This window comes from Chitinophaga pinensis (assembly GCF_007896845.1).
GTDB classification, from domain to species: domain Bacteria; phylum Bacteroidota; class Bacteroidia; order Chitinophagales; family Chitinophagaceae; genus Chitinophaga; species Chitinophaga pinensis_C.
This window is the reverse complement of record NZ_VOHS01000007.1, coordinates 1-115,343: the sequence shown is the minus strand read 5'-3', so window position 1 is coordinate 115,343 and position 115,343 is coordinate 1. Positions and strand designations below refer to the sequence as shown.

The window sequence follows — 115,343 nt, the reverse complement described above, 5'->3', positions numbered from 1 at the left end:
GTGGGGGTGGATTAAACCCCTGGTTGCATGGGCTCAGCAGACTTCAAAGCACTAAGGCCCGCAAGCTCCATCTGCCATTGCCTGGATACAGCCGGACGATTAAATTTATAACTGCTACATTATTAATGTGTATAAGAAAGCCCGGGCTTGCACCGGGCTTTTGTCTTTTATAGACAGTTGCAGTAAGACCTGTCAACATATACCTTATTGCCACTGCTATTGGTGTAATAACAGCCACCGCTTGCACCTTTGTTAAGGGGATGGCCGTTGTAATTACAGCCGCCAGATAAAGCTGTGCCGGTATCCTTGCCACAGGAAAGGGAGAAGATGATCAGTGTTAAAAACAGTACAGTTTTTTTCATTATGATGTTTTTATAGATGGGGGTAAATAAGCTTAATCAGGTCGCGGTGTGGGTGCGAAGGTACTCAGGCTGGTGGTTGTAAAAAACAGGGTTAATCCCCTTTTCACAGTTGTGGGGGAATGAAATAGAAAACGCCGGATGATGCATTAATCAGCATTATCCGGCGTTTTTGTTTATAATTAGATTTTATCTCTTTTCGTCGTCGTCATCTTCATCATCGAAGTCATCATCTTCGTCAAAGTCTTCATCGTCTATATCTTCTCCATCGAAGTCTTCCTTAGCTGCGGCTGCGAATGCAGCGTCGTCGTTTTCTTTATCCTTAGCTTCCTGCTCATCGTCATCGTCTATATCCTCATCGTCTACATCTGAATCGTCATCTTCGTCTTCGTCACTGTCATCATCGTCTGTGTCTTCTTCATCATCTTCATCATCTTCATCTTCTTCATCCTCCTCATCATCATCGTTATCTTCCTCGTCTTCTGAATCATCGCCTTCATCATCCTCATCGTCATCGTCCTCATCATCCTCATCTTCATTCGGCACTACGTCTGCGGCTGCATTCATAAAGGCGGCCAGTTCTTCTTCTGTTGCGTAAGTGACTTCTTCCTCTTCTTCTGTGTCCGTAGTAGTTGTATCTGCTTCTGCTGGTTCTTCCTCTAATGCCTCATCGATGGTTGGGATTTCTGTGCCGGCAACGACGTTATCATTGCTGGTAGCATTGTCCTCATCCTCATTCACATTTGCAGTATCTGTTTCTGTTGTTTCGGCAGCTGCATCAGCTTCGTTCTGAGGAGCTTCTTCATCAAAAGGCAGGAAGAGCTTTGCCTGCAGATCATTATTCTTTTTATCGGGTGTATCTGTTACAGGGATTTCGTCTGTAGATACTTTACGACCATTCAGATGTGCCTCAGGGCCTTCGGCGTTATCATCCTGTTCTACCAGTTCGCCGGTTTCGGAAACGACCATATTACGGGCCTCTTCGTCATTAGCTTCTGCTTCCAGACCGATCAGGGTAGGCTGGATGGATTCATCGTCAAATACCTCTTTCAGTTTTGGCAGGTCTTTCGGAGAGTTCAGACCGAAATAATCCATAAAGGCTTTGGAGGTAGCGTACAAGAGTGGTTTACCGGGCAGGTTTTCGCTACGGCCGGAAATCACAATCAGTTCTTTTTCAAGCAGTTTCTGGATAGAATAGTCGGTACTTACACCACGGATATGCTCAATTTCGCCTTTGGAGATCGGTTGTTTGTAGGCAACGATCGCGAGCGTTTCCAGAGCGGCTGTAGAGAGACGCTTCAGGAATTTGTCACCATTCAGCTGTGCTACCGTCTGATAGTATTCCTTTTTTGTCAGGAACTGGTAGCCACCGCCACTTTCTCTTACTTCAAAAGCATAGAACTCAGTACTGTACTTTTCCTTGATCGCTTCGAGGGAGGCTTCTACCTGCTCCAGCGTGGCCCTGTCTTCGAGGAAAGCCAGCGCATTGTTCAGCAGGTCAAGTATATCCAGCAGCGGCAATGGCCGGTCTGCAGCAAATATCAAGGATTCTATGTGTGGTATGATCTGAGAAATTTCCATGATGCGGTTTTCAATATCCATATCCGGAGCAGAAAAGGCCGGAGCCTTTGCCACGCCTGCAAAACAAAAAAGTCAAAGGCCGAAAATACAGCCTTTGACCCTTATGAAGAAATCAAAATCTTTCGATGTTAATCTGATGTGTATAAGTTGCTTAAGATCAACCTTCCAGCGCTGCTGCACCGCTCACGATCTCCGTCAGTTCGGTTGTAATAGCCGCCTGACGTGCACGGTTGTAAGAGATCTTATAAGAACGTAAGAGTTCGTTTGCGTTCTCAGTTGCCTTATCCATCGCAGTCATACGGGCACCGTGCTCAGAAGCATTTGCATCCAGCATGGATTTGTACAGCTGTGTGTTCAGGATTTTAGGCATCAGTTCTGCGATCAGAGCTTTCTTTTCTGGTTCGAAGATGAAGTCAGCGCGGCTGGTATTCGCATCTGTGCTTTCCACACGTGCAACCGGCAGGAACTGTTCGGCTACAAAACGCTGAGTAGCAGCATTTTTGAATTCGCTGTAGATGATTTCAACGGCATCATATTCACCGTTTACAAAACCTTCCATTGCAAAAGCAGCGGCCTGTTTAACGTGTTCGAAATCCAGTTTATGGAACAGGGTCCAGAAAGAATCATTCAGTTTATACCCATTTTTCAAAAAGTGCTCGTAGCCTTTTTTACCGATAGGCAGTATTTCAACATGGCCTTTTTCAAACTGCTCCTCGTATTTCTCGCGGATCACCTGCTTGGCCATTTTGATCACGTTGGAATTGTAAGCACCACATAATCCTCTGTCAGATGTAATCACTATCAGCAGTACCTTTTCTACAGGACGCTGAGCAGCCAGAGCCAGATCAATGCTTCCTTCACTGTTGGAAACGATGTTCTGCAACATTTCCTGCAGTTTCAGCGCGTAAGGACGCATCAGCAAGATAGCATCCTGTGCACGACGCAGCTTGGCAGCACTTACCATTTTCATGGCTTTGGTGATCTGCAGGTTAGACTGTGTTGACTTTATACGGTTGCGAACTTCTTTAAGCTGACCGGACATAATGTTTTATGTATTACTTTATTTTGAATGTAAATTAGACCCTTTGGGGCTTTTGAATTTGGCTGCAAAGGTAATAAAAACATGTCTAATATAACATGATGACGGAGGAGTTTGAACTTTTTTTACCGGATCGGGTAAAGAAAAGCTCCCGCCAATGACGGGAGCTTTTATATTCGTTTAGCCCTTTTGGACTTATATATCATATTACTTACCATCAGCTCCATGGGCAGCCGGCAATATCGGCGCGGCTTCCGCCCAGGTCTCGTTGCCGTCCATATCTACATAACCTACCTTTCCGTTCTGTCTGATCATGCCTTTCCCTTTGGTATAAGTATATGCCTTATCATATTTCTGGGCAATTACCACCTGATTCTTTTTGTTGATAAAGCCATACTTCTTTTCTGTTGCTACAGCCACCAGTCCTTCGTTGAAGTTACCCACCCAGTCATACATCACCGGGATCACCAGATCACCATCTGTATTAATAAAGCCAAATTTCTTATCCTGTCTTACCCAGGCCATACCGTCCCGGAAAGGGCCTACCTTCTCATAGGCGGTCATTACTACTTTTCCTTTCACCAGATCAGCCCGGCCACATTTACCATCAATATATACCAGCATGGTACCGTTGGTCACGAAACCAAGTCGCTCGTATTCAGGCTTTAGCACCATTTTACCCTGTGGATTGATCACTCCATACTTACCACCCTGTTTCACGGATACATAGCCGTCCCGGATGCCGTTCACTTCTTCATATTTCGGTGCTACCAGTTCTTTACCTTTATCATCCAGCAGCCCTACTTTACCATCCAGTTTTACAAAATGGTAGCGACCTTCTTTTACCCAGGCAGAGTCATATTTCAATGAGGATGTCTTTCCATCTGGTAACAGATAACCTGTCTTCTTGCCTTTCTTCACAAGTGCCAGTCCGTGTTGAAATGGGCCAATCGCGTCATACACCGGGGCAATGACAACCTTCCCTGACGTATCAGTGAAGCCGTACTTACCGGCTTTTTCAATCTTTACAAGTGAAAGGGTATCATCTCCGGCTTTATCGGCGGAGGTCAATCTCTGCGTATAACCCATAAGAGCAGGAAACAGCAGGCACAGGAGGATGGGATACTTTTTCATAGGTAGCAGTTCTGCTACCAAAAATAAAAAAAATGAGGCATTTAAATATAATAAATATGTAAACGCCTCATTGGTATCAATGATTTAACAATGATTATCAGTCTTTTCTGGTCTTATAACTCGATTTTCGTCCCCAGCACCTTCAGGAAAGCTGCTATCCACTGCGGATGTGCCGGCCATGCCGGAGCTGTTACGAGATTCCCATCGGTCACTGCTTCATCTATATTGACAGCAGCATAAGTACCTCCGGCCATTGTCACTTCCGGCGCAACAGCGGGGTAAGCTGTCAGTTTTTTACCACGCACCACATCTGCTGCGGTCAGGATCTGAATACCATGACAAACAGCGGCAATAGGTTTATCGGCTGCAACAAACTGTTTAACGATATCGATCACCTTTGCATTCAGACGCAGGTATTCAGGCGCCCTGCCTCCTGCTATCATCAATGCATCATAATTGGCCACCTGTACATCTGAAAAAGAGGCATTCAGCACAAAGTGGTGCCCACGTTTCTCACTGTAGGTCTGATCTCCTTCAAAATCATGAATCGCTGTAATGATCTTATCGCCTGCTGATTTATCAGGACATACCGCATGCACAATGTGTCCGACCATCTGCATCATCTGAAATGGTACCATTGTTTCATAATCTTCTGCATAGTCTCCTGTCAGAAAGAGAATCTTTTGTTGTGCCATGTGTGGGGATTTTTAGGGTGAAGTGTCTAAAGTTAACAAAAAAAATACTCCGGTAGTATTAAGTATATACTACCGGAGTAACGATTATTTATGAGGGATCGTTTTGCGTCTTTTTGTAGTTAACCCGTAAGCTGTCAGGCGGGTTGTACGAAACTATGCACGAAGAAAGAGCCGTTCATAACAGATATCAGTAACCTGGATTCTGTGGGAACTCATTGCTCGTTCTGTCGATCTGGTCCTGCGGAATAGGACGCAGTAAATGTTTCGGTTCGATATTCGGTCCACCCTGCGGATTGTGCAGGCGCACGCGTTCCAGCAGTTTGTTGGTACGTTTCAGGTCAAACCATTGCAACTGTTCACCCACGAGTTCCCGTCCGCGTTCATCCAGAATGAAGTCTATATCTAATTGCGCTTCTGAGATCTTCATGGCTTCTTTGTGTGCATTGGTTTCTTCCGCTGTAGCACCAACAGCTGCTGAACGCATGCGTAACGTATTCAGATAAGTTACCGCTGTTGCTTTTTCATTTTTATACATGTATGCTTCTGCTGCGATCAGGTAATCTTCTGCAAGACGGTACGCAATAAACGGGCGGACGCCTGAAGCCTGATTATCCGGACGCAATGCATCGGCAAATTTATTCAGTGAAGGATACAGTCTTTCTGTATAATTGCGTGGTGGTACCAGCTGATAATTCTTGCTGGCAATCACTGCATCAGATACATCACGTCCCGGCATGTATACGGAAGTATCGCCTACTTTCAGCTTCGCACTACCGGCATTGGCAAACCATACGACAGTATAAAATTTATCGTAACGGGCGTCATTCACTCTGTCAGCATATAGTGTATCCAACAGGAATTTCGTAGGGCGGAAACGCTTCCAGGGAGTACCATTCGCCAGATCACGTTTCATCCCTCCCAATACATCGTATTGCATCAGGAAAAACCGGCAGGCATTGTTATCGCCTGAGTTATACAGAGCGTCATTGGTATACTGTACGGCCCAGATAGTTTCTGCGTTATTCTCTTTACCCTGTGCCCATACCTGTCCGACGTCAGGCAATAACGACAAACCATAATTGTTGATCACTTTTGTTGCATAGGTGGCAGCACTGTCATAGTCGTGTGTACCTTTTGCTTCGGAGGTGGCACGCGTCAGATATACTCTTGCCAGCAGATGCTCTGCTGCAGGTTTCGTAGCACGGCCCCATTCAGATTGCGTAACCGGCAATGACTGTGCAGCATAATTTAAATCTTCAATAATTGCGTTGTAGATATCCGGAACAGGATCGCGATGTGCTTCTGTTACGATCTGCGTATTTTCGGTCAGACGTAATGGTACAGCACCAAACATCTGCAACAGAATGAAATAATAATTCGCGCGGCAAAAACGAGCCTGTGCTATGCCGGAACGCTTGGATATACTATCCAGTTCCGGTACCTGATCTGCTCTGCTAACGACTGCATTGGCGGTGTTGATAGACTGATAAAAAGCGTTCCATATTTCTCTCAGGTGTGCGTAACGACCATCGAGTTGTGAAGTGTATTGGTTGGTGAATTTGAAATCACCATCAGAACCATTGGTATAAGTATCTGTACCAAATACGGTTACCGTCATTCCTCTTTCTGTACTATAGAAACTACGCAAAGCGGCATAACTACCATTGACTGCTGTAGTAAACCCTCCGGGGGTATTATAGAAATCATCTGTTACGGAAGATACCACATCTTCATCCAGCATTTTGTTGCATCCTGTTACGATGCACGCGCATACAAACAGGTACCAGCATATATTTTTCATAACTATTTTTTTATTGCATTAAAAAGTAGCATTGACACCAAACTGTAACATCCATGTAGCCGGAGCATCTACACCAATCACGTTCACATCTTCCGGGTCGATACCTTTATATTTCTGTCTGTAAGGTGCAAGAATCAATGGTTGTTTTACATCAACAGAGAAACGTAAGGCTTCCATCTGCCAGCGTTTCATGATGCTTTTCGGCATGGAATAGCCGAGTGTGATATTGCGGATCTTGAAGAAAGATCCATCGAAATAACTCAGGGTGTTGTAGTTGTTTGGACGTTCCTGATTGGCATTCGGACGAGGGAATGCATTGGTATGATTGGTTGGCGTCCAGTAGTCAACATCGAGGTTATTATATCGGCCGAAGAGGGTATTGAACGTAGAATAGAAATCACTCTTTACGGTACTTCCCATACGGGCAAACGCAACAACGGACAGATCAAATCCTTTATAGGCAACACGCTGTGTCATACCACCTGACCATTTGGGCTGCGGAGCACCCAGTATTGTACGATCTTTATCATCCAGCTTTTTGTCTCCGTTCAGGTCCGCCAGCTGTATTTCCCCCTGATGTTGTTTATATACCTGTGCGGCTGCTTCATCCTGCCAGATGCCTACTTTTTTATAATCGTAGTATACATAAGTCGGACTACCTACAAACCAGCCGTTACCGATATCCTGTGTTTTGCCTTCACCTAAAGCGAGGATCTTTTCACGGTTCATGTAGAAGTTGACATCCATGGTCCAGGAGAAGCCACTTTTAGTTTCCAGATTCACGGTGGATAAGCCAATCTCGATACCTTTATTCTGTGTAACACCTGTGTTTTCCAGTACGTAGTCTACGCCATTACTGAAGGGCAGGAAACGCTGAAGCAACAGGTCAGTTGTTTTCTGTTTGTAGACATCGACGTTACCACTGATACGCCCTTTAAGAATACTGAAGTCTATACCTATATTGGTAGAGGCAGTTGTTTCCCATGTCAGGTTCGGGTTACGCAGCAAGATCGGAGAGAAACCGGTGACACCTTTATTACCGAAGGAATAAGGAGAACGTCCGAGCAACCCTTGTGTTGCATAGGGCGGTATACCTGTGTTACCGATACGACCGTAGCTACCACGTACTTTCAGGTTTTCGACCCATGATACGCTTTTCATAAAGTCTTCGCTGCTCACATTCCAGCCTAATGCGACAGATGGGAAGTAGCCCCATTTGTGTCCGGGAGCAAAGCGGGAGGATCCGTCCGCACGTAAGGTCAGTGTAACGAGATAACGGTCATCATAACCATAGTTCACGCGGCCCATATAAGAGAGGATGGTCCATGTGCCCAGCTGACTACCGATACCGGTTACGTTTGCTGCCTGTCCGAGGTTATAATATTCCTGCCATTCCACCGGAATACCTCTTACGGAAGCGGTAGAAGTATCTTCGCGCTGACGTTGTACGCTATATAAAGCAGTAACGTTCAGTGCGTGTTTCTTAAAGGTCTTGTTATAGTTCAGGAGATTTTCCACGGTATATGCCCATACAAACTGGCCTTGTTTGGTTGCGGTAGCATCACCACCACCAATGAGCAGGTCGGTATTCTTTTTACCCTGAAAGAGACCATAGTTATTCTGCATTACGTCGGTACCAACATTCAGCCGGTATTTCAGTCCGTCGAACAGTGATACTTCTCCATACAGGCTGTTAAAGAAGCGGATATGACTGAGTCTTTCCACCCGGTTACCATCTTCATAATCCAACAATGCATTAGGTTGCTGGTTATCGGCGGTAGGGTAGGTGATCAGTTTACCAGAGGCATCATAAGGATCAGCTATCGGCAGCATTTTAAGAGAGGCGCTCATGCCATTGTAGGTACCACCTTTACGCATGCTGTAGGTAGCCAGTGAGGAGGCTCCGATCTGGATACGTTTGCCAATCATCTGGTCTACTGCAATATGTAAGTTGTAACGCTCATAGCTCTGTAGTTTCAGTACACCTTCATCTTTGAAGTAACCACCGGTTACGGCATATTTAGTAGTTTCTGTTCCACCACTTACGCCGAGTGCATGACGTGTTTGCCAGCCCTGACTTAGCATGAGGGACTGCCAGTCAGTGTTTACACCTTTTTTGATATTGGCGATCTCTGTAGCGGTGAATATTTTAGCGTCGGAGGCATCCGGGTTATTGTCGTCATATAAACCAGCAGCACGGTTCGCTTCACGTTTCATGGCGAGGTACTGCTGACTGTCCATCATATCTGTTTTACCGAGGGTATTAACGATACCATACATACCGCTGTAGGTCACCTGCGGAGCACTTATTTTGCCTTTACGGGTGCTGACCAGTACGACGCCATTTGCACCACGGGAACCGTAGATAGCGGTAGCAGAGGCATCTTTTAATACATCCATGGAAGCGATGTCCTGTGGATTGATATCATTCAGATTACCCGCGAAAGGGATACCGTCTACGACATAGAGCGGATCATTACCTGCTGACAGGGAACGGGTACCCCTTACTCTGACCCTGGGTTCATCGCCCGGTTTGTTACTATTATTTAATACATCGATACCGGGCGTTCTTCCCTGCAGGGCCTGTTGGGCATTTGTAACAGGCACTTCCATAATCGCTTTACTGTTAATGGAGGAAATGGAACCGGTAACGTCTTTTTTCTTTTGCTGACCATAACCGACTACAACAACCTCGTCGAGTTTCTTCTGGTCTTCTTCGAGTTTTACGTTGACTTCGCTTCTGTTATTGACAGGTACTTCCTGTGGCAGATAACCGATAAAAGAAATAATTAATGTGGCTGTACCGGGCGCCTGAAGTTTGTATGCGCCCATTACATCTGTAACGGTACCCTTTTTTTGTCCTTTGATGGCGACTGAAGCGCCAATGATCGGGTTTCCATCCGGACCAGTCACTTTGCCGCTTATGGGGACGGACTGTGCGCTGATAAATGTGCCCCACAATAGCAGGCATAGCAGGATGGCTCCTACTTTCGATAACGTGTTCTTCATACGTAGAATTTTAATTTTGTAACAGAATACACATCCCTGAAAAGCAATCACTTAGGTTTTCTTCAAGGTTTTTCTAACGCTTTTTTCAGGTAATGGGGTAATACAAGTTAAGTAGATTAGTTATAAATTGCAAACGATTGCATAAAATCAACATCAAATAATACCGCTTATCATAAAAAACGTGCAATCGGTTGAATAAATAATTATCATTAATTACTTTTAAGAGTACTTTAGGTCTATGGTTATGAAAAACACGTTATTAGTATGCAGCGCCATGCTCATAAGCAGCTTCGCTATGGCCCAGAAGAAGGCAGAATGGCATAATCTCTTCAATGGCAAGAATCTGGATGGCTGGAAAGAAGTAAACGGCACTGCCATCTATGATGCAAAAAACGGGATGATTACCGGTACGTCAGTAGCCGGCAGCCCGAATTCCTTCCTCGCAACTGAAAAAGACTACGGCGATTTTATCCTCGAACTGGAATTAAAGCTGGATGCTGCTATGAACTATGGTATACAGTTCCGTAGCGAGAGCAAACCTGACTACAACAATGGCCGTGTACATGGCTATCAGATGGAGGTGGATCCGAGTGACCGCGCGTGGAGCGGTGGTATTTATGACGAAGCCCGTCGTGGTTGGTTATATCCACTGGAGCTGAATGAGGCAGCGAAACCTGCATTCAAAAAAGAAGGCTGGAACAAGTATCGTATCGAGTGCCGTGGCGCGGAGATCCGCACCTGGGTGAACGGTGTACCATGTGCTCACCTGATCGATGATATGACCCTGAAAGGTTTCATCGCATTACAGGTACATCAGATCTATAAAGAAGACGACAAGGGTAAACAGATTCACTGGCGCAATATCCGCATCATGGAGAATCCGGCCCCTTCCCAATACTCTCCTTACGACAAGATATTTGTTGTAAATAACCAGCCAAACAATGTTTCTCCACAGGAAAAGAAGAATGGCTTTACACTGCTTTGGGATGGTAAAACTTCTGAGGGCTGGCGCAGGGTGAATCAGGATAAGTTTCCTGCTACCGGCTGGTCACTGGAAAACGGTGAGCTTACGATCCATCAGTCCAATGGCGACGAAATGGGTTCCGGCGGAGATATCGTTACGACCAAAGAATACGGTGCATTTGAACTGGAATTTGACTTCAAACTCAGTGAAGGCGCTAACAGCGGGGTAAAATACTTTGTAAAGGAAGACTATGATACCAAGGGGAAATCAGCTATTGGTCTTGAGTACCAGGTACTTGATGACGAGCGTCATCCGGATGCCAAGCTTGGCCGCGATGGAAACAGGACTTTGTCCTCCCTGTACGACCTGATGACCCGTAAAAATACGGATTTGAATAAAGCCGCTATAAAGAAGATTGGAGAATGGAATAAAGGGCGTATAATTGTATTTCCCAACAATCATGTTGAACATTGGTTGAATGGCTTCAAAATGTTAGAGTACGAAAGGGGTTCCAAAGAATTTAAAGACCTGGTTGCGATCAGTAAGTACAAAAATTGGAATAACTTTGGACTATGGCCAGAGGGACACATCTTATTGCAGGACCACGGCAATACAGTGTCATTTCGTAGCATAAAAATCAAAAATTTAAGATAGGTTAACAGTTTCACTTTGTTAATTAAACTAATTTTGCATTCGTTTGCTGGGCTAACCAGTTAAACGGGTTGATAGAAAACGGTTCCGCGTCCCAGGCTTTGTGCAGCAGATCTAGCACGGAATCAATTACTTGCCTTTACTATATGCTTATAATAACGGCATTATCAACCGATGAAAGAGTTTTCATTGTTCACTGTTCTATATAAAACATTCCGATTCTTCGGAGTGTTTTTTTTATGTTTATTCTATCCTGAAGCGTTTTATGTATAGCTGACCTGCTATGCCGCACATATCTCAACAACATCTAATCGTTCAACATGCCCAAGAAAAATCACGCCCTCCTGCTGGCTTTAACAGTGTTTGCTGCTGCCTGCTCAGGACCAGACAAAAAGCCCGGAACAGGCACCAGTACTACGGATTCCCTCCACCAGCTTGTTCAGCACTATTATGATGAAAAGATGGAGTTTTTCCCCATGGAGGCTACCATGAACGGAGAACACCAGTTTGATGGCCTCCTGCAGATCGATATCAGCGATCGTTTCCGTTCCAGACTGGATAGCTTTTACACACATTATCAGACAGCCTTGCAAAGTGTAGATACAGCTGCGCTGAATGAAAACGACCTTATCAGCTACTCCATGCTGCAGAGAGAAGTGTCCATAGGTAAGGAAGGTCTCCGCTATCCGGACAACCTGATGCCCATTCAGCAGTTCTGGGGACTTACACTTACCCTACCACAATTCGGTTCCGGTACAAGCGCACAGCCGTTTAAGAACAAAGCAGATTATGAAAAGTTCATTCAACGAATGAAAAGCTTTGCCGAATGGAGTGATACAGCAATAGCAAACATGCGTCGTGGTATGTCTCTTGGATATGTTATACCAAAGGCATTGGCAGTGAAGGTCGTTCCTCAGCTGGCTGACCTTTCAAAGAAAGATACTACCAACGTATTCTATACACCGTTACGACTGCTTCCTGCAGATCTTGATACTGCGGAACAGCGTTCGCTTCGTACAGCCTATACCGCAGCGATAGAACAGTATGCGTTACCTGCTTACAGCAGATTACATGAATTCTTCGTCAAAGAATACATCCCCAGAACCCGTACTTCCAGTGGCATCGATGCTTTACCGCAAGGTAAAGACTGGTATGGTTATCTGATCAGATACTGGACCACTACCGACCTTACACCTGATGAGATCTTTGCAACCGGTGAACGTGAAGTGGCGCGTATCAGAAGGGAGATGGATTCAGTGAAAAACAGCACTGGTTTTACTGGTGATCTGCCGGCCTTTTTCAACTTCATCCGTACAGATAAACAGTTTAAGATATTCACTACTCCTTCTCAGATATTGGATACATTCAGAGGAATAGAACAGAAGATCATGCCGTCTGTAAAAGAAATGTATGGTCATCTGCCTAAAACCAAATTTGAAGTGCGTCAGACGGAAGCATTCCGTGCCGCTTCTGCCAGTGCGGAATATATGCCAGGCGCTGCTGATGGCAGCCGTCCGGGAGTTTTCTATGTACCCATTCTGGAGGCTAAAACATTCAACTATACCGGTATGGAATGCCTCTTCCTGCATGAAGCCATTCCGGGGCACCATTTCCAGACTTCCATCCAGCAGGAGAATGACTCCCTGCCCAAATTCCGTCGCTTTACCTGGATCGGTTCTTATGGTGAAGGATATGCGCTGTATTGCGAAGGTTTAGGCAAAGAACTGGGGCTTTATACCAATCCTTACAGTTATTTTGGTCACTTGTCCGATGAGATACACCGTGCTATCCGCCTTGTAGTGGATGTGGGTTTGCATGCAAAAGGATGGACCCGTGAACAGGCGATTAAATACATGATGGAAAATGAACCATTGAATGAACAGGATGCAGTGGCAGAGATTGAAAGATATATGGCAATACCGGGTCAGGCATTGTCGTATAAAATCGGCGAACTGAAGATCAGGGAATTACGCAACAATTACAGTCAGACTACTGGTTTTAGTATTAAAGACTTTCATGATGAATTGTTAAAAGATGGCTGTGTGCCGTTAAGCGTACTCGAGGAAAAAATGGCCAGAAGATTCAAGTAATCCAGGAGCCTGCGATAATATAGTCCATAGGTGATAATCACTAACTTATAGTAGTTTTTTAAACTATGAGCATTTTGGTGCTTATGACCTGTGGACTACTCATTTATAGACTTGTCTGAATCAGTTATTAACAAAAAATATACATTCTGCTTTGGGAAAAGATACTTAAATTTATAGTGGGAATATTATTTAGAGTCAGGGAAACCTTTAAAGGTTCTAGGTTGGTTACTAATCAGCTGTACACAACTAATAAGACAACATATCCGGAACAGACCTCATGTCTGGCAAATAGCTGGAGTAAGAAGACAACTCAACAAACCTTTTACCATTACTTGTTGTTTCTTTTTTTCGATTGAGCTTTTATATTTTCCACTCAACGATTTTTTAAACTTTTAAGCTGCCAGTATTATGTTTGACATGACCCTTAATTACTGTCTCGCATTTCCTGCCGTAACACAGGAAGAGAAATGGGACGAAGATCTGCGGTTCTCTGTGGGAGAAAAGCTCTTTTGCATGATCAGCAAATCTGCTCCGCATCAGATTTCTTTAAAATGCCGGCTGGAGGATTTTCACCGTCTGATCTCACAACCTGACATCGTGCCTGCGCCTTATCTGGCACGTTATCACTGGGTACAGATCAAAGCCCTTGACACCTTACCAGTCCCTTTATTGCAGTCATTGTTACAGAATGCGTATGATCTTGTGGTGAGCACTCTTCCTCCGGAAGAGCGGGCACAAATACTCAAAGAAAGAGTATAGTTTTCAGGTGATGCATTGGTGCTGTTGATAGACCCGAAGTTCTGCGTATAGCGCCTGGCAGCGCCTAAGAAAGATAATAAAGGAAGAGAGGCGATAGCACTGCTGTCACCTCTCTTCCCGTTTTATGAAAAGGATGTACCTGTTATTCAGTTCGTAAACTCTTCACCGGATCAGCCAGAGCAGCCTTTATCGCAGAATGACCTACTGTCAGCCATGCAATAACAAGGGAGAACAGTAAAGTGATTACAAAAACGCCTGCACCGATCTCCATCCGGAAACTAAACTGCTGCAACCAGTCATTCATAAAATACCACGCCAGCGGCGTTGCAATAACAAAAGCTAGTGTAATCAGCAAAGTAAACTCTCTTGACATCAACATCACAATCGTAAGCACATCTGCACCCAATACTTTTCTGATGCCTATCTCTTTTTTGCGGCGCAATGCCATAAAAGAGATCAAACCATATAATCCCAGACAGGAGATGAAAATAGCAATGCCAGCGAAGATCTTAAACAGTTGCGCTAACTGGTTTTCCTGTTTATAATAGCCGGCCAGCGTCTGGTCCATAAAACTGTATTTAAAAATGTAATCGGGATAGTATTTGTTCCACAATGTTTCAAGAGCGGCGATTGTTGTTTTTGCCTTACCGGGTTCAATCCTGATATTCGCTGTTTTGTAAATACGCTTTACAGTTGTCATCACAACAGGATCGATAGGATCACGTAAGGACTTCACATGAAAATCCTTTACTACGCCTACAATCGGTAAGGTTTTATTCATGACGGTAATGGGTTGTCCGATGGCGGCTTCCGGACTGGCAAAACCGGCTTTCTTCACAAGGGTTTCATTCACTACAAATTCTCTTACTGTATCTGCATCATAGTAAACCCTGCCTGCGAGCAACTGCATCTTATAAATATTGAAGTAGTTAGTATCTGCGGGTTTCATGTTCACAATCAGGTCTGCTTTATCCGTATGATTGCTGCCCAACTTAAAATCTGTTGCCCAGAAATCTTCTCCGGCAGGCGCAAACAGACTAAAACTCACATCTCTGACACCTTGTTGACGCATCAACTCATCCCGCAAGTAATCGAATCTGGAGCGGCTGACACTATCATGCGGAAATTCTGCTGTGATTATGGCCTCTTTGTTAAAGCCCATATCGGCATTGCGGAAATAGTTGGTTTGTGCAATCACGATCAACGTACCGATAATGAGTATCTGTGCAATGACAAACTGGAATGTTACCAACCCTCTCCGCAGGTGTAGTCCCCGTGGATTTTCTGCATTTAAACGGCTTTTAAGCGCGTTCATCGGATTAAAGCCCGATAGTACCAATGCCGGATAAAACCCGGCTGATACGGTCACAATAGCCCATAAAAACAGGATAAATAAAACAGCCGGAATGACAGGTAATACAGATAAGGAGATTTTCATCTCTAACAATTTATTTAATGCCGGCAGTAATGCGATCGCCAGTATCAATGCGCCGGTCATGGCAAGGAGGCAGGATAAGCCGGTCTCTCCAAGGAACTGCAGCAACAGTTGTTGTCTGTTACTGCCCAACACTTTTCGTACCCCTACTTCGCGTGCCCGGTTAATGGCATTGGCGGTAGATAAATTGACGAAATTGACACAGGCGATTATCAGCAGAAATATACCTGTCAGGTGTAGTGCGTTGATCAGCTCTTTGCTGAAAACGCGGCCGCTGAAGGTTTCAAAACGTTTATCTGTATGTATGTCTTTCAGGGGTTGTAGTAATAGCTTATATCCGGCATGTGAAGGAGGAATATGTTTCGCGATAAAACCCGGCAGGAGGCTGCTCAGCTGATCGGCGGTATAGCCCTCTTTGGCCATTACCATAACATAGTTGTTAGAAATACCTACCCAGTCATTCATCCCCACCCCCATTGGTTTCAATGTAGCATAGGATATCACTATACCTAAAGCAAAATCGGTATTATCCGGTGGGTTTTCCATCACACCGGTGATCCGGATATATCGTCCATATGCGCGGATCATTTTACCGGTCGCCTGCTGCCAGTCACCAAAGTACCTGTTGGCCACCTCTCTTGACAGCAATGCGGTATTTTGTTCCTGTATACCCGTGACTGCATTACCGGCGAGCATCTTAAAATCAAACATTTCAAAGAAGGAAGGCTCTGCAAAAAAGACACCTGTTGCTTCGCTGAATTTCTTGACCGCCACATCATCCTTGCCCGGTATAATTACCTGTACATTTTTATCTCCGTAGATACCTGCTACCTTTTCCAGTTGCGGATAATCTGTCCGTAATCCTTCTGCGAAAGGGAATGGTGCCCCCGTACCAAAACCATTTCCACTCAGATCGGCCCTTACAAGCCGATAGATCCTGTCTTTCTTTGTATGAAAGTTATCATACTCCTTTACATACTGTACAACGATAGAAATAAGCAGAAAGGCACCAAAACCGACCAGCAGACCAGTGATATTCACGAGGAAATGGCGTTTGTTACGCAGTAGATTTCGGAAGGCAGTTTTCAGGTAACTATGCAGCATAGAGGAACTTTGAACATCTTATTATCTAGTTCAATGCCATATTATATAATAATGGAAAATAATAAAATATGATTGAATAGTAATTATTATCTGTCCGGTTTCGGTACAATGACTGTCCGTCTGGGGGCAGTGAATAAAAAAGACCGCTCATTATCTGAGACGGTCTTTTTTTCTTTTAACATTGCTCAGCAGGCAATGGAATAGTCATGACATCCTAACACTAAAATAAAATCATAAAAGTGCGCATTGCGCAAGCCTTGTTTACTTACACACGGTATAAATAATATCATATACACCGAATAAGATCAGCGTACATGCGAACAATTTTTCCAGTAAGGGAGACTTCATCTTTACGGCGGTTTTAGCGCCCAGATAAGAAGAAGGTATGGCAGTCAGCGACAATACCAGTGCGATATTCCAGTCGATATGTCCCAGCCACCAGTGGGCCAGTGCGCCGGGTATGGATAGCAATGCTGATAATACGATAGAACAGGCAAGTGCCTGTTTGATGGGCATATGCAGTTTCTTGATGAAGAAAGAACTGAATAATACACCACCGGCATTCGCCAGCAAACCGGATAATAATCCAATACCCAGTGAAGCCAGCACAATCATCTTCTGATTTCCTTCTGCCGCATCTTCAACAACAGGCGTTTCTTCTACATTCTTCTTTCTAAGGAATGAAAATAACAGAGAACCACCGATAGATACAATGAACAATGCAGTCAGTATCATTAATGTTTTACCCGGCAGAAATTTGCTCAGAAAAGAACCTGCGAGTGTTGCAGGCACACCGAACAATGCACCTGTCAGTATTACTTTACGGTTGAATAATTTTTGACGGCTGTAAACAGTTGTAGCTGATATTGTGCTGGTGATCGCTGCCGGTAACGGTGATGCCAATGCATAAAATGGATTGATACCTGCAAAAATCTGCAGGGCTGGCGTACTGATTGCGCTACCTCCTTTGCCCAATAAACCGGACAGGTAGCCTACGATAAGCCCAATAACCAAAACGACCAGATAATCGGTCTGTTGTAATAATGTGAACATAAAACTTCCTTCAGCAAACAGGCCTGGTGTAAAGGCGAAGCTGGCTTAACTAATGATGGTTGGTAAGAGTGAAATTACAGGTATCCTTTTCTGTTACATCGATGTTTTAAGTGGAAGGACAACCCAAAAGTACAGTGCTGTTGCGGGTTGAACAAAATTTCAGATAGCGGCAGGTCATTACTAAAAGTTATAGAGGATAACCATAAGTAATAATTTTGACAGCAGCGGCCCGGACGGGGCTATAACCTATTTAGCCTACTAAATCTATGATTTGAATAAAATCACTATAAAAAGCTCAGATCAGACTTTTTTACCATTGATACACCATACCGATACCTCCGGGAGCTACTGTCAACTGCAGTTCGTTAAAATGCTGAAACAGTCCTTTACCATGACCATGATGCACCATGAAATTCACTCCGTCAAACAATAACAGGAACGCCCCCTGAAAAATGAGTGAATTGCCATATCCCTTCCAGCGGTCATGTCCTGTTCCGTACAGTTTGGTCTTTCCATGCTCCCGCATATACAATCCGCCGGCCATGTACGCCAGGTCCAGCGCGCCATTCACCATAAATATCTTTTCAATTTTATGTTGTTCGTTTATACTTCCCTGCCAGTTATACTTACCGGGATCCAGTCTGCGGTTACCCAGATAACTGGCAGTAGCAATCCCAAGATTGACTACTCCCCAGATGGCATTCATCTGGTGAAAATATTTCGCTTCACCATGAGCGGTACTGTTGCCAATCAGACCGGCAGCGAGGTTGGCTGTTCCCCAGCTTCCCAATACCAGCATTGCTGTTTTGGTGTTATTGATGCGTTCTTTATTGAAAGTGCGTAAGAAGGAGCTATCCTGTGCATTGGCAGCGAGCGTAGCAGTCAGCAGGAGGAGAAAAAGGAATTGTTTCATGGGGTACGTTTTTCGTATATACGAGAGAATCAGGAATTGGTAGCAAAGATCTGCCTTCAGATCAGATAGTCAGCAATAAAAAGAGTCGCTCCGTTGGGCCGAAGCGACTCTTTTCTTATTCACATGGAAAAAATCAATGTTTAATTTCTGGTCAGTGACTTCCATATCACCCCATAAACATCCGTAGCAGCCAATTCCTGCCCCTCACTTACCTGATTGGATATCAGTACAGGGTGGAAGGACTTATCTTCAGAAATACGCCCATGAGAGCCTTTTATGAGGGTGGCATCCAGTGGTATCACATTCATGAGATAACGGAAGCCCAGTTTTTTCTTCAGTAACTTAAATCCAGCCTTCAGTTTGATGAACGGATCTGCGGGATTCATGAACATTTCCACAGGATCATAACCGGGTTTACGGTGGATATCTACCAGTCGTGCGAAATCAGGTGCTTTTGCGTCGTCCAGCCAGTAGTAGTATGTGAACCAGCTTTTGGCGTCGGCCACCAGCACAAATTCGCCACTACGGCTATGATGCATTTTATGCTGGCGTTTGCCTTCCCTGTCCAGTACCAGTTCTACACCCGGTGTGTTTTCGACGATGCTGCGTACTTTCTTGTACACAGATGGATCATTTATATATACGTGTGCTATCTGGTGGTCTGCCACTACAAATGCTTTGGACGCACCCGGATCCAGCAGTTCCAGTCCTCTTTCCTCTCTCACCGCGATCAGTCCTTCCTCACGGAAACGACGGTTCAGGTGGATAGGGTTATTCACATTCGTGATACCATACTCCGAAAGGATGATGACTTCACTACCTTTTTTCTCATAAAACTCAACCAGCTGCTTACACACCGTATCGACTTCACCCAGCTCTTTACTGATACGGGAGAAATCCTGACCGAATTTCTGCAGACAGTAATCCAGGTGAGGCAGATAGATCAGTGTCAGAGTCGGATCATACAGGTTATCTGTTACGATAGAAGCATCTGCGATCCATTGGGTAGAGCGGATGTTAGCACCCGGTCCCCAGAACTGGAATAAGGGGAAAGTACCCAGCTCCTTCTGCAGATGATCGCGCAGGGAGGCAGGGTGTGCATAACAGTCGGGCGCCTTACGGCCGTCTGACAAATATTGCGGACGGGGAGTGACGGAATAATCGGCGGTAGAATACATGTTATACCACCAGAACATCTTTGAGCAGGTAAAGGAAGGATCGAGACGTTTGGCTTTATCCCAGATTTTGGGAGCTTCCACCAATTTGTTGGATTGCTTCCAGAATTTCACCTCACTGTCCTGCCTGTCATACCATCCATTGCCGACAATACCGTGTTCTGCCGGCCATTGTCCGGTTACATAAGTACTTTGTACGGCTGTAGTAACAGCCGGTACCATTGGCTTAATGGTGGATAAATGCTGTTTCTTCACATATTCCTGCAGGAAGGGCGTGTGTGCACCTATGAGGGAGGAGGATAAACCTACTACGTCAATTACTACTGTTTTTTTCATGTGGCGCCATTAGGATATGGGTTCAAAACTATATTACAGGGCTGGTAATTCCAACTGCTGCAATACCCAGAGCAGTTCCCTTGATACGGACCTGTCCATGGGTAATTTCAGTTCAGCCGGTAATACATCCCATGTATACGTTTCAACTTCCAGGTGTTGTGTAAATGGTTGTTTCCGTTGTAATTGTAATACATTCTCTATATCTGACCGGGTAGATGACAATACACCGTAACTATCAACGAACACCGGTACATGGAAATGTGAACGCCATTCCTTTACCGCAGGATTAGCTGCGTCTTCCAGCGCCTGTGGCAGGTCAGGATAATGCAGGAAACCATCTGCTTTACGGGCAATCACCTGATGCAGATAAGTCGGTTCATTAAACTCTCTGAAGGCATTGATCACCTGCTCACGTGCCGTTGCCTCTGCCGGCAACAATGCTTTCAATGCAGCGCTGATCTGCAGCTTACCGACTTTCAGTCCGTGCTGCTGCAGTTGCTTTAACACATCTTCTGCGGATTCATATACCAGTGCGAAGTGACATACGTCATAACACAGCTGCACATGTGTTTTTATAGCAGTAGCTGCTTCTTCAGCACTCATACCAAATTTATCTTCAAGAGAAGGAATGCCTAAAGGCAACAGGTAATGCAGGTACCAGTCAAGGAACTCCTGCGTATTTTCCATCATGCCATCCGGTTCCGGCTCTACATCAAGATGCATGGAAGGACCGCCGCTACGTTTTATACGTACCAGCTGCTCTACTATCTGCAGTATATGCAATGTAGTAGTTTCCATTATTGCTTCTTTTTCTGACTCGCAGCGTACATGCCACAACTTATAGGAAAGCGGGGCTGTGGAAATACCACCTTCGATTCCTTCAGGTAAGAGGGATGCCAGCAGCCGGAATAAGCGGCTGGTATAAAACACACGCTCGGAGCTTGTCCAGTCGGGCGTATGTACATGATCTTTTACAACTGTATGGTGAAAACCTCCGTACGGAAAGCCATTCATGGTAAACACATAACAATCCTGTTCTTTCAGCCACGCTTTGAATTCCTCCAAAGCGGCTTCTTTACTAAGCTCCAGACTGGCTGTATTAGACAGGCGCAGACCGATACCAAAAGGTTTATCAGGTGATACTTCTTTCTTAACCGCGGGTACATACTGTTTGAGTTGTGCAAAGTGTGCGCTCCAGTTTTCTCCGGGATGAATATTCGTACAATAGGTTAAATAAGAATGATCAGATACTTGCATGATTTACTTTTAAATGCTGTACAGCTTCGTTCAGTAACATTTCATCTATCACGTGTACTTCTGCGCCTACACCGATTGCCTTTAACAGGCAGATCGTCAGCCGGCCGCCCAGATGCTCCCGGAATTCCTGTAATCCTTTGACAACAGGTGATGGTTTGCCATCTTTCATTTCCAGCAGTTCGTGATAAACCGGTAACTGTAGTTTTATCAGCAGATTCACAATCCTTTCTGCTGCTGCTGTACTGATCCAGCCTAACAGAGAGGAGTAAACGCTATCTACTGCAATACCGATTGATACTGCTTCACCATGACGTAAAGCAAAGTCAGTCAGTTGTTCCAGTTTATGTGCGCTCCAGTGACCGAAGTCCAGCGGACGGGAAGAACCGCTTTCAAAAGGATCGCCGCTGCCGCCGATATGTGCCATATGCAGGGCTGCACATCTATATACCAGTTCCTGCATGACTGTCAGGTCATTATTAACCAGAGCAGCCGCATTTTCTTCCAGCCATTCGAAGAAAGAAGCGTCTTTTATCAACGCTACTTTTACAGCTTCAGATATACCGGACAGCCAGTCTCTTGCCGGCAGTGTAGTCAGAAAATGTGCGTCGTTGAATACAGCTGCGGGTGGTGCAAACGTACCGAGGAAGTTTTTCTTTCCTTTGTAGTTGATACCATTTTTCACACCTACACCTGAATCGTTCTGTGACAGTACAGTTGTTGGTATACGGATATGGCGCACGCCTCTGTGAGAGACTGCCGCTACCATACCTACCATGTCAAGTACAGCGCCACCACCGATAGCCACTACAAAAGAGTGACGATCTATGGCCTGTGTGTCTACCAGGTCTACCAGACGGTAAAAAAGCTCCTGGTCATTTTTACAGGATTCTCCTCCTGGCACAATTTCAATCTCTCCTGCAAGCTTAAAACCTTCTATCTGTTGTAAATAAGTTGTTATTTCTGTTGCAAGCGCCGGATGGGCTTTTGCTACGCCGTCATCGACAATGAAAAGCAGTTTCTTGGTTAGTCCGGGCGTAGTCTGCGAAATCAGGTAATTCCTGAACTCCGCGTTGGCTGGATTAAAAAGGTACCGGGTAAAGAAAACCTTAAAAGAATAATCTACACTAAAAGTCTGTTGAATAAACTCCATGGATATCGCTCTGGTGTTTCGTTTAATAATCGTCCTAGCGGCCGTTAATGTACAAAATTTAATTGCTATTGACGAATTACGAATGACGAGCGGATTGAGATCAGGTCACTGCAAACGCTCTCGCCATCAGTAATGACAATGGCAGAAGGATCAGTACGAGCAATGCGTGAGGCAGCGTGGAGAATGCGGCTACCCAGGCGGCGTTCATGGCGACCAGCGCTATGATACCTCCTTTTACAGCCTTTCCTATATTGGGACCAGATGGGTCTTTAATGGCATTGAATAGTGGCAGATTGATCATGATAGCGAATAACAGGATAAATGGTATCGCAATCACAATATGTCCGTTCATTGCTGCCAACGCCAGCATGGTACCGTATACGAGTGCATAACAGAAAGCTGTGATGCGCAGAGTACGGGTATTTCCACCATGCACTTCCCCACGACTAATAGCGGTCACAGCAGCGATGTATAATACAGGTATCAGTCCAATCCACCAATACTTATTTAAGGCAGACACAACCATACTGATTCCCATCAGCAGGTTTAATCCGCGGCAAAGTCCCATATTGATCGGGCCCCATGCGCGGTGTTTACCCCACTTGTCATATACCAGTGCAGACAACGCAATACCCAGTGCCAGGTAACCGGTGATACGACCGACTGTAAAAGCGGCCAATATACCTACCAGCAACAGGTAACTACCCAATACGATGGCCTGCGTCAGCGAAATCACACCACTTGGGATAGGACGCTCGGGGCGTTCCACCTTATCCAGTTCAGCATCCATCACATCGTTAAATACCACTCCTCCACCGTACAATCCGATTGTTGCCAGGCACATACATACGACTGGCAACAAATGATCCAGATAACTGGATACTTCAGAACCCAGAAAGCCGGAAATAGCTACGCCAGCCAATATATCTGCTACTGCAGTTACTATGTTGGCGGGTCGCATTAAACGTAAATATCCTAATAACTTGCCTATAATATAATTCACCGGGCTCGGGTTTTCAACAAGCAGACAATACAAATGACCGATCGTGCAGCAATGCAGCAAGCAGCTGCAATCTACATGTACCGGGCATTGGCATTACCGACTTGTAACTGTTTATCTGATAATATTAGACTGTTTATCTATTCTAGGCTGCTGACCACCTCGCAGCACAGTACTTCCATTAAACTTCAGACTTTGATCTACATTTTTTACGGTATCAAAATCAGCCATGTCCATCTGACCACTTTGAGCAAAAGCAGCTACAGCATTGCCGAAAGTTACCAAATGAATATCATTCAAGTCAATACCACTTTCGTGCATGAGGGCCGCGGTTTTAGGTACAGCCAATGGGTCGCTGATCCCCCAATCGGCAGCAGAATTGACCATTATGCGTTCACTACCATACTGTTTTACGATTTCCACCATACGTTCATTACCCATTTTAGTAAATGGATAAATAGTGAAAGCAGCCCAGAAACCACGGTCAAGTACTTCTTTTACAGTCTCTTCGTTGTTGTGGTCAACGATGATCATATGCGGATCCAGTCCGTGTTCCAGCGCAATATCCATACTACGCTGTGTCCCTTTTTTCTTGTCCCGGTGCGGGGTATGTATCTGAACAGGTAGCCCTGCTTCTTTCGCCAGTTCCAGTTGTGCGCGATAGTATTTTTCTTCTGCAGCGGTCTGATCGTCAAAGCCGATCTCACCAACACCTACTACGCCTTCCTTGTAAATAAAGGATGGTAATATTTCCATTACAGCCTCGGCCAGTCTTTCGTTATTGGCTTCTTTTGAATTCAGACCGATTGTGCAATAATGCTTTATACCAAATTGTGAAGAGCGGAAACGCTCCCAGCCGATCAGGCTGTTAAAATAATCTCTGAATGTATCTACTCCCGTACGTGGTTGTCCCAGCCAGAATGCCGGTTCAATGATGGCTACTACACCTGCATCCGCCAATGCCTGATAATCATCTGTTGTGCGGGAGGTCATGTGTATGTGTGGATCAAAAAAACGCATTCCTTTAATGCGTTCCATATAGGAGGAAGATGTTGTAATAGGTTGAAATTCTTTACCTGTTAACTCATGACTGCAACACATGTCTTTTACTATTTATTTGAGACCTGTAAATGAACAACCTGCTACTGCGGGCTGAGATTTCCGTTTCGCAAGTTAAGATTATATACACTGAAGGTGTGATACACGTTTATGCTATTCGTGCGGCAACGCTATCCCATGTAAGGCGATTACCGGCAATTTCTTCTTTTAGTGTCGCTGATTGCTCCAGCAATGCAAGTGCTGGTGCATATGTACTTGAAGCACAAGCTAAAGCAGCGGCTTCTTTCTCTACATTCACAGCTGAATTCCAGACACGTTGGATGTCTGCGAAATTGTCTGCAGTTATAAACGGCCCTACCAGGCGCCATAACAAAGGATGTACTTTCCTTCCGGCAGCCCATCTTTCGTGGGCATAGTCTGTTAAAATGGCTGCCAGTGACTGATTTGCTCTCTCGTCCAGTCCGGTAATAAGATGGATAGGTTTGTCAGTAAAAAACGCCTTCATTACCAGCTGATTCCATGCCGGCTCGTTCAGATGACGGGAAGGATAAACATTGTGTAACATGACAGCTTCCTGTACCGGACCAATATTGGAACGGATTCCTTCTGTTGTGCGGAATACCCATGCATCCGGCCATGCCAGCAATGGTAAGGCGCTATAGAGTGCCGCCTGCTCATTCATATCGGCGGCATCAAACAGTCCTTCGATCACTTTTACATAAGCATCTTTGTCATCAGCCGGCAATTGCAATAACCACCACAACCGCACTACTTTATCTAACGTAGAGCCCTGTATGAAAAATGGCGTGCCGTCTGACAATGCAATAAATGCCTGCTCCGTCTGCACCAGCTGCTTCCCGGCAAAACGCGGGATAGCTGTAAAAGTAAGATTGAAACGCTGTACGCTTACAGGTACCCCCAGTTTTTCCTGCTGCTGTTGTAGCCAGCCGAGTGCCTGCTCCGTACTGTTGTGCTTAATGATATCAAATAATAACGCTTCGGTTTTATTCCTGTCGTGGTAATACGCTTGTTCCATCACCCGGGCTAATTTATCTAGTGCTAAAGTTAGCAGATTAAGTATTAAAAAAAGTGAAAAACTGTGATGGATGGTGTAGTAAATAAAAGAGAGGCACCTTGTGCCTCTCCTTCCGCCATTCTAAAACCTGATCAGTTCAATCAGGAGTATCTTTATCAACAATAATTCTGCGGAAACTATTGTTTCATAAAATGCATTACTGATTACAGGGAAAATGAAATACTACACGTGGGCTAAACGTACCGTTTAAGCAGCATAGATTTAGATTTTTGCCTGACATTGCATATGCAATATAATAAATTATTTGTTACAACTGCAATCGAATGAGCAAAAAACTATCCTGTAGGGTACTATTTTTAAACTGAGGAAGCATAACAAACTCATTTTGAATTATTTCGGAGCAACACAAGGGGTGTGTTAACATTCCAGTCAGGCCTGAAACCGTCCTGAATAATGAAGCCTTTTGAGTAGTTTCCCAGCACAATATCCGGGTCTCCATCCTTGTCAAAATCACCCACATCCATACAAATCCAGCGCCCTGATTTTTTTAGTTCCGGCATCGTATGTGGCGTGAATTCCAGCGGCTTTTCCTGTTTGAAAAGTATAAATTTCTCTCCGGGATGATGCTTCAGATCGGCAAAGAATGCAATACTTGCAATATCAAGATCGCCATCTCCGTCAAAATCAGCAGCCACTGCCTTTGTACATCCGTTTACCGGGTAAAACCATTCTTTTTCGAAATGGAAGTCGCCTTTATTCAGGTATAGATACACACCATGGAATGGCTTCAGCTCCATGGAATAATCACCGTTATCACCGGAGGTATACAAAATGTCCGGCAAACCATCCTTGTTCATATCCACTACCTGAAAACTGGTAGAACCGTTTACCGGTGGGAAGCGTAACAATTGCTGCTGTTTAAAACCTCCCTTATGATCATTCAGGAACAACCAGATGCCCTCATCTGCATAAGCAAATAAGGTCATAATATCCGGCCAGCCATCTTTATCGAAATCAGCTACCACAGAATGAATAGCTCCGGGAACTTCCCATACCGGCAGCTTTTTATAATCGTCTTCTGCCGTTTGCTGCAGCACATACAATCCACCGTAATCATGTCCGAATCCGCATACCAGATAGTCCATACGGCCATCTTTGTTAAAGTCAGCTCCAATACTCTGTACCGGACGAGGCAGCCCCATACCAATCGTCTTTACCTGCTCCGCCTCTGGTCTGGAAGGATGTATCTCCCACAACATGCCTTGTGCCACATCCACCGCCCGCAGATTCCCGATACAGGTCAACAGTCCGGTATCTGCGGACTGCCAGTTGAGGTCTACTGCTGCTGATTGTAGTTTTATGGCGGTCTGACTATGTAACAATGAGTCCCATCTGAACAGGCTGCCAGTGTGCTCGGAAGAAGAATATAGCTCCCCGGTAAAAGGATTGATATTCACCATCGTGGTAGTCGCCATTACGATTCCCTTCAGATTCCTGATCTCCACTTTGGCGCCTATTGCTTCTAAACGGGCTTTTATCGCTTGTGCAGCTTCCCTCGTAATACCACTTTTAACCACATTTGGGACACCATCCACCAGCCGCTTACTATCTACCAGCCCCAGCTCCGTTTCGGCCTTTATCTGCTTTACCAGCGTTATTTTATCAGGTCCTGTCTCCGTCAGCACCACCTCACTCGGCGATCCTTCCGCTCCGGCTTCCTGTATATCAAACAGTTTCAGATCTTCCGCCAATGGTTGTGGTGCTTTGGCTGCTTCCAGCCTTCGGGGAGCCAATGCTTCATAATAGGCTACGATAGCATTCCAGTCCTCAATACTGATATTAACGCCTTTTCCGGGTTTTACATAATATCCATTACCCTGCCAGACACCGATACCCAGTTTGGGCGCCATGGCGGGTAACACATGTTGTGTCCATGTGGCCTTGTCCAGCATTGCAGGAGCTACCGGCAGGTGACAACTGCCGCAATATTTTTCAGAAAGAAGTTTGCCTTTGTCCTGTTGGGAAAGTGTACAGGAGGATAGTGCGAGGATTAAAGGGAGTAGTCGTTTCAAGTGTGGAAGTATTCTGGTATATCTGAAAAAAGTTGGTATCTGTATTATGCTGATTTTTTCAATGGCTCTCGCACAGGCACTCTTTTCACATTACCATATTCATCACCTGGCACAAGTCCCCTATCTTTTACAGCCGCTTCCTCAATAAGTTTTCTGATGGCGATTTTCATGCCTTCTATCATTTTTTCTGATAGTTGATTGATAGAACGTTCTGACTGTATGTCCATAAAGTGAGCAACATTGACCTGAAAGATTACACAATATACAAAAGAAAAGGCCCTGTTACCAGGGCCCTTCCATTTTCCTCTTCGAATAAAAGTATAAACTCTTAGTATCCTGTATTCTGTTCCAGGGTCTTCGTACCACCTTTCATACTCAGGTCAATCTGACGCTGAGGAACAGGATAATACTCATTACGTGGCGCTACGAATTTAGCTCCTCCCAGGTCAGTTGTGATCTTGGATTCATACGCAAAGAATTTAGTCATCTCTGCATTCGCAGTACCCCAGCGAACGATGTCGAAGTAACGCTGACCTTCCATAGCCAGTTCCAGCTTACGTTCAAAACGGATGGCTTTCAGTGCATACGCCTGACCTTGCGCCGCAAAACGACCAGCTGGATAATTAGCTACTACATAGTTTGCTGCCGGTGTAGTAGAGAAACCGCCCATCGGATTAGCGTCATTGACATATTTATACACGGCACTCTGTGGGTTTGCTGCTCTTGTACGTACCTGATTTACATAGGTCTGCGCTGCGTTCAGGTTGCCCAATTCAGCTTCTGTTTCAGCTGCCAGCAACAACACATCTGCATAACGAATCAACACCAGGTTGATCGCAGAACCAGGCGCCCAGGAGTTAGGATCTTTGTATTTGTCCTGGTTGTACTGCCAGTAAACATTCTTTTTTGGTGCATAAGGACCTGCATAATCCTGGTCACGCACCCAGCTACGGCCAGGATGATTACCCCAGTCCAGGAAAGGAATGCCACGACGGCCTACTGTCCAGTCAAGACGAGGATCTACTGGTGCTGTATCGGGTGTGAACGGTGCTGTAGACAATACTTTCATATCGCTCTTCAGCGGATGATCATTTGCATCATCCAGGTATGGCAGCCCTTCTGCATTGGTACGGTAAGAGTTAGCCAGGTCTTGTGTGGGTTGATAGAATCCGCAACAACCAAATGGGCTGTTGTAAGGGAAATTCAGCATTTCACCCTGATTACCATTAGAGATCTGACCGGAACCATTGTTTGCTGACATCTGGATCGCGAAAACAGACTCTGAGTTATTTTTGGTAGCTGCATCAAAGTTGTCTTCGAATCTGTTGGTCAGCGCATAACGATCGCCTTTAGCTGTAACACCCTGTGTGGTGATCAGGTCAAAAAGCGTCTTGGCATTAGTCCATTTTTTCTGGTATACATATGTCTTGGCCAGGTAAGCAGCCGCAGCCCATTTATTAGCGCGACCTATCTGAGACTGTGTAGGGGGAAGTGTTTCATAAGCAAACTGAAAATCCGCTTCGATCTTTGGCCAGATGTCTGCAGTGTTTGTTTGTTTATAGTCCACCAGCATCGTCTCATCCACCCATGGCACTTTATTAAACATTTTTTTCAGCTCAAAATAATAGTGACCACGCAGAAATTTACTTTCTGCTTCTACCTGCGATTTTTCGGATTCGGTCATATCAGTGACATTCGGCAATAATGACAAAATCACATTGGTACGAATTACACCATCAAACAACACTTTCCATTTTGTGTTGAAGAAACCGTTACTGGCATCAAACTGACCTGTGGCAATAAGGCTGATAGGCGGCTGGTCAGTCGCATCACTCCCCTTGTGCGCATCACCACCGGCAACGCTACCATAGATCCAGTTGCTTGGAGCAGCTTCCCATGGGCCACCGCCTCCGATCGCAGCAACATCCTGCTGCTGACCATCCAGGGCGGCATATGCGCCAATGAGCAATTCGCCTATACCAGCTTTGGTAGACACATCGGTATCCGTAAGAGAGCCTTGTGGAACACGCTCCAGAAAACTTTTGCTGCAGGCATCGAAGAACAGCCCTCCGGCTACTACGGCTGCAACAAGTATATATTTTGATTTCAAGAATTGTCTTTTCATTTTTTTTGTTTTAATATCCCAAATAGTTTAACCCTTCACGTTAATACATGGCCGATATTAAAAGCCAACATTAACGCCCACCAAAAACTGACGTTGGTTAGGATAAGCACCCTCATCCAGACCAAATGCCTGCGTAGAACCTGTGATCTCAGGATCAATACCAGTGTATTTGGTGATCGTGAAGAGGTTTGCAGCCTGTACATAGATGCGGAACTTTTCAATGCCTACACGGTTTAACAGTGTTCTCGGCAGTGTATAACCTAACATCATATTCTTTGCACGCAGATAAGAACCGTTCTCTACGAGGAATGAGTTAGGAACTGTATTGGTACTGAAAGAACCTTCGTTTTCCTGAATAGGAGCTTTCGCATTCTGATGGTCTGGTCTCCATGAGTCATACAGTGCAGTTTTGCTTTTTGCACCTGCAAAAGATGGATAGAAGTCAGTCCACCAGCGTACCTGGTTCCAGATCTGGTTACCCTGTGTACCATAGAAGAACGCAGTGAAATCAAAGTTTTTGTATTTCAGTTCGATGTTCAGACCATAGCTGAAGTCAGGGCTTGGGTTACCAAGGAAGGTACGGTCCGCCTCAGTGATGATGCCATCGCCGTTTGTATCCTGATAACGGAAGCGACCTACGCCGATACCGGTCTGATATACTGCATTTGGATTGTTAGTTGCTTTCTGTGCATTATCGTTTGCTGTCGCAACTTCCTGAGCAGAATTCCAGAAGCCGACAGTTTTATAACCATAGAAACTGGAGATCGGGTGATCTACCGCGTTACGGATGATAAAGTTACCATTGAAACGACGTGCTTCCAGATCGAAGTATGGTGCATCACCAGACACATTCACGATCTTGTTGGAATAGCTTGTAAACGTAGCACCTACTGTTAAAATCAGATCTTTTGTCAGATTGAGATTCACAAGGTTGATACCAAGATCAATACCCTGGTTCTTCATTTCCGCAATGTTCACATCAGGAGGTGTTGGCCGTCCGGCTGTTGCAGCCAGTTCAGGTTTGAACAACAGATCTTCCACGCGTTTCTGATAATAATCAGCGCTTATTTCCAGTTTACCTTTAAAGAGTGTCGCATCGATACCAATATTCATATTGATATTGTTTTCCCACTTCGCATTCGGGTTACCGATATAAGTCTGTAAGAATCCTGAGTTAATTGTATTGGAAGTTCCACCAATATCATAAAAAGAAGATCCCTTGTTGAGACCATATTGGGTAAATGCGTTCGAAGGAGTTACGTTGAGCTGGTTCCCCATGACACCATAACCACCTCTGAGCTTTAAATCGGAAATCCAGGACACCTGTTTCAGGAAAGCTTCCTGTGAAATACGCCAGCCTGCGCTGACTGCAGGGAACCAACCATAGCGGTAGTTGGCGCCGAATCTGCTGGAACCGTCGCGGCGAACAACTGCACCTAACAGGTATTTATCCATCAGGCTGTAATCTAATCTTCCAAACAGGGAGAAAAGTCCATCAGTACCAATAGTACTGCTATGGTTCATGGTGCCGGTACCGGATCCAAGGTTCGTAAAGTTAGGATCGAAGCTGAAGTAGTTCTGCGTAGTAGCTGTTGAAAAGCGGTCACGGTTATCATAAGCCTCTGTACCTACAACGACCTTGATATTATGGATCTTATTGATCGTCTGCGCATATGTCAATGCGTTAGTCCATGTATAATTGCGGCTGTTTCCGGCTGTTTCCGTGTATGAATTCACCTTGTTATTCTCTGCATTTTCGTATTCAGGATATGTGAATTCATGTGTATAACCTGAATAGATCTCTCCACCGAAGGTAGTACGGAAAGTAAAATATTTCAGGAAGTCCACTTCTCCATAAACGCTACCCAGTAAACGGTTAATCAGACCGCGGTTACTTCTTGTACGATCCTGTATTGCTACCGGATTACGGGCGTTACCCAGCTGCGCGCCATTTGTACTGAACGAACCGGCAAAATTTCCATTAATATCATGTACCGGAATGATCGGCTGCTCGCGGAAAGCCATACCAATACCGCTACCCTCTGTTAACGCATCAATACGTGGGTTATCCATCACGGAGAAAGCCATATTTTCCCCTATGCGTACATGTTTGCTTACATTGTAAAAGCTATTGGAACGGATAGAGTAACGTTTCAGATAAGTATTCAACAAAGTACCTTTCTGATCAAAGTAGTTGAACGACAGGAAATATGCTCCCTGATCGCCACCTCCACCAACAGATATATTATGGCTGGTGATATACGCCGGCTTAAATATTTCATGGAACCAGTCAGTACCCTGTTTATTAGCTCTGGTAATACGATAGAATTTATCCAGATCAGCAGGGGTTTTATAATTAGGATCAACGAAATATTTTGATGGATTTACGTTAGGATCACCTTCCATCAAACCACCTGGAGCGATGTAGTCAGGCAGTCTTGGGGTAGCGCCTGTACCATATAATCCATCGTTATAAACAACATTTGGATTAGTGTTTTTGAGTGCCATCCATTTCAGTTCTGCCATTTCCTGAGAACTGAGAATGTCCCACACATTGCCACCTTTAGGACGTTGTGTACCATAGTAACCATCATAAGTAACACGCACCTTACCATCGGTTTTACCGCGTTTAGTCGTAACGATCACAACACCGTTTGCCGCTCTTGCACCATAGATAGATGCAGATCCCGCATCTTTCAGTACCTGCATGGAAGCAACGTCATTGGGGTTCAGATCTGCAATGTTCTGCGTAGGTACTCCGTCAATAACGTATAACGGTGTATTGTTACCAAATGTGTTCACACCACGGATACGTACCTGCGGCTCCTGTCCCGGCTGACCAGAACCCAGTACAGTGATACCAGATACCTGGCCCTGTAACTGATTGCTCACCTGTGCTGTCGGCTGACGGCTGATCTGATCTACGTTTACAACAGATACAGCACCTGTCAGGTCTTTCTTTTTCTGAGTGGCGTAACCTGTTACAACCACCTCATCCAGAGAACCTACTTTTTCGGTGAGCACGATATTCACCGTGGTTGACTCTCCAAGTACGAACTCCTGTTGGGTATAACCCACAAATGAGAACACCAGTGTCTCACCTTTTTTGGCGGTAACGCTGAAGTTACCTGCAGGGTCAGTGGCCGTACCCTTACCTGAATTTTTAACTGCCACTGTTACTCCGGGCAAAGGGTTACCGGAAGCCTCGTCGGTGACTTTACCGGTAATTTTAGTCTGGGCGAATGCGGCGCTGGCAAATAATAACAACAACAACCAGCAACACGCAAAGGTGCGGTAGACATGTCTCTTCATAACGTGAAACGTTTTTTTTGGTTAATAAAAAGCCTGTTCGGGCCTGGAGACTGCTTTTCGTTGGCAGGTACAGGCACGAAAAATGACCGGGTTAAATCAATATCCTGGTCTTAGAGGGACAATATATAACTCCTTACTTCAGATTAACTCCAATACTGAGCTGCCACGCAGTTCAGCGTAAATACATCCAATCAATTGTTTTACCTGGGAATTTTGGTACACACAGTTTTAAAAGAGTACAGTTTAGTTTTGAGTACAGTTTAGTTTTTTCATATACGTGTTAACATCAAATTTTAGGGAACATGGAAATTAGATTTTGGTTATACTTTACGACACACTAAAATTTCAATTGTTAACTGCATAACAAGGTAACACATTCGTTTAATTTAAGCAAGACAAGCTGCAAATTTTTAATCAGCTTTTAAGAATTTAGTACTAGTTTTTTCAAATCTTAAATAAATCAGCCGTTCCGGGAACCGGAATTACGAATGACAGAAGTCCTGCAGCAGTAAACGTATTTTTTACACTCATTCCTCCGCATTCGTAATTCATCATTTCCGGTATCATAATTTATCAGTAATCACCTTCACCGCCCGGCCTCTTTCCAGCTCATTATGCTCCTGCCACTGGTCCTGTTGTTTTGCCAGCAGTTGCTCCATCTGCCAAGCCATAAACTTCGCTTCCAGTCGTTTCAGACAAAGCTGCTTGTTCTCCAACTGAGAACGGCTGTCCATCGCCAACACCTGTATACCTGATGGCAGATGTGTACCACGCACCGCCGTCTCTACTTTGTTGACATGCTGTCCGCCCGGACCGGATGCCCGGCAGGATTCCAGTTTTACATCTTTTAAATTCCACTCCTGCTGTTTATTCACATCAAAGACCTCCACACCCACAAACCAGTTCTTTCGTTTGTGGTACTTTCTGAAAGGACTCTGCGCCACCCACTGTATTGTACCCCGCCATTCCTGTATAAACGCTTCGAGGGTCTTGTTGTTCGAAATACCTGCTGTCTGAATGAGTAATACTGCTGACAGCAATGTGCCTTTCAAATTACCTTTTTTGCTTTCCAGTAAGGTGATATCCAATGCCTTTCCGCGGGCATCCTTCATCATCATCTCCACCACGCGGGCCACCACTCTGCTACATTCCTCCGGACCTCTCCCTGAGGTTACCTGTATAACTGACTTGTTCATTGTACTACTCTTTATGCATTTTTACAATCCGGGGCAGGAACCTTCCTTCTATTGCCACCAGTTCTTCCTGCGCGCCAATCACGCTTTCGATGTCCTTATAAGCCAGCGGGTTCTCTTCCACACTGCCACCTATCAGGGTAACATTCGCAGCCGCCAGCATCTTCTTTAAGGCCGATACGGTCATGCTCTCTCTTGCACGCTTACGGCTCATTGCTCTTCCCGCGCCATGTGAAGCAGAATACAATGCCTGTTCATCGCCCCTTCCAGACACCAGATAAGCCGCGGTTGTCATACTACCGGGGATAATGCCCAATTCTCCTTTATGTGCCGGTGTAGCCCCCTTACGATGCAAAATCACTTTGCGGCCATCCGACAGAGTATCTTCCCATGCGAAATTGTGGTGGTTTTCAATGGTTGTCAGCCGTTGTAAGCCCAATGCTTTGGCCAGATTAATATGGATCCTGTCATGACAGGCTTTGGCATAATCTCCGGCCAATTGCATACTCAGCCAGTATTCCTGTCCGGCCTCACTGTTCATATCCAGCCACGCCAGTTGCTGTGCCTCTCTTGGCAGCTTACAGGTATCCATCGCGATCTTTGTATAATGCATCGCTACATTTGCACCTAAACCACGGCTGCCGGAATGTGATAACAAAGCGACATAATCCTTTGCCGGTAATCCAAGTGAATTGTCTTCTCTTAAAGTGATCATACCAAATTCCACGAAGTGATTACCACTACCGGAACTTCCTAACTGACGTGCTGCTTTGGACTGTAGCTTTCTCAGCATCTCAGTGGACTGAAACGCCGGATCATCCAGCACCGCATGTTCCTGTGCGACTTCCAGTCCGCCTTCCATACCGAAATGTGTCCAGTCTTTCAGTGCCACCTTCATCTGATAAGCAAAGCGTTTAAGAAAACTCTCCCCTTCATCAAAAATGGACAAAGCCATACGGCAACCGATATCCACGCCAACAGCATAAGGTACCACCGCATTTGCAGTAGCCAGTACACCACCTATCGGCAGACCATAACCTGTATGTGCATCCGGCATCAATGCGCCCTGTACCGTTACCGGCAATGACATCGCCAGCTCCATTTGCTTTTTAGCGCCGTGCTCTATTTCCTTTGCACCATATATTTTTAATCTGCCTGTTTGCTCCAGTAATGAAAACTCCTGATGATGACACACTTCTTCATTATCAATAAAAGTAGCGGCAATCTTACCGAGTACTTCATCACTCAGATATTGTTCAGGGGTTGCTTTCACTGCTGTCAGCAATGCAAGCAACTGCTCCTTTGTATGATGCTTAAAATGTTTTGAAATTGTATTAATGACCAGACTTCTTGCACGGTCATTTGTATAACCGATCTTACTCAGTTCTTTTGTGCGTAAATTGCCCATGTGGGTACGAATAAATTGTATAGATAAATATACCATTCAACGAAAGGTGAACGGTGATTTGTGGCAATAAGAACCCTTTCCGCACTTGCGGTTCCGCGCTATCTATACAGACATAACAATGCCGCTCGTCAGTGAATAACGATGATTGCATAACAGGCCGCTGAGAGGCAATAAAAGCCTTGTCAGACAACAGTCTGTTGCATGCGGCCGGCATTACGTACAGGCATTAAACGTACTGATGATGAATAAACATCAATACATGCGCACGTCCTGATAAATGAATAAGGAATGAATGCCTGAATCAGGCAGCGGGCGAAAAGGGTAATATGTGAATACGTTCTGTCATGATTCCTTTCAGTTTTAGAAGTGAGTAATAAGGAATACGGTTGCAAAGGTATATATTTTCTATATTATATCAAGTATCTTCGTCTTTTAGCTGATAATTTTTTTCAACATGAAAATATTCAATATTGTCTGGTGTGTGTTGTTCATCATTTTCGCCGGACTCCAATACAATGATCCTGATCCATATGTATGGGTACCGATTTACCTGTTTGGTGCAGGTTGCTGTCTGCTTGCTGCAAGGGGACGTTTTTACAGGAAGGCATATATCTTTGGCATCTTCATTTACCTCGCATATGCCGCTTATCTCTTCTTTGATAAAAATGGTGTGATAGGCTGGGCAACTGAACATCATGGGGAAAACATCGCAGAAACAATGAAGGCGGGTAAACCATGGATTGAAGAGACAAGAGAATTCTTCGGATTATTCCTCCTCATCATTGTGTTACTGGCTAACTATTTTTACGCCGGTAAAAAGAAAGCATAAATAATACTAACACAAAGGTATAAACGTAAACAGGGTATCTGCCAGGCGGCGGATACCCTGTTTCGTTATCTGAACAATACTTTTACTTACTCAGCAGCTGGAATGTAGTAATACCCAGATTACCTTTCTCAGCCGGATCAGCGGATTTAAGACGCACATACAATGTGTGTTTCTTTCCATCTGCAATTGGTGCAAAAGAGACATTCGCTGTGTTTGGCGCTTTTGCTTTAGCACCTACGCCAATCAAAGTTTCTCCCAGTTTTACACCTTCTGCTTTATCAAGGAATATTTCAACGGTATAACCGTATTTCAATGGTTCCTGTGTAAAGTAAATAACATCGATACCTGTTACCGCAGTCAGATCGATACCGTTGTAAGTTACCCATCCGTTAGCCGTTGGTATCAACAGTTTCTTACCGTCATATTCAAATGTAGATACTGCATCAGATTTATCAAAGGAAGACGCAGGGATCTTCGGACTTCTCAATGATACCGCATCTGTACCGGTGATTGGTTTGATACCAGGACCACCTTTGTCAGTATAGCTGGCCATCAGGTACAATACACCATTATCTTTTTCAGGTTTTCCTGTAGTAGGATCGATTGTACCATTTACCGGTAATGATGGAGCCTGTTTGTTAGCGCCACCTACTGACATGATATATTCTACCAGCTGATGTGCTTCTGACTGTGACAAAGTAGGGTGTGCAGACATTGCTGTTTCGCCCCATACGCCGCCACCGCCTTGAATGATCTTGTTAGCAAGATAATCAGCCGCTTTTGCGTCGTCTTTGTATTTCTCTGCTACCTGCTTGAAGCTTGGTCCGATAGATTTCTCATCTGGTTTATGACAGGTTTTACAATCACTTGCTTCCATGATATTCTTACCTGCGATCGCTCCGGTAATGATCTGGTGGCCCTGCTGAGGTGCCTGTGCCTTGTCATTACCTTCCATGTATTCAGCTCTCACGTACAGGTTGGCTGCATCGATCTTTCCATCCGCAGTAGAACCATCTTCCTTATCATTTACAACGATGTTATAAGCAACAGGTTTACCGGAAAAGTAGAACATGGTATTACCCGTCACATTTACTTTCACCTGTGGGGTTTCATTACCTGCGTACAGTTCGATGCCTTTGCTACGTGTGCTTACACCATTGGCATCCACCACTTCCACAGATACTGCATATTCACCTGCTGTTGTAAACGTCGCTTCTGTTTCTGGCTCTTTGGTTTCTTTTTTGTTACCGTTACCGAGGTACCAGATATAAGTCAGCTGATCGCCATCCGGATCGGAAGAACCTTTTGCACTCAGTTTCACTTTGAATGGCAGACCACCGGAGAGTTTATCTACATGGATTTCTGCCAGTGGTGCACGATTACCGCCGTTGTAGTCAATACGTGCCAGACCAGCATCTTTATTCTTGCTGAACCAACCGTTACCATATTCCAATACATAAATGCGGCCATCAGGTCCCATTTCCATATCGATAATAGCGTTGAACTTAGTACCCGGCATGAAATCTTCTGTCTTTGACAGGTTATAATCCTTATCAAACGTAACAGCTTTTATCCAGCCACGTACCCAGTCATAGATAAACAGTTTGTTGTTATAGTAATCCGGGAAACGGGTTTCCTTCGGATAGAACTCATTATAGTATACAGGTCCTGCCATGGCGTTACGACCACCGCTACCCATTGACGGAAAGTCCGGTGATTTCGCATACGGATACCAGATAAAGGCTGGTTGTGCAGGTGGCAGATCTTTGATACCGGTATTGTTGCGTGAGTTATTCACAGGCTTTGCCGGATCGAATGCAGGGCCGCTCTTACCTGTTTCGTAATCATACAGGTGATAGGCATAGTTGTTACCCACGAACATCGGATAACCAAAGTTGCCCGGTTTCTTTGCCTGATTGATTTCGTCGTATCCACGCGGACCACGATCCGGTTTGTCATCATTGGCATCAGGACCTACCTCACCCCAATACACATAACCGTTTTTACGGTCTACGGAGATACGGTAAGGGTTACGGGTACCCATTGCAAAGATCTCAGGGCGGGTATTTGCCGTGCCCTGTTTGAAGAGGTTTCCATCAGGAATGCTGTAGGTACCATCTTCGTTGATCTTCAGGCGCAGGATCTTACCACGCAGGTCATTGGTATTGGCAGAGGTGCGACGGCCATCATATTGCAGATGTCCCGGACGGTCATCCAGCGGACCGTAACCATTGCTGACATATTTCTGTCCGGGTTCGTCGAATGGCGTACTGTTATCACCGGTAGAAAGGTATAATAAACCACCCGGACCGAAGGTGATAGAACCACCGGTATGGCAGCAGATATTACGCTGTGAATATAACTGGAGAATCACTTTCTCAGAAGCGGTATCCAGCACATTATTCTCAAACTTAAAGCGGGACAATCTGTTTACAGAAGTGTCGGCCGGAGAATAATAAACATATACGTAGTGATTGTTTGTAAAATCAGGATCCGCAGCTAAACCCAGCACACCTTCTTCTGCATTCACATTCGGTGTTTCTGTTTTATAGTACACACGCAGGAAGCCTGCCTGTGTCAGTTTACGGCTGGTCTGATTGAAATACATGATCTCACCACGGCGTTGAGCCACGAGAATGTTGAGATCAGGGAGAATCGCCATCTCTGTTGGTTCGAAGAACTCTCCTGAGATGAGCACATTTTTAGTGAACCTGTTTTCTTCAGGCACACGTAATGTCTTTACCTGAGCATAATCCAGCAGGGTATTTTTACCAATGGCATACTTGATACCACCGAGGATATGCGCCAGAAATTCTGATTCAGAATAAGATTCGTTGGTATGTCCTAATTCCGTGTAGAAAGCGCGGCCACCATCGAACTCGTGGTACCAGCTGATTGGATGTTCAGGACCATTGGTACCACCTTCATATGTTTTTTCATCAACAGTGATCAGCTTGTGTGTGTTCTTGTTGATCTTTTTGAAGTTATACCATTCGTCGGTATGTTCCCATGTATCAGGCAGCGTAGCGGTTGCCAGGAAAGACTTGTCTTTCACTGTCAGTTTTGCTTTGTGCGTACCGGCAGGGTGATTATCAAAATAAGCACCAACCAGTTCACCATACCATCCCCACTCATATTCTGTGTCGGTTGCGGAGTGGATACCTACGAATCCACCGCCGGCCTGAATATATCTCTCGAAATCGGCTTCCTGATAATTGTCCAGCACATCGCCGGTTGTGTTCAGGAAAATAACTGCAGCATATTTCTGCAGGGTGTCTTCTGTAAAGTTTGCAGCGTTCTCTGTAGTATCTACTTCAAAGCCATTTTCTTTTCCCAGTTTCTGGATAGCCTGTATACCAGCGGGGATGGAGGCATGCCGGAATCCTGCGGTTTTGGTAAACACCAGTACTCTCGGATTACCGGGCCGGGTTTTCTGCTGGCAGCCGGACATTACTGTTACCAGTAGTGCCAGCATCATCATTACGTACCTGATTTGCATGATAGTTTTTATGTTGATTTACACTTATGCAATACGCAGCCGCTATTAGCTGACGTACTGGAAGAGGGATTATGCGTTTTACTTTTTAGCCTTCATATTCATCGCATAGCGAAGTCCGCCCAATACATGCTGCAGGTATGCCTGATCGGCATAAGATTCTTTTGTGTGGCCCAATTCGGTATAGAAAGCACGGCCGCCTTCAAAGTCATGGTACCAGCTCATAGGATGGTTGTCACCATTCTTACCGCCTTCATAAGAGCTTTCATCAATTTTGATCAGTACGTGCACGTCCGGATTCAGGTCTTTAAAATTGTACCATTCATCCCAACGTGACCATTTTTCCTGCAGGTGGCTGGTCGCCTGATTATTGCGATCTACTACCTCCAGTGTGGCCTGTTGCTGTTTCGGATGACTGGTAAACCAGGCGCCCGCCAGCTTATTGTACCATGGCCAGCCGTATTCGGTATCGGTTGCCGCATGAATGCCCATGTAACCACCGCCGTTATGAATGTATGTTTCCATGGCCGTCTGTTGTTCATCATTCAGCACATCACCTGTTGTATTCAGGAACAATACAGCTGCATAACGTTTCAGGTTTTTAGCATTAAAAACGGACGCATCTTCAGTTGTGTCCACTTCGAAGCCATTCTCCTGTCCGAGCTTGATCATAGCTGTTTTCGCAACGGGGATACAGTCATGACGGAAGCCGGCGGTTTTGGAAAATACGAGTAAACGGGGGAGACGTTTTTTTGCAGATGCGGACTGACTGATAAAAGCGAAGCTGACAGTCAGCAGAAAGGATATCATTACAAATGTCAGGTTACGAACTGCGAATGAAGGTTCATTCGCAATCCGTAACTTGTCATTATTTATTTTTCTCACGTGGATATTCTTCATGTATGATGGGTATTACAGTTGGCGGATTTTAACACTACGATACCATACCTGATCGCCGTGGTCCTGCAGAGCGATATGACCCTTTGGATATTGACCGAAAGCTTTCCAGGTTTTGAATTTACTGTTATCCAGCAGTGTTTTCCACTCATCGCTACCCATGGTCGTTTCAATAGTCTGTACGCCATTCAGCCAGAAGGTCAGTTTACCGTCTTTCTTACGGATCACTGCTGTGTTCCACTCACCAACTGGTTTTGCAGCATATTTCTCAGATTTCTTCATATCATAAAGATCACCGGAATTGTGCTTGGTAAATTTACCATCCGGGTGTTTCTGATCATCCAGCACCTGCATTTCAGGACCAGACAGATAAGTAGCGCCCAGTTTAGGATCTTCGTGTACACCGAAGATGATACCACTGTTACCACCTTCAGAGATCTTCCACTCTATTGATAATTCATAGTTTTCATACTCGTCGTTAGTTACCAGATCACCACCGGGAGCGCCATTCTTTTTAGCGTCCTGATCGAGAGACAGTGCACCGTTTTCAACCTTCCAGGCAGCGCTTGGTTCAGTTTTCAGATAAGTGTGCCAGCCTTGTGTGGTCTTACCATCGAATAATAATTTCCATCCCGCTTTTTTTTCTTTTTTGGAAAGCGTGTTAGGTTCTTGTGCGGATGCGGAGAGAGTTAGCAGACTGAGTGCCAGAACGGGAATAATGTGCTTCATTGCAAATTGAGTTTTTTATAGCCGGCAATTGTAATACGGTACACCATAAAGCATACGGATCACAACTACCGGCTATATATGATAGTTAATTATAGAAAGCTGAGAGACCAAATACTAAAACTGTTATCTCACTATTTCAGAGACAGGATGTATTTTACCATCTCTTTAGCGTCATCTTTAGACAGATCTGCGTGTGGTGTCATCGCCACTTCACCCCAGTTACCGCTACCACCGGCGATCACTTTATCAGCCAGTTTGTCGATGTTTGCTTCAGTAGCTTCGTATTTCTGTGCTACTTCTTTATAGCCCGGACCTACCAGTTTGGTATCGATCTTATGGCAGGTTTTACAGTCTTTCTGCTCGATCAGCGCAGCACCTTTAGAAGCTGCAGCTTCAGCAGCGCCCGGAGATACCATGGAGTTATCTACCGGAGTTTCACTGGTAGCAGCTGATTCTTCTTTCTTTTCGGTTTTGTTCTCGCTACCGCCACCACAGGAGGCCAGCAGAACTACGCTCAATACAACAGGCGCCAGAAAACGCATTCTCATTTTTCGATTATTTATAAGTTACCAGATTTATAACTCAGGAATTACAACGCACGAATCAGTAATTGTCCGGCCCTACACATACACAATACTTTTTGATGTCTTCCAAGCCATCCAGGAAAACAGCAGCATTGTAATGGTAATATGTAAGGCTTTTATGAAACAAATCCCTGATCGTTAATGGTTAATTCCTGATTGACAATATACTCATCCTTAAAGAACGATTCAAGTAGTAAATGATGAACGTCAGAATCGGGTAGCTTTTGTTTAGCATATAAAGTTATATTTTATGTCCACCCCCAATTCCTGATTCCCGGTTGTTAATCCTCAATTGTCAATTGATTCCTAACACCTTCTTATTCAATTCCTCATCTGCTCCGCCACCTGCAAAGTCATCAAATGCCTTTTCAGTTACGCGGATGATGTGATCTTTGATGAACGGCGCGCCTTCTCTTGCACCGTCTTCCGGATGTTTGATACAGCATTCCCATTCCATAACAGCCCAACCGGTGAAATCATACTGTGTCAGTTTGCTGAACACGGCTTTGAAATCAACCTGTCCATCACCGAGAGAACGGAATCTACCCGGACGGTCGATCCATCCCTGATAGCCGCCGTATACACCGGAACGACCGGTAGGATTGAATTCTGCGTCTTTTACATGGAACATTTTGATCTTTTCATGATAAATGTCGATGTATTGCAGATAATCCAGGCATTGCAGTACGAAGTGACTTGGATCGTACAGCAGGCAGGCACGGTTGTGATTGCCGGTAGCTTCCAGAAAACGCTCGTAAGAAGCGCCATCATGGAGGTCTTCACCCGGGTGGATCTCATAACAGAGATCAACACCGTTGGCATCAAACTCGTTCAGGATTGGTAACCAGCGGTTAGCCAGTTCTTTAAATCCTGTTTCTACCAGCCCTGCAGGACGCTGAGGCCATGGATATACGGTATGCCACATCAGTGCACCACTGAAAGTAGCGTGCGCATTTAATCCGAGGTTTTTGCTGGCTTTAGCAGCATATTTCAGCTGATTGACCGCCCATTCGGTACGGGCAGCAGCATTCCCTCTTTTATCAGCAGGCGCGAAGCCGTCAAACAGTTCGTTATAAGCAGGGTGGGTAGCAACCAGCTGTCCTTGCAGGTGCGTAGACAGTTCGGTGATTTCCAATCCTGCGGCATTTACGATGCCTTTTATTTCATCTGCATATGTTTTGCTTTCAGCAGCTTTCTGCAGATCTATCATACGTGGATCCCAGGTAGGTATCTGCACACCTTTAAATCCTAATCCGGCTGCCCATTTACAAATACTATCCAGGCTATTGAAAGGCGCAGCGTCTCCGAGGAACTGCGCCAGGAAAATACCAGGCCCTTTGATGGTCTTCATATTCTAAATGCTTTTAAAGTTCAAATGTTGTCCATTTCTCTGTACTCTGGCTGGATTTCACAACGTTATCGATGAATGCCATACCACGGATACCTTCTTCTACACCCGGGAAATCCAGTGATTCAGGAGATGGGGTCTTACCATCGATCTTAGCCTGCAAAGTTTGTGCAAAATTGCGGTAGAGGTTACCGAATGCTTCCAGATATCCTTCCGGATGACCACCCGGTGTACGGGTATTGTGGATAGCATAGCTGCTCTGGTAAGAGCCATAGCCCGCGCCGGCACGATAGATCTCGGTTGGTTTATCCAGCCATTTTACCAGCAGGGTATTGGGTTCGTGTTGTGCCCATTCCAGACCGCCATTTTCACCATACACTCTGATTTTCAGTGCATTTTCTTCACCAGCAGCTACCTGAGAGGCCATAAGTACACCTGCAGCACCATTATCAAAACGCAGCAGTACGGCGCCATCATCATCCAGTGCACGATTTTCTACGAAGATGTTCAGGTCAGCACACAGTTTTTCTATTTTCAGACCACTGATATATTCAGCCAGATTCGCAGCATGCGTACCGATATCACCGAAACAACCGCTTTTACCGGAACGTTTAGGATCTGTTCTCCATGCAGCACCGGCACTATCTTTTTCAGTAGCACGGCTCAACCAGCCTTGCGGATATTCTACCCAAACCTTACGGATCTTACCCAGTACGCCATCAGCCACCATACGACGGGCCTGTTTTACCAGAGGATAACCGGTATAGGTGTGCGTGAGCAGCAGGGTCAGACCTGTTTCTTCTACTTTAGCCTTTATTTGTTTGGCTTCGTCGAGTGTAAAGGTGATCGGTTTTTCGATCACGACGTTAAAGCCTTTGTCCAGCGCCAGCATCGCAGGTTCGAAGTGTGCGAAGTTGGGCGTAACGATCGTTATAAAGTCCAGTCTTTCACTTTCAGGCAGCGCCGCTTCCTTCTCCAGCATCGTCTTGTAGTCAGTATAGGTGCGTGCAGGGTCCAGAAATAATATCTTCCCGGATTCAATCGCTACTTCAGGATTTACACTCAGCGCACCAGCTTTCAATTCGATCAGGCCGTCCATATTGGCAGCGATACGGTGAATAGCACCGATGAAGGCATCCTTACCGCCTCCGATCATTCCCATTCTTAACTTACGGTTCATTGGCAAAACGTTTTATTCTTTATAGGTTTTGAGTTGTCTTACAGACATAGTAACGTGGAACAAGCAAGGAGAGTTGATTAGTTTTTCACACCGTCGTACTCACTCCACATTGGCTTTTCCGGGGTCTAATATATAAAAAAGTACAGGCAACCGTCAATATAACAGCAAAATGACGACTTTCCAGGAGGATTCCCCCTGTCGCATTCCTGTTGAGCGAGACCTGTACGCTTTTTTGAACCAGACTATTCCACAAAACCTTAAATGTAGAAAACTCCACGCACATTTTCGTGTGATATTTTGATAAACGGATTAGGTAGGAACACTCATAAACTGTGCACCAAATGTCCTACTAAAGTGTTACAATTGACACTTTCTGAGCTAATAAAGGAGTAAAAAAACGGGAAAAATTGTAATACAAAGGGATGCTAACAAGGTATTCAGGTACAGACTTTTATAAAAAAATAAAGAGCCAAATAAGACTATCCGGCTCTTGTTTTACTATCCTATGAAAACCCTAATAATGTAAAGGTAAAGTGTTGTAACAAATGATAGTGTTAAACGGTCGTTAATAAATTAATTATTTTTCCAAACGAGCTGTGGCACTATTATTTTTTTTCTACATACTTTTTTTGCTTCTTTGCACCACTTTACGGCGATATAGCCGCAGAGAATGAAAATTGTCAATATGTCACAGTACTTACTTTCCGTGATCATCCCGGCCTATAACGAAGAAAGATATATATATGATATCCTGGAAAGAGTCCAGGCGGTTTCGCTTGCCGGCGATGTCCAGAAAGAACTGGTCGTAGTGGACGATTTCTCCAAAGACAATACCGGTGGAGAAGTGGCCCGTTTCCAGTCAGCCTATCCGAATGTAAAATTGCAGTACGTTCGTCATGAGGTGAATAAAGGAAAAGGCGCGGCTTTACGCACAGGTATTCAAAAAGCAAGTGGTGATTTCACCATCATTCAGGATGCCGACCTGGAGTATAACCCGGAAGAATATAACCGTTTATTGAAACCTATGTTGCAGGGTGTGGCCGACGTTGTATATGGTTCCCGTTTTATGGGTGACGGCCCTCACCGTATCCTGTTTTTCTGGCACACCATCGGGAATAAGTTCCTGACTTTCCTGTCCAATGCGCTGACCAATCTGAACCTGACAGACATGGAAACCTGTTACAAACTATTCCGCAGTCATATCATCAAACAGATCGATCTGAAAGAAAACCGTTTCGGGTTTGAGCCGGAGGTTACTGCGAAGATCAGTCGTGTGCCGGGTATCCGTATTTATGAAGTGGGTATCGCTTATTATGGCCGTACGTATGCCGAAGGTAAGAAGATCAACTACAAAGACGGATTCCGTGCGATTTACTGCATCCTGAAATACAATATCTTCAGCAGACAGAAAAAAACTGTCGATATCAATAAATAATCAACTATGCTGTTCCTGTTCGTTAAGTTCCTGTATATCATTATACTGTCTTTCCTGTATGGATATACGTTGCAGCGATTCCTGCAACACCGGATATTAAAGAACAGTGAGGCGCATCCACATTTCGCGCTGGTTGCACTGACCGGCAGTCTTGTCATGACCATACCCGCCGCCTGTCTCAGCTTCTTTATGCCATTGGCGGGCGTTGCTCATGGTATACTACTGGCGGGAGGGCTGCTTTGTTATCTTTTACAGCGCATACCTGTTCATCAGCAGATATCGGTTTACGTACGGGCGGCAAAAGCGGCTGGTAAAGGCAAACAGCTTTTCATGGGAATAGCTGTGTTGTATGTACTGTATATTTCTTCGCAGCAATCGCTTTCTTATGACGAGGGACTGTATTATGCACAGTTCATTAAATGGATGCAGCATTTTAAGATTGTTCCCGGACTGGCAAATCTGCACGAGCGTTTCGGATTTAATTCACACTGGCATGTATTGTCGGCTGTTTTCAATTTTTCATGGCTGACTGGTGTGGCGGATAATCACATCAATGGTGTGGTCTACCTGCTTACTTTATTATATCTCCTGCCGCGTGAGCAGGATAACAGATTTTTGACGCTTTTAAAAGCGGGTATGCTGGTGATGATCAGTATGCCGCAATTCTGTGTGTATAATACAACTGCGCCTGCGGCGGATATGGTGGTGTATTATATCAGTTGTCTGCTGATGGTGGTATGGCTGGAACATAGTATTAACGGGCAATCACAGCTTGCAGGAGATAACAGTGTGTTTTTACTGCTGGCGCCTGTATTCCTTGTAACCGTAAAGGTTTCTTCTATTCCGGTATTGATCATCACCGCGGTGTTGTTATGGCAGGTATTGCGTGAGAAAAAATACCTGCAGTTGATTGTACTGTGTGGGACGGGCGCTGTGATATTGTTACCATGGCTGGCCAGAAATGTGATGCTGACAGGTTATATCCTTTTCCCGATTGCCATGCCGGATTTCTTTCAGCTGGATTGGGCGGTATCTACAGATGTCATTTCAGCCACTACAAAGGATATTCACATTTTTGCCTTTTATCGGGTGGTGGATGCGTCACGATTTGCTTCAGAGAGTTTTGTACAACATTATATCAGCTGGTTCAAAGAGAGTGTACGCATATACGATAAGCTGCTGATACTGGCGGCATTTGCGGCGGTACCGCTGATTTCCTTCAGGAGAAAACGTTTGCCGGCGGGTACTTTACCGCTGTTTGCATTCCTGTTAGCCGGTTTAATTTACTGGATATTCCAGGCGCCTGATCCAAGGTTTGGCTACAGTTATCTTGTGCCGCTGGTGATCATAGCGCTTGCTTTATATGCTCCTTCTTTCAGTTTTAAACAGGTCAATCTGGCTGCGCTGACGATCACATTTGTGTTTATGATTGGTACTATCGGATTGGGACGTCATCTGCTGAAGGCATTTGTTAATGATAAACTGGTTGAAGTTGTGCATCATGCTGACTGGTGGCTGACACCTATGCCTTATACGCCGACGACGACGGTCATCGCCAATACGGCTGCGCCTCTTTTAACAACGACCAGTCACCTTTGCTGGGACAGCGAGATACCTTGTGTTTCCGTTATTCCTGACAATGTACAATTGAGAGGTGAAACCATTGAAAAGGGTTACAGGTGTTTCCGACGTGCATCTGCATCGTATAAAAGAAGGGAAAACTGATCACCCACGCGATTAACGGTAAAATAATATCAGTAGTGCTATTTATTGGGCTATGTTCAGATTCGTCGCTTATTCGTCGCAGATTCGCCACAGATTCGTCGCTTGTTCGGCCGTAGGATAAACGGCCTTTTTCTTCCCAAATTCTCCAAAAACAATACTTTTTTCTCCTTTTTCTGTCCCTCCATCTTCTTCCACTTATACTACGCTGTCATTACTCCGTTATCTGATCGTTATTTCTTCGTTCACAAGCGTATCAGTAAGGGCTTAATGAGGAGATAACGAGGAGTTTATGCAATGAATTGATACTGTATGACCTCATCAGTTGTCCTTCTCTTTTCAAATGACATTGTCAACTATCCGTCACAGGTATACGAAAGAAGTAGTAATTATTCTACACTGATTTCTCAATGGAAACATTTTGTACATTTATTTAATATTTACGTAGACCTATGAATAAAATCCTATTATCCTTATCGCTGGCAAGCGTGATGTATGGCTGTAATGCAGCAGGCAGGGAGAAAAATCCTTTACTGCAGAAGGACTACGCATTAGCTGACACCTTACACTATGATCACGCGGTCATTGACGCATTGAGAGAAAGCATATCCGGTAACATCATCAGATTAGCACCAACATTACGTGAACTGAATGGGGCAGCGGGACTGGAAGACGCGTTACAGTTTGAGTATGATGTAACTGCGGAAAACAGTGGTGATTACGAAAAGTTAAGGGCAGTCCTCAAAAAGCAGGGATATCTTTTATTTAAGTCGGAAGAAAACTTCGGTACCAAACCGGACAAGTATGCAGTACTGAAAACCAACAACCAGTTTGATATCATCCGGTTCCGGGCTACTAATGGTGCGAACTATGATATCAGCAACGACAGTATTATGCGGAAACTGCATCATCTGTATGAAAAAGAAGCGTTTGAGATAACCGGTGCAGATATTGACTGGGTAGAGGTACATCTGAATAAGTTAAATCAGGCGGATGCGATGACTTTCGCCAGTGATGTTTATGAGTTTTGTCCGGATCTGGCAGAGCAGGGAACGGAGACAGTGGAAAATCTGGCAGCTGAGATATTGGAGACAAAACAGCTCTTCCTTTGGTGGGATTAATAACACTATTTTAACATTTGAAGCCGCCTCGTCCACAACAAGGCGGCTTTTTTGCACCCGTATCATACTTTGCAAGTACCCAAAGCCCTTTCCCATGCTATATTCCAGTTAAAAATCCATTCCTGCTGCCACAATACCGCATTTAGCCTTCACTATGTGCAAATAATTCCTAATTTTACAGGCCTTGCCAATGCCGGGAGAGCCTGACAGCTTGTCATCGGATGCTATGTAAGCATAATATTTGGGTAGGGAAGTCCGGTATCGGAAAGACTTCGTTCTGGACTGTACAACTGTTTTAACAATCATTCGTAATAAACTCAACATGTTAGGTTTTTTAACTAAACTTTTTGGCGGGCACAAGTCGGAGAGAGATATCAAAGCTATCGAGCCTATTGTGAGGCAGATCAACGCGGAGTATGAAAAACTTCAATCCCTTCCTGTAGACCAGCTACGTAACAAAACGCAGGACTTCCGTTTGCGTATCAGCACTCATCTTGCCAAAATTGACGAGACCATTGCTGACAAGAAAGCAGACGCAGAATTTGCGCAAGACGTAGCCCAGAAAGACGTTATTTATCAGGAAATAGATAAACTCAAGAAAGAACGTGATACACAGCTGGAAGGTGTACTCAAGGAGATTCTCCCTGAGGCATTTGCAGTTGTAAAAGAAGCGGCCCGCCGTCTCTCACAGTCACCAACCATCACTGCAACAGCAACTCCGCTGGACAGACAGCTGGCTGTCAGAAAAGATTATGTGACAATTGACGGTGACAATGTGACGTGGAAAAACAGCTGGACTGCTGCTGGTAATACTGTAACCTGGAACATGGTACATTATGATGTACAGCTCATTGGTGGTATTGCATTGCATCAGGGTAAAATTTCCGAAATGGCAACGGGTGAAGGTAAAACCCTTGTATCTACGCTGCCAGCCTATCTGAACGCATTAGCCGGTGAAGGTGTGCACGTGGTAACCGTGAACGACTACCTGGCTCGTCGTGACTCTGAGTGGAATGGTCCGCTGTTCGAGTTCCTCGGTATAACAGTTGATTGTATTGATAAACACCAGCCTAATACTGCTGAGCGTAGAAATGCCTACCTCGCGGATATTACTTATGGTACAAATAACGAGTTCGGCTTTGACTACCTGCGTGATAACATGGTGCATAGTCCGGATGAAATGGTACAGCGCAAACATCACTTCGCCATGGTCGATGAGGTGGATAGCGTATTGATCGATGACGCACGTACGCCATTGATCATTTCCGGTCCGATCCCCCGTGGTGACGAACAGGAGTTCCATGCATTGAAGCCGCGTATTCAGGCACTGGTAGAAGCACAGCGTAAGGCAACCAACCAGTATCTGCTGGAAGCGAAGAAGCTGATCTCTGAAGGTAAAGACGACGCGAAGACAGGTGGTATGGCGCTGATGCGTGCATGGCGTGGTTTACCAAAAAACAGTGCGCTGATCAAGTATCTGAGCGAACCGGGTGTAAAAGTATTACTGCAGAAAGCAGAGAACTATTACCTCGCAGATCAGCAGCGTGAAATGCCGAAAGTAGATGAAGAACTGTACTTCACTATTGACGAGAAAAACAACAGTGTTGACCTGACTGAAAAAGGTATCTCACTCATTACCCGTACGGGAGAAGATCCTCACTTCTTTATCCTGCCGGATGTGGGTTCTGAAATAGCAGAGATTGAAAAGAGCGGTCTGACTGCAGATGAAAAACTGCATCAGAAAGATATCCTGCTCCAGGACTTTGCACAGAAATCTGAACGTATCCACTCCATTCAGCAGTTGCTGAAAGCATACACCCTCTTCGATAAAGATGTGGAGTATGTGGTAATGGATGGTAAAGTAAAAATCGTTGACGAACAGACAGGTCGTATCCTTGATGGTCGTCGTTATTCTGATGGTCTGCATCAGGCGATTGAGGCAAAGGAAAACGTAAAAGTGGAAGCTGCTACGCAGACATTCGCTACCGTTACCCTGCAGAACTACTTCCGTATGTATCACAAACTGGCTGGTATGACCGGTACAGCGACAACAGAAGCGGGTGAGTTCTGGGAAATCTACAAACTGGACGTGGTAACCATCCCGACCAACCTGCCTATCACCCGTAAGGATGCGGAAGATCTGGTATACAAAACAAAACGTGATAAATACAGAGCGGTAATAGATGAAGTAAAGCAATTACAGGCTGCCGGTCGTCCGGTACTGGTGGGTACTACTTCCGTAGAAGTATCTGAATTGCTCGGCAAAATGCTGACCTTCGAAAAGATCCCTCACAATGTATTGAACGCGAAACAGCACGCCCGTGAAGCGCAGATCGTTGCAGAAGCTGGTCTTCCGGGTGCTGTGACCATCGCTACCAACATGGCAGGTCGTGGTACGGATATCAAGCTCGGACCTGGCGTAAAAGAAGCTGGTGGTCTGGCGATCATTGGTACTGAGCGTCACGAAAGCCGTCGTGTTGACCGTCAGCTGCGTGGTCGTGCCGGTCGTCAGGGAGATCCGGGAACCTCTCAGTTCTTCGTGTCTCTGGAAGATGACCTGATGCGTATGTTCGGTTCTGACCGTATTGCTGGTCTGATGGACCGTATGGGCTATAAAGAAGGTGAAGTGATCCAGCACAGCATGATCACCAGATCTATCGAAAGAGCACAACGTAAAGTAGAGGAAAATAACTTCGGTATCCGTAAACGTCTCCTCGAATACGATGACGTAATGAACAAACAACGTACTGTGATCTACTCTAAACGTAATCACGCACTGTTTGGCGAACGTTTGTCTATCGATATCGATAACTCATTCTACGATGTAGCAGAAAACCTCGTTACTACACATAAAAACAGCGGTGACTACGAAGCATTCAAACTGGATGCGATCCTGAACTTTGGTATCGACACAGATATCACACAGGAAGAACTGAACCGTACAGATACCACTGCGCTCACTACCCGTCTTTACCAACAGGCAAAAGATAACTACGAGCGTAAGACTTCTGAACTGGCACAGCAAACACTGCCTGTTATCGAGCAGATCCACCGCGAACAGGGTCATCATATCGAAAACATCTCCATCCCATTCACTGATGGTAAGAAAGGTATGAACATCCTCGCAAACCTGCAGAAAGTAGTTGACACGAAAGGTTTCGAAACCATCAACGCACTCGAACGCAGCATCACCCTGTCCCTGATTGATGAGGCATGGAAAGAGCACCTGCGTGCAATGGATGATCTGAAACAATCCGTTCAGAACGCCGTATTCGAACAGAAAGATCCATTACTGATCTATAAATTCGAAGCATTCAATCTCTTCAAAGACCTGAATGCAGAGACTAACCGCGAAATAGTATCCTTCCTGTGCCGTTCAGGTATCCCTGTTCAGGAAGATAACCGTCCGCAGCAACAGCAGCAGGAACTGCCACAGCAACCGGCACCACAACCACAGATCCGTGAGGGTCGCGAAGAAAAGACTGATATGAGCCGTATGCGTGCGACACATCAGGAATTTGATGGTGGTGATGCAGCCGTAGCAGAAGATTTCGCTTCTAATGCGGAGCAGATGAAGCAGGAGCCTGCGAAAGCGGGTCCGAAAGTAGGCAGGAATGATCCTTGTCCTTGCGGAAGCGGTAAGAAGTACAAACAATGTCACGGAAAAGATTTTTAGTCTTTTAGAGATATGAGGAAAGGGTTCGCTTACAGCGGACCCTTTTTTGTTGCGGATATGTCCATTTCCAGATTTCCCTTACTTTCGCACACGAAACCTGTCACAATGAAACTCAACAGATACATCGACCATACCGTTCTCAAACCTACCACTACCCTTGAAGATATCAAGACCCTTTGTATGGAAGCGGTAGAATACGATTTTGCTGCGGTATGTATACCTCCTCCCTTTGTAAAAATGGCCAAAACCTTTGTAGGGAATACCACAACGAAGGTGGCGACTGTAACCGGATTCCCGTTTGGTTATTCTGCGATTGAGGCAAAGGTGGCGGAGACCATACTGGCGATTGTGGACGGTGCTGACGAGATTGATATGGTGGCCAGCGTTTTGGCGATCAAAAATAAAGACTGGGCATATCTGGAAAAAGAGATCGCGACGATGATGGCGGTGATCCGTCAGCATGGCAAGGTCATTAAAGTGATCATTGAAAGTGGCATATTATTGGAAGAAGAGATTGTACAGTGCTGCGAACTATACGCCAGATATCAGGTGGATTTTGTAAAGACTTCTACCGGGTATGCCGAAAAAGGGGCGACCGTTGCTGCAGTATCACTCATGAGGGCAAACCTGCCGGCAAATATTCAGATAAAAGCTTCCGGCGGTATTCGTACCTTTGATTTTGCAAAGGAGTTGATCGACGCAGGCGCCACAAGGATCGGGACGAGCAATGGCGTGGCCCTCATGAAGGGATAAAAGTATGAATATGAAACACTTAATATTATTATTCTCCGGACTGCTGATCGGAGGCCTGGCAATAGCCCAGGACGGACCTATTGCCAGCAGCGGCGGTGTGAAAGTCGTAAAAGACAGTCGGCTGGACCTGCTGATCAGAAAACAGATCTACATCAACACCCTCGCTATCCGTAATCAACCGGGATTCAGGGTACAGGTGATTTCCACCAATAAAAGAAATGAGGCCAATGATGTAAAGGCACGCGCCATGCAATTATACCCTGATTACCGTACTTATCTGGACTACCAGGCCCCTTACTTTAAGGTGCGCATAGGTGACTTTAAAACCCGTGAAGAAGCGACTGATCTCAGAGAAAAAATGAGTGCCAGCTTCCCGGGAGGCGTATTTGTTGTACCTGCCATTATTAATCTGTCACCTGAGAAAGAAGCTGGTAATGAAGAATCGTATTAAAGAACTGGCGCATCAATACGCGCCGGAGTTCGTTGCTATCCGCCGTCATATTCACGCTCATCCGGAATTATCCTTTCAGGAATACGAAACATCTAAATTCCTGCAACAGAAACTGGACGAATTTGGCGTATCCTATACAGCTGGTATTGCCGGTACCGGCATTATCGCTACCATAGAAGGTAAGAATCCATCTTCCAAAACCATCGCTTTAAGAGCTGATATCGATGCACTCCCTATCACCGAAGCGAATGATGTACCTTATAAATCACTTAATACGGGTGTTATGCATGCCTGCGGACACGACGTACACACTACCTGTGTACTGGGTGCTACCCGCATTCTGCAGCAACTGAAAGACGAATTTGAGGGCACAATCAGAGTACTGTTTCAGCCGGGTGAGGAAAAACACCCGGGCGGTGCCAGTCTGATGATACAGGAAGGAGCACTGGAAAATCCCCGTCCTGACGCGATACTGGGTATGCACGTGCAGCCGGGTATGGAGGCAGGGAAACTGGGTTTCCGCGCAGGACAGTACATGGCCAGTGCGGATGAAATCTATATTACGATCAAAGGAAAAGGCGGCCACGCAGCTTTGCCTCACCTGACGGTAGATACCATTCTTGTGGCATCTCATCTGGTGGTAAGTCTGCAACAGGTGATCAGCCGTAATAATAATCCGTTTTCACCTTCCGTGTTGAGCATCTGTGCTTTCAACGGTGGTTATACGACAAACGTCATCCCCAGTGAAGTAAAGCTAATGGGCACTTTCAGGGCGATGGATGAGACATGGCGTTTTAAAGCACATGAGATCATCAAAAAACAGGCGACCGAACTGGCGCATGCGATGGGTGCAGAGATCGATATTGAAATACTGGTAGGTTATCCCTGCCTGTACAATAACGAGGCCGTAACCGGTAAAGCACGTGGTCTGGCAGAAGATTACCTTGGTCTGTCAAATGTAGAAGATACAGAAGTACGTATGGGCGCAGAAGACTTTGCCTTCTATTCCCAGATCGTTCCGGCCTGTTTCTTCCGTTTAGGTACCGGTAATATATCCCGTGGTATCACTTCCGGCGTACACACTCCGACCTTCGATGTGGACGAAAGCGCGATTGAAGTAGGTATTGGTACCATGGCATGGCTGGCTACCCAATTCTGATACAATAGCTTATTATATTGAGAAAAGCCGTTCGCATATGCGGACGGCTTTCTTTTTATTTAAACTAAAGTAACCAAAGAGGTCCGCTGGAAAGCAGACCTCTATCAACATAGCCTTTTTGTCTTATCGTTATAAAAAAGTTTATCTGATCTTTTTGATAGCGGATGCGGATACTCCTTCCATACGGAATACAGCCAGCGTCTCGATGTCCATCTGTACATCCTGATAAGGTACGTTGTAAGACTCTACAGCACTGTTTTTCCCTAAAGCGACCTGTAAAGAGTCTACTTTACTGTAATCACCATGCATTTTTAGTTCGCAGGCTTCTCCACCACTAACAGTCAGCTTGCCCAATTGTACATCAGTAAGATCAATACCACACCCTTCCTTTGCATGGATGTTCAGTACTGGTTGATTAAACCGTTGCAGGAAAACAGCACCTTCTTTTATCACTACGTCAGTGAGATCGGTACACTCCAGGATGCTTACGTGATAGTTCTTCAAATTGAGAAACAACGTATCATTATGAAATGAGTACATAAACTTGCCGTCCTGATTTTCTGTAAAAACAGCCAGATTTTTGTCACTTTTCATAACTGGTAACTGATGGTCCCGTGCCCCTTCCAATACCAGCACTTTGAATGGCTTTAAATCCTGTCCTCTTCTTGGCTGATTTACCTCCATTCTTATAGCTTCTTTGCCATTATAGCCCTTTTTATAATTTGCCCATATCACACTATCTGCTATCAGCATCAGCAGTATGAGCAGGCCTGCAAAAGCGATTAATAATTTATAACTGGTCTTCATGACTACCGTTTTAATGAATTACTTGAAATGGGATTTCTTAAACTTCTCGTAATGCGTCTTTAGTTCGTCCAGCTCAAGATCCAGCAGATAAATACTGCGGAAGAACTGTGGCAATTCATTCGCCAGGAACTGCTCCTTTTTTAGTTGCTTGATCTTCTTAGATGCACCACCTGCAACAAAGTAACCGATCCCTCTTTTATTATAGATGATCTCGTATTGCTGCAAATATTCACAGGTGCGCATCACCGTATTGGGATTCACTTCCAGCTGTACCGCCAGTTCTCTCACCGAAGGAATCCTGTCCTCTGGTTTCCACTTGTCGAGCAATACCTGCTCACACATGTAGTCGGCAATCTGGAGATATATAGCCTGCGTGTCTTTGAATTCCATAAATGATCTTTTTAAACCGATACTCCTGATTATATTTCCTTGTCTCTTAGCCGTGCATATGCCAGGGTCCACAGCATAGGCGGCAATAAGTATGTAGCTGTGAATATGAAAATCTTCTGCAATGTTTCCGGTATGACCAGTACATCATGGATTTCTCCTATAGAAGTTGCACCTTTTTGGATCTGTACGACGATGAACGGAAAATGAGAATACCATTCATCCAGAGTTTTACCAAAGAACAACATTACAAAAACAGTATTCAGGAGGTACAGGCAGAACAGAAAAACAGCCAGCAGAAAAATGGTTTTAATGAAACTATATTTTTGAAAATAAACAGCTCCCAGTAACATAAATGCCTGTGCGACGAACCATACAACATAGAAGTATTGCCACGGCATATCAGCTGTGAATGTTTTCAGGTCATTCACAATATGCACATGCTTCCTTGTATAGATGATCAGATCCATCGTCTGATAAGCCAGGTAAAATGCCACATGATAAAAGAGCAGAAAACCTACAGTAGTTACCAGCAAAGTGCTGATGAATTTTTCCATATGTGAGGCCGGGAATAACAGGTAGTCGATACCCTGCTGTTTATTACCTAATTCACTAAAACAAAGGCTGGTGAAAATAAGACCGGTAGCATACATCCCTATAAAGAACAGGGGCATTAATCCACTGGCTTTAATGGAAAAATTATCAGTAGAAGACACCAGCAGTAATATGAGCAACAGTACTGTCAGCACAATAACAGACATACCGTACAGCCGGAAGTTATCCTGAAAATGTTTTCGCATATACCACCCGAAACGAACCGGGCTAAATAAATTATTCGCTTGCATAAGGGTTAGTTGAAGATTTGTGTGATACGCTCGGGTTTATCCAATACAGCATTAAACAGCAGTTCCATGTCTATCTTGCTATGCTGTGCTCCTTCATTCGGGGTGATAACAGCATGGCCACGGATAGAGCTGTCAGAAAACAGTACTTTGTTAGTATCTACAATGTTGGCAACTGTGCTGAATAACAGTCTGTCGGTTACTGTTTCAACGTCCTGTCTGAAGATGATCTTGTGATTATCGATGATCACGATACTGTCGATCAGATTATCCAGATCACGTACCTGATGCGTGGAGATCACGATACATTTTTCATCGCTGACAGCTGCTGCAATCACTTTACGGAACTGGCTCTTGGAAGGGATATCCAGACCATTCGTCGGTTCGTCGAGGATCAATGCTTTTGTGTTGGATGCCAGTGCAAAACTGATCAGCACTTTCTTTTTCTGACCATAGGACATTTCTGTCAGTTTCTGGTCCATGGGGATCTGGAATTCTTCCAGATAATTGTAGAATGCCTTCTTATCAAACAAAGGGTAGAAAGGGGCATAGGTACTCAGATAGCTTTTGATACTCACCTGTGGCAGATAAAACTCTTCCGGTACCATAAAGATGTTCTGCAAAAACGCTGGTTGGCGATAACGGGAATCGAAGCCCAGCACCTTACAGTGACCGGCTTTAGGGAATAACAATCCTGCAATGTGCTTCAACAGACTGGACTTACCTGCACCATTCTTTCCCAGCAAACCATAGATGTGACCAGCCTCCAGCTGCAGATTCAGGTTATCGAACAAAGGCTTGTTCTTCCGATAGCTGAATGATAGATTCTGGATGGATATCATAGATTAGTGATTTAGTGTACTACATAACTAGTACACTGTAAAAGTAGTAATGATTTTGAAACTGCAAAATGTTTTTTTTCACGGCCGGGAGCAATGGCGATAAAACTGATTGGTATTCAGTGGCTTCACAGGCAAGTAATTTTTGGAGCCGGGATATTCCGGGATGGCAGGAATCGTATTACTCAATAATAAGGCATACATAATGAGTAAATACTGATTTAATCTTGACTTTGTCGGTTAAATTCTACACATTAAGACTTTTTTATAAGCTATATTTGCTTCAGTGGTTTACACTTAAATCTATCCCCTATGAAAGGCCCTATAGCAGCCGTGCTTTGTTTAAGCCTTTTATTTTCAGCGATTACGGCATCTGCACAGTTCGTGAAGACGAAAGACCTGGAGAAGATGAAAAAGCGAACAAGAATCATTGTGGTGAAAGAAAAACCTGATAAGAAGATCCTACAGCAACTCGCCCGTACTTCCCCTGAAATGGCAAATGCTTATAAGCAGGCGATCAGACAATTAAATCAGGACTTCCCTGAAACAGTCAGACAGTTTTGGACAGTGAACGGTGGTGCTACTATTGAAGTACGTACCGAAAAAGAAATCGGGAAAATCCGTAAGAAGGGTGACAGAACCAGTATTGTGATGGATTGCCAGTCACTACATGTGAAGCCTGGAACGAAAAGCCGTTATTCCAAACTGACCCGCACCTACACATCCGGACTAACATGGCAGAAAGATCCGAAGGACCTCAGTATCCCGGTTATCAGTATGACCTTTATTGAGAATGATCTGCAGTATCCTTTCTACATCCAGAACATGTCTGATCAGTTCCCGGATTATATTGATCTGGCGGTTGGTCTGCGGCTGGCTACTTTTGTATTTAACGAGCAACTGGATGGGAAGACGTCCACTGTTCTTCAGAAAGAGATCAAACACAATGCGGTATTGATGAAGGGCAAGACCTTGGTACTGTGTAAAGACTGGCTGGATGAAACATTCGAGGCCAATGTAGCGAAGAGTGACTACCCTTTCCCGATAAAATATGTGAGTCTCGAAGAACTGGAAAATCTGATCCGCAAAGACGTGTATGACAGCACTGTTGTCGCTTATGTCCCTGCCGGCGTATTCTCTACCTTCGACAAAAACGCGCCCAGTATGGAGGTCCATGTACCGGTTGTTTTTGATCCGGCGAACGGGATGCCGCTTTGCCACTCTGATATCAGTCATGAGATGTTTCAGGCATGGGGTTTCTCACTGATCCCAAGAATGGGTAAGACGGTAGTGGGTTTTAAGAAGATCAGGAATGAAGATATCAGGCACTTTGCGAAGTCAATTACAGAAGGAGAAGAGCAGGAGCAGATGAGTCTCAACAACTAAACATCCGGCCGTTTTTCCGGCCTGCACATCAATAAAAAAGCTGCGGAATGACCCGCAGCTTTTTTTTATGTTACTTACTAACCATTGTTTTAAAGTCGGAGGGATATGCATCCCGTATTGACTATAGTTCAGGATACAGTACAAACTGTTTCATGAAATCATTCACTGCACCTCTTACGCTGGTGATACGTGCTTCATTGTCAGCATCCATCAGCAGTTCATCGATCCATGCTACTACCTGACCCATGTGTTCTTCTTTCATACCACGGGTAGTGATAGCCGGAACACCTACACGGATACCGGAAGTAACGAAGGCAGATTTATCATCAAAAGGAACCATGTTTTTGTTGACAGTAATGTCAGCTTTTACCAATACCTGTTCAGCTTTTTTACCGGAGATGTTCTTATTACGCAGGTCGATCAGCATCAGGTGGTTGTCAGTACCGCCAGAAACGATCTGGTAGCCTTTCTCCACAAATGCTTTAGACATTGCCTGTGCGTTTCTGATGATCTGTTTAGCATATACATCATATTCGTCAGACAGGATCTCGTAGAAAGAAACTGCTTTCGCCGCGATGACGTGCTCCAGCGGACCACCCTGAATACCAGGGAATACAGCTGTATCGATCAGAGAGCTCATCATACGGATTTCACCTTTTGGTGTTTTCAGACCAAATGGATTCTCGAAATCTTTACCCAGCATGATCATACCACCACGAGGACCACGCAGTGTTTTATGCGTAGTAGTGGTTACAAAATGACAATGTTCAAACGGAGAGTTCAGCAGTCCTTTTGCGATCAGACCAGCCGGATGTGCGATATCAGCCAGTACGAAAGCGCCTATCTGGTCAGCGATCTGACGGATACGTTTGTAATCCCAGTCACGGCTGTAAGCAGAAGCACCACAAACGATCAGCTGTGGTTTTTCTTTCAGCGCGATCTCTTCCATCTTATCGTACTCGATCAGCCCTGTTTCTTTATTTACGCCATAAGAGAATGGCTCATATAATTTACCGGAGTAGTTTACAGGAGAACCGTGTGTCAGGTGACCGCCCATGCTCAGGTCCAGACCCAGGATCTTGTCACCCGGTTTCAGGATTGCCAGCATTACAGCAGCATTTGCCTGTGCACCGGAGTGCGGCTGTACGTTTGCATACTCAATATTAAAGATCTGTTTAGCTCTGTCGATCGCCAGTTGTTCACTCTGGTCAACGATCTCACAGCCGCCATAATATCTGCGTCCCGGATAACCTTCTGCGTATTTATTGGTCAGAACGGTCCCCATAGCCTGAATAACCTGCAGGCTGGTAAAGTTTTCCGAAGCGATCAATTCTATACCATGACGCTGACGTTCCAGCTCCTGGCTGATGATATTAAATATTTGCAGATCTCTTTGCATTGTATGAAACTTTGAAAATTTGCTGCAAAGGTAATCGAATTTGTGAATAGTGCATAGTCAATATCAGCTATTCAATAGTTTTTTTTCCTACAAAAAGACAATACGACAGTCATAAAAACTAGGAAACTATATTTGTCATAGACAATAATTATTATATCTTATAACAGGCCGATGATTTTTCTAGCCCGATTCTGCCTAACATCCTGTACTTCAGCCCTATGGACTATTTTCATTTTTTGTTCTACCTTCACGCCCTCGGTACGAGAACGAGATTATTAAACCTAACCTGCGTACATGAAGGCCATAATACCTGTAGCCGGTGCCGGCACCAAGCTACGACCTCACACATATACACAGCCGAAAGCATTAATTCCCCTCGCGGGCAGAACGATATTAAGTATTATCATTGACCAGCTGGTAGAAGCCGGCATCAACGAATTTGTATTTGTCATCGGATATCTGGGCGACAAGATCCAGCACTATGTGCAACAGAAATATCCTCACCTGACCTGCCATTTCGTGCAGCAAAACAGCCGTGAGGGTACCGGACATGCCATCCTGCTGACCAGACAGGTGGTACAGGATGATGAAATCCTGATCGTATTGGGAGATACCATCTGCGAAGGCAATTTTCAGGAACTGATCGCTGCACCGGTATCTATGCTGGGTCTGAAAAAAGTGGATGACCCACGTAACTTCGGTGTTGCCGAACTGAATGAAGAGAATAATATCATCCGGGTAGTGGAGAAGCCACAGATTCCGAAGTCAAATCTGGCACTCGTAGGGGTCTATAAGATAAAAGAGACCCCACAGTTATACGACTGCCTCGAACAGAATATCCTGCATCAGAAGAAGTCGCACGACGAATTTCAGCTGACTGACGCCCTGCAGTGTATGATCGAACATGGTGTGACCTTTAAGACCTTTAAAGTCAACAACTGGTTCGATTGTGGCCGTAAAGACACCCTGCTCGAAACAAACGCCATTCTGCTCAGCAAATACAAAATGGATAATAATCCGGCTCAGGCTTATGAGAATACGATTATTATACCGCCTGTGAGCATTGCAGAGGGCTGCAGTATCAAAAACTCTATCATTGGTCCTAATGTGGCCATAGGCGATAACACTGTGATCAATTACTCCATCGTAAAAGACTCTATCATCGGCTCATTCAGTAACTTGTATGAAGTAGTGCTGAAATCGTCGCTGATCGGTAGTGATGCGAATATCCGCGGGTTGAGCCAGAGCCTGAACATCGGGGATAATACGGAGATAGATCTGGGGTAAGCCCCCTACTTCATCACAGGCTGATAGTAATGGCCTCTGTCTACCATCAGCCTGTGATTTTTCCTTATTTTCATTCCATGAACCGTATCACCCAACTATTCCACATTCAATACCCCATCATCCAGGCAGGTATGATCTGGGCCAGCGGCTGGAAACTGGCCAGTGCTGTCAGCAATGCAGGCGGCCTCGGATTAATCGGCGCCGGCAGTATGTACCCCGACACACTCAGAGAACACATCCGGAAATGCAAACAGGCGACAGATAAACCTTTCGGTGTAAATATCCCGCTCCTCTACCCGGATATCAATCAGTTGATTGACATCGTTATTGAAGAAAAAGTACCCATCGTTTTTACTTCAGCAGGCAATCCAAAAACCTGGACACCTATCCTGAAAGCAGCAGGTATCACTGTCGTACACGTGGTATCCAGCGCCTTCTTTGCAGCCAAAAGTGAAGCAGCCGGCGTAGACGCTGTAGTAGCAGAAGGCTTTGAAGCCGGTGGACATAACGGAAGAGAAGAAACTACGACAATGGTATTGATTCCTGCCGTATGCGAACAGGTAAAGATCCCGGTCATTGCAGCAGGCGGTATTGGCTCCGGAAAAGCAATGACAGCTGCATTCGCATTGGGAGCAGAGGGTGTACAGGTAGGCAGCCGTTTTGTAGCAACGCCGGAAGCATCTTCTCATGAGCAATTCAAACAGGCGATCATTGATGCCAAAGAAGGTGATACCATGCTGACCATGAAAAAGCTGACACCCGTAAGGTTATTGAAAAACAATTTCTTCCAGAGCGTTAAGGAGGCAGAAGACAAAGGTGCCGATCCTGAAATATTAAAGACTTTGCTGGGTCGTGCCCGCGCCAAAGCGGGTATGTTTGAGGGTAATATGGAGGAAGGTGAACTCGAAATCGGACAGGTAAGTGCATTGATTCATACACTTAAACCTGCCAGAGAAATCGTTATAGAAATATGGGAGGAGTTTAATCAGACCATCCGTCAATTGAATAGCTAACGCTATGCATTATGCCTTTCTGCTTACCCATTTCAGCGCCTCTTTCCAGGTAATCTTCTTACCATACATCAATATACCGGTACGATAGATTTTACCCGCCATCCATGTGGTAAACAGAAAACCTACGATCAGCAAACTCATTGACAATCCCAGCTGCCAGTACGGCACTGTTCCCGGCACGCCATAAGGGATACGTGCCATCATCACCATCGGAGAGGTGAAAGGTATAATACTGCCCCAGAAAGCCACCGGTCCGGATGGATTTTGCACCGAGGAGATCATCACCATAATACCAATAATGATGGGCAGGGTGATCGGGAAGGTCAGTGCCTGCGCATCTGTCGGATCTTCATTCACCAGACTACCTACGGCTGCGAATAATGCAGAATAAAAGAGATAACCGCCGAGGAAATAGAATATAAAACAGGTGATCACAGCTGTCCAGTTCACGCTGCCCACTACAAACTGGATCTTTTCGATCGCTTCAACCATCGCAGCATTGCTACCGCCCTGCATCATGGTATTACCATCATTCATGGCAGCAACCGCATCACCGGAAATAAATAACGGCAATATGAGTTGTATGGTGGCGATCAGCGCGACCCATATCAGGAACTGCAGAAGTCCGACTGCTGCAATACCAATAATCTTACCCATCATCAGCTGGAATGGTTTTACACTGGAGATCATCACTTCGGCTATACGACTCACTTTCTCTTCCATTACACCACGCATAACAGACATACCGAAAAACATCAGGATGATATAGATAATGAAACCGCTGGCATATCCTACACCATAGGCAACAGCGGCACTTCCTTTCTGTCCTTCGTTGCCTGTTCTGAATTCAATACTGATATCTGCTTTTACGGCTTTCAGCTGTTCTGCGTCAATATTGGCTTTCTTTAAGCGTTCTTCTTCTATCAGGTCATTTACCCGGCGTGTCAGCTTGCTTTCAACAGAAAGACCCGGCTGGGCATCGCTATAGTAAGTAACACCAGATGGACGGTCAATGTCGAGCTGTGGAATATACAGCAGACCGGAATAACCATATTCTGCATATTTAGTCTGAAAAGAGTCAATACTTGTATTCTGCAGATATTTATAGTACACGCCTTTATCATCCGGAAAACGGTTCAGGAACAGGTGACTGTCATCGATCACTGCTATCCGTTTTTCTTCTTTTGAGTTGGTGGCTATCAGGATCGGCACAACGATCATGGCAGCGAAGAATAAGGGCACAAGCAGAGTAACGATCAGGAAAGAACGTTTCCTTACACGGGTAATAAATTCTCTTTTTATAATGAGCCAGATTTTGTTCATAAAAACAATCGGGAGTTGCGATGAGGAAATAGGAGTTGTAATGTAATTAAGCTACTATGATCAGTTGTTGGTGAAAGCCTTTGAACTTTCATCTATACCGGCAACCTGAGGCGGTTCGCCGGTCATGGAAGTCACCTGTTGAATGAATACCTCATTGATAGAAGGCAGTATCTCCTGAAAAGAAGTAATAGGCACATTATGACGGATGAAATGCGCCAGTATGTCGTTGTTGGTACTTCCTTCTGTAAGTTTTACAGTGTAAGCAAGCTGCTCCTGTTTAATGATAGAGAAGTGATGCGTAGCTACCTGTGCGAAGTTAGGCATCACACCAAAACCAATGCGGAACAGGTGTTGTTTAAAGTCCTGTTTGATCTGTTTAACTTCTCCATCCAGTAATTTCTTACCCTGATTAACCAATACAATACGATCACAGATCTCTTCTACCTGCTCCATTCTGTGGGTAGAAAAGATGATAGTCGTACCATTCTTACTGAGGTCAAATATCTCCTGCTTGATAAGGTTGGCGTTGATAGGGTCCAGACCTGAAAATGGTTCATCTAATATGAGCAGATCGGGACTATGCATGATCGTAGAAATAAACTGTACTTTTTGTTGCATCCCCTTACTCAGCTCTTCCACCTTCTTATTATACCAGCTGTTGATCTCAAATTTATCAAACCAATATTTGATCTTGTCTTTTGCATCCCGCTCTGACATGCCTTTCAGCTGTGCCAGGTACAAGGCTTGTTCCCCCACTTTCATCTTCTTGTACAATCCTCTCTCTTCCGGCATATAGCCAATGGAATGAATATCCGTTTGTGGATCGAACGGACGTCCATTGAAAAGTATCTCCCCATTATCCGGATAAAAGATACCGGTGATCATACGCAGCAACGTCGTCTTCCCCGCGCCGTTGGGACCCAATAATCCGAATATGCTTCCTTTGGGAATCGCAAAGCTGATATCGTCTACAGCTTTATGGGTGGCATAGTGTTTATACAGGTGTTTTATTTCTATGAGGTTCATAGATTAAATGTAAAAAAATTATATGGGATTTCTCACCCAAATATCTCTCCTACAGCCAATGCATAAGCCGCTCCTATGCTGATAGCGACACTTCCTATATATACTGCACTCCTGTCCACCTTATCAATCTTATTATTAGCAACGATAAAAGAGCGGTGTACTCTTGTAAATTGGGCCGGGGGTAACAAGGCGAGGGCTTCCTGCATAGACAAACGCGACAGGATACGTTTGTCTTTCAAAACAAAGTTGATATAGTTGCCGGCACTTTCAAGGTAAAGGATATCATCCAGCATGACTTTATACTGTTCATATCCGCTTTTAAGCATGATATGAGCAGGCACATCTGACTTTGATCGCTGACCTATTAATACCTGCAATGCTTTGGCTTTATTGCAGGCTTTGAGAAAGCGTTCAAAGGAAAATGGTTTGAGCAGATAATCCAGTGCATCCAGTTCAAAACTTTGTACGGCATGTTCGGAGTAGGCGGTGGTAAAGATCACCATGGGTGCACCGGGTACAGTCGTCATCAACTCCAGACCGGATATATCCGGCATCCGGATATCCAGAAACAACAGATCGACCTTTTCCTTTTGCAGATACTCCAACGCTTCAAAAGGATCAGTGAAATATCCCCTGATATCCAGAAAGGGAACCTGTGCCGCATGCGTACGTATTACTGACAATGCGACCTGTTCATCATCTATCGCGATAGCGGTTAATGTCATACAATCTGAATAGTAAGATGGACAAAATATTCTGTGGTGGTTTCGCGGATGCTCAGTTCATGTTTACGTGGATAGAGCAATGCCAGACGCTGCCGTACATTCTGCAGACCGATACCCATACTGTCATTTTCTATTTCACCTGCTCTGCTGGCATGAACAGTATTATATACATCAAAGAAGATCTTTTCCGGAGTACAGGATAATGACATGGTGATACGTGACTTGTTACGTGAGCTGATACCATGTTTAAACGCATTTTCTACAAATGGGATGAGCAACATGGGTGCTATTTCGTGATCACAATGTGTATCATCAATATTAACTTCTATACCGATGTCAGAAGAGCCTTGCGTACGCAAACGTTGTAACGCGATATAATTCTGCAGATAGGCTATTTCTTTTGAAAGGGAAATACGCTCCTGCATGTTATCATGTAACATAAAGCGCATCATGTCTCCCAGCTTTTGTATGCCTTCGCTGGTGGCAGGCGCTTTCTCTGTCAGGGCAGTACCATATAAAGTATTGAGTGCATTAAAGAGAAAATGCGGGTTGATCTGCCAGCGGAGAAAGTCCAGTCCGGTTTCAGACTGATCAAGTGCTTTACGCAATCCTAATATAGTATCACTACGGGACTGTCGCAAATAGAATATCCAATATGATAATGGTAGTACAACAAGCACTGCACCTGCGAATAATGCCAGACAACTAAGAAGCGCATCTCTTGAATGATGCGGCATCAGTATGAACAGCAACACCGGTGACAATGTAAATATCATCAGATAAACAAAAGCGGCATCTCTTACCAACAAACGACGATCCTGATGCAAATGATACCGGGGTAGCAGACGGTACTGTGAAACGAAGTACACAACACCATAATAAAATCCGATAAGCCCCAATATGGCCACCTTCGCGATGTTATTACCGGGCGTTACTAAAGTAAAGACTACAATCAGCAGTAGTATAACAATCGCTTCAGCTCTGATCTGTGCAAACCAGGGTTTGCTGACAATTTTCGGATGCAGCTGTTGAAAATAGAGTTGTTTGACCCCATAATATAAAGCGTACAGTGTTATGTAGAATATTGTAATGATAAAAGCTGACTTTGCACAATGCATATGCACGCCCTTACGTGTACTGTACACACCAAACAGATATCCGTTATACCACGTGGAAGCCGTCATTATGACCAGAAATACTGCTCCGCAGGTCGCGATTAACAACAAAGTGCCTATTTTCCATTTGCCCTGCTCGTAGAACGCTGGCATGATCCAGCTGTTGATACTTACAAAAGCGAGATACACAATTGTAATATGCGCCAGTAATGGTAACAGGTAATGTTTATAATAGTCAAATACCTGATCGTATCTGGCGAACTTATAACCATATTCATGTTGCAGTTCAAATACGTTGTAGTTAACGCTCTTATACAAAAGAGCGAACAGGAGCAACAGGAAGATTGCTGTAGCAACACCGAGTTCTATTTTTCTGAGCTGGTTCATAAGGATAAAATCTTTCAGCAATGATAGTTATCCCTTCCACACTTTTCAGAAAAGTGTGATAAAACGGATATTACCTGTGATAGAAAGCTATAATACGCTCTGCGACGCGTTCTCCGTCCATTGCTGCTGACACGATACCACCTGCATAACCGGCACCTTCTCCACAAGGATAAAGGCCGCTGATCTGCGGATGCATCAATGTTTCGTCTTCACGCGGAATACGTACGGGAGAGGAAGTGCGGGATTCAGTAGCTACCAGTATAGCATCTGCTGTATAATATCCTTTCATCTTACGGCCAAAGGCCTTGAAGGCTTCTGACAGACGGCTGTGCACACTAACTGGAAGGACATCACGGAGATTGGTGCTGTTTACACCGGGTAAATAAGAGCAGGAGGGTAAAGTTGTGGAAACCTTACTGTGGACAAAATCCGTCATTCGTTGAGCGGGCGCTACAAATTGTCCCCCGCCAGCAGTAAAGGCTGTACGCTCTACCATTTGTTGATAGTACATGGCTGCCAACGGGCCTTTATCAGCAAAGATCTGGAAATCAGATTCATCTACGGTCACCACCATGCCTGAATTGGCGTAGGGGTTATCACGTCTGGATGGTGACCATCCATTGACGACCAGTTCTCCCGGATCTGTGGAGGCAGGTGCGATGATACCACCGGGACACATGCAGAAAGAAAAAACACCACGTCCTTCTACCTGTTCTACAAGGCTGTAGCTGGCAGGCGGGAGGTATTCATTTCTGGTCGGACAATGATACTGTGCACTGTCAATCAGGGCCTGTGGATGTTCCACGCGTACGCCCAGCGCAAATGGTTTTGCGGCGATCAGTATATTTTTCTGGTGTAAGAGATGGAAGATGTCACGCGCGGAGTGGCCAGTAGCAAGAATGATCTGAGCAGCTTCGAATGTTTGTCCGCCGGCCGTTTTCACACCTGTCACCTGATTATTGGCAGTCAGGATATCAGTCACCTTTTGTTCAAACAATACTTGTCCGCCGCTGTTGACAATCTGCTCACGCATAGCCACTATGATATGCGGTAACTTATTGGTACCTATGTGTGGATGTGCTTCATACATGATCTTTTCTGTAGCACCAAAGTGTACGAAGATGCTGAGTATGCGGTTGATGTCGCCACGCTTATTAGAGCGGGTATATAACTTACCATCAGAGTATGTACCAGCTCCCCCTTCACCGAAGCAATAGTTGGACTCCGGATTGACAACACCTGTTTTATTCAGTGCTGCAAGGTCTCTTCTTCTTGCACGTACATCTTTCCCCCGCTCAAGTACAATCGGTCTGATACCTGCTTCTACCAGGCGCAGGGCAGCAAAGAGGCCTGCAGGCCCGGCCCCTATAACGATGGCCTGTGGCGCGTTTGCGGGCAAGGCATCATATATCGGTATGATGCGTTCTCTATCCTGAAAAGGTTCGTTCACAAACACCTTGATGGTGAGCATGAAGTACGCCTGACGGGAACGGGCGTCTATAGAGCGTTTGAGCAGATGGAAGCCAGTAATGGCAGCGGGTTTAACACCGAGGGCGGCCGCAGCTTCCGTGATAATGCTGCTATCAGAAGCTGCCTGGGATGGCAGCAATTTGAGCGAGAGTTGTTGTATCATGACACGAATTGGTTAGGTAGTTATCCCAACAATTGAAAACGGATACCCGTATTTCAGGTATCCGCTTTCAGTTATTTTGTTAATGAGTTGTTATTCTCAGAGCAATTAGAATGGTAAATCATCTGCCTGACCACCAGAAGAAATTTCCTGAGAGGTGTTATAATTTGGCATTGAATCAGCCGAAGGACCACCTGCTACAACAGACTCCATGCGCCATGCGTCCAGATTGGTAATGTAGTTCACTCTACCATCTTTTTCCCAACGAGTACCTTTGATATTGAAGTATACCTTCACAGTTTCACCTTCGTTGAAGCGATCTACAATTGCAGTTCTGTCCTGTACCGCCTGGAACTTGATGTAGTTGTTTATAACGCGGCCGTTGATATCATCGGATTTTTCGATAACGAACTCTCTGGTTTTAAAGGTTTCGCTACGCTGCATCGTATTGTATTTCACAATCAGTTTTCCGGTTATTTCAAAACTCATATAAAAATTTTTAGCTGTTCAGAGGGCCAAAGATAGGTTTTTTAGCAGCAATCCGATACAATAAAATTTAAAACAGGCAGTTATAAACAGGGGCACGTTAACGCACGGGCGCGTATATAATAATTTTGCATGGTATTTGCTAACCTAAAGGACATTTTTTTAAATGCAATTACTAACATAGTTTTGCACCCCCGCGATGAAATTATCAACATTCCGGAAGATCAGAAAACGATCACAAAAGGTGATCAGATGAGCACTTGAATTTGCATACAATAGTATTTTATCAGTAAGTACACATATCTATGACAAACAAGTTAATGTCAACAGGAAAGGCCTGTCTATCAAAGCAGTGCAGTACTGGCTTTCATCATATTATAAAAGCAGAAAAACAAGCGCTTAAAAGAGAATAAAAACAGCAAAAAAAAACAGGCGACAAACTGTTATCAGTGAAATAAAAACAAGGGGAGATAAATTTTTTTTTCAACATTTTCTACTGATATTCGTCGTCCTGTCTGAAAATCTATCAACCCCCCACGTTGGTTAGATTTACAATTCGAGAACAATCCTTAATTTAAGAACAACATTAATTTACATTAGCTCAATGAATAAAACTTGCGAACAAGTTTGGGAAAGGTGTCTTAATATAATTAGGGATATTGTGGAATGGCAACCATTTAAAACCTGGTTCGAACCGATTAAACCCATCCAACTTGAAAACAATGTTTTAACCATTCAGGTACCAAGCCAATTCTTTTACGAATACCTTGAAGAACATTATGTGGGACTATTGGGTAAGACAATCAAACGCGAACTGGGAAAAGACGCAAGGCTTGAGTATCGTATTGTAGTGGAAAACGGCACACCTCATCAGCATCCAAAAACTGTAAACATGCCAGGGCAGTTTACCAAGAGTAAGAAGGACAGCGAAGTAGATTTTCCGTTAACTATACAGAATCCTGTAAAGAATCCGTTTGTAATACCGGGAATCAAACGTGTACAGATCGATTCACAGCTGAATCCTCACTACACTTTTGAATCTTATATTGAAGGTGATTGCAACCGTGTAGCTCGCAGGGCAGGTAAAACTGTGTCTGAAAAACCGGGTGGTACTTCCTTTAACCCACTGGTTATATATGGCGCTGTAGGTCTCGGTAAAACACACCTTGCACAAGCGATCGGTAATGAGGTTAAACGTATACATCCGAACAAAGCGGTGTTATATGTGAGCGCAGAAAAATTCATCAATCAGTTCATCGATCACTCGAAGAATAGTATCATCAATGACTTTATTCACTTCTATCAGTTAATTGATGTATTGATCGTAGATGATATACAATTTTTTGCGCGTGCAGAAAAAACTCAGGATGCATTCTTTGCTATCTTCAACCACCTGCATCAATCCGGTAAGCAACTGATCTTAACTTCAGATAAACCACCTAAAGACCTCGATGGTTTGCAGGAAAGATTACTGAGCCGCTTCCGCTGGGGCCTCAGTGCTGACATGCAGATGCCGGACTTCGAAACACGTATGGAAATCCTTGAGATGAAAATGCGTAACGATGGTCTGGAAATGCCAAAAGAAGTAGTGAAATATGTTGCTTATAATATTCAGAGCAACGTACGTGAACTGGAAGGTGCACTCATCTCTCTCCTTGCGCAATCTTCTCTTAACAGAAAAGAAATTGACCTGGAACTGGCTAAACGTGTACTGAAGTCTTTTGTAAAAACTTCATCAAAAGAAATCACTATCGAAAGCATCCAGAAAATGGTATGCGAATACTTCGATGTGCCTTATGATAAGCTATTGCAGAAAACACGTAAACGTGAAATTGTACAAGCCAGACAAATCACCATGTATCTGGCAAAATCATTTACAAAGAATTCACTGAAAACCATCGGAGAACATTTTGGCGGACGTGACCACACTACCGTGATCCACTCCTGCCAGACAGTAAAAGATCTGATGGATACAGATAACGCATTTCGCGATAATGTCATTGAACTGCAACAGAAAGTTCAGCTGGCTGCCATGTAAAGATGCCCCCTATACAATCAAGCTCTTAGTCCCGGGTAACTCACCCGGGACTTTTTATTTCCCGCTGCTTAACAATTTCATAATTCACGGCAGATACAGCAGTTCGTAACAACTAATAACTTTGTGCCACTGTACAATATGCCACAAGAAGGTCAATACACTTTATGGAGTGCTATCAGGCAAGGCAATGAAAACGCCTTCCGCCAGCTGTTCGAAGAATGCTGGGAGCCCTTGTTCACCTATGCCAGTCGTATTACTATCGACCACTCTCTGGCCCAGGATAGTGTACAAAGCCTCTTTATACATATCTGGGAAAAACGTGACAGCCTTCCCGATGTTACTGCCATCCTGCCATATCTGCGCAGCGCGCTTAAAAACAGATTACTGAATGCCCTCCGTGATGAACATGTCTATCAGAAACATGTGGACCTCTTCACGCAGGTTATTGACACCAATTCCCCTTCTTCCGCAGAACCGTTACACCTCAAAGAAACAGAACAACAATTATTACAGTCCATTAACCGCCTCCCCGGAAAAATGAAAGATGTCTTCTACCTGCACCGTATAGAAGATCTCTCGGTTGCCGAGATCGCCTGTAAACTGGGCACCTCTCCACAAACAATCAGAAACCAGATCAGCACTGCAATACAACGCCTGAAAACAAGTATTGGATAGTAAGCAATTGATTAGACTTCCTTACGATATATGCTTCAATAAAATATTGATGCCGGTCGGATTATAGTGTTGGTTAACAAAGTATTTATTCACTTGCCTGCTTTATATAATTCCGATTGTAACCTCTCACATTTCTATTTTCTCATTCAACAATTCATCTGGCTATCCTGACTATCCTGACTATCACTGTATGTACTCATCTATCCCCCCACAACTCTCCCCTGCATGATAATTCCTGATTCCTTCCAACGTTACCAAATTGTTAAGCCAAATTTTGCGATAGTTATTCCATTCATTACCCGTGTCTTACTATCAAACCACAGAACAGTTTGGACAAAGGGACATTATTATTACTATTGGAAAAATTCCGGCAAGGCGCCTGCTCTCCCGAAGAAGAGGCACTGCTGTACAAATGGCTGGACGCACTGGATGCAGCAGACACTCTGCCGGCATTATCTGCTGATGAAATGCAAACGATCAAAATGAACATGCAGGAGCAGATATGGCCGAAGACTGTCAACCGCTACCGCCGCATTGGTCTGCGTATTGCCAGAGTAGCCGCCGTAATAGTCCCCCTCGTCATCTCAGGATACTTTGTACAAAGGTTTTTCAATCGTAACCAGCGATTAGCACAAACTGGCTTAGCATGGCAGACAGTGAAAAATAACAGTGGACAATTACAGAAAATAGTATTACCGGATCAATCAGTAGCCGTAGTTGGTCCTTACAGCACAATCGAATATCCTGCGCATTTTCCTGATGACGCAAGACCCGTAAAAATAAGAGAAGGAAAAGCCTTCTTCGACGTCGTTAAAGATACACGCCCCTTCAGCGTAGAAGACAACAGCGGTGTCCGTACCACAGTACTCGGTACCTCCTTTACAGTAGAAGCCAGCAAAAGCATGCACATCTCGCGGATAGCAGTCGCTACCGGTAAAGTACAGGTAGAACAAAAAGGCATCGCCAAAGCAGTACTCGGACCATCGCAGCGACTCACATTCCGGGAACAATCAATTGAAAAAGACAGCATCGCAGCAACCGATCTGCTGGCATGGACAAAAGGAGAGATCATCCTGCGCAATGCAACTTTGCAGGAATTATTACTGACCATAAAAAACCAATACGGCATTACAGCTACCACCGCATTGAATACAGAACAGGGCAATTACAATTTACACATCCCTGCTACAATGACCTTGCAGGAAGTCCTGGACATTGTCGAGAAAATCAGTTACAGACCAAAAATTCAATTTACAATGCAAGACAAACAACTTATAGTCAATTAAGAATTATCAATTAAGAATTAAGAATTGCAGTTTTTAACCGCTTTAGGCGCACAAAAGGAAGCACCAATTCTAATCATCATACCAGTCAATGCTTAATTTTTAATTCCTGATTCTTAACTCCTCCATAGGGCGTCCTTTCAAAAAAGGGCCTGACATACTATTGCCTTTACCTTAACACAGACATATATGCAAAAAGACAAACTACATTTCTCTTCACGACTTCGCTCAGTATTCCTCACGGGACTGTCGATGCTCGTGCTGGCATCTACCTCCTTCGCCCTGCCAACAGGTTCTCAGGCATTACAGAAAATCCTGCAACGTTTTCAGGTGAAACAAGGTAGCCTCTCTGCGGCACTGAAACAACTGGAATCAACTGCACAGATCAGTCTCGCTTATGACGAAGCTGCGCTCCAGAAAGTACAGGTACACGCAGAAACTTATCAGAAAAAGTCTGTTATCAGTATCCTTCAGGATCTGTTAAGTCAATCCTCTCTGAAATTCGAAGAAAAATATAATACCGTATTGATCTATGACAGCGCGGCTGCTCAAACAATCAGTGTGGCCACTCAACAGGCACAGGAAAAAGTAACCCTGATCGGTTCCGTATCTGATAAGAACGGTCCGCTGATCGGTGCTACTGTAATGGTAAAAGGCACCTCCAACGGTACTGGTACAGACGCTGCCGGTCAGTTCAAACTGTCAGTTGCACAACCGGTCAATAATCTGGTACTGGTTGTCAGCATGATCGGTTTTAAAACACAGGAAATCGTTGTTGGTAATCAACATAGCTTTCAGATCGTGCTGGTTGAAAACAGTCTTAACCTGAACCAACTGGTAGTAGTAGGTTATGGTACACAGCGTAAAAGCACTGTATCCGGCGCTATTGCTGACGTACAGCTGGATAAACTGAACTCACGTTCCCTCGGTGATGCAAACGAAGCTTTACAAGGTAAAGCACCGGGTGTAACCGTGCAGAACAATGGTGGTGATCCTACCTCTTCTCCAAAAGTATATATCCGTGGTATGGGTGGTATCAACGGTGAGTCTGCACTGACGATCGTAGATGGTTCTATCTACACCGGTGGTCCGATCAACCCGAATGATATCGAGTCTATCAACGTATTGAAAGATGCGGCTGCTGCCATCTATGGTGCAAGAGCTTCCGGTGGTGTGATCCTCATTACTACTAAAAAAGGTAAAGAAGGTGCTGCAAGCGTATCCCTCGATGCTAAAATGGGCTGGCAGTATGCTGCTAAAAAACTGGATGTACTCACCGCAAAACAATTCGCTGATGTAGAAAACATCGCTTATGCTGCTGCTGGTACTCCTCTGGCAGACGCTTTCAACGCTACAAAATACCCTGATGGTCAGATCACCCGTACTGACTGGCAGGACGAGATCTTCCGTACCGGTAAGATCAACGATTATAATGTGAACGTGAAAGGTGGTACTGATAAAAGCAGATATTACATGGGCTTCGGCTACCGTCGTAACGAAGGTATTCTGTTGAATACACAGGCAGAGCGTTATACCTTCCGTATGAACTCTGACGCGCTGGTAAAACCATGGCTGAAAGTAGGTGAGAACCTCTCCTTCACCTATACCAACGGTAACGGTGCTAACACAACCAGTCCTTATACAGGTGCCATCTTCACCGCATTGGGTTATCCCCGTCATATCGCGCCGCGCACTCCTACGGGTGCTTTCAGTGGTATGCCTGTTGATTATGCAGGTTCTTATGGTGACCTTGCCAACCCGGTTGCGATTCTGGAAAGAATGGATAACAAAACGCCGACTACCAACATCAATATCAACCCGTACGCTGAGATCTATGTAACCAAAGATCTCGTGTTCCGTTCCAACTTTGCTTTCACAAAATCCCTGAGCGATCAGAAATCATTCACTACCCGCGCACTGGAGATCGGTAAGATCAATACCAGCAACGGACTGTCTGAATCAGTGAACAATGGTACCAACCTGCTGGCAGAGCAGACATTAACGTACACCAAAACTTTCAACGGCGTACACAACATCAACGCAATTGCCGGTTATACTTATCAGCACGACGATAATACTTATCTCTATGTATCTGCAAGCAACTTCGGAGATGAAAGAGACGTATATCGTTACTTTGATAACTCCGGTACCTGGGCAAAACCATCCAGCGGCAGATCACAGACAGCACTGGAATCATTCCTTGGTCGTGTGAACTATGACTATAAAGGCAAATACCTGTTCACCATATTGGGTCGTCGTGATGGCAGCTCACTCGTAGCACCACAGAACCGTTACCAGAACTACTACTCTGTATCTGGTGGCTGGGTACTGACACAGGAAGATTTTATTCCTAACAGTTCCGTACTGAGCTTCGCAAAACTGCGTGCGAGCTATGGTGTACTGGGTAACCTCGGTAGCTTACCGGCTAACGCCATCAACATCAACCTGAAATCAGTAAATATCTACACTGGTGCTAATGGTAATCAGACAACCGGCCTTGCTGAAGATGCACTGTCTAACCCGAACCTGACATGGGCTGATTCCCGTCAGATCAACGTTGGTACTGACCTCGCCTTCTTCAAAAATAGCCTGTCCGTTACTGCTGACTATTTCATCAAAACTACCGAGAACATGATCCTGCAGGTAGACCCACCAAGTACTGCAGGTGTTAGCACCGGTATGTTCAAAAACATGGGTAAAGCCCGCGATAATGGTATCGAACTCGGTATCAACTATAACGGTCGTGCTGGTAAAGACTTCACATATGGTATCGGTGCCACACTGACCAAAGTGAACAACAAGCTGCTGGAACTGGAAGATGGCAGAAACGAAGTGGTATCTTCTTCCAACATCAACGTACGTAGTACTCTGAATCCGATCGTAACCCGCGTAGGCAATCAGATCTATGCATATAACGTGATCAAAACTGCCGGTATCTTCCAGACACAGGAAGAGGTTGATAATTATAAAAACAAAGATGGTCAGCTGATCCAGCCAAATGCAAAACCCGGTGACCGTAAATTCATCGATAAAGATGGTAACGGTACGATCAATAACAATGACAGAGAAATCGTAGGTAGCCCATTTCCTTCTTTCTCTTATGGTCTGAGTCTGAATGCTGCTTATAAAGGCTTCGATGTGAACGTATTCGCACAGGGCGTACAGGGTAACAAACTGTTCAACGCACTGAAATATACCAATATGAACGCGAGCATCGGTACTAACTATAACATGCTGACCGGCATCCTCGATGCATGGACACCTACCAACACCAACACCGACGTTACCCGTATCATCTCTACCGACAAAAACGGTAACTATGGTAACACATCTGACTGGTACATCGAAAACGGTTCTTACCTCCGTATCAAAAACATCACACTGGGTTATACACTGCCTGCATTGCTGAGCAACCGTGCACACGTAGGCGCTGTAAGACTGTACGTAACAGCTACTAACCTGTTCACCATCACTAAATACAAAGGATACGATCCTGAAGTAGGTATGGACGAATTAGGTATCGATAAAGGTCGTTACCCACAGGCTAAGAATGTTCTGATTGGTCTGAACGTTAATTTCTAATCAACACAAACTGACGATTACAATGAAGCAACTCATAAAAAATATTACCCTCTCCCTCGCAGGTATTTCCCTGCTGGCGGCTTGTAACAAAAAGCTGGATATTACACCGGAAGGTGCGCCTACCTCCGGTAACTTCTGGCAGACTGAAACCGACGCTATCTCCGGTGCTAACGCGATGTACAACCTGTTTGACGATGAAAACTTCTACGGTCGTGGCTACTGGTGGTTTATCAACGCCAGTGATGACATGGTAACAGGTCGTGTAAAAGCGGAAGGTGACAACATCAAGAACTTCAACAGCAATTTTATCGGTGGCTCTTATACAGAAGGACAATGGAAGATGAGATATATCGTGATCAAACGTGCCAACGATGTGATCATGCATGTACCTGCTATCCCAATGGATGAGAAACTGAAAAACCGTATTCTGGGTGAAGCGTACTTCCTCAGCGGTCTGATGTACTACGAACTGGCTTATACCTATGGTGATGCCCGTGCCGGTGTACCTATCGTAAAACGTGACAGTCTGACCGGTGACAAACCAATTCCCCGTTCTGCAAACGTAAATCTGGTATATGATTACGTTGAACAGGAATTGAAACAGGCGGCTGCACACCTGCCTTATTTCGATACTTATTCTTCTGATATTTATGGTCGTCCGCACAAAACAGCTGCTTTCGCATTCCTGAGCAAAATGTTCCTGTACAAAAAGGACTATGTAAATGCAGAAAGATATGCTGACTCAGTCATCCTGAGTGGCAAACACAAACTGCTGGACAAATTTGCAGACGTATTCACCATCGCTAACAACTGGAGCAGCGAATATATCTGGTCAGTATACTCTAACTCACAGGGCCCGGGTGGCTGGGGTAGCATCCTGCCAGGCGTAATGCTGGAAAACAAAGGTTGGGGTAAATACAATGGCTGGGGTTATTATATGCCCACCAAAGAGCTTTATGACTCCTATGAGGAAGGCGATCTCAGAAGAGAAGCAACTATCCTGAAACCGGGTGATCATTTCACCTTCTACGGAGAAGACAATACCTATGCTTCTACCAACAGCTTGTCAGGTTATCAGTTCCGTAAATACATGGAACCATTCTCTTATCCTGCGGGCCAGCACCTGAGCCCTAACGGAGACCATCCTACTACTGACCTGAACCTGCCACTGCTGCGTTATGCAGAAGTACTGCTGATCAAAGCGGAAGCTGAACTGATGCAGGGTAAAAATGCAGATAAGGAAATCAATATGATCAGACATCGTGCTGGTCTGAAAGATGTAACCGGCGCTACCATGACTGAACTGAAAAAACAACGTCGTTCAGAACTGGCCGGCGAATGGGCAAACCGTCACTACGATCTGGTACGTTGGGGAGATGCACAGGCAGCTTACGCGAAAGCATTACACGGTTTCGGTGGTGCTGAGATCTGGCCTGCACGTAGCTTCAATCCTGCTATTCACAATGTATGGCCTGTACCAAGAAGTGAAGTGACCAGTAGCAATGGAGTTGTAAAACAGAATGGCGGCTGGGAATAATCAGCTGACAGCATAAAGAACGAATGAATTACGAATTGCGGACTACGGATCATGATCCTCCGGTAAGCTAAATTACCAATGGATGCAGAAAACGTAATCTGTAATTCGTAATTTGCTTTTTATAATATATTGAAATACAGTAATGCTTAGATCCTCATTCCTTTCTCTCTCACTGCTCGCCGCTATGACAGCCGGCGCGCAGACCAGCAGCTATGCACCGATCAATGCACATTCGCATAATGACTATGAGCATCCTATTCCGTTTCTGACCGCTTATTTTCGTCATTACGGATCAATAGAAGCAGATGTTTTTGAACGTAACGGTCAACTGTTTACCGCTCATACCGAAGAAGCGATCCGTCCGGAACGTACACTGGAAAAGCTGTATCTGCATCCATTGCGCGAGCAGATCAGACAGAATGGTGGTACTGCCTATAAAAACAGCAAGGACACTTTACAGCTGATGATCGATTTCAAGACCACCGGCGTGCCTACCATAAAAGCACTGATAAAGATCCTCGACCGCTATCCTGATATCACAAAGAATCCTACAGTGGTGATCACCATCAGTGGCGACCAGCCGGCATTGGCACTCTGGGCACAATATCCGGACTACATTCATTTCGACGGGAAACGCGGATTTACCTACACCGCTGCACAGGAAAAACGAATTCCGATGTACAGTGTGGATATCAAACAATTTACCAACTGGAATGGTAAAGGAATCATTGTAAAAGAAGAAAGAGCAAAAATTCAGCAGTGGGTCGATAGTGTACACATGGCTGGTAAAAAAGTGCGTTTCTGGGGCATGGCTGACAATGTGAACACGTGGAAAACCCAGATGAATATAGGGGCCGATTATTTGGGCACCGACCTCGTGGAAGAGATGGCTACCTTCCTGAGCAACAGACAAAATCTTGAATACAACGGCACCGCCGCTCCTCATACACTGTACAATGCCCGTTATGTAAACAATGACAGCATGGGTAAAGTAACCAATGTTATTCTCCTGATCGGTGATGGTATGGGACTTGCACAGATCTATGCGGGTTTCACCGGTAATCACGGTCAGCTGAATCTCCTGCAGATGAAGAATATCGGCTTCTCCAAAACCTACTCTTCTGATAGTTACATCACCGATTCAGCGGCTGGTGGCACCGCCATGGCGACCGGCAAAAAAACAAACAATCGTTATGTAGGTGTAGACGCTACTGCAGTGCGTATTCCAGCCATTCCTGATATCATTGCACCAAAAGGATACAACAGTGCACTGATCAGTGCCGGTGATATTACAGATGCTACACCAGCTGCTTTCTACGGACATGTACCTGAAAGAAGTATGGAAGATTCTATTGCTGCCAATTTCCTTAATAGTCCGGTAAGTATCATGATCGGTGGTGGTGCAAAACACTTCAATCAGCGTAAAGATGGCAAAGACCTGCCAAAATTGCTGCAGGATAAAGGTTATACATTCAGTACCAATCTCGATGAACTGAACAGTATCCAGTCTGATAAATATCTGGTACTGGACAGCCGGGCAGAACGTTCCATGTTGACCGGAAGAGGCGAATTCCTGACCCTGTCACTGGAAAAATCTATCGCTTCCCTGCGTAAGCAAAACAAAGGCTTCTTTATTATGGCGGAAGGTGCACAGATCGACTATGGCGGTCATGCGAACATTGTACCTTATGTAGCCACAGAGATGATGGATTTTGATAAAGCGATCGGCGCTGCCATGAAATTTGCAGACGAAGATGGTCATACATTGGTGATCGTGACAGCCGATCATGAAACAGGTGGCTTATCCTTACTGGATGGTAATATCTCTAAAGGTTATGTAGATGGACATTTCAGTACGAATGATCACACTGCGGTAATGGTGCCTGTATTTGCCTATGGACCGCACTCACTGGATTTCAGAGGGGTATATGAGAATACGGAGATCTTTGCGAAGATTATCGCATTGCTGCAATAATATGACATGTTTTACGGCTGACTAAAAAGGCCGCCTGAATATAGTCTGACTATACTTAACATACGTTAATCCTACCTTAAAAACGTAGCATTAACGTATGTTAAGTATAGTCAGACTAATAACAAGCTACTTATCTTCCTTTTTCATAAATTTTTCCAACACTCTTCTTCTGTCACCGGGATTTCCTTCCAGATATTTCAGCACAGCTCTTTTGACAAACTTCCGCACATCTTTCTTCAATCCCGGCATATCTAATTTATCCTTGCTACGTCCTTCATACGTCACTGGTTCTCCCTTTACAGCAGCAAACAGTACCAGCATTTTTCCGATCCGTTTCTTGTTGACTTTCAGCACTGCTTCTTCTTTTTCACCCATTTCCACAAAGGCATCTTCCAGCCCTTTTAACACACCATCGACCAGTGAGCCATGGCGTTTCGTACTTTCATTATTTGCAAAGGAACGTATATATGGTGCAGGATGAACAGTATAGATATGATGATATCTGAGAATAATATGGAAGATATAACCGTTGATAGCTGTTTTCAGTTCAATTGGCAGCCATGCATTCATGCTACCATAGTCGTGTTTATCCAGCAGGTCATTGAATAGTTCGGAGATGCCGGTTCTGAAATAAAACACATTCCGCTGCAATTCTCCCCGGTTATCCACACTGATGATCTTTAATCCCGCATTCAGATAGGCCAGCTGTTGCAGCATGATATTCATCGGAATATATGCTACCTGATTATGTTTAAAAATGGATTCTTCCAGCTGAAAGTCCAGTTTAATGCCATTCGGTTCGCCATCTGCGGGATGCGTTTCAATTTCGTATATACCCGCGTGAGAGGTGACAGAATGTATTGCTCCGTCTACGAAAACACGGACGAGTAAAAAACGGCTGATAGCAACCAATAGTGCAATTTTGAAATTCTTACCGGAAGTTATCTCCTGCAAAAAGGCGACCTCATGTAATAATTCATCGGCCGGAGCGCCTGAAATAACCACACTGACAAAACTATCGGGGTTGAACGTGATCTCTATTGTGGATAAACCTGTTACATCTTCCAGATAATCAGTGATCAGCATTTTCATCAGGCGTCTGATGCCGTAGCTGTTCACCGAACCCAGGTACATTACCGGTCGATTGCGGATAGATTCAATAACAGGAAGAGAAGGCCGTCCGTTCATATTTTTCTGCTTTACTTCCTGCAAAGTAACGCAATCATTTCACACCACCACCAGTTTGTTCTTTATCGCATACAGGACCAATCCTACGCGTGTGGAAACGTTGAATTTTTTGAACAATGCTTCACGATATCCATCGACAGTACGCTCGCTGACAAACATCTCTTTTGCAATCAGCTGATAGCTTTTTTCACTACAGGCCAGACGCAGGAATTCCATTTCCCTGTCACTGAGTTTTGCTATTGCATGCAGCGCTGATTTTTCGTCTATGAGTGCATTGATCGACTGCATCACTTTACGGGTCACCATATCATTGTAGTAATATCCCAATGCGAGGATATCATCAAATGCTTCTTTCAGTTCGCCGGGTTCTGCATCTTTGAGAATATAGCCTTTTGCGCCATGCCGGATCATTTTTATGATGGCCGTTTCAGCATCCATGGTACTTAATGCCAGTACTTTGATATCGGGATGATGCTGACGCAACCATTCGGCGGAGGCGTAACCGTCCATATCCGGCATATTCACATCCAGTAATACAATCTCGGGCAACTGTCCGCCGGTCATTTTTTCCATCAGTTCTTTCCCACTGGCAGCTTCAAACAAAACTTCATAATTGGGGAACAGGTTGATCAACACCGAAAGTCCTCTACGGAACATGGTGTGATCGTCAACAACAGCAATGAATTTTTTTTCAGACATGGGGTATGGTTATAGTAATGATAGTTCCTTTTCCGGGATGACTGGTAATGTTGGCCTGTCCTCCCAATACGGCGGCCCTGTTGGTAATATGCTGTAGTCCGAGTCCGCTTTTTTTGCTCAGGGCTTCTGCTACGTGGAATCCGGTCCCGTTATCGCAGATACTGACATACAATTGTGTATCCATATAGCGGCAGGTGATCTCCACTGCTGTTGCCGCTGCATGCTTGAGTACATTTTGCAGGGATTCCTGTATGATGCGAAAGAGGATCAGCTTTACCTGTTCTTCCATGGGTCTTTCTGTTCCTTCTACCAGCAGACTGACATGCGTGACACCGCTCCGGTTAATCCGTTCTATTTCCTGATCGATATTGCCTGCAAAGCTGAATAGCTGCACCCGCTCTGTACTTAATCCTTTGGCCACATCCCGGAGAATGCTCATGGCCTGTCCGATTGTATCTTTTACTTCATGTAATCCGGTGTCAGGGTGTTCTGCCCGTTGCCCGATGATATTGAGCTGTACTTTCGCCAGACTTAACAACTGTCCTACGTGATCATGCAATTCCTGACTGATATTATTGAATGTTTCTTCCTGAATTTCGAGGGTAGCCTGTAATAACTGCCGGTCAAACGCATGTTTCATCTGCATTTTCTCTGCCGCCACCTGTTGCTGGCGGTTATTATAAGCCCAGATCATAATCAGCAATAGAATACCCAGAAACAGTAATACGGCGATTACTGCGATGATGATAATAACAATCTGTTGATTCGAATCCTGCATAATACAAATGCGACGCAATAAGAGGAATAGAGAATGATATTTACTACAGGCAAAATCGCACGATACAGGCTGGTGTTACCAATCACAATATTATTACTTCTTATATATTGCTGTAATCCGAGCAATACAAGCGTAATGAGGCCAAACAGGAGGTTAGCGGCGCTTATCCAGGAATAAGGGTCTTTAAACATACCTAACTGTGTATCTCCATGAAGCGCTAACCTCAGTAACACAAAGCAAGAGAAAACAATATTAAGGATTTCGATCAGAATAACAGAAATATTATTGAACTGCCCTTGTCCCTGCAGGAAGAAAAAATTGATAAAAATGAACAGGATGGAAAGCAGGCTAATGATGATATAAATAGGCTTTTCATTTTGCCGGAGCCGCAGCATAATACCATACAGATAGAGATTCATCGGGGTAGACAGCAGGATGTACCAGTTATAGATAAAGTCACTGCGGGTCCAGCCGAGCATGCGGTAATTGGTGCCAACTATTTCTACTATATTGGTTAACAATAGCAGAGGGATAAACAGGAGGAGCCGGCAATGAGAGAGCCCCTTGTAGCAGATGACTGCTACAAGGAGGCTTAACAACTGGAAATACTGAAATAGGTCTAATGTCATGGTATATCAGGGTTGCAGGCTGCCAAAGTCGTAAACGATCGGTGGTTTATAGGTAGCACCATCTGCTGATTTAGCATAAGGTATTACAAATATTGCCACCCGGTTTATCTTCTCCTTTATTTCAGGCTTTGTAACATCATATTTAAATTTTTCAAGGATCTGGACTGTGTATATGCCCAGCGCGAGCTTAAAATAATGCTTCCAGGTTGGCTTATCGTCTAAGGCCTTTCTGGCATCCTCCATAAATGTTGAAAAATCCGCTGCATTAAAATCTACAGACGCGGTCAGTTTACGAGATGCCGGAAGGGGTGCGTTAAATATATCACCTTCATTTCCGGTAAACCCATGCCTTCCCATTACATTGATATACTCGATAATACACAATTCTGCCATTTCCGGATCAATGCGCTGTCCTTCAGATTCCGATTCTGAAAGCACAACGGTTTCAATAAATTCCTTTTGCTTGTCAGCAGACCAGTCTTCAAATCGTCTTTTAAGCCCTTGGCTTGCTTCTTTAAATTCGCGTAAAAGTTTGCTAAATAATGCTTCTGTTGTGGACATCGTTTTGGGATTTTGGTTTGTTATTGAGGTTAAATTATCACAGGCAAGTTAGCCCGCTGAAAGCATTCAACGATACCCAACTAACAAAAACGGGGAAAAGAAGTTTAGCCCCGGGGAAAACACCCTCCATACACCGTATTAATTCTTAATACATAAACAGCTATAATATGTCAATAAAACTTGTTCACATTCCGCCAGTAGCGTAATTTTATAATCAGATACAACACCCCAGACACTAGCTATAAAGAAGGATCATTTCAACAGCAGATTTTATATATATACCCCAAACAGCAATAAATGTATAACACCATTATGCAGATCGTACCGGTATTCCTCCCGGACGCTGCACACATTATTCTAACAGCAAAATCAGTAACCCCATGGACCCTCAGATTGTAATATCCGAAACACCGCCTTCTGCCACTGACCTGTGTGAAGAGGCTATCAATGAGAATCTGTCCAAAGGACTACCTGTCAATGAAGAAGACTATGCTGTCATCGTGGGCGTCAGCCATTATATCAGTCTCGCCCCTTTGAATGCACCTGTTACAGATGCCTGCCGCCTGAGAAACTGGCTGATAAAAGCCGATGGTGGTAACATGCATCCCAATCATGTATTCTTCATACCATCTACGGCCGGCAGTAACACGCCTGACCAGCTGGCCATTGACAAAGCATTATCAGACATCATCCAGATGGCAACAGCTAAACCTGCACGCCGTCTTTACTTTTACTTCTCCGGTCATGGCTTCGGGTCTAACTGGGAAGTCAACGGTATGTGTCTGCCTATCTGGTCACCCAGTTTCTATAACGCGGCCCTTTCCTCAAAAGCCTATCTGGATTTACTGGTGGAGCAGGACCTGTTTCAGGAAGTGTATTTCTTCCTCGACTGTTGCCGGGACAGGAAGATTAACACCAAACCTTTACACTCCATGCTGGGCGGTGACCATCCGGGTGGCGCCAATACGATGGCGGTTGTACTCTACGCTGCAGAATACGAAAATCCGGCGTGGGAGGGGATGATGAACAACAATGGTAATCTGCAGGTACATGGTTACTTTTCGCGGGCCCTGATGGAAGCATTGAATGGCGGCGCTGTCAATAACAATGGTGATATCACGATCACCAGTTTCATTGACTACGTCCGTGAAAAGACAGAATCTTATGCACAGGAACGCAATCAGACACAAACCGTCCGCTCCGATATCAGGAACAACAAAAACGGCCTGAATTACGTCTTCCACCGCACAGGCAAAGTGCCCGGTACAGTGCTGACCATTACATTCAAAGCTGCCGGAGAAATTACACTGGACGGCCCTGATCTGAACAACATCAGATCAGGCATTGTACAGACAGGCGATTCGTGGCTGGTACCATTGGGTAAAGGGTATCATCAGATCACGAATAAAACAACCCGGTCTTCTGCATTCATCACAATAGATGGTACACTTAAAACCATGAACTATGACTTCTGAGACGCCCACCTATAAACTTACCGTCTCCGCTGTCGGGGTGATGTCAGACTTTGCGCATCTCACGGTATACAACGGTTTTCTGGAAGATATTGCCAGAGGATATGAACAACTCAATCTGGTGCTAAAGCCCGGCTTATACAGTATCACACTTAAGCTGGATGGCAATATTATCAAAGAACATGTGCGTCTTACACAGGACATGGATTTCCAGATTCCCACACCGCCTGTGTATGCATCACTGGTAGCGGACAAGTTCAAATCTTCCCACGAATATTATGCAACCAATGCACATAAATACAGTCTTGAAACTACCACGGGCAATGCATCGGAAGAAGGCGGCGCCATCTTTCTCTTTTTCAGATATACAGATGTAGAGAAAAGGAGAGAATTGAACAACGAACAGCAATCCCTTGGTCAGGGCTTTTCTCTGCTCGATGCCGGTCGTCAGGTCATATATACACTGGAAGGCAATAATATCAGGGAAGACACGGATGCCGGCTGGCTGTCCTTTCATGCGGTATTGCCAGCAGGCACTTATTACCTGCATTATACCGGACATCAATGTAAAAACGACATCGGTGAAGAGCAACATCTGCCCGCAAGGAATACCTATTCAGGTATTTAAAAGCGGTGATCAGCTGAAAGGACTGTCAGGGGAATGTTGGCAGACGCAGGTCTTTCTCACTTTTGGTGATGGTCCCATCTTTCCGTCTATGAGCATTTTTATTGCGCCGCGCAAACAGGGATTTGTCAATGATGATGAAGGGAACTACCGGATAGACGGTCTCCGGCATAAGTTTCACAATGGTGTGTATATCCTGCCGGAGAAGGTACTACTTGAATTCGAACAGGGGCAATGGGCATCTCCCATGAAAGGATTACTGGCTGCCTATGTCTATTTCAGTAGTCCGGAACTGGATAATGAAGAATTATTCCGCAATGTCACACAGGATATCCCCGTTCTGCTGGGACAAGACACACCGGATGTGAAGGCACTACAGATCATGGCAGCCCAATACTACCGGGAGCCGATCCCAGCGATTTCGTTAAGTGAACCCTGTATGTTTCTGGCAGGTATCCGGGCTATTATCAGGGCCTCTATCAAGGCGCCGGATGTGATTGTGGATGATAGTCTGCTGGAAGATATTACCGACAAACTATACAACGATATGGTCTGGACCTCCTATCTGCCGCCGCCATTACCGGAGCCGGTACAGGCATCCATCTCAGCACCACAAAGTGAACTTACTTCAAGTGTTGTCAGTGCTGTGGAAAAGATCATCGGGAATGAAAATCTCCGGAAGAAATCGGTGAACGTTTACTCAGGTCTCAGACGGTAAGTACTTTGCTTTATTACATCGACAAACTGGATCGTGAGCTGGATGTGAATGATCTGGCTACCCGACTACAGATTCCACCCAATGTAGTGCGCAAAACAGTACAGCATATTCTTAATTTTTCCGAAAACATCAAAGATACGGAGAGCAAACCGGAGCAGTTCTCGGTCCGCAATATCAACAAATTAAAAAACATCCGGTAATACCCCTTATATGACACCACAAAGTTATGCACTACACATCGGTCTCAATGCCGTTAATCCGGCAGTTATGAAGGCTGGAACGGAGAATTGTTCGCCTGTGAAAATGACGCTGCGGTATACAGATCAATCGCAGAGAAAGCAGGCTTCGGGCAGATCTTCTCTTTACTGACAAAGGAGGCGACGGCTGCCAACGTCCTGCAACATCTGCAGACGGCAGCCGGACAGTTACAGTCAGGCGATATCTTTCTTTTAACGTATTCCGGTCATGGCGGCGTGTTGACAGACACCAACAAGGATGAGACGAATAACTTCGGCGAAATGGACGGATTTGATGAGACATGGTGCCTGTATGACCGGCAACTGATAGACGACGAATTGTTTGCCTGCTTTGGTCAGTTCAAAGAAGGGGTACGTATCCTGATCTTTTCGGATAGCTGTCACTCAGGATCTGTTGCTAAAATGCCGTTCCGGTGGATCTTAACACGCGCATAGATCCTGCGACTTACACCCGGGCAAGATTTGCGCCGCTGTGGGCATTGATACGCACGTATAACGCGCATAAGGCTGAATATGACACGATACAGGCTCCCCTCACACAAAACCTGAAGACATCAAGGCTTACGTCATTCAATTTGGTGCCTGTCAGGACGATGAATTAGCGATGGAAGTCTGGGGAAATGGTATGTTTACCGCCAAACTACAAAAGGTCCTGAATGAGCCTGTAAATAGCTATAATGATTTATTCGCTGCTATTAACAGAGGATTTACCGCCGAACAACATCCTAATCTGTTTCACTACGGCAACAAAGCATATGAATTTCTTTCACAGGTACCGTTTTCTATTCAATCGGAGACGGGTGTAAAAGCGGAATAAGGTTATTGTTGCTGGAAGGTAAGACGGACAGTCAGTCCATGATTACTTTCAATCTCCAGCTGGCCATCCAGTTGCGCGGCAAAGGTTTGTATCAATCTTATACCAGTGACTTCCCTTCTGCGAAATTGACGTCGGAGGGAAGTCCCTTTCCATTATCAGCAATGATCAGCAGTAATTTATTACCGCTGATATATCCAGTGAGATGGAAATGCTGCCTCCTTTTCCGTTGGGAAGGCGTATTTAATGGCATTGGTCACTACTTCACTTAATATCAATCCCATGGGCACTGCCTGAGAAACATCCATTTCTACCTGTGCTATATGCAGGTCGAAAAAGATATGCCCTACGCCCCGGTAGCTATCTTCCAGATAATGTACCAGTTCATGGATATAGGATGGCATACTGACAAGGCTCAGGTATTCGGACTGGTATAATTTCTGGTGAATGAGCGATATGGATTGCATGCGATGAGCGCTGTCTTTAATAGCTGCCAGTGCTGCTTCACTTTCCAGAAAATTGGACTGTGTGTTCAGCAGGCTCATAACAATCTGGAGGTTATTTTTTACCCGGTGATGCACTTCTTTTACCAGCCATTCTTTTTCCTCTACTAATCTTTGCAGGGAGTTATTTTTAGCTGTGATCTCTTTCTGTTTAATAGCCAGTGCGCGTATACTCCTCTGCTTGAGGCGATATCGGTTTTACGCTGAGTATTAACAGTATACCAACAGTATAATGCTACCAAAAGTGACACGTTTCAAAAGGTTAGATTGTCTGATCTGCTTCTGCTGCATCAGGCTTTGCTGGCGTAGCGCAGCAATATCTTTTTCTTTCTGACTGGTTTCATACTTTACCTGTATTTCTTCCAGTTCTGTCATATGTGTGGCGCTATAAATAGAATCAATTAATAACTGGTAGGCGCGCAGATGATGGATGGCGGATGCGCTTCTGTTGAGTATAGAATCTGCCTGAAACAACATCAGGTGGATGTCTTTCACCATGGTCACCGGTGTACGGCCGGGCATGATGGCTAAAGCTGTATCCAGATAAATCGCTCCTCTTTCATATTGTTTCCGTTCGAGATAGAATTTGCCGACGGAATAATAGGTGATAGCTGATATTTCATTACCCAGCCGGGTACGACTTTCCCAATACAGCATTTCCTGATAATACTGCTCTGCTTTCCTGTATTGTCCCATCACTGTATAACAGGCGGCATATGCGCCTGCCACCAGTTCTTTGTTGAGATGATGTACCGGCGGAAAATACTTCATGGTACGATTCAGCATGGCCAGTGCCTCGGCGGTCTGTCCCTGTCTGATCAGTTCTTTTGTAAGGTAGTAGTTAATTCTGGAGACAGGTCCTTTGTCAAAATTGCGCTCATAAACGGTGAGTGCCTTCCGATACCATTCAATGCTACGAACGGGATCATTCAACTGACTGTATATGGACCCTATTTTCTCATAGGTCATACCTGCCATTGCACTATCTCCGGATTCGTCAATTGCCTGTACACAGGCCAATCCATACCCCAATGCTTTATTCAGATTACTCCTGAACAGGCTGATATCCATCAGTTGGATATAGTTACGCGGCAGATATTTGTCTCCCTGCGCTTTTTCCATTTCGAGTACCTTTAGCAAACCGGCTTCTGCCAGTTGTAATTTCCCTTGCCGGCGATATACTTCTGCTCTGGCTCCCCATACCCAGATCTGCCGTGGAATATCTTTGAGGCGGATATAGATGAGCAGTGCATTGGTCATGTATTCTGCCTTTGCCGTAAAAGTGCTGTCATGATCAGGAATACGATATCCCAGATCAATCCACCAATCTGCCTCATCGAGGTAATTATGTTCGGCGTGTAATTCATTAATGACTGACAGGTACATTTCTTTACCGGCTTTGATATTATGGGATTCAAAATAGTGTCTCCCAAGCAGGCGGGTAGCCTCCCGTTGTCCTTTTACATACCTGATTTTCCGGCTTTCATAAAATGCCTGACGGAACCAGGTACCGGCGGTGTCCATGTCTGCTTTATTACTATAAGGCCGTTCCAGATAGCTTATTCCAACCAGCATTTGTGCGTTGACTACGAACACTTTATCAGGTGAAGTACGGATCAAGTCCACCACATGTCCGGGTTGTCTGCCTTCCAGATACGCCTTTACCGCCAGCAGACGGGCTTCCATATACCCGTTCTGGTAATTGAGGCGGTGAGCCAGTTGCTTCGCTCTTTCGGACAAAAGAAGTGCTGTATCCAGATGCACGCGTAACTTTTCAGGCATCCAGACATAGTGTTGTCCCTGTTCGATCATCAGATCGACCAGATTACTATCCTGCGCAGCACTATTGATCAGGGCCCAACGTTCCTGATTGGATATTTCTTTTTTAGTCGTGGCTGTGCTCCTGCATGCAGGCATAACAGTAAGGAGAAAAGTATACAGATGATACTTCTGATAATGCTCATTCTGGTTGATTACCTTACAAAGATGATTAAGATTCTTTGATCTTCCTACTGGAAATAAAAATCCGGAAGCCCTGTCTAACGGGACTTCCGGATCATCAGCTATTTATAATAACTGCTATCTTTTTGCTTTGAATTCTGAACCTTCTTTCCATTGCGGGAACTTATCTTCATTGGATAAGGTGAGGCCTACATCAAAGAGGAAACGTACATCTTCCACCATTCCGGACAATTCCCAGCTGGGATCCAGTTGGTCGAACGGAGAGTGGTAGTGATCACGGCCGTACATGGCGGCATGATCCGGCGCCCAGGTGGAATCATGATACAAGGACTGATTGCCGCTACCCGGATACAATGCAGGAATGCCGACTTTGGCGAAATTAAAGTGGTCTGAACGGAAGAACCATCCACCAGAAGGATTGGCTTCAGGTATCAGGAAACGGCCTTGTTTTTCGGCTGCTTTTGCTGCGTAATCATCCAGCTCAGATTGTCCTTTTCCGATAATAGTGATGTCTTTTGTACGCCCGAAGAAGTTAAGTACATCCATGTTGATATCGGCAACGGTGGATTTGATCGGGAATATGGGATGCGTTGCATAGTATTCTGAACCCAGCAGGCCTTGTTCTTCACCAGTTAAAGCGAGGAACAATACGGAACGTTCAGGCGGATGTTGTAGTTTCTTAAAGGCTGTTGCCAGTTGTAACAGGCCTGATACGCCGGAAGCATTATCGAGCGCACCATTATAAATAGTATCTCCTTTTACGGCTTCCCCTACGCCGAGGTGATCCCAGTGAGCGGAATAGATGATGTATTCATCTTTTCTTTCTGTTCCGGGCAGGAGTGCAGCCACGTTGTGGGAAACAGATTTACGGGTTTTATTATGGAGGGTCAGGGAAGCGCTTACGCCTAAAGATACCGGCTTGAATCCCGGGCGTTTTGCCTGATTCATGATCGTGTCAGATACGCCTGCCAGCTGGAATAGCTTTTTGGCGGATTCCTGTGTGAGCCATCCTTCAATAGCGGCACGGCTCATGTTGTTATCGGCAGTCTGCAGATCCAGTTTGGGTTTAGACCAGCCACTACGTACGACGGTCCAGCCGTAGCTGGCGGGCAATACATCATGGATGATGAGAATACCGGCGGCTCCCTGACGGGCAGCTTCTTCAAATTTGTATGTCCAGCGGCCGTAGTAGGTCATGGTACGGGTCTTTCCTTTGAACAGGGTACTGTCATAGAATCCCGGATCATTCACCATTACGACAACGGTCTTGCCTTTCACATCCAGTCCGGCATAATCATTCCAGTTATATTCCGGCGCAACGATACCGAACCCGGCAAAGATCATTTCGGAGTTATTGATAGATACCTGATCCTGTACACGTTTGGTACCGGCTACATACTGGTCCAGATAGGTGAGTTTCAGGTCACCCTTCTTTCCATTGATCCGGAGGTCACCATCCGGATTGGACTGGATTTCTACCATGGGTACGTCCTGCAGATAACTATTACCGTTACCCGGTTGGAGGCCGATTTCCTTAAATCGCTTTTCCAGATAGGCGAGGGTTTTTTCTTCACCGATGGTAAAGGGTTTGCGGCCCTGAAATTCGTCGGACGCCAGTACGGAGATATCACGCATCAGACCGGCGGAATCGATGGCTTTAATGGCGGTGGAGTCGTCTTCCCGGCCCGCCTGCTTTGTGCCTGTATTACAGGCGGCAGCCAGCGTAGCCAGCAATAAAAGAGAACGCAGGTCTTTCATGAGCAAGTTGTATTTCCACTAAAGATATTAAATTCATGAAAGGTCCTCCCTGCTGATGTTCTCTCTTTGCGTAAATAATTATATGTTTGCCGACCACACCCCTCCCTAAATCTAAACTGTATGCAATATTTCGGAGAACGATTAAAAGCCGCACGTAAAATTAAAGGCTGGTCCCTGCAGGACCTGGCCAATCAAACCGCAAATTCCATTACCAAACAGGCGCTGAGTAAATATGAAGCTGATGTAATGCATCCCTCCCGTAAAATCTTATTGTTGTTATCAGCTGCATTGGGCGTAAAACCAGGTTACTTTGAAGGACAACCGGCATTCAGACTGCCGGATTTTGAATTTCCACGTAAGGGGAACGTACCATCTAAACAGATCGACAGTATTAAGGAGAAGGTGAAAGGCGTACTGGAGCGTTATCTGCAGGCAGAATCATTACTCAACATGCCGGTCAGATTCAGTCATCCACTGAAGACATTTCCGGTAGCGGATGAGACAGCAGCGGCTGCGATTGCTGTCAGACTACTGGACAAATGGGACCTTGGCAAAGGCCCGGTTCACAACATTACAGGGATGCTGGAGGAAAGATCTATCCGCGTCATTGAAGTAGATGCGCCTGTCACATTCGATGCGCTGGGCACCTGGATTGACAAGGTACCGCTGATCGTACTGCATCAGGACAGGCAGGCTGACATCAAGCGTTATTACGCATTGTATGAATTAGGCCAGCTGTTATTGACTGTTCCGGAGACGGCAGACAAGGACCGCATCTGTCAAACCTTTGCAGCGGCGATGCTGCTTCCCGGCGATACGCTGGAATCATTATTGGGGGCTAAAAGGACGGCTATTGCACCCGGAGAACTGATCTGTATCAAAGAACAGTATGGTCTTCCGATGCAGGTAATTATGAAACACGCCATCTTCAAAGACATCATTGACCGGAAAGAGACCGGGGCATTCTTCCGTATGATCATGGATAACAAAGACGAAATTGGTCTTGGATGTTATACAGGTCAGGAAAAGACCGGCCGTTTTGACAGGATGGTGCGCAGGCTGATGGCGGAGGAAGTCATTCCTGCCCAGAAGGCGGAAGCACTGACCGGCATCCCGGAAGAAGCGCTGAAAAAGCAACTGGAAGTATTTGCGGTTTTATCCTGAGTACCGTAAAAATTTTATGGAAAATGCCTTTTACGGAATTCGTAAAAGGCATTTTCATTTGTTATCACTCCCATACGGGAAAATTCCCCCCATCGGAAACCGTGTATTTCCCATTGTCCGGCACCTTGCTACAGGACTACATTTGTATCGTACAAACAACCCCGTCACCTTAATCCGTACGATCATGGACCCCGCATTACTTACACACCATCTGGAACAGATTGACAGAAAGATTGTGAGAAAAATAATTGCTGATGCCGCGAAAGATCATCTGGCGCCTATTCATCCCGGCACGACCGTTTCCGGTGCTAACCCCAATAAGTATACAAACAAAAGGAAAGCGCCCCGGTGATAACCGGAGCGCTTTCCCGTGTATGTGGGCTATTACTACGCTTTGTTAATGTCCGGCAGCATCGGCCACCATTTTTTGTTCTGTCTGTGCATGATGCACTTTCTTGTGATGCTGTTTGTTGTGTCTGTTATCCTTCTTCTCTTTTCTTCCTTTATTCCACCACACCAGAAATCCGGTAACGGGTAAACTTGCGCAGATGAGACTCGCAAAGAAAGCGAGGATCTTTCCTGGCAGTCCGGCGATAGCGCCGACATGAATATCATAGTTCATACCGATCAGTTTTTCACCGGCATTTTTATCTTTTGCTGTTTCGTGTAACAACAGCTTACCTGTTGTTTTATCAAACTGCAGGGCATCATAATCATAGTACGTCTCTTTTCCCCAGTATACGAACATACGTATCGTCGCTGTGTTGGCGGCAGGCGTTTCGCGTACGCCGATACGTTTTGCTTTCGGGAACTGCTTTACGGCAGTAGCGTAGGCGATGTCCAATGGTTTAACATTGGCCGGCGGCAGTGCCAGTGTATCAGAGGTAACCTCTTTATGTTTTGGCGGTGTAACGCTACGGGAAGCGACCACATAAACGGTTGTCTGGAACCATTTAAAGGCCCATACCATTCCTGTGAGGGCGATCACGAGGGCTACGACCATGGCATAGAAACCTAATACGTTATGCAGGTCGTAATTGACGCGTTTGAAGTTGCCTGACCATTTGATCTTAAAGCTCTGTTCGCGGGCTTTTTTGGACCACTTTTTAGGCCACCAGAGGATTAGTCCGGTAATCAGCAGAATGACGAATATAAAGGTGCTCCAGCCTACGATCGGCTGACCATACTTATCATTCAGCAGCAGGCTCCAGTGCAGGTATTTTACAATCACGAAGAAATCCTTCTTCATATCGCGTACCGCGGTCACCTGACCGGTATATGGGTTGACATACGCCATTTTATAGTAGGCGGTGGTGCCAAAGAGGGTCAGGGCGTTTTCGTCGCCGTCCTTATAGGTAATGAATTCCCATGCGCGGTCGGGCTGACGGTAGGTAAAGGTGCTCAGCACCGGAAATTCCTTTCCGAGAGCGGTCTGGGCCTTTTCCTGTAGTATGGTAAGGGGGAGTGTCGGTTGTTGGGTGGGTGTGACAAACATGATATCATGATGCACCCATTCATTGATTTCTTTCTGGAATACAAAAATACAGCCGGTCAAAGCGACGATAAATACAATGATTCCGGATGCCAGTCCCAGCCAAAGGTGTAGCCAGCCGTTCAGCTTTTTTCTCCAGGACGGGCCTTTTTTCTTGCCGTTTGCTTGCGTATTGTTCCCCATGTGGCAGACAAAATGTTAAGAAATGAATTGCTTCCTTACGGTAGGGGCCGGTCACATTAGTCGCATAGGGTCTCCTTACCGAATCAGGGGACAAAAGTCGGGGAGCTAAAATGGAAAAACCAGACGAAAAGGGAATTTTACTTACGCAAAACGGAAAAAATAAAAATTGAGCACTGGTAATGAGGCTGCAGTACCGTTCTATAATTTGGTAGTACGATGACCCTACCATTGTCCATTTCAACCCAAATAGGGCAGCCGATTTTGTTTACCCCCGGCCTGCCTGAGGCCTATTCCAGCTACGCGCTGCAGGGCACGAAGCCGTTTTATGCGGTAAGTGACAGCTTTGGTTGTATCCTGTTCCAGCAGGTGGCCAATCACAGCTATAAGGCGTGGATGAGTCATTATATCATTAACAAACCGACAGCATTCAAAATAAAAGGAAATGTGGACGACCTGTTGCTCCACCATACGTTAAAGGGGAACATGTTTTATGAGCTGAATGGCCACGAAAGCGAAACTTTCCAGCATCAGATGAACATTGTCGTAACACCGCGTCTCAGACACCTCGTGCGGTTTAAATCACCGGGGCTATATGTGGCACTGGAAATCCAGATCCCGATAGAAGAGCTGAGAAGTTATCAGGAAAGCTTCCCCGTTGTACAGGAATTACTCAATAAATTATCGAACGAAAATACCATAACTCTCCTGGATCAGAACATGATAGCCCATGAGCGGCTGCGCAACATTATACAAGACATAACAGAACGTCAATTACCTAAAGCTGCCAGCGAAAAATACAGAGAACAGAAAACAGGAGAATTCATCATTGAATCACTTGATATGCTTACACGTTATTTAACAGATGCCAACGGCCTGAGTGCCGCCGACCACGAAAGAGGCGAGCGTACAGAAGTACATCTGCTGAAACATCTACAGCAGCCATCACCTCCCACCCTCAAACAGCTTGCAAGATTTGCCGGTACCAATGAAAAGAAACTGGAAGAGATCTTCCGGAGCCGACACGGCATTACGGTGTATGACTTTTTTCAGAATGCCCGGATGCGTATCATTTACCGCAAACTCACGGAAACGGCTGTACCCTTACAGGACCTTGCAGAGGAATTCGGTTACACGGATTATTCGAGCTTTTCCTACGCTGTAAAAAAGCGGTTTTCACTGAGCCCGAGAGAGCTTCGGAGAAATAGTAGTATTAACTCGTAAGAGAAATTCTTTTTTTCCAAAGTTCGTCGTCCAACTCCTAACATGAACCGTACAAGCATGACGTAACTTTAAAACAGAAAGAACAATATTATTCGTTTTCGTTGCCATAACGACCTATAATACGACAAGAACATTTAATGGTATATTGAGGAAAACAACGTCCTGGCTGTCTAGCCGGGACCCTTTTTCTTACAATGTTACCATTTCAATTATATCGCAACATATACCAATTGTAATATGCCAATTAAATTCTCTTTACGTTGATTACACTCCCATTAAACATACTTAACCCAGGTACATGAAACCGTTTAAAAGCACGCTTTTGTTTGTTACCCTATGTTTCCCCTATTTCCAGATCGCCCTTGCCTTTGGTGAGGGCGATCGATTTTCGGAACGCTGGTCCATGCGACCGGTACCGGTCCAGACCCGATGGGCAACAGCCGTCTCTCCGGATAAAGTCCTGTCGGAATATCCACGTCCGCAAATGGTACGTTCCCAATGGCAGAACCTGAATGGCCTCTGGGAATATGCTATTACACATTGGGATACGGGTATTCCGGATAAATTCGACGGGAAAATACTGGTTCCTTTTGCTATTGAATCGGCCTTGTCCGGTGTACAGAAACAGCTATTACCGACGCAAAGACTCTGGTACCGGCGGAATATCCGTAAGCCGGACACTCAGGGCGGGAAACGGGTGTTACTCCATTTTGGAGCGGTTGACTGGCGCGCAGCCGTCTTTCTGAATGGTAAACTTATCGGGCGGCATATGGGCGGTTATCAACATTTCTCTTTTGATATCACGGCTTCGCTGCAGGAGGGAGATAATGAGCTGGTCGTCACAGTACTTGATCCTTCCAATATGGGGCCTAATCCCTGCGGGAAACAAAGTCTGCGGCCGCGGAAGATCCTGTATACGGCCGTCAGCGGTATCTGGCAGACTGTCTGGATGGAAACGGTCCCCCCGACCTATATCACTGATTTATACTCCACACCGGATATCGACGCCCATTGTCTGAACCTGCGGGTCAATACTTCTGATACCACCGGTGTTACTGTTGATGTGACTGCCTATGCCGGACAGGTCATTGCCGGGCATACGCAAGGCCGGGCAGGCAGTATGCTGGATCTCGGTGTACCCTATGCGCATCTCTGGAGTCCTGCGGATCCTTTTCTCTATCATATGACCATCCGTCTGCTGCGTGACGGACGTGTCATTGATTCGGTAAACAGTTATTTCGGGATGCGGAAAATTAATGTGCAAAAGGATAGTAGTGGCATGCCCCGTTTATTTCTAAATAACAGATACACCTTTCATCTGGGCGTTCTTGATCAGGGCTACTGGCCGGAAGGGTTATATACAGCTCCTACTGATGCTGCGCTCTTATACGATATCAAGACCATCAAAGACATGGGCTTTAATACGATCCGTAAGCATGTCAAACTGGAACCAGACCGCTGGTATTACTATGCGGATAGTCTTGGAATGCTGGTCTGGCAGGATATGGTTCCCTGTGCTGACGCCGACTATTACGCCACCTCTCAATTTGAACAGGAGAATGTGGAGAACCTTCGTCAGTTGCATAACTTCCCTTCTATCGTTATGTGGATCCTGTTTAATGAAGGATGGGGGAAATACAATCAGTCAACGCTTACCGACTGGATGAAACAAAGTGACCCTTCCCGTATCATTAACGGTCATTCCGGTGAGAATCTGGATGAATATAGCGATACGCCTGTCAGTGACCGCTGGATCAATAGTGATGTGGCAGATGTGCATTATTACCCCGGACCTTATATCGCGCCGGCGCTTCCCGGCAAAGCGAGGGTATTGGGAGAATGGGGCGGCGTACGCGTACCAACGCCGGGGCATCAATGGGCGCCTGCTACCAGTTGGGGATATATTCAGGTAACGGCAGATCGCTTTGCACAGCGTTATAGTTATATGATGGAACGGTTGAAGAAATATGAGCAACAGGGTTTATCAGGAGCGATATATACACAACCCTATGACGTCGAATCGGAGGAGAACGGTTTTATGACCTATGACAGAGCGGTCATGAAGATAAAAGTGGAAGAAATGCGGAAAATAAATCAGACAGTGACCAATGAAACAGCCGGGCGTTGATTGTCCCGGCTGTCATCTCTTTCATTAAAATGCGGTAGTCAGATAAGTTGTTGTGACGGAACAAGGCTGATCAGCGATCGTGATCGCTGCACCGTTTGGCGCCCTCAGGGTGATGACGCCGGATGGTGTACCCACACTGTATAAAGTAGTACTATACCACGTACCTCCGTTAGAGATGTAATAGACATCTGCCAATGAAGTGCAGAAGAAAGTAGTTGTATAATACGGTAAAATGCCGCTTCTGACCATTGTCGTATACTTCCATGCGGAAATACTGGTGAAGCGGTTTGCCTGAAATGATAATATGCCTGCAATAACAGTTACTACAAGCAGTGTGGCCAACAAAAGCTTCGCTTTTTTCATACCGGGATTTTGTGATGGTTTAAAATGTGGAGACGCTTGAAGATACTGTTAATAGGGCAGGCTTACTTTGGATACAGAGGATAATAAAGCACAGGGCCTATCAGCAACGATAAGCCCTGCTTGATCCTAAATTATAGTGGTTGTTCGCGTATATGTCGTTACACAAGGATAAAAAGGTAGGGTCATGGTCAATGTTCCACCTACCTGTGTTAATGTTAGTGTAGTATATGGAACCGTTAGCAGATGCCATACTGTTGCGGATACACCCAATTGCGTATGTATCCATCTGTTGGTAGAAGTACAAAGGTTACCTGTGACGTAATAAAGGATGCCGTTTCTTACCACAGTAACACTAGATGTCGTAACAAATACCTGATCGCTTGTAAATCTTGCCTTAAATGCCAGCATACCTCCGGCAACAGCAAATAATGCGATCAGCACAATGATGATCTTGGCTTTCTTCATATAGAGGGATTAAATCATTCTCAAAAGTGCCTACTCTTTTCTGATGGTTTTCGGCATACCCATAAAGCCGGCCGGCAATATTTTAAAGTAAGATGAAATGGAAATGAAAATTATTTAGCCAGGATGATGTACAGATATAATAGAATACAGGTCTTCTCAAAATGTTCAGTTATTCAAAGGTGATTCATTTATCAGAACAATCACATAGGACTGAGGTATAATAATTGCTATGAATTATCTCTATCTACTAAGCTATATACGACCTCTTCAAGTTATTTTAAAGTGACTCCATCATTATGAAATACTTATTTATCCTGTTGTTCTTTTGTCAGGCCCCTGTAGTACATGCCCAGAAACCTGCTATCACGAATATGACTTACAAGGGATGGGACATGTTATTGAATTATAATATCGCTGATAACGGGAAATATATCTGGTATACTTATGGGTCAGAATTAGCAGGTACTTCTCTTGTAGTACGATCTGTGAAAGGTAATTATAGCCGCATATTTACCGGCGTAATGGATGCGGCGTTTACTGCAGACAATCAACACCTCGTCTTTTCTTCTCCACAAGGTCTGGGGATATTAACACCTGCAAGGAATATCATCACGTATGACAAGCGCCTGAGCAACTATCATCTGCCCATGAAGGGAAATGGCAGATGGCTGACGGCAAGTGCTGCGGATACGCTGGTATTAAAAGATCTGCATAGTGGCAATGATTATACTTTTCAGGGTATTTCAGCCTCTTTGCTTAATCAATCAGGCACTGTGTTATTACTAAAGTTCAGGGATAGTCTCATCTGGCTGGATTTAACAACGATGCGTCGTCAAAAAATTGCGTCGGGCAGTAATATAGACAACCTCACATTTGCGCATGCTGATACTGCGATTGCTTTTACAAGCGGAACACCACCAGAGATGCAGTTGTATCATTTCTGTAAAGGAGCTGATAGTGGAAGAGCTGTTATTAACCCGCAACTTCCTTCCTTAGCAAATATGCCCTTGCAATTCAGCAATGATGACCAACTGTTATTCTTTAAAACAGTCAAGCTGAGAGATCAGACAGCGGAACCCTTTTACAGCAAAGTAAGCGTCTGGGACTACCGCGATGTACGGCTGCAATCGCAGTCCGCCCCAGACCCATACGAGCCTTATACGGCAGTCGTTCCGGTTGCCGGAGGCGTTGTCAGACACCTTGAGCATATTGACACAACACTGATCGGGATACCCGGTAACAGATATGCGCTGGTCTCAGATGTAGTGAATGTGGAAGATGGTTATTGGAACAATCAACAAATCAACAGCTATGATCTGATATCACTTACAGATGGCGGCAAAAAACAGCTGATCCGTGCACCGGAGCGGGTAACGGACATCAGTTTATCTCCGGGAGAACGGTTCGTTATCTGGTATGATGTTGCGGACAAACAGTATGTCAGTTATGAAACAGCGACCGGAAAAACGCGGCACCTTACGCAATCACTGCAGACGTCACTGATACATGAGCGGATCAACCGGAAAGAAATATTCACTTATGGCATTGCGGGCTGGCTGGCAAATGATGAGCGGGTATTAGTATATGATGCATATGACATCTGGATGCTGGATCCATCGGGAGTAGCTGCCCCGGTGAATATTACCAGTCATTACGGTAAGCGACACCAGACGATATTGCGCGTTGTTTATCCACAGCAACTACCCACACTTTCAACCGGAGCACCTTTGTTAGTAACCTGTCTGGATAGTAATAAAAATAATGGGTTCATGCATATTACGCTGGGCGCAAATCCGATAGCGGCACCAGTAAGGATGGATCCGGTTGTATACCATTTCCCTTCGTTGGTAGTATTTGAGCCACCACCACCCATGAAGGCAAAGAAGGCTGATATATACCTGTTACAAAGGCAGAGTGCCACGCAGGCGCCTAATCTTATTGTCACTACGGACTTCAACCTATTTTCTTCCATATCGGACATACAGCCACAACATAGTTTTAACTGGCTGACTGCCGAACTTGTACATTGGCCGGTATCGGATAGTCTTATTGGAACAGGGATCTTGTATAAGCCTGAAAACTTTGATAGTACAAAGCGGTACCCGGTTATCTTTACTTATTATGAAGAACGAAGTAATGAATTAAACATCTTTCCGCATATCCGGCTGAGTACTGGCACGCTGACTACGGCGTGGTATGTCAGTAACGGATATCTTGTTTTCATTCCGGATATCTATCGTCCTACGGGAAAGAGTGGCGCTGCCATTCTTAACACCGTCGAATCAGCTGCAAGGTATCTGTCTCTCCGGCCATATGTAGATGCTGCTAAATTGGGCTTGCAGGGACATAGTTTTGGCGGTTATGAAACCAATTATATTATCGCCCATTCAGATCTGTTTGCTGCAGCGCAGTCATCTGCCGGGCCGGCTGAATTATTCGGACTGCATGGCGGATTGGGTTTCAGCGGACGTAGTTATCACTTTATTTCAGAAGTGGGACAGATGAATCAGGGTATTGCGCCATGGGAAGATCCTTCGCTGTATATACAGGGATCACCTGTATTATTCGCAGATAAAATCAACACTCCTTTGTTGATGATGCATAATAAAGAAGATGGCGCAGTACCGTTTTCACAGTCAGTAGCGTTATTCACCGCGTTGAGGAGATTAGGAAAACCAGCATGGCTGTTAGAATATAAAGGAGAAGGACATGTGTTGTATGACTGGGAGTGTCAGCTGGATTTCACGAAGCGGCAGGAGGCATTTTTGAGCAATATCTGAAAGGAGAGAAAACAGTTTTCAATAGCAATGCTCAATCGTCTAAATAGAGAACCATTTACACGATTGAGCATTTATATATGGGCATAAATCAGCCTTTTATTACCTTCTTCAAAGAATCTACACTTACTCCGCCGATAATAATTTCTCTGAATTCTTTCTTCTTGTCATACACGGCTAAGTATGGGAATCCCGGTGCTTTATAGTAACTGAAGAAAAAGCCATTCATATCCTTTCCAATTGTCACGTTTTTGAATTTATTCAGCTTGAACAAAGTATCATACATCTGGATCTCTTTGAAATCAGCTACTGTCACGAGATAAAACCGGGTATCTTTCAATTCGTCCATACGTTTTGTCAGTTCTCTTGTCATTGCCTGACAATACGGACAATCCGGGCCAAAGAAGAACAACACCACTGGTTGTCCTGTCGGGATAGTCGAAGTATTGAGTTTAACGGTAGTATCCAGTAACTGGATATTGAAATCGGGCATTTTCCTGTCGATTCCCGGTGGCAAAGGCCTTTGTCTTGAGCAACTGATTATTCCTATTAGCAGCAAGGCTACAAACAATACTCTCATCTTTATGATATTTTATTATTGGCTGCTTTCCAGATATAATCTATCAGTAGCAGTCCGAAGGAGAAAAATATTAGTATCGGCAGCATCTGGAATCGCAGGGCGATCTGTGAGGCAAACACACTGAATCCAAAGTTGATGATCCATAAACCGAAGGCCAGCAGCAGGCCGACAGACAATGCTTTATTGTACCTGAATCCTTTTAATAATACAAAGCCAAACAGGCTGAAGATGAAGACCACATTCATCATCCCTACGAGGATGGGATAGAAATCGAGCATAGTCACTTTGAGGTCTTTGAAATGGGTTTTCAGCTTACGCGATTCAAACCCAAACCATTGTTGACCAATAGGCGCAATACTGTCTTACCCATATTATAGGTATCGAGAAACTCGACGGGAGGTGCGTAGTACTTCATTGTATTGGGTACCAGATAATATTGTGTAAACGTTACCGGGTACTGTTTAATGAGGTAGGCGCCATATTCAGAGAACAGAGGTCCTACGGAGGCCCACTTTTTCAATATATGTGCGGTGGAGTCTTTTTTAAATTTCTGAAACATGTATTGCTGGAGCGGAGATTTCGGATCCCACATATACCATGTATTTGCGATCATCATTTCCTGCTGGTGCATAAAAATATTGCGCGTTGTATCAAAGTAGGTTCGCACCATCTTGTCCAGCTGCTTAAACTTCGCGGGCATGGGAGGAGGAGGTTCATCCTGTACGAAGCGATAGGCATACAAGGCATTATTGGCCATCTGCCAGCCGCTGAAAGGCGAGAACTGGCGGATCCGGTGAGCCGGTCGTATTGGTTACTTGTATGCCAGACAAACCCTGCTATCAGGATCAGACTGGATAACATACCGACTACTTTCATTCTCCATGGCTGCCGGCTGATCACAAATGCGATGGCGGCTACGATGGGATAAAACAGGGCGTTATATCTTACGGTAAAGGCCAGCAGAATAATGATGGCATGCCAGATGATCAGGCTTTTATTGGGCCGGTGTAATATCCATAGCAGTAGTGTAAACCATACGAGGCTCAGGCTCAGAAACAGTGCATCACTGGATACATAGTTGGCAATGAAAAGGAACACCGGATTAAACACCATTCCGGCAAATAACAATCCGAATATTACTTTACCGGGTTGTAAAAGTAAGCCAAAGTTAATATCAGCATCAGTGCGCTGGACTGCAACAGCAAATATTGGAAACCGACCAATGCAGTATCCCATATTGTGAAGGTGCTGAAGAATCGTAAAAACTTGGAGTAGCCGATCGGATAAGTGTTGATACTAAAGTTGCCAAATGCTGATTCGAGGTAGACGTAGGAGTCACCATCAATAAATCCGGCGGAGGGATAGAAATGTTTAAATATCAGGAACTGTAGTATGACTGCCAGTCCGGCAAACCAGATCAGTGCTTTGTTCCATGGCTGATCCCATATAAATTCTTAAATGAGGGGATTCTTTCCGGCAGTGCGGCAACCGGTGTTTCGGCGCCGGATTTCTCTTCATGATATTCCTGTTCGGTATTGATTGCCCAGATATTTTCTTTGGAGGTCACGCCATTGATGATGTTATCTACGGCGACCATGGCGGTGAGCATGGAGTGGTCTGCATTATTATACTTATGCATACCGTTGCGTCCTACGAGGAAGATATTCTCCAGTTTATCTGTATATGCTTTTACTGTATCAAATTGCTCATAAGCGCCGAAGTATGCAGGATATGTCTTTTCTACTCTCAGGACGGTGCTGTCCAGTACATTATCAATGGAGGCCAATCCTATCTTTTCCAGCTCACGTATAGCCAGGGCGGCGATTTCAGCATCGGGCAATTTCCAGAAGTCGTCAGTTTCATTACAGAAGAATTCCATGCCTACCCATGCGGTGTCGGGGTCTTTTACCATATAAGGGCTCCAGTTGTTAAACAACTGCAGGCGTCCTACTTTAACATCTTTTTCCTGTATATAGATCCAGGTATCTTCGAGTTTCAGGGGTTTCCATTCGCCGGTCTGTTTATCCAGAAATGACAGTTTCCTTAATAAGATCCCTACGGTGATAAAATCTCTGTATTGTAGTCTGGAAGCGATATCTCTCACCTCATTGGGTACATCACCTACGATACCACTGATCAGTTCTTTCACGGGCATTGTACTGAAGAAATAATCACCCGTTAATTTCATTTCTTCGCCTGTCTGGCTATTGACTGCGGTGATGGCTGTCACCTTATTATCTTCTGTATAGATATGCTTTACGTCACAGTGCATATGGATGATGCCACCCATCTCCTGTACTTGTCTGGCAACTTCTTCCCATAGTTGACCGGGGCCGAGTTTAGGGTAGAAGAATTTTTCAATCAGGCTTGTCTCTGTTCCTTTTTGTGCGATATCGCCCTGATTTTTTGTCTTCTTTTTTGACAACTCTTGTATGGCGTGTTCGATTGCTTTGCGGATGCTTACCCCTTTTATACGTTGTGCGCCCCATTCTGCGGGGATTTCATCACAAGGTACGCCCCATACTTTCTCGGTATAATCTTTAAAGAAGAGCTGGTATAAAGTTTTGCCAAAGCGGTTGATCATGAAATCAGCCAGACTTTTCTCCGGTTTCTAGGAAAGAGCTGTGCCCACAGATAGGAAACAAGAATGGCGATGGTGCGGCCACCCCCCAGTTTGCGCAGGGTATCTACAGACAATGTGATGGGTAAGTGAAGAACCTGCGTAGAAAGTAAATTCTGGATAGTCTGTTACGCACCAGCATCACCTTGTCAGGGTCATCGCTTTTAACGCCAGGGAAGTCTTTCCGGTTTACTTCTCTTGTTTATGCTGATAGGTGATCTTATGAATATCATTTCCTTCTTCCAACGGCAGTATATTCAGCCACCATTGCATCACTCTGTCTGACTTGGAGAAAAACCGGTGGCCACCGATATCCATGCGGTTGCCTTTATAGTTAATCGTTTTTGAGATACCACCTATATCTCCGCTTTTCTCTAATATAACAGGGATAATATCCGTACGCTGTAACATTTCATAGGCAGCAGTCAATCCGGCAGGACCTGCTCCGATGATAATGGCTTTTCTTTTTGACTCCATAATGTGGTATTGATGAATGTGAAACAGGGCGCCTCAAGAGGGTCATGGTTAACTATTCTAAAATACCACAGTATTTATTCTCATTTGTTAGGAGAAAGCGGATAATTATATGGCGGGGTCAGGAAGCGGGTTTTCCTCAACGGGCTTTGATTCCTGTCGGCTTTCCTGAATGACAAAGCCCAGCAATAACACTGCGAAAGCCAGAGTAAAGATAAAAGGGAATGCCTGATATCTGAGTACTATTGGCGAGGCCAGTACGCTGAAGGCGAGATTGCCGAGCCATATGAGTAACATGACCCATAAAACTTTCCGGTAGTAAGGGCTGACTTTTGCGAAGCCGCCCAGTATTGTAAATCCGATGAATCCGAAGAAAAAGACGACATTGATCATGGCCAGCAACAGAGGGAAAACGGCTGTGAGTATGATATTTTTGTTCTTAGAGAAATGGTGCACTTTATTGGATTTGTATCCAAACCATGAGACGGCGCCGGGATCAACGGTATCGCTGCCCATGTTATAAATGCCGAGGAATTCCTGTGGCGGGGAGTAATAGTTTAAGAAATTGGGCCAGATATAGTGTTTCAGGAATGCGCCGGGGTGTTGCCGGATTAACCACGCACCGTATTCCCCATATAAAGGCGATACAGAGGCCCAACGCTTCAGATAGGGCGTCGTACTATCTTTCTTGTATTTATCAGCCAGATAAAGCTTTAAAGGCGCTTTTTCATCCCACAGATAATAGATACCTAATTCTTCGTCCGGGCGTTGCTTCAGCCGGTTGAGGGAATCCATGTGTTTTATTGTGTAATTGTGCAGCTTTATGAATTGTCTGGGCACACCTGTACGTTGTGGCGGCACATGCGCGTACATAAAGAGTCCGTTACTACCCATTTGCCATCCTCCGAAAGGAGAGAAAATAGCCACCCCGAGTTTTTCTTTAAAGGTAAAGGTGGTGTAGGTGACGAACCAGGTTACGGGGAGTAATACGATAGCTATTCTCAACAACTTTTCCTTTGGCAGGCCCTGCGTCATGACGACGACCAATATGCTGATAATGGGATAATACAGGGCATTATAGCGCACAGAAACACAAATGCCAGTATGAGTGCATGTGCGACAAACATACGTGTATCAGGCTGATAAATGAGCCAGAAAAGGGTGGTCAGCCATAATAGGCTGCAGGTGGCAAATAAGGCATCACTTGAAACGAAGTTGGCGATATATAGCCACAGGGGGTTTAAAACGATCAGGGCGAACAGGACCCGCATGAGCCATTTGCCGGGGTTCAGCAGATAACTGATTGAAAACAGGAAGAATAGTATGGAAAATTGCAGGAGTGCATACTGTACAATGACCAATCCCGTACTAGACCTGTTGAAGACACTGATAAAGCGGAGAAACTTTGAGTAGCCGACCGGCCACATATTGATATTGACATTATTGAAAGCCGCATCTATATATGAGTAGGAATCTGGCAGGAAGTTGGGGTAGGGATAGAGTTGCAGGATGATGATGATCAAAACAACGGATAGTATTATTGAGCTGATCAACAACCATCTGTTTTCCCGGTTATACCAGATACCCCTGAAAAAATCGCTGGGGCGCAAAGGATCTTTAAATGTCATATCTATTCAGGTTAACATATAAACTTGAGACAGGAAGTTAACTAAGGAAGCAGACTTCTAACTTATGAGATAGCGAATTATTTTATACGGGGGGCTTATAGCCTTACAAAAAATCCATATCTGTTAACACCGCATTAACTTCTGATAATCGGGGATTCATTAGTTTAGCAAGCGTACAAAATACAGTTCATCGTTGTCTGTGATCCCTCCAAAATAATTATTATCCCTTGAATTCCTTATACAGGTCATTGTATAATTATTCATTCTGATATTGGTATGCATGTATTAGACGGTTACAGCGATGAACAGCTATTCGCCCTTCTACAGGATGATGATGAAATCGCCTTCAGCATTATATTCTCCCGTTACAGCCGTCGGTTATATGTAGAAGCATTCAGCAAACTACAGGATGAAGATGAAGGCAATGATATTGTTCAGGAAGTATTTTGCTGGTTATGGGATAAACGCCGGGTATTGAGTACGCCTAAATGCCTCAAGGCTTATCTTATACAGGTCGCCAGAAACAAATGTGTCGATCTGATCCGTAAAAAGACCAGTACCAGAGGGAAAAAGCAACAATATGTATGGCTGGTGGATACATTTACCACCACCTCACCGATAGAAACAAAAGAACTGGGCAGGCAACTGGCCATTGCTATTGATAACATTACACCTGCCAGCAGACAGGCTTTTGAGCAGTCATATCTGCATAAAAAGAGTCTGAAGGAGATTGCTGACCAGATGGACATCAACGTTCAGTCGGTAAAGAACCACATCCACCGCGCACTGAAAGTCCTGCGTGAGAATCTGAAACACAACTTATCATAAGTACCTTTTGGGGGTCTTTCCGACTCTAAAAGTACTATGATAGATGAAACCCAGATTGAACAATTGATACTGGATGAATTAGGCGGTATCATAAGCCCGGAAGACAGCGCCACCCTCAAAAAACTGCTCGAAGAAGAACCGGAAGCCCGCATTATCCGAAATCTCATCTACGAACAGTTTTCTGGCCCTGAGGAACAAGCTTTTCTGGCTTTGTTACCTGAACATTTGCCTGTCGAACAAGTATGGGCAAAGATCCGGAAGAGGATATGGATCCGCGTCATTGTACGCACGACACTGACTGTTATACTCCTGGCACTCGCGGCCCCGGGTATTTATATATTATTCGTCAAGCCGGAAATGCTGCATAAGCGCCCGGCAAACGTCCATGGATTGTCCCTGAATACTGTTGTCCTGCAGCTGCCCGATGGCGAAATCGTCAAGCCGGGCAGCCAGCAGCAACAAGTAAAGATCGGTAACGTCACCTTTCATGCACAGGCGGAGTTACTTTCTATTGAAGGTTATACTGCCGGAAAAGATATTGCCACGCTTATTGTTCCACCGGGAAAAGATTATAAAATACAATTCGCTGATGGGACAACGATACAACTCAATGCTGATTCGAAGATCTCATTCCCCGTGGCATTCGGCAACAAGACACGTGAAGTCACTATAGCGGGAGAAGCCTATCTGTCTGTTGCCAAAGACACCCACCGCCCCTTTATCGCTCATCTTCCTAAAAGTACATTGTACGTACTCGGTACAGAATTCAATGTCAATACCTACAATAATGCATATGAAGAAATCTCGCTTGTAAAGGGTGCGATCAGACTAAAAACCGATTCCTCCACCCTCATATTGCAACCGGGATTCTCAGTTAAACACCAACAAGGTCAGGAAATGAAGATGACACGTTTTGATCCGGAAGAAATTCTGGCGTGGAGAATGGGTACTTATGTATTCCGGGCTACGACTATTGCAGAATTGTTTAAGGTAGTGAAGAGATGGTACGGAATAAATATCATTTGTGACAATCCCGATACCGGCCAACGACGCATTACTGGTTACATTGACAAATCCATGCCCCTGCAGCATTTTCTGGACAATCTGGCGTTCACCGGACACCTTAATTATTATTTTGACAATGATGGTGTCTTACATATAAAGTGACGCTGCAGGATATTTATTTTTTGTTATGCAGTTTTGAATCTAAAATGATGTTATTTCACGAGGAAGAATTATTATTGTCAGTGAAAAACGGGGATGCAAACGCTTTTGCTACACTCTACGAAAAATATCGTCCGCAATTGCTGACGGAAGCCTACCACAAAGTACGCAACCAACAAGAAGCGGAAGATATGGTACAGGAGATTTTTACTTCTTTATGGCAAAGACGCAGACAATTGACGATCACCATTTCTCTGAAACACTATCTCTTCAGAGCTGTGCATCTGCAATATGCCTACAAATGCCGCCGCAATGAAGTAGCACGTAAGTTCGTAACACACACGTACTACACAGCCACGGATGCTGCCCTTCCTCAAAACCTTGAGAACAAAGAACTGGGGCAACAGATCCGCAAAGCCGCTACTTATGTATCGGCACCCGCCTGCAGAAAAGTATTTGAATTACTCTACCTGCAGGACTGGAGTCATAAAGAAATCGCACAAGATCTGAATATCCAGCCACAGGTCGTAAAAAACCAGGTAAGCCGCGCACTGAAAGTCATCCGTACCCGCCTGAGAGAAGTAGTCTGAAAGTACACATCCCGTCTATTTACAGACGCTAAATAACCATATATGGGTACTGCACTTTCCGGCACGGACAAGCTACTTCTATTTGAAAGACTACGCCCCTCCTATGTCTCGCCAACCTATATCCCGGAGGAATATGCATCATTGATCATCCCTGCAGCAGGCGCTTATTTCCGGGGAGATGCAGAAGCAGAAATATTATCCCAGCACATCAACTTTGGCCCCTTTACGCTCTGGATACATGATATACTGGCAAAAGAAAATATTATACTCTGTCCTTTTATCCCTTCTCACATATGGTCGCTACATGGTCTCTATGAAGATAGTCTGCAGCTGGAAAATCTGAATACGCCCAACTATCTGCTGGAAGAAAAAGAATTTAATCTCTTCAATCTTCCGGCCGGTTTACATCGCATACCCATGGTTGCAGGAAAAAGATCCTGTCCGTACACATCAATGTAGAGCAGGAGGTATTGAAAGCAATGGCAGAAGAATTTCCGGGGCTGGATACTTTAGCAAAGCTGCAAAAGCAAGAGGCAGGTGCGCTGAATACATTCCCATACAACAGTAATCCTATCTGTGATTTCCTGATGGAGAAAATGTTATCCTGTAAATATCCTATGAAGAGAGCGTATCCGTATATTTTCAGGATCTGTATTGATCTTCTCAGAAATATTGCCACACAGGAAGCCAATGCGCATCAGCCATTGCTGGCAGACAGCGTATTGAACACAGCCAGTACACATCAATTATTCAACTACATCAGGGAATATCCTTTTAAGAAAATACTGTCACGCAACTCGGTTACATGTTTGACACCAGCGGAAAGAAACTGGCATTCGAATTTAAACAGCATTTCGCCGTCTCAATCCATGACTTCATGCACACCGCCAGAATGATGATGATCTATGACATGATGCAGGAGCAAAAAACATCAATAGATGAAATTGCCAGAATCACAGCATTCCCCAGTGTCATGAACATGATAATGCAGGTAGCCGATTATTATTCCTGTAACAGAAGCGCTACTTATCAATGATCGCACGTACGGTATCCAATGACAATGCGCCAAGATTCGCACGTTTAATCTGTCTGTTTTTATCGTAAAATACAAGCAGTGGATATGCCTGTCCGCCGTAATAGCGGAAAAAAGTGTTATTATAATCCAGCCCCAGTTTCACATTTGGAAATTTCTCCACATTATATCGCTCCTGATACAATTTCACATCATGGAAACTACCCGCACTGATGAACAGCAGATTAATATCTTTCAGGGTATCCATCGCAGCTATCATTTTCTGCGTGAATGTGTCGCAGGGCAGACAACCGGGACCATAGTAATACAGTAAAGTTGCGCGCCCCTTCGCCAGACTGTCGGTACTGAACTTCGACACCGTATCTCCTTTTAATAACACAATAGGAGGTAAGGCTTTGGGATCTTTGGGCATATCGTCGGCATGAGGAGCGGAAATACAGCTGGCGAGCCCCAGGGCAAACAAAAGGAGTAGCTGTTTCATATCGTATAGATGGTTAACGGCGGGTAATATAACTTCATTCACCGGGATAATACTTAGGAGATAGCGATTATCAGAAATTGTCCTTATCTCCTAACTATTCCTCCCAACGTACCACCTACCTTTAAAAGACCCGTTAACCACAATCAGTCCCCCATGAGTAACCCGAGCCTCAAAAATTACATATTCAAAGACCCCAATAACCGCCCGTATGTATGGACTGCCATTATCGGCATTGTCCTGCAGTTGTTATTCTTCAAGTACTTATATCCTTTTGCCAGTTATATCAATGGGGACTCTTATGCCTATATGGAAACAGCCCATATGAACATGTCCATCAATACTTATCCTGTGGGCTATTCAATGTTCATCCGGCTGTTTAGTGTATTTACCCATTCAGATACGGCGTTGGTTGTCTTTCAGTATCTGATGTTACAGGCAAGCATTTTATCACTTGTATTTACTTTATTCTATTTCTATCATCCGCACAGGTATACCAGAATAGGATTGTTCGGCTTTATGTTATTCAATCCGGCCTTTTTATATCTTGCTAATTATGTATCCAGCGATACATTATTTCTTTCCTCAGCCTGACCTGGTTCACCATCCTGTTGTGGATCATTTACCGGCCTTCCAGAAAGCTGATGATCTATCATGCATTGGTATTGTTTCTTGCCTTTACGGTGCGGTACAACGCCTTATATTATCCGCTTATTGCCGGTATCGCGTTCCTGCTGTCCAGACAGCCGTTGCTGCAAAAGATAGCAGGGCTGACAATCTGTGTGATCCTGATCGGCAGTTTCATTCAGTATAACAAACAGAAATACTACGAACTGAGTAAAAAGAGCATTTTTACGCCATTTACAGGCTGGCAGATGGCCAACAACGCAATGTATGCCTATAAGTTTGTGCCGAAGGAACAGCGCAAGCCCGTCCCTAAAAAGTATCAGGTACTTGACAGGATGATCAGGGAGTATTTTGACAGTACTGTAGGGAATCCGAGACACCCGGAAGAAGATCTGGTGGCCAGTACCATCTATATGTGGACGCCCGGTGCACCATTACGGACTTATATGCAGAACCAGTTTAAAATTGACAGCACTGCTCCTGAATTGAAGAGATGGGCCAGTGTATCGCCGCTGTATGAAGAGTATGGGAAATATATTATCAAACAATATCCCCTGACATTCGCTCAATATTATCTGCTTCCCAACGCGCTTAAATACTACGCTCCGCCTATTGAATTTCTGGAATATTACAGTACAGGGCAGGAGACTGTACATCCCATTGCGCAGAACTGGTTTGAATACAAAAGCAACAAGATCGAAACGAAATTCAAGGATTTTAAGGTCGATATCCTGAACTTTTATCCCATCCTTGTAGGGACAATGAACGTCATCTTTTTCCTTGGCATGATCGGATTTCTGTTACTGCAGGGATATAAGCAACAATCCCTCATGGGGAAAGGCCTGTTATTGGTTGTCTGCCTCTGGCTGACCAACTTTGGTTTTAGTGTCTTTGCCTCACCTATTGCACTGCGATTCCAGTTATTCCCGATACTGGTGATGACTTCCTTTGCATTTCTCTTTATGGAATACCTTATCAAAGAGGCTACAAAGAAAGAATAATCCGAACCATTAGGTGATGTTCCTTGTTATAGAGCAAACCACCATCAAATGTCAGCATTTTCACATGGAGATGCGAGGTTACTTCCATTGGAAGGCAAGCGTATTGGTAATACGAATACCGCCCGAATACCCGAAGAGTATCTTCAACTATTGCTTCCCAATGCCAATGTACATTGTTGGCAGCAAGGCCAGGTATATGTGCTATCCCAGCATATGGTGCTCGGGCCTTATTCCCTTTGGATCCACGATGTTGTAGCTGATGGCGCACAGGACATTCTTCCTTATGTACCGCATCCGCTCTATACATTGCATTATATGTTTGAAAGCGGACTGGACATCAGGGTGCCTGATGCAGAACCTTTCCGGCTGGAAGAAGAGACCTGTAACCTTTTTTATCTCGAGCCCGGCGTAGGCCGGCTGCCTTTAGAAGAAGACCTGAAGGCATTATCTGTATTGATCAATATATTACCTGAGCATATCTCTGCACTCACTGCTAATTTCCCGGATCTTAATAAGCGGCTTCAGCAGCACCGTTCAGGCAATCAGGTTATCAACAAACAACCTTTTACGGTAACGACGGTCAACCGGATGCTGATCTCCAAAATATTGACCTGCAGGTATCTGCGGAACGATGCTGCCGTATTTCTTGAAAGATGCTGCGCCGATCTCTTCCGTATATTCTGTCGCCAGTATATGTGGCGATGGTGGTCGGTCCGGCGGAAAACGACAACTATAATAAAGTATTCGAATACATGCGGGCCTATCCTCATGCCCGTTGCGATCTGCGGTATTTTTCACGGATGTTTCATATACCGGAATACGAAATTGAAGCAGGATTCCTGAGTTATTTTGCTATCAGCATACACGATTGCAGTCATATGCTGAAGATGATGACCGCGTTTGATCTCATTATACAACATGGTCAATCTTTTGGCGATATAGCAGTCGGGTAGGGATGGAAACGGAAAGGATGATTCAGGCGATTGAAGCCTTACAATATAAGGTTGCGGCACAAAGAAATTAAAAGAGAAAGCCTCCGTAAAATTACGGAGGCTTTTCTCAGCATATAACAGTCACGATCTGCCTACAGCTCTACTTCTTCATCCCTTCATTACCGGGTGTATCAATAGCAGTTGCTCTGATCACTGTTTCAGCTAATGTCGCATTTACAGCGGTGGTGGTGTACAACCAGTCCAGCCCATTTGCCTGCAATACAGCCTCGCCTTGTTCGACAGGATCATCAGCAGCCGTGCGGATACTCACCCTGACTCTGACTACTTTTACGTTATCTACTGCGCGGATAAAAATTCTACCACCAATAGCTCCTGTATAGTTTTCGGTATTGATACTGATCACTTCCGGAGATTTTACTGCATCTTTCAACGCGATATTATATGCACTCTGGTCGGGGCCTGCCAATGCCGCATAAAACGCTTTTCTTACCGGATCCAGCAAAACTGCTTTTGCGTATTGAATACCCGATTTAAACCGCTCCGGTACCTCTAACTGTGCATCAGTTGGTGCACTGCGGCTGCGCGACGCTTCTTACCCATATCAGTTGTCCTGAACGTTTACGGGTCAGAGTTAACATATCCCGATGGTACCGAATGCTCCTTTTAATATGATATATCTGATGATTTAGCCATTATAAAAATTTTAATGTTTTAAAAGACTTGCTGGCAGGTAGTTTGAACGATGCTTATTCGTCGCAGATTCGTCGCTTCGCCGTCG

97 protein-coding genes and 2 pseudogenes are annotated in these 115,343 nt (G+C 44.9%); 39 read left to right on the top strand and 60 right to left on the bottom strand.

Going from position 1 to position 115,343, the window contains the following annotated elements; translation table 11 throughout:
- Positions 1 to 167 precede the first annotated feature (167 nt).
- The 7 genes from FEF09_RS09510 to FEF09_RS09480 form a co-directional block, all read right to left on the bottom strand.
- The gene (locus FEF09_RS09510) at positions 168 to 362 is read right to left on the bottom strand and encodes a hypothetical protein (protein ID WP_146304890.1); all 195 of its coding nucleotides are present in this window, start codon (positions 360 to 362) and stop codon (positions 168 to 170) included.
- Positions 363 to 548: 186 nt separating this feature from the next.
- Positions 549 to 1,994, bottom strand: a complete 1,446-nt coding sequence (gene scpB / locus FEF09_RS09505; RefSeq protein WP_261387397.1) for an SMC-Scp complex subunit ScpB — start codon at positions 1,992 to 1,994, stop codon at positions 549 to 551.
- Between the two features lie 103 nt (positions 1,995 to 2,097).
- Positions 2,098 to 2,982, bottom strand: a complete 885-nt coding sequence (gene atpG / locus FEF09_RS09500; RefSeq protein ID WP_146304889.1) for an ATP synthase F1 subunit gamma — start codon at positions 2,980 to 2,982, stop codon at positions 2,098 to 2,100.
- Positions 2,983 to 3,186: 204 nt separating this feature from the next.
- A complete protein-coding gene (locus FEF09_RS09495; protein ID WP_146304888.1) occupies positions 3,187 to 4,113 on the bottom strand; it encodes a WG repeat-containing protein in 927 nt (308 codons plus the stop codon).
- A 113-nt stretch (positions 4,114 to 4,226) separates the two neighbouring features.
- Positions 4,227 to 4,808, bottom strand: a complete 582-nt coding sequence (locus FEF09_RS09490; RefSeq protein WP_146304887.1) for a DJ-1/PfpI family protein — start codon at positions 4,806 to 4,808, stop codon at positions 4,227 to 4,229.
- Positions 4,809 to 4,995: 187 nt separating this feature from the next.
- Positions 4,996 to 6,609 (bottom strand): RagB/SusD family nutrient uptake outer membrane protein, encoded by a 1,614-nt coding sequence (locus FEF09_RS09485; protein WP_146304886.1) that lies wholly within the window; start codon positions 6,607 to 6,609, stop codon positions 4,996 to 4,998.
- A gap of 18 nt (positions 6,610 to 6,627) precedes the next feature.
- Positions 6,628 to 9,618, bottom strand: a complete 2,991-nt coding sequence (locus tag FEF09_RS09480) for a SusC/RagA family TonB-linked outer membrane protein (RefSeq protein WP_146304885.1) — start codon at positions 9,616 to 9,618, stop codon at positions 6,628 to 6,630.
- Positions 9,619 to 9,913: 295 nt separating this feature from the next.
- Between FEF09_RS09480 and FEF09_RS09475 the strand changes: the two genes are divergently transcribed.
- From FEF09_RS09475 to FEF09_RS09465, 3 genes are all read left to right on the top strand, one after another.
- Positions 9,914 to 11,236 carry a DUF1080 domain-containing protein gene (locus FEF09_RS09475; protein WP_146304884.1) on the top strand — a complete coding sequence of 441 codons (1,323 nt, stop codon included), beginning with the start codon at positions 9,914 to 9,916 and terminating at the stop codon, positions 11,234 to 11,236.
- Between the two features lie 317 nt (positions 11,237 to 11,553).
- Positions 11,554 to 13,323, top strand: coding sequence for a DUF885 domain-containing protein (locus FEF09_RS09470; protein ID WP_146304883.1), 1,770 nt, complete (start codon positions 11,554 to 11,556; stop codon positions 13,321 to 13,323).
- 417 nt (positions 13,324 to 13,740) lie between these two features.
- A complete protein-coding gene (locus FEF09_RS09465; RefSeq protein ID WP_222596941.1) occupies positions 13,741 to 14,082 on the top strand; it encodes an MmcQ/YjbR family DNA-binding protein in 342 nt (113 codons plus the stop codon).
- A 142-nt stretch (positions 14,083 to 14,224) separates the two neighbouring features.
- Here the strand turns inward: FEF09_RS09465 and FEF09_RS09460 are convergent, their stop codons facing one another.
- The 15 genes from FEF09_RS09460 to FEF09_RS09390 form a co-directional block, all read right to left on the bottom strand.
- Entirely contained in the window at positions 14,225 to 16,621 is a 2,397-nt protein-coding gene (locus tag FEF09_RS09460) for an ABC transporter permease (protein WP_146304881.1), read from the bottom strand.
- 261 nt (positions 16,622 to 16,882) lie between these two features.
- Positions 16,883 to 17,674 carry a sulfite exporter TauE/SafE family protein gene (locus tag FEF09_RS09455; protein ID WP_146304880.1) on the bottom strand — a complete coding sequence of 264 codons (792 nt, stop codon included), beginning with the start codon at positions 17,672 to 17,674 and terminating at the stop codon, positions 16,883 to 16,885.
- A 310-nt stretch (positions 17,675 to 17,984) separates the two neighbouring features.
- Positions 17,985 to 18,587, bottom strand: a complete 603-nt coding sequence (locus FEF09_RS09450; protein WP_146304879.1) for a DUF6992 family protein — start codon at positions 18,585 to 18,587, stop codon at positions 17,985 to 17,987.
- Between the two features lie 140 nt (positions 18,588 to 18,727).
- On the bottom strand, positions 18,728 to 20,098 hold the full coding sequence (locus FEF09_RS09445) for an alkaline phosphatase family protein (RefSeq protein WP_146304878.1): 1,371 nt from the start codon (positions 20,096 to 20,098) through the stop codon (positions 18,728 to 18,730).
- 33 nt (positions 20,099 to 20,131) lie between these two features.
- Positions 20,132 to 21,355: a metabolite traffic protein EboE gene (gene eboE / locus FEF09_RS09440; protein ID WP_146304877.1), complete on the bottom strand. Its 1,224-nt coding sequence runs from the start codon at positions 21,353 to 21,355 to the stop codon at positions 20,132 to 20,134.
- Positions 21,342 to 22,505, bottom strand: coding sequence for a 3-dehydroquinate synthase (locus tag FEF09_RS09435; protein WP_146304876.1), 1,164 nt, complete (start codon positions 22,503 to 22,505; stop codon positions 21,342 to 21,344). The genes eboE and FEF09_RS09435 overlap by 14 nt, the downstream gene beginning before the upstream one ends.
- 100 nt (positions 22,506 to 22,605) lie before the next feature.
- The gene (gene eboC / locus FEF09_RS09430; RefSeq protein WP_146304875.1) at positions 22,606 to 23,466 is read right to left on the bottom strand and encodes a UbiA-like protein EboC; all 861 of its coding nucleotides are present in this window, start codon (positions 23,464 to 23,466) and stop codon (positions 22,606 to 22,608) included.
- Between the two features lie 153 nt (positions 23,467 to 23,619).
- Positions 23,620 to 24,543: a TatD family hydrolase gene (locus FEF09_RS09425; RefSeq protein WP_245552067.1), complete on the bottom strand. Its 924-nt coding sequence runs from the start codon at positions 24,541 to 24,543 to the stop codon at positions 23,620 to 23,622.
- A 169-nt stretch (positions 24,544 to 24,712) separates the two neighbouring features.
- Positions 24,713 to 25,600 carry an EboA domain-containing protein gene (locus FEF09_RS09420; protein ID WP_146305007.1) on the bottom strand — a complete coding sequence of 296 codons (888 nt, stop codon included), beginning with the start codon at positions 25,598 to 25,600 and terminating at the stop codon, positions 24,713 to 24,715.
- A gap of 380 nt (positions 25,601 to 25,980) precedes the next feature.
- Positions 25,981 to 27,672 carry a ribosomal protein L7/L12 gene (locus FEF09_RS09415; RefSeq protein ID WP_146304874.1) on the bottom strand — a complete coding sequence of 564 codons (1,692 nt, stop codon included), beginning with the start codon at positions 27,670 to 27,672 and terminating at the stop codon, positions 25,981 to 25,983.
- Positions 27,673 to 27,716: 44 nt separating this feature from the next.
- A complete protein-coding gene (locus tag FEF09_RS09410) occupies positions 27,717 to 27,899 on the bottom strand; it encodes a hypothetical protein (protein WP_146304873.1) in 183 nt (60 codons plus the stop codon).
- A 101-nt stretch (positions 27,900 to 28,000) separates the two neighbouring features.
- Complete coding sequence (locus tag FEF09_RS09405) at positions 28,001 to 29,797, bottom strand: RagB/SusD family nutrient uptake outer membrane protein (protein WP_146304872.1); 1,797 nt, start codon at positions 29,795 to 29,797, stop codon at positions 28,001 to 28,003.
- A gap of 57 nt (positions 29,798 to 29,854) precedes the next feature.
- Positions 29,855 to 33,109: a SusC/RagA family TonB-linked outer membrane protein gene (locus tag FEF09_RS09400; protein WP_146304871.1), complete on the bottom strand. Its 3,255-nt coding sequence runs from the start codon at positions 33,107 to 33,109 to the stop codon at positions 29,855 to 29,857.
- Between the two features lie 563 nt (positions 33,110 to 33,672).
- The gene (gene prfH, locus FEF09_RS09395) at positions 33,673 to 34,305 is read right to left on the bottom strand and encodes a peptide chain release factor H (RefSeq protein ID WP_146304870.1); all 633 of its coding nucleotides are present in this window, start codon (positions 34,303 to 34,305) and stop codon (positions 33,673 to 33,675) included.
- Positions 34,306 to 34,309: 4 nt separating this feature from the next.
- Complete coding sequence (locus FEF09_RS09390) at positions 34,310 to 35,710, bottom strand: RtcB family protein (protein WP_186774257.1); 1,401 nt, start codon at positions 35,708 to 35,710, stop codon at positions 34,310 to 34,312.
- A gap of 454 nt (positions 35,711 to 36,164) precedes the next feature.
- Here FEF09_RS09390 and FEF09_RS09385 point away from each other — a divergent pair, with 454 nt between their 5' ends.
- Complete coding sequence (locus FEF09_RS09385; protein ID WP_146304868.1) at positions 36,165 to 36,539, top strand: transmembrane 220 family protein; 375 nt, start codon at positions 36,165 to 36,167, stop codon at positions 36,537 to 36,539.
- An 82-nt stretch (positions 36,540 to 36,621) separates the two neighbouring features.
- Here the strand turns inward: FEF09_RS09385 and FEF09_RS09380 are convergent, their stop codons facing one another.
- The 6 genes from FEF09_RS09380 to FEF09_RS09355 form a co-directional block, all read right to left on the bottom strand.
- Complete coding sequence (locus FEF09_RS09380; RefSeq protein ID WP_146304867.1) at positions 36,622 to 40,038, bottom strand: ThuA domain-containing protein; 3,417 nt, start codon at positions 40,036 to 40,038, stop codon at positions 36,622 to 36,624.
- 78 nt (positions 40,039 to 40,116) lie between these two features.
- Complete coding sequence (locus tag FEF09_RS09375; protein WP_146304866.1) at positions 40,117 to 40,935, bottom strand: ThuA domain-containing protein; 819 nt, start codon at positions 40,933 to 40,935, stop codon at positions 40,117 to 40,119.
- 12 nt (positions 40,936 to 40,947) lie between these two features.
- On the bottom strand, positions 40,948 to 41,661 hold the full coding sequence (locus FEF09_RS09370; protein ID WP_089812000.1) for a DUF1080 domain-containing protein: 714 nt from the start codon (positions 41,659 to 41,661) through the stop codon (positions 40,948 to 40,950).
- 131 nt (positions 41,662 to 41,792) lie between these two features.
- Complete coding sequence (locus FEF09_RS09365) at positions 41,793 to 42,209, bottom strand: c-type cytochrome (protein WP_012794840.1); 417 nt, start codon at positions 42,207 to 42,209, stop codon at positions 41,793 to 41,795.
- A gap of 331 nt (positions 42,210 to 42,540) precedes the next feature.
- A complete protein-coding gene (locus FEF09_RS09360) occupies positions 42,541 to 43,596 on the bottom strand; it encodes a sugar phosphate isomerase/epimerase family protein (RefSeq protein ID WP_146304865.1) in 1,056 nt (351 codons plus the stop codon).
- A 13-nt stretch (positions 43,597 to 43,609) separates the two neighbouring features.
- On the bottom strand, positions 43,610 to 44,773 hold the full coding sequence (locus FEF09_RS09355; protein ID WP_146304864.1) for a Gfo/Idh/MocA family protein: 1,164 nt from the start codon (positions 44,771 to 44,773) through the stop codon (positions 43,610 to 43,612).
- 685 nt (positions 44,774 to 45,458) lie between these two features.
- Here FEF09_RS09355 and FEF09_RS09350 point away from each other — a divergent pair.
- From FEF09_RS09350 to FEF09_RS09320, 7 genes are all read left to right on the top strand, one after another.
- Positions 45,459 to 46,208 carry a glycosyltransferase family 2 protein gene (locus tag FEF09_RS09350; protein ID WP_146304863.1) on the top strand — a complete coding sequence of 250 codons (750 nt, stop codon included), beginning with the start codon at positions 45,459 to 45,461 and terminating at the stop codon, positions 46,206 to 46,208.
- A gap of 6 nt (positions 46,209 to 46,214) precedes the next feature.
- Positions 46,215 to 47,933: an LIC_10190 family membrane protein gene (locus FEF09_RS09345; protein WP_146304862.1), complete on the top strand. Its 1,719-nt coding sequence runs from the start codon at positions 46,215 to 46,217 to the stop codon at positions 47,931 to 47,933.
- Positions 47,934 to 48,382: 449 nt separating this feature from the next.
- Complete coding sequence (locus tag FEF09_RS09340; RefSeq protein ID WP_146304861.1) at positions 48,383 to 49,051, top strand: DUF4253 domain-containing protein; 669 nt, start codon at positions 48,383 to 48,385, stop codon at positions 49,049 to 49,051.
- A gap of 322 nt (positions 49,052 to 49,373) precedes the next feature.
- A complete protein-coding gene (secA, locus tag FEF09_RS09335) occupies positions 49,374 to 52,727 on the top strand; it encodes a preprotein translocase subunit SecA (RefSeq protein WP_146304860.1) in 3,354 nt (1,117 codons plus the stop codon).
- Positions 52,728 to 52,832: 105 nt separating this feature from the next.
- Positions 52,833 to 53,480, top strand: coding sequence for a deoxyribose-phosphate aldolase (deoC, locus tag FEF09_RS09330; protein WP_146304859.1), 648 nt, complete (start codon positions 52,833 to 52,835; stop codon positions 53,478 to 53,480).
- A 10-nt stretch (positions 53,481 to 53,490) separates the two neighbouring features.
- Positions 53,491 to 53,931 carry an SPOR domain-containing protein gene (locus FEF09_RS09325; protein ID WP_186774256.1) on the top strand — a complete coding sequence of 147 codons (441 nt, stop codon included), beginning with the start codon at positions 53,491 to 53,493 and terminating at the stop codon, positions 53,929 to 53,931.
- Positions 53,915 to 55,090 carry a M20 family metallopeptidase gene (locus tag FEF09_RS09320; RefSeq protein WP_146304857.1) on the top strand — a complete coding sequence of 392 codons (1,176 nt, stop codon included), beginning with the start codon at positions 53,915 to 53,917 and terminating at the stop codon, positions 55,088 to 55,090. Before FEF09_RS09325 ends, FEF09_RS09320 begins: the two co-directional genes overlap by 17 nt.
- Before the next feature lie 141 nt (positions 55,091 to 55,231).
- Here the strand turns inward: FEF09_RS09320 and FEF09_RS09315 are convergent, their stop codons facing one another.
- From FEF09_RS09315 to FEF09_RS09300, 4 genes are read right to left on the bottom strand one after another with little or no spacing between them, the layout of a single operon-like run.
- Positions 55,232 to 55,897, bottom strand: a complete 666-nt coding sequence (locus tag FEF09_RS09315) for a hypothetical protein (protein WP_146304856.1) — start codon at positions 55,895 to 55,897, stop codon at positions 55,232 to 55,234.
- An 18-nt stretch (positions 55,898 to 55,915) separates the two neighbouring features.
- On the bottom strand, positions 55,916 to 56,287 hold the full coding sequence (locus FEF09_RS09310) for a GntR family transcriptional regulator (RefSeq protein ID WP_146304855.1): 372 nt from the start codon (positions 56,285 to 56,287) through the stop codon (positions 55,916 to 55,918).
- Positions 56,288 to 56,316: 29 nt separating this feature from the next.
- Positions 56,317 to 57,084 (bottom strand): hypothetical protein, encoded by a 768-nt coding sequence (locus tag FEF09_RS09305; protein WP_146304854.1) that lies wholly within the window; start codon positions 57,082 to 57,084, stop codon positions 56,317 to 56,319.
- Between the two features lie 50 nt (positions 57,085 to 57,134).
- Complete coding sequence (locus FEF09_RS09300; RefSeq protein ID WP_146304853.1) at positions 57,135 to 57,968, bottom strand: ATP-binding cassette domain-containing protein; 834 nt, start codon at positions 57,966 to 57,968, stop codon at positions 57,135 to 57,137.
- Positions 57,969 to 58,277: 309 nt separating this feature from the next.
- Between FEF09_RS09300 and FEF09_RS09295 the strand changes: the two genes are divergently transcribed.
- The gene (locus FEF09_RS09295; RefSeq protein ID WP_146304852.1) at positions 58,278 to 59,351 is read left to right on the top strand and encodes a hypothetical protein; all 1,074 of its coding nucleotides are present in this window, start codon (positions 58,278 to 58,280) and stop codon (positions 59,349 to 59,351) included.
- A gap of 121 nt (positions 59,352 to 59,472) precedes the next feature.
- On the opposite strand, the gene glyA is transcribed toward FEF09_RS09295, so the two are convergent.
- The gene (gene glyA / locus FEF09_RS09290) at positions 59,473 to 60,750 is read right to left on the bottom strand and encodes a serine hydroxymethyltransferase (protein ID WP_146304851.1); all 1,278 of its coding nucleotides are present in this window, start codon (positions 60,748 to 60,750) and stop codon (positions 59,473 to 59,475) included.
- Positions 60,751 to 61,044: 294 nt separating this feature from the next.
- Between glyA and FEF09_RS09285 the strand changes: the two genes are divergently transcribed.
- Positions 61,045 to 62,037: a sugar phosphate nucleotidyltransferase gene (locus FEF09_RS09285; RefSeq protein ID WP_146304850.1), complete on the top strand. Its 993-nt coding sequence runs from the start codon at positions 61,045 to 61,047 to the stop codon at positions 62,035 to 62,037.
- A gap of 77 nt (positions 62,038 to 62,114) precedes the next feature.
- Positions 62,115 to 63,050, top strand: a complete 936-nt coding sequence (locus FEF09_RS09280) for an NAD(P)H-dependent flavin oxidoreductase (RefSeq protein ID WP_146304849.1) — start codon at positions 62,115 to 62,117, stop codon at positions 63,048 to 63,050.
- A 9-nt stretch (positions 63,051 to 63,059) separates the two neighbouring features.
- Here the strand turns inward: FEF09_RS09280 and FEF09_RS09275 are convergent, their stop codons facing one another.
- From FEF09_RS09275 to FEF09_RS09250, 6 genes are all read right to left on the bottom strand, one after another.
- A complete protein-coding gene (locus FEF09_RS09275; RefSeq protein ID WP_146304848.1) occupies positions 63,060 to 64,373 on the bottom strand; it encodes an ABC transporter permease in 1,314 nt (437 codons plus the stop codon).
- A gap of 60 nt (positions 64,374 to 64,433) precedes the next feature.
- Positions 64,434 to 65,399, bottom strand: coding sequence for an ABC transporter ATP-binding protein (locus tag FEF09_RS09270; RefSeq protein WP_146304847.1), 966 nt, complete (start codon positions 65,397 to 65,399; stop codon positions 64,434 to 64,436).
- 32 nt (positions 65,400 to 65,431) lie between these two features.
- Positions 65,432 to 66,124, bottom strand: coding sequence for a LytR/AlgR family response regulator transcription factor (locus FEF09_RS09265; RefSeq protein ID WP_146304846.1), 693 nt, complete (start codon positions 66,122 to 66,124; stop codon positions 65,432 to 65,434).
- Positions 66,121 to 67,626: a sensor histidine kinase gene (locus FEF09_RS09260; protein WP_146304845.1), complete on the bottom strand. Its 1,506-nt coding sequence runs from the start codon at positions 67,624 to 67,626 to the stop codon at positions 66,121 to 66,123. The genes FEF09_RS09265 and FEF09_RS09260 overlap by 4 nt, the downstream gene beginning before the upstream one ends.
- Before the next feature lie 70 nt (positions 67,627 to 67,696).
- Positions 67,697 to 69,259, bottom strand: a complete 1,563-nt coding sequence (locus FEF09_RS09255) for an NAD(P)/FAD-dependent oxidoreductase (RefSeq protein ID WP_146304844.1) — start codon at positions 69,257 to 69,259, stop codon at positions 67,697 to 67,699.
- A 105-nt stretch (positions 69,260 to 69,364) separates the two neighbouring features.
- On the bottom strand, positions 69,365 to 69,745 hold the full coding sequence (locus tag FEF09_RS09250) for a DUF3127 domain-containing protein (RefSeq protein ID WP_146304843.1): 381 nt from the start codon (positions 69,743 to 69,745) through the stop codon (positions 69,365 to 69,367).
- A 601-nt stretch (positions 69,746 to 70,346) separates the two neighbouring features.
- On the opposite strand from FEF09_RS09250, the gene dnaA reads away from it, so the two are divergent.
- The 6 genes from dnaA to FEF09_RS09220 all read left to right on the top strand — a co-directional run bounded on the left by dnaA (position 70,347) and on the right by FEF09_RS09220 (position 80,832).
- Positions 70,347 to 71,780, top strand: coding sequence for a chromosomal replication initiator protein DnaA (gene dnaA, locus FEF09_RS09245; protein WP_012787686.1), 1,434 nt, complete (start codon positions 70,347 to 70,349; stop codon positions 71,778 to 71,780).
- 138 nt (positions 71,781 to 71,918) lie between these two features.
- Positions 71,919 to 72,455: an RNA polymerase sigma factor gene (locus tag FEF09_RS09240; protein WP_146304842.1), complete on the top strand. Its 537-nt coding sequence runs from the start codon at positions 71,919 to 71,921 to the stop codon at positions 72,453 to 72,455.
- 329 nt (positions 72,456 to 72,784) lie between these two features.
- Positions 72,785 to 73,741, top strand: coding sequence for a FecR family protein (locus FEF09_RS09235; RefSeq protein ID WP_146304841.1), 957 nt, complete (start codon positions 72,785 to 72,787; stop codon positions 73,739 to 73,741).
- A 186-nt stretch (positions 73,742 to 73,927) separates the two neighbouring features.
- Entirely contained in the window at positions 73,928 to 77,320 is a 3,393-nt protein-coding gene (locus FEF09_RS09230) for a SusC/RagA family TonB-linked outer membrane protein (protein WP_146304840.1), read from the top strand.
- A gap of 22 nt (positions 77,321 to 77,342) precedes the next feature.
- Positions 77,343 to 78,857: a RagB/SusD family nutrient uptake outer membrane protein gene (locus tag FEF09_RS09225; protein WP_146304839.1), complete on the top strand. Its 1,515-nt coding sequence runs from the start codon at positions 77,343 to 77,345 to the stop codon at positions 78,855 to 78,857.
- A gap of 142 nt (positions 78,858 to 78,999) precedes the next feature.
- Complete coding sequence (locus tag FEF09_RS09220) at positions 79,000 to 80,832, top strand: alkaline phosphatase (RefSeq protein ID WP_146304838.1); 1,833 nt, start codon at positions 79,000 to 79,002, stop codon at positions 80,830 to 80,832.
- A 126-nt stretch (positions 80,833 to 80,958) separates the two neighbouring features.
- Here the strand turns inward: FEF09_RS09220 and FEF09_RS09215 are convergent, their stop codons facing one another.
- From FEF09_RS09215 to FEF09_RS09195, 5 genes are read right to left on the bottom strand one after another with little or no spacing between them, the layout of a single operon-like run.
- A complete protein-coding gene (locus FEF09_RS09215; protein ID WP_146304837.1) occupies positions 80,959 to 82,020 on the bottom strand; it encodes a hypothetical protein in 1,062 nt (353 codons plus the stop codon).
- A gap of 39 nt (positions 82,021 to 82,059) precedes the next feature.
- The gene (locus tag FEF09_RS09210; RefSeq protein ID WP_146304836.1) at positions 82,060 to 82,719 is read right to left on the bottom strand and encodes a response regulator transcription factor; all 660 of its coding nucleotides are present in this window, start codon (positions 82,717 to 82,719) and stop codon (positions 82,060 to 82,062) included.
- Positions 82,712 to 83,497 carry a sensor histidine kinase gene (locus FEF09_RS09205; RefSeq protein WP_146304835.1) on the bottom strand — a complete coding sequence of 262 codons (786 nt, stop codon included), beginning with the start codon at positions 83,495 to 83,497 and terminating at the stop codon, positions 82,712 to 82,714. The genes FEF09_RS09210 and FEF09_RS09205 overlap by 8 nt, the downstream gene beginning before the upstream one ends.
- Entirely contained in the window at positions 83,452 to 84,126 is a 675-nt protein-coding gene (locus tag FEF09_RS09200; protein ID WP_146304834.1) for a hypothetical protein, read from the bottom strand. The genes FEF09_RS09205 and FEF09_RS09200 overlap by 46 nt, the downstream gene beginning before the upstream one ends.
- Before the next feature lie 6 nt (positions 84,127 to 84,132).
- Positions 84,133 to 84,687 carry a hypothetical protein gene (locus tag FEF09_RS09195; protein ID WP_146304833.1) on the bottom strand — a complete coding sequence of 185 codons (555 nt, stop codon included), beginning with the start codon at positions 84,685 to 84,687 and terminating at the stop codon, positions 84,133 to 84,135.
- A gap of 380 nt (positions 84,688 to 85,067) precedes the next feature.
- On the opposite strand from FEF09_RS09195, the gene FEF09_RS09190 reads away from it, so the two are divergent.
- The 6 genes and pseudogenes from FEF09_RS09190 (at position 85,068) to FEF09_RS09165 (ending at position 88,576) form a co-directional block, all read left to right on the top strand.
- Entirely contained in the window at positions 85,068 to 86,162 is a 1,095-nt protein-coding gene (locus FEF09_RS09190) for a caspase domain-containing protein (protein WP_146304832.1), read from the top strand.
- Positions 86,152 to 86,787, top strand: a complete 636-nt coding sequence (locus FEF09_RS09185) for a hypothetical protein (RefSeq protein ID WP_146304831.1) — start codon at positions 86,152 to 86,154, stop codon at positions 86,785 to 86,787. The genes FEF09_RS09190 and FEF09_RS09185 overlap by 11 nt, the downstream gene beginning before the upstream one ends.
- Positions 86,741 to 87,502, top strand: coding sequence for a hypothetical protein (locus FEF09_RS09180; protein ID WP_146304830.1), 762 nt, complete (start codon positions 86,741 to 86,743; stop codon positions 87,500 to 87,502). The genes FEF09_RS09185 and FEF09_RS09180 overlap by 47 nt, the downstream gene beginning before the upstream one ends.
- A 5-nt stretch (positions 87,503 to 87,507) precedes the next feature.
- Positions 87,508 to 87,702 (top strand): hypothetical protein, encoded by a 195-nt coding sequence (locus FEF09_RS09175; protein WP_146304829.1) that lies wholly within the window; start codon positions 87,508 to 87,510, stop codon positions 87,700 to 87,702.
- A gap of 75 nt (positions 87,703 to 87,777) precedes the next feature.
- Positions 87,778 to 88,194: pseudogene (locus FEF09_RS09170) on the top strand (caspase family protein); the annotation flags it as partial.
- Between the two features lie 169 nt (positions 88,195 to 88,363).
- A complete protein-coding gene (locus FEF09_RS09165; RefSeq protein ID WP_222596939.1) occupies positions 88,364 to 88,576 on the top strand; it encodes a hypothetical protein in 213 nt (70 codons plus the stop codon).
- A 179-nt stretch (positions 88,577 to 88,755) separates the two neighbouring features.
- On the opposite strand, the gene FEF09_RS09160 is transcribed toward FEF09_RS09165, so the two are convergent.
- The 3 genes from FEF09_RS09160 to FEF09_RS09150 form a co-directional block, all read right to left on the bottom strand.
- Entirely contained in the window at positions 88,756 to 89,154 is a 399-nt protein-coding gene (locus tag FEF09_RS09160; protein WP_261387396.1) for a sensor histidine kinase, read from the bottom strand.
- 132 nt (positions 89,155 to 89,286) lie between these two features.
- Positions 89,287 to 90,993 (bottom strand): tetratricopeptide repeat protein, encoded by a 1,707-nt coding sequence (locus tag FEF09_RS09155; RefSeq protein ID WP_146304825.1) that lies wholly within the window; start codon positions 90,991 to 90,993, stop codon positions 89,287 to 89,289.
- A gap of 162 nt (positions 90,994 to 91,155) precedes the next feature.
- Entirely contained in the window at positions 91,156 to 92,796 is a 1,641-nt protein-coding gene (locus FEF09_RS09150) for a M28 family metallopeptidase (RefSeq protein ID WP_146304824.1), read from the bottom strand.
- Between the two features lie 120 nt (positions 92,797 to 92,916).
- Here FEF09_RS09150 and FEF09_RS09145 point away from each other — a divergent pair, with 120 nt between their 5' ends.
- A complete protein-coding gene (locus tag FEF09_RS09145) occupies positions 92,917 to 93,960 on the top strand; it encodes a helix-turn-helix domain-containing protein (protein WP_146304823.1) in 1,044 nt (347 codons plus the stop codon).
- 184 nt (positions 93,961 to 94,144) lie between these two features.
- Positions 94,145 to 94,312, top strand: a complete 168-nt coding sequence (locus tag FEF09_RS30655) for a hypothetical protein (protein WP_186774255.1) — start codon at positions 94,145 to 94,147, stop codon at positions 94,310 to 94,312.
- A gap of 45 nt (positions 94,313 to 94,357) precedes the next feature.
- Here FEF09_RS30655 and FEF09_RS09140 read toward each other — a convergent pair whose 3' ends face one another.
- A complete protein-coding gene (locus FEF09_RS09140) occupies positions 94,358 to 95,635 on the bottom strand; it encodes a PepSY-associated TM helix domain-containing protein (protein WP_146304822.1) in 1,278 nt (425 codons plus the stop codon).
- Between the two features lie 261 nt (positions 95,636 to 95,896).
- On the opposite strand from FEF09_RS09140, the gene FEF09_RS09135 reads away from it, so the two are divergent.
- Positions 95,897 to 96,856 carry a helix-turn-helix domain-containing protein gene (locus tag FEF09_RS09135; RefSeq protein WP_186774254.1) on the top strand — a complete coding sequence of 320 codons (960 nt, stop codon included), beginning with the start codon at positions 95,897 to 95,899 and terminating at the stop codon, positions 96,854 to 96,856.
- A gap of 298 nt (positions 96,857 to 97,154) precedes the next feature.
- Positions 97,155 to 98,984, top strand: coding sequence for a glycoside hydrolase family 2 protein (locus FEF09_RS09130; RefSeq protein WP_146304820.1), 1,830 nt, complete (start codon positions 97,155 to 97,157; stop codon positions 98,982 to 98,984).
- A 24-nt stretch (positions 98,985 to 99,008) separates the two neighbouring features.
- Here FEF09_RS09130 and FEF09_RS09125 read toward each other — a convergent pair whose 3' ends face one another.
- Both FEF09_RS09125 and FEF09_RS09120 read right to left on the bottom strand, forming a co-directional pair.
- Positions 99,009 to 99,347, bottom strand: coding sequence for a hypothetical protein (locus tag FEF09_RS09125; protein ID WP_146304819.1), 339 nt, complete (start codon positions 99,345 to 99,347; stop codon positions 99,009 to 99,011).
- Between the two features lie 126 nt (positions 99,348 to 99,473).
- Complete coding sequence (locus FEF09_RS09120) at positions 99,474 to 99,812, bottom strand: hypothetical protein (protein WP_146304818.1); 339 nt, start codon at positions 99,810 to 99,812, stop codon at positions 99,474 to 99,476.
- A 296-nt stretch (positions 99,813 to 100,108) separates the two neighbouring features.
- Here FEF09_RS09120 and FEF09_RS09115 point away from each other — a divergent pair, with 296 nt between their 5' ends.
- The gene (locus tag FEF09_RS09115) at positions 100,109 to 102,592 is read left to right on the top strand and encodes a prolyl oligopeptidase family serine peptidase (RefSeq protein WP_146304817.1); all 2,484 of its coding nucleotides are present in this window, start codon (positions 100,109 to 100,111) and stop codon (positions 102,590 to 102,592) included.
- An 88-nt stretch (positions 102,593 to 102,680) separates the two neighbouring features.
- Here FEF09_RS09115 and FEF09_RS09110 read toward each other — a convergent pair whose 3' ends face one another.
- The 8 genes and pseudogenes from FEF09_RS09110 to FEF09_RS09080 form a co-directional block, all read right to left on the bottom strand.
- Positions 102,681 to 103,169: a TlpA family protein disulfide reductase gene (locus FEF09_RS09110; protein WP_146304816.1), complete on the bottom strand. Its 489-nt coding sequence runs from the start codon at positions 103,167 to 103,169 to the stop codon at positions 102,681 to 102,683.
- Positions 103,170 to 103,171: 2 nt separating this feature from the next.
- Positions 103,172 to 103,447 (bottom strand): hypothetical protein, encoded by a 276-nt coding sequence (locus FEF09_RS09105; protein ID WP_146304815.1) that lies wholly within the window; start codon positions 103,445 to 103,447, stop codon positions 103,172 to 103,174.
- 29 nt (positions 103,448 to 103,476) lie between these two features.
- Positions 103,477 to 103,761 carry a hypothetical protein gene (locus FEF09_RS09100; RefSeq protein ID WP_146304814.1) on the bottom strand — a complete coding sequence of 95 codons (285 nt, stop codon included), beginning with the start codon at positions 103,759 to 103,761 and terminating at the stop codon, positions 103,477 to 103,479.
- A gap of 20 nt (positions 103,762 to 103,781) precedes the next feature.
- Positions 103,782 to 104,405 (bottom strand): hypothetical protein, encoded by a 624-nt coding sequence (locus FEF09_RS09095; RefSeq protein WP_146304813.1) that lies wholly within the window; start codon positions 104,403 to 104,405, stop codon positions 103,782 to 103,784.
- Between the two features lie 181 nt (positions 104,406 to 104,586).
- Positions 104,587 to 105,768, bottom strand: a pseudogene (locus FEF09_RS09090) (hypothetical protein); the annotation flags it as partial.
- Between the two features lie 210 nt (positions 105,769 to 105,978).
- On the bottom strand, positions 105,979 to 106,266 hold the full coding sequence (locus FEF09_RS32805; RefSeq protein WP_261387395.1) for an NAD(P)-binding protein: 288 nt from the start codon (positions 106,264 to 106,266) through the stop codon (positions 105,979 to 105,981).
- Between the two features lie 105 nt (positions 106,267 to 106,371).
- The gene (locus tag FEF09_RS09085; protein ID WP_146304812.1) at positions 106,372 to 107,298 is read right to left on the bottom strand and encodes a hypothetical protein; all 927 of its coding nucleotides are present in this window, start codon (positions 107,296 to 107,298) and stop codon (positions 106,372 to 106,374) included.
- Positions 107,295 to 107,891, bottom strand: a complete 597-nt coding sequence (locus FEF09_RS09080) for a hypothetical protein (RefSeq protein ID WP_146304811.1) — start codon at positions 107,889 to 107,891, stop codon at positions 107,295 to 107,297. Before FEF09_RS09080 ends, FEF09_RS09085 begins: the two co-directional genes overlap by 4 nt.
- A 276-nt stretch (positions 107,892 to 108,167) precedes the next feature.
- On the opposite strand from FEF09_RS09080, the gene FEF09_RS09075 reads away from it, so the two are divergent.
- The 5 genes from FEF09_RS09075 (at position 108,168) to FEF09_RS30650 (ending at position 111,509) form a co-directional block, all read left to right on the top strand.
- Positions 108,168 to 108,719: an RNA polymerase sigma factor gene (locus tag FEF09_RS09075; protein ID WP_146304810.1), complete on the top strand. Its 552-nt coding sequence runs from the start codon at positions 108,168 to 108,170 to the stop codon at positions 108,717 to 108,719.
- Positions 108,720 to 108,755: 36 nt separating this feature from the next.
- On the top strand, positions 108,756 to 109,886 hold the full coding sequence (locus tag FEF09_RS09070; protein WP_146304809.1) for a FecR family protein: 1,131 nt from the start codon (positions 108,756 to 108,758) through the stop codon (positions 109,884 to 109,886).
- Between the two features lie 44 nt (positions 109,887 to 109,930).
- Entirely contained in the window at positions 109,931 to 110,473 is a 543-nt protein-coding gene (locus FEF09_RS09065; protein ID WP_146304808.1) for an RNA polymerase sigma factor, read from the top strand.
- 42 nt (positions 110,474 to 110,515) lie between these two features.
- On the top strand, positions 110,516 to 110,932 hold the full coding sequence (locus tag FEF09_RS09060; protein ID WP_146304807.1) for a hypothetical protein: 417 nt from the start codon (positions 110,516 to 110,518) through the stop codon (positions 110,930 to 110,932).
- Positions 110,933 to 111,278: 346 nt separating this feature from the next.
- Positions 111,279 to 111,509 carry a helix-turn-helix transcriptional regulator gene (locus FEF09_RS30650; protein WP_186774252.1) on the top strand — a complete coding sequence of 77 codons (231 nt, stop codon included), beginning with the start codon at positions 111,279 to 111,281 and terminating at the stop codon, positions 111,507 to 111,509.
- Here FEF09_RS30650 and FEF09_RS09050 read toward each other — a convergent pair.
- A complete protein-coding gene (locus FEF09_RS09050) occupies positions 111,496 to 111,987 on the bottom strand; it encodes a TlpA family protein disulfide reductase (RefSeq protein WP_146304805.1) in 492 nt (163 codons plus the stop codon). The genes FEF09_RS30650 and FEF09_RS09050 overlap by 14 nt on opposite strands.
- A gap of 153 nt (positions 111,988 to 112,140) precedes the next feature.
- On the opposite strand from FEF09_RS09050, the gene FEF09_RS09045 reads away from it, so the two are divergent.
- The 3 genes from FEF09_RS09045 to FEF09_RS09035 are packed head-to-tail and all read left to right on the top strand — an operon-like array spanning position 112,141 to position 114,455.
- Entirely contained in the window at positions 112,141 to 112,578 is a 438-nt protein-coding gene (locus FEF09_RS09045; RefSeq protein ID WP_146304804.1) for a hypothetical protein, read from the top strand.
- Between the two features lie 17 nt (positions 112,579 to 112,595).
- On the top strand, positions 112,596 to 113,612 hold the full coding sequence (locus FEF09_RS09040; RefSeq protein WP_146304803.1) for a hypothetical protein: 1,017 nt from the start codon (positions 112,596 to 112,598) through the stop codon (positions 113,610 to 113,612).
- A 48-nt stretch (positions 113,613 to 113,660) separates the two neighbouring features.
- The gene (locus FEF09_RS09035; protein ID WP_146304802.1) at positions 113,661 to 114,455 is read left to right on the top strand and encodes a hypothetical protein; all 795 of its coding nucleotides are present in this window, start codon (positions 113,661 to 113,663) and stop codon (positions 114,453 to 114,455) included.
- 249 nt (positions 114,456 to 114,704) lie between these two features.
- On the opposite strand, the gene FEF09_RS09030 is transcribed toward FEF09_RS09035, so the two are convergent.
- Complete coding sequence (locus FEF09_RS09030) at positions 114,705 to 115,067, bottom strand: hypothetical protein (RefSeq protein WP_146304801.1); 363 nt, start codon at positions 115,065 to 115,067, stop codon at positions 114,705 to 114,707.
- Positions 115,068 to 115,343: the final 276 nt, after the last annotated feature.

Excerpts from the sequence above, each read along its gene's own strand:
- FEF09_RS09165 (WP_222596939.1), top strand. The coding sequence starts at position 88,364 with ATGGAAGTCTGGGGAAATGGTATGTTTACCGCCAAACTACAAAAGGTC.
- FEF09_RS09360 (WP_146304865.1), bottom strand. The coding sequence starts at position 43,596 with ATGAAGACCATCAAAGGGCCTGGTATTTTCCTGGCGCAGTTCCTCGGA.
- FEF09_RS09085 (WP_146304812.1), bottom strand. The coding sequence starts at position 107,298 with ATGACGCAGGGCCTGCCAAAGGAAAAGTTGTTGAGAATAGCTATCGTA.
- FEF09_RS09375 (WP_146304866.1), bottom strand. The coding sequence starts at position 40,935 with ATGAAGAATATCCACGTGAGAAAAATAAATAATGACAAGTTACGGATT.
- FEF09_RS09510 (WP_146304890.1), bottom strand. The coding sequence starts at position 362 with ATGAAAAAAACTGTACTGTTTTTAACACTGATCATCTTCTCCCTTTCC.
- FEF09_RS09390 (WP_186774257.1), bottom strand. The coding sequence starts at position 35,710 with ATGGGCAATTTACGCACAAAAGAACTGAGTAAGATCGGTTATACAAAT.
- FEF09_RS09035 (WP_146304802.1), top strand. The coding sequence starts at position 113,661 with ATGTCAGCATTTTCACATGGAGATGCGAGGTTACTTCCATTGGAAGGC.
- FEF09_RS09115 (WP_146304817.1), top strand. The coding sequence starts at position 100,109 with ATGAAATACTTATTTATCCTGTTGTTCTTTTGTCAGGCCCCTGTAGTA.
- FEF09_RS09325 (WP_186774256.1), top strand. The coding sequence starts at position 53,491 with ATGAAACACTTAATATTATTATTCTCCGGACTGCTGATCGGAGGCCTG.
- FEF09_RS09380 (WP_146304867.1), bottom strand. The coding sequence starts at position 40,038 with ATGCAAATCAGGTACGTAATGATGATGCTGGCACTACTGGTAACAGTA.
- eboC (WP_146304875.1), bottom strand. The coding sequence starts at position 23,466 with ATGCGACCCGCCAACATAGTAACTGCAGTAGCAGATATATTGGCTGGC.
- FEF09_RS09465 (WP_222596941.1), top strand. The coding sequence starts at position 13,741 with ATGACCCTTAATTACTGTCTCGCATTTCCTGCCGTAACACAGGAAGAG.
- FEF09_RS09480 (WP_146304885.1), bottom strand. The coding sequence starts at position 9,618 with ATGAAGAACACGTTATCGAAAGTAGGAGCCATCCTGCTATGCCTGCTA.
- FEF09_RS09110 (WP_146304816.1), bottom strand. The coding sequence starts at position 103,169 with ATGAGAGTATTGTTTGTAGCCTTGCTGCTAATAGGAATAATCAGTTGC.
- FEF09_RS09255 (WP_146304844.1), bottom strand. The coding sequence starts at position 69,259 with ATGATACAACAACTCTCGCTCAAATTGCTGCCATCCCAGGCAGCTTCT.
- FEF09_RS09420 (WP_146305007.1), bottom strand. The coding sequence starts at position 25,600 with ATGGAACAAGCGTATTACCACGACAGGAATAAAACCGAAGCGTTATTA.
- FEF09_RS09130 (WP_146304820.1), top strand. The coding sequence starts at position 97,155 with ATGAAACCGTTTAAAAGCACGCTTTTGTTTGTTACCCTATGTTTCCCC.
- FEF09_RS09350 (WP_146304863.1), top strand. The coding sequence starts at position 45,459 with ATGTCACAGTACTTACTTTCCGTGATCATCCCGGCCTATAACGAAGAA.
- FEF09_RS09145 (WP_146304823.1), top strand. The coding sequence starts at position 92,917 with ATGCAATATTTCGGAGAACGATTAAAAGCCGCACGTAAAATTAAAGGC.
- FEF09_RS09045 (WP_146304804.1), top strand. The coding sequence starts at position 112,141 with ATGAGTAACCCGAGCCTCAAAAATTACATATTCAAAGACCCCAATAAC.
- FEF09_RS09210 (WP_146304836.1), bottom strand. The coding sequence starts at position 82,719 with ATGTCTGAAAAAAAATTCATTGCTGTTGTTGACGATCACACCATGTTC.
- FEF09_RS09460 (WP_146304881.1), bottom strand. The coding sequence starts at position 16,621 with ATGCTGCATAGTTACCTGAAAACTGCCTTCCGAAATCTACTGCGTAAC.
- FEF09_RS09120 (WP_146304818.1), bottom strand. The coding sequence starts at position 99,812 with ATGAAGAAAGCCAAGATCATCATTGTGCTGATCGCATTATTTGCTGTT.
- FEF09_RS09345 (WP_146304862.1), top strand. The coding sequence starts at position 46,215 with ATGCTGTTCCTGTTCGTTAAGTTCCTGTATATCATTATACTGTCTTTC.
- FEF09_RS09495 (WP_146304888.1), bottom strand. The coding sequence starts at position 4,113 with ATGAAAAAGTATCCCATCCTCCTGTGCCTGCTGTTTCCTGCTCTTATG.
- deoC (WP_146304859.1), top strand. The coding sequence starts at position 52,833 with ATGAAACTCAACAGATACATCGACCATACCGTTCTCAAACCTACCACT.
- FEF09_RS09195 (WP_146304833.1), bottom strand. The coding sequence starts at position 84,687 with ATGTCCACAACAGAAGCATTATTTAGCAAACTTTTACGCGAATTTAAA.
- FEF09_RS09105 (WP_146304815.1), bottom strand. The coding sequence starts at position 103,447 with ATGCTCGATTTCTATCCCATCCTCGTAGGGATGATGAATGTGGTCTTC.
- FEF09_RS09490 (WP_146304887.1), bottom strand. The coding sequence starts at position 4,808 with ATGGCACAACAAAAGATTCTCTTTCTGACAGGAGACTATGCAGAAGAT.
- FEF09_RS09080 (WP_146304811.1), bottom strand. The coding sequence starts at position 107,891 with ATGACATTTAAAGATCCTTTGCGCCCCAGCGATTTTTTCAGGGGTATC.
- FEF09_RS09190 (WP_146304832.1), top strand. The coding sequence starts at position 85,068 with ATGGACCCTCAGATTGTAATATCCGAAACACCGCCTTCTGCCACTGAC.
- FEF09_RS09475 (WP_146304884.1), top strand. The coding sequence starts at position 9,914 with ATGGCCCAGAAGAAGGCAGAATGGCATAATCTCTTCAATGGCAAGAAT.
- glyA (WP_146304851.1), bottom strand. The coding sequence starts at position 60,750 with ATGCAAAGAGATCTGCAAATATTTAATATCATCAGCCAGGAGCTGGAA.
- FEF09_RS09320 (WP_146304857.1), top strand. The coding sequence starts at position 53,915 with ATGAAGAATCGTATTAAAGAACTGGCGCATCAATACGCGCCGGAGTTC.
- FEF09_RS09095 (WP_146304813.1), bottom strand. The coding sequence starts at position 104,405 with ATGGGATACTGCATTGGTCGGTTTCCAATATTTGCTGTTGCAGTCCAG.
- FEF09_RS09425 (WP_245552067.1), bottom strand. The coding sequence starts at position 24,543 with ATGGAACGCATTAAAGGAATGCGTTTTTTTGATCCACACATACACATG.
- prfH (WP_146304870.1), bottom strand. The coding sequence starts at position 34,305 with ATGAACAAGTCAGTTATACAGGTAACCTCAGGGAGAGGTCCGGAGGAA.
- FEF09_RS09050 (WP_146304805.1), bottom strand. The coding sequence starts at position 111,987 with ATGAAACAGCTACTCCTTTTGTTTGCCCTGGGGCTCGCCAGCTGTATT.
- FEF09_RS09075 (WP_146304810.1), top strand. The coding sequence starts at position 108,168 with ATGCATGTATTAGACGGTTACAGCGATGAACAGCTATTCGCCCTTCTA.
- FEF09_RS09295 (WP_146304852.1), top strand. The coding sequence starts at position 58,278 with ATGAAAGGCCCTATAGCAGCCGTGCTTTGTTTAAGCCTTTTATTTTCA.
- FEF09_RS30655 (WP_186774255.1), top strand. The coding sequence starts at position 94,145 with ATGGACCCCGCATTACTTACACACCATCTGGAACAGATTGACAGAAAG.
- FEF09_RS09355 (WP_146304864.1), bottom strand. The coding sequence starts at position 44,773 with ATGAACCGTAAGTTAAGAATGGGAATGATCGGAGGCGGTAAGGATGCC.
- eboE (WP_146304877.1), bottom strand. The coding sequence starts at position 21,355 with ATGCAAGTATCTGATCATTCTTATTTAACCTATTGTACGAATATTCAT.
- FEF09_RS09260 (WP_146304845.1), bottom strand. The coding sequence starts at position 67,626 with ATGAACCAGCTCAGAAAAATAGAACTCGGTGTTGCTACAGCAATCTTC.
- FEF09_RS09065 (WP_146304808.1), top strand. The coding sequence starts at position 109,931 with ATGATGTTATTTCACGAGGAAGAATTATTATTGTCAGTGAAAAACGGG.
- FEF09_RS09185 (WP_146304831.1), top strand. The coding sequence starts at position 86,152 with ATGACTTCTGAGACGCCCACCTATAAACTTACCGTCTCCGCTGTCGGG.
- FEF09_RS09410 (WP_146304873.1), bottom strand. The coding sequence starts at position 27,899 with ATGGACATACAGTCAGAACGTTCTATCAATCAACTATCAGAAAAAATG.
- FEF09_RS09125 (WP_146304819.1), bottom strand. The coding sequence starts at position 99,347 with ATGAAAAAAGCGAAGCTTTTGTTGGCCACACTGCTTGTAGTAACTGTT.
- FEF09_RS09140 (WP_146304822.1), bottom strand. The coding sequence starts at position 95,635 with ATGGGGAACAATACGCAAGCAAACGGCAAGAAAAAAGGCCCGTCCTGG.
- secA (WP_146304860.1), top strand. The coding sequence starts at position 49,374 with ATGTTAGGTTTTTTAACTAAACTTTTTGGCGGGCACAAGTCGGAGAGA.
- FEF09_RS09100 (WP_146304814.1), bottom strand. The coding sequence starts at position 103,761 with ATGTGGGATCCGAAATCTCCGCTCCAGCAATACATGTTTCAGAAATTT.
- FEF09_RS09230 (WP_146304840.1), top strand. The coding sequence starts at position 73,928 with ATGCAAAAAGACAAACTACATTTCTCTTCACGACTTCGCTCAGTATTC.
- FEF09_RS09060 (WP_146304807.1), top strand. The coding sequence starts at position 110,516 with ATGGGTACTGCACTTTCCGGCACGGACAAGCTACTTCTATTTGAAAGA.
- FEF09_RS09215 (WP_146304837.1), bottom strand. The coding sequence starts at position 82,020 with ATGAACGGACGGCCTTCTCTTCCTGTTATTGAATCTATCCGCAATCGA.
- FEF09_RS09340 (WP_146304861.1), top strand. The coding sequence starts at position 48,383 with ATGAATAAAATCCTATTATCCTTATCGCTGGCAAGCGTGATGTATGGC.
- FEF09_RS09485 (WP_146304886.1), bottom strand. The coding sequence starts at position 6,609 with ATGAAAAATATATGCTGGTACCTGTTTGTATGCGCGTGCATCGTAACA.
- FEF09_RS09270 (WP_146304847.1), bottom strand. The coding sequence starts at position 65,399 with ATGAACCTCATAGAAATAAAACACCTGTATAAACACTATGCCACCCAT.
- FEF09_RS09310 (WP_146304855.1), bottom strand. The coding sequence starts at position 56,287 with ATGGAATTCAAAGACACGCAGGCTATATATCTCCAGATTGCCGACTAC.
- FEF09_RS09200 (WP_146304834.1), bottom strand. The coding sequence starts at position 84,126 with ATGACATTAGACCTATTTCAGTATTTCCAGTTGTTAAGCCTCCTTGTA.
- FEF09_RS09400 (WP_146304871.1), bottom strand. The coding sequence starts at position 33,109 with ATGAAGAGACATGTCTACCGCACCTTTGCGTGTTGCTGGTTGTTGTTG.
- FEF09_RS09155 (WP_146304825.1), bottom strand. The coding sequence starts at position 90,993 with ATGCCTGCATGCAGGAGCACAGCCACGACTAAAAAAGAAATATCCAAT.
- FEF09_RS09070 (WP_146304809.1), top strand. The coding sequence starts at position 108,756 with ATGATAGATGAAACCCAGATTGAACAATTGATACTGGATGAATTAGGC.
- FEF09_RS09300 (WP_146304853.1), bottom strand. The coding sequence starts at position 57,968 with ATGATATCCATCCAGAATCTATCATTCAGCTATCGGAAGAACAAGCCT.
- FEF09_RS09240 (WP_146304842.1), top strand. The coding sequence starts at position 71,919 with ATGCCACAAGAAGGTCAATACACTTTATGGAGTGCTATCAGGCAAGGC.
- dnaA (WP_012787686.1), top strand. The coding sequence starts at position 70,347 with ATGAATAAAACTTGCGAACAAGTTTGGGAAAGGTGTCTTAATATAATT.
- FEF09_RS09280 (WP_146304849.1), top strand. The coding sequence starts at position 62,115 with ATGAACCGTATCACCCAACTATTCCACATTCAATACCCCATCATCCAG.
- FEF09_RS09450 (WP_146304879.1), bottom strand. The coding sequence starts at position 18,587 with ATGAAACAATTCCTTTTTCTCCTCCTGCTGACTGCTACGCTCGCTGCC.
- FEF09_RS09455 (WP_146304880.1), bottom strand. The coding sequence starts at position 17,674 with ATGTTCACATTATTACAACAGACCGATTATCTGGTCGTTTTGGTTATT.
- FEF09_RS09315 (WP_146304856.1), bottom strand. The coding sequence starts at position 55,897 with ATGAAGACCAGTTATAAATTATTAATCGCTTTTGCAGGCCTGCTCATA.
- FEF09_RS09285 (WP_146304850.1), top strand. The coding sequence starts at position 61,045 with ATGAAGGCCATAATACCTGTAGCCGGTGCCGGCACCAAGCTACGACCT.
- FEF09_RS09205 (WP_146304835.1), bottom strand. The coding sequence starts at position 83,497 with ATGCAGGATTCGAATCAACAGATTGTTATTATCATCATCGCAGTAATC.
- atpG (WP_146304889.1), bottom strand. The coding sequence starts at position 2,982 with ATGTCCGGTCAGCTTAAAGAAGTTCGCAACCGTATAAAGTCAACACAG.
- FEF09_RS09220 (WP_146304838.1), top strand. The coding sequence starts at position 79,000 with ATGCTTAGATCCTCATTCCTTTCTCTCTCACTGCTCGCCGCTATGACA.
- FEF09_RS09405 (WP_146304872.1), bottom strand. The coding sequence starts at position 29,797 with ATGAAAAGACAATTCTTGAAATCAAAATATATACTTGTTGCAGCCGTA.
- FEF09_RS09150 (WP_146304824.1), bottom strand. The coding sequence starts at position 92,796 with ATGAAAGACCTGCGTTCTCTTTTATTGCTGGCTACGCTGGCTGCCGCC.
- FEF09_RS09435 (WP_146304876.1), bottom strand. The coding sequence starts at position 22,505 with ATGGAGTTTATTCAACAGACTTTTAGTGTAGATTATTCTTTTAAGGTT.
- FEF09_RS09265 (WP_146304846.1), bottom strand. The coding sequence starts at position 66,124 with ATGACATTAACCGCTATCGCGATAGATGATGAACAGGTCGCATTGTCA.
- FEF09_RS09250 (WP_146304843.1), bottom strand. The coding sequence starts at position 69,745 with ATGAGTTTTGAAATAACCGGAAAACTGATTGTGAAATACAATACGATG.
- FEF09_RS09225 (WP_146304839.1), top strand. The coding sequence starts at position 77,343 with ATGAAGCAACTCATAAAAAATATTACCCTCTCCCTCGCAGGTATTTCC.
- FEF09_RS09275 (WP_146304848.1), bottom strand. The coding sequence starts at position 64,373 with ATGAACAAAATCTGGCTCATTATAAAAAGAGAATTTATTACCCGTGTA.
- FEF09_RS30650 (WP_186774252.1), top strand. The coding sequence starts at position 111,279 with ATGTTTGACACCAGCGGAAAGAAACTGGCATTCGAATTTAAACAGCAT.
- FEF09_RS09365 (WP_012794840.1), bottom strand. The coding sequence starts at position 42,209 with ATGAGAATGCGTTTTCTGGCGCCTGTTGTATTGAGCGTAGTTCTGCTG.
- FEF09_RS09470 (WP_146304883.1), top strand. The coding sequence starts at position 11,554 with ATGCCCAAGAAAAATCACGCCCTCCTGCTGGCTTTAACAGTGTTTGCT.
- FEF09_RS09385 (WP_146304868.1), top strand. The coding sequence starts at position 36,165 with ATGAAAATATTCAATATTGTCTGGTGTGTGTTGTTCATCATTTTCGCC.
- FEF09_RS09445 (WP_146304878.1), bottom strand. The coding sequence starts at position 20,098 with ATGAAAAAAACAGTAGTAATTGACGTAGTAGGTTTATCCTCCTCCCTC.
- FEF09_RS09370 (WP_089812000.1), bottom strand. The coding sequence starts at position 41,661 with ATGAAGCACATTATTCCCGTTCTGGCACTCAGTCTGCTAACTCTCTCC.
- FEF09_RS09305 (WP_146304854.1), bottom strand. The coding sequence starts at position 57,084 with ATGCGAAAACATTTTCAGGATAACTTCCGGCTGTACGGTATGTCTGTT.
- FEF09_RS32805 (WP_261387395.1), bottom strand. The coding sequence starts at position 106,266 with ATGGAGTCAAAAAGAAAAGCCATTATCATCGGAGCAGGTCCTGCCGGA.